We start from the raw sequence: 115,343 nt of genomic DNA on the forward strand, positions 1-115,343 counted from the left end.
CGACTCATAAAACACCAGAGGTAAAAGCCTGGCTGGAGAAACATCCCCGGTTCAAGCTTCACTTCACACCAACCAGCGCCTCCTGGCTGAATGCCGTGGAGGGCTGGTTTGGTCAACTGGAACGCCGTGCTTTGTACCGTGGCATTTTTACCAGTGTCGGCGAACTGAAGAAGGCGATTCGTCGCTTTATCCAAACTCATAATGAGAAGCTGGCAAAGCCCTTCCGCTGGCACAAAAGCGCAGAATCGATTATGACTTCAGTGGCGCGAGCAAAGTTGAGTGTCATTAATGATAAATAAACGAATTACCCAGACGGGACACTAGGTACGCTTTAAGATGAGCTTTACCTTTAAAGAGATGCCCAATTACAGGGGCAATGCCGAGCGGGTTGTTTTTGATAAAGGAAAATCCAGTTTCCACCAACATGTCTGAATCGAGCAATGTGCCATCAAGGTCAACGCACAACGGCTTCGACTTTTCTTTCATAAATGGATCCACAAGAATATTAGACTGGGCGTTTAGGGCGCGTACCGTCTAAAATAAATAATCGGTAGTGCCTGCTAACGTAGTCTCTCGAGCACGTAATTCGTTACGCCTTCAAAGACACTGCCTTGTTCAAGAAACTGCGAATACAGCTCTGAAGTTTGTTTAACCTTTGCCAAACCGTTAACTCCGGCGCGAACATCGTCAGCCAATCGCTCCAGTTCACAGGCAATAGACTCCGGATCGATCGAGTGCACTGTGCGAATGTTGGGGAATACGGCCTCCAAGTCCTTGTTGTTATATGAGTTTGTAATAACGCGCACACCAAAAGCGCTCATCTCCAACGGTGGGTAGCTTGGATGTGGAGAAATCATTAACGACAGGCCAATGGATGTTTCGGAAAGCTCCTCAGCGTAATCAGAAAGGCTGAGCTTACCGTGAGAGACAAGTCTCTTACCCTTACCCAACTCGATGGATTCGTGATACTCGCCAGCTGAGAAAAATTCCCACTCGTCGGCATTCCCGGTTTCCACCCATTGTCTCAGCGCCATCACAATGATTGGAAAAGCATTTCTTTCAACACTCGGCCGACCGTAAACCAGCACTTTCTTTTTCCTGCTTGTATTTTCTGCCCGTAGTTTTGGCATTAAAGACGCATTAAGCCTTGGCTCAAAACTCACTGCATCCTCAAATTGATAACCCTGCTCGTCAAAAAACTCCTTCAGAATCGAAGTATTGATAACGCCAATGAACTTATCTGGGCAACGATAAGTAGAGTCGGCAAGCCCATACCGTGCAGACCAAGGATAAAAGCCAGGTTCAAAATCCTGAATCAAATAGACGTATTTTTTTGGGGGACAGGAAAATATTCTCGACTGTTCAACCTGCAACGCAGATGCAATCCTTGCAGTCCACCAAGCGGTAGCGACAAAACGATCTCCGGAACATATTGGTAAGGTTTTGTTGTAACGTGACCCAGCCGGGACAACCGACAAACCAGGTTGATCGTCTGACTCCAGCGAGAGTATTTTCCATGACGCATACCCGAGGTTGCGTTCCGGTGTGAACGTTGGCTCTTCCGTCAAAATGATTCTGGCATTCGGATATTCCCTTTTCAGGTTCTCAAAAAAATCCAAAGCTGTTGCAATGCCACCAAAAACATGTTCAAGAGATAGCGCGGGAACCAGAAGGTTTATCCGCTCCATTTCAAGGTTCGATGCTCTTGCCTTTAAGGGGCTTATTTCAGGTATATCAATGTTCAGTCCGGCCGAGGTGCTCGGCTGGTTTAATTCTGACCTTACTGAATAGTAGATTTTCCGCGCGAAATCATTGATTAAAGGTTGCCTAAGCAATCTGAGTAATATTTTTTTAAACATAATTAGCCTTTATTCACTTCAGGTTTCGTGCGGTCAAGCCTCAGGTTCCCGTTGTAAAACGGATCCACAATTTCTTTTCTGTAAGGCTTGTATTTAAGGTCGGACTGCACAAAGTCATTGTCCGGAACATGAGGAGAGCGTGTTTTGGACTCATAGTGATACAAACGAACATCAGCGCATAGAACATTGAAATATCCTTGCTTGTGAGACCGAATACCAAGCTCTACATCACTCCCGCAGATCCGAAAGGCTTCATCAAAACCACCCATCTCCTCAAACTTTTGCGCACCAATAACCATGCAGGCTCCAGTTACTGCGAGCACATTTCTGGTGATGACGGGAGAAATAAATGGAAGACCCATAAAATGACTGGGCGGACAGGTACGGTATACATGGTCTGCCCATCCTCCCATGCCAACGACGACGCCCGAATGCTGAATAGTTCCGTCCTCAAACAACAACAGAGCACCAACAAGACCCACATCAGGTAGTGAAGCGTATCCTACTAGTGAGTCAATCCAGTCGGGCTGAGTAACATCCGTATCATTATTCAAAAATATGAAGTACTCGCCATTAGCTTTTTGCGCCCCTATATTATTCAGGCGGGACCAATTGAATTCGATGTCTTCTCTGAAAACAGATACTCTGGCGTCCATCTGAATAAGTTCGAAATAACTAAAGGTCTCTGGTTTTATGGATCCATTATCCAGAATAATTATTTCAAGGTTCTTCCAGTTTGTTCGCTTCAGAATTCCATCGACGCATACTTTAAGCAGTTCCACTCCATCCCGCGTTGGGATGATAATAGAAACTTTGGGCTCGGATTCAAATTGGAACTTCATTTTGTAGGTAAAAGGAAACTCGCCTTTTACTACCGAAGCATTCACGTCAGGATATTTTTCTTCAAAGTACGATTGAACAGCCCTCTGCCCCGCATCCCAGGCATAAGGTTTGCTGCTGCTTTCCCTAGCAGTCGATTTCTCATGTTGCCGCCAGTGGTAAAGGATTTTCTGAATATGGACTATCTGTTCACGCTCAGATTTCGCAGATATTCGAAGCCAAAGATCATGGTCTTGTGAACCGTCCAGGCCCGACCTAAAACCGCCAATCTCTTTGATCAGAGCGCTCCTGACGACGCAAAGATGCCCGATATAAGCCTGTGACAAGGCCAAGTGAGGTGACCAGTCAGGTTTAAACAGGGGCGAGGTTCTCTTTCCCACTTCGTCAACATTGTCCTCATCACTATAAATCAGGTTAGCATTGGGATTTCTGCTTATCGCTTTAACCATTTCGTAAAGGGCGTCTTCGGTGAGGAGATCGTCTTGATCCATCAACGCGACCCACTCACCTGATGCTAAGGCCAACGCACTGTTTGTCGCTACGGATATATGACCATTTTCTTCCCGTATGACCACCTTAATACGAGGGTTTTTTTCCCGCATTTCATGAAGGAACTCGACAACTCCCGCCTCAGTTGAATGGTCGTCCGCGATACAGAGCTCCCAATTCCCATAAAGCTGTGCCGAAACTGAGTCGATGGCCTCCGCTAACCATTTCAGATTAGGGTTAAAGGTAGGCATAACAATGGAGATGAGAGGTCTAGAGCTCAGCCGCTCTAGGTCTTTCTCTACTTTTTTCTTCGCCAAAGTGTCAAAGCTTTCTTGAGCCTGCATCCAAGATGCATAGTCAACCGCTTCTTCAATTGGCTGTTCTGACAGGGGATTTGCCCCTTCGGACTGATGTTGCCCGCCAGTCAGGAGAGTTTCACTCGGAACTCCATGATAGCTCCGATACCGAGTCAGGATACCATGCCGGCCCTCGCTGGACAGGATGTTGCCTACTTTCTTTATGGCAGGAAAGACTCCGCCGCTCAGCTTTATCAACCTTATAAAGGCAGTAGCGATCCGCTTTCCTTTCATCTTCACCCGGCCAACGAACCGTACTGGTCTTGAATACCTCCAACTGGTTGATTGGTAGATCTCTTCAATACCAGCCTGAAGTTCAGACACTTGCCCCTGAAGCGCTTGACGCTGGCCAATCAACTCCAACGTTCGCGCTTCCAACGCTCTAGACTCGCTCTCTAGCTTCCGTGAACGCTCATAGAGAACTCCGTAGTCAGTCTTAAGCGCGCTCACCTGCGCCTCAAGATCACGTATGCGGTAATGAGGATGGACCGACCTTTCATCCCCTTTTTGCCACTCTACCTCTGGCTGCATCCCTCGGTAGCCGTCTCCCAGATCAACTACCTCGGCTAATTCACCCGAAACGTTACGTGAGCCAAGGCTATTTCGCTCCGCTTCAAATTTCCTTATGACGCACAATGAGTTAATGAATTCGATGGAATGGATTTCATTCAGGGTTTCTGAGCTCAGAGAAAATCCATAGGTCTCTTTAAACAGTTCTAAAACATCATCGACATTCTTATCTAAACCCCAATGTTCGTAGTTAATCACATCGACAAGTTGCTTAAAAAAGCTGATCGAGGAGGAAAGCTCATGCAACCCACCTCCAAAGCTTCCCCAATAGCTACAATGCAGATCTTCTGCTATGTAAATTCCGCCGTTTTTCAAATGAGGAAAATATCTAGAAAATGACTGGACAATATCTTTTGATGTGTGAGAGCCATCATCGATGATGATATCGTATTGTTCTGATATCATGCTAATTTGATGCTCAGCATGATCTGTATTTGCGTCGGCTACTACAAGCGATATTTTTTCAGACTGATAAGTCAGTTTTTCACAGTCAGTATTAATATCGCTACCAACAAGCGCTACCGCATTCGGAAAATATTTCTCCCATATCTCCAGAGAACCTCCGTTTTGGACACCAATTTCAAGGAGCGAAATGTTTTTTGACCGAAAAGGCTCAAAAATTCGATTATATTCTTCAAGATAAATATTCCATTTATCTGAAACTTTCCCTTTATGCTCAAGATAAAAATCTTTTAAAGTTTTCATGGCAATATATTGAGTGAGACCTTGTCAAAATTAATCCCAACCAGACCCCAGCGGACCTTACTGGAAGAAATATGCAAAATTATTGCGTCATGGAGCCAATGGTGCTGAACATTATTATGGAGATCACCATCGGCAAACGACGCCATGATCGCGTACTGCCCATTCGGAAGCATGGGTAGGGTAAAAACAAACTCTCCCTCAAGAATCTGCCCCATTTTCAATTTAAGCGGATTAAACGCAGAAAACGGCAAGGTGTTCTCTCCAAATAAGTCCTGCCCAAGCCGATCTTTAACGAGAAATCCGAGTATAGGCTGGCTGAAGTTATCATAAGCTTCCGTGCGTATTCTCAAACGAACGGTTTCTCCCCCCGCGAATACACCGGGATTAGAGCCACCAGCATCCAGCAGTTCAACAGCGGTGATCTTTGCTTTACCAGTTGTCCAGCCATTTGCCTCACTAAGGTTGTTCTCCACATGGTATTCACTGGAATATACCTGCTGTGAATGCTCAATATCATGACTTTCAATTGTGTCGTCATGGTTACCTAACGAGGCTTCATCAAAGCTGGCAAGTTTTGCCTCCTCGCCATAAATCTGTTGGAGGCTGTACTGTAAGTAGGCTTCTGAAACCTCTTTGGCTGCGCCCGTCCTACGTACTTCACCATGATTTAGCCAAACAGCGCTCTCACAAAGACTCTGTACGGCTGAGGTATCATGACTAACAAACAGAAGGGTTCCATTCTCCTGAAATTTCCGAATGAATCTCATGCACTTTTGCGTGAATACAGCGTCACCAACAGATAGAGCTTCATCCACCACCAGTATGTCGGCATCCACATGGGCGATTACTGCGAATGCCAAACGAACCATCATCCCACTGGAGTATGTTTTTACAGGTTGATCGATGAAATCGCCGATATCTGCAAACTGCTCTATTTGCTTGAAACGTTGGGCGGTCTGCTCACGAGTTAAACCATAAAGCGAAGCATTCAGGTAAACGTTCTCACGACCCGTAAACTCAGGGTTGAAGCCGGAGCCGAGCTCGAGTAAAGCGGCAATACGGCCAGTAGTCTCCACAGTGCCATGGGTGGGCGTAAGAGTACCGCATATCATTTGTAACAATGTCGATTTACCGCTGCCATTACGACCAATGATACCGACCGTTTCGCCTCTCCTTACCTCGAAAGAGACATCCCTCACTGCCCAAAACTCTTGGAAGTACTGAACCTGGCGCAGTCCAACCCCCCGTTGAAGCCAGGGCAGAATCATTTGCTTCAGTCGATCGCGGGGCTGCTGGAAAATTTCAAACCTTTTGCTTAGCTGTGAGACTTTGATGGCCATTTCAGAGGACATCTGCAAACCCCTTTCTGGTTTTTTGAAACCAGGCAAACCCTGCGAAAAGCACTACCAGAGCGGATACCAAATAAATGGAAAGACCGACGAAGTCAGGGTGTTGGCCCCAGATCATTACATCTCGAGCCTGCTCGATAATAAAGGTAAGAGGGTTTAACAAGAACAAAGGTTGATACTCTTCAGGCAGACGTTCCACAGGAAAGAAAATTGGCGAGAGAAATAGCAAAACTGTAGCTAGAATGCCCATGGTTTGCTCAATATCTCTGAGAAAGACTCCCAGGGAGGCGAGAAAATAACTTACACCTAACGCAAGGACGAGCAAAGGTAAAAATACCAGCGGCAGATAAACGATCTGCCATTCAGGTATACCAATGAGCGCAATGTGCGCCAGCAGCCACACAAATATACTTATAGCCGCATGAAATAGGGCGCTCAGCACTGCAGAAACCGGAAGGATTTCGAGCGGGAAAATCACTTTCTTTACATAATTGACATTACCTGTTATCAATCCAGGGGAACGGGTAAGCACTTCTGAAAATAAACCATGCACGATCAGCCCGATAAACAGAACAACGGCGAACACTCCTTTACTTTCATTTTGTCCCGCCATTTCAACGCCCCACTTCGCCTGGAAGACCACTGAAAATACGAAAGTAAAAACCGCCAGCATAAGTAAAGGGTTTAAAAACGACCAGCCAATCCCCATCACTGAACCACGGTACCTCCCAACTACTTCTCTCCGAGTGAGCTGCTTGATGAGTGATCCATTAACTGCACAAGTATTCAGTAATGCGCCAGGGGACACTCGCCGGGATGCATGGGGGTTCATTCAAAAACCTCAGCATTCCTGAATGCCGGGGCGATACCATCCTTACCGGATAACTGGGGCTCCAGACCACTGGGCCAATGAATTCCAAGATCCTGGTCGTTCCAGATGATCGCGCGCTCACTCTCCGGTGCGTAAAAGTTGGTAGTCTTATAAAGAAATTCAGCCGTGTCGGACAGGGTAATGAAACCGTGGGCAAAGCCCTCCGGAACCCAGAGCTGACGCTTGTTTTCGGCGGATAGGGTGGCCCCCACCCATTGCCCGAAGGTGGGAGAGCTGCGGCGGATATCCACAGCCACGTCAAAGACCTCGCCCTGAACTACCCTCACCAATTTGCCCTGGGCATTCGGCGAAAGCTGGTAATGCAGGCCCCGTAGCACGCCCTTGCCCGACTTTGAGTGGTTATCCTGCACAAAGGTGACTTCCCGCCCCACGGCCTCATCGAACTGGCGCTGATTGAAGCTCTCAAAGAAGAAACCCCGATCATCTCCGAATACTCGGGGTTCAAACAGAATAACATCCGGGATTTCAAGAGGTGTTGCGTTCATCAAAATACCTTGTCGTGAAGTGTGCGCAGCAGGTACTGGCCATAGCCGTTTTTCTTGAGGGGCTGGGCCAGTTCTTCCAGTTGGCTGGCGATGATCCAGCCCTGACGGTAGGCGATCTCTTCCGGACAGGCTACTTTCAGGCCCTGGCGATGCTCAAGGGTAGCGATGAACTGGCTGGCATCCAGCAGTGAATCGTGGGTGCCCGTATCCAGCCAGGCATAGCCACGACTCATGATTTCCACGTTCAGCTGCTCTTGCTGCAGATAAAGTCTGTTCAGATCGGTGATTTCAAGCTCCCCTCGTGGGGAGGGCTTCAGGCTTTTCGCCATGTTCACGACCTGATTATCGTAAAAATAAAGCCCCGTTACTGCGTAGTTGGACTTGGGCTTTTCTGGCTTTTCTTCCAGGCTGAGTACTTTGTTATTTTCATCAAATTCCGCCACACCATAACGTTCCGGATCGTGCACATGATAGGCAAATACGGTTGCCCCCTGATCACGAATCATGGCGTTGTCCAGCAAAGTGTGGAAGTGGTGGCCGTAGAAGATGTTGTCTCCCAGCACCAGGGCGCAGGGATCGTTGCCAATAAAGTCTTCGCCGATCACGAACGCCTGGGCCAGGCCATCCGGTGAGGGCTGCACGGCGTAGGACAGGTTCAACCCCCACTGGCCACCGTCGCCCAACAGTTGCTCAAACCGGGGAGTGTCCTGGGGGGTGGAAATAATCAAAATGTCACGGATACCCGCCAACATCAGGGTGCTGAGGGGGTAATAAATCATCGGCTTGTCGTACACAGGCAACAATTGCTTGCTGATGGCCAGCGTGGCCGGGTGCAGTCGCGTACCGGAACCACCGGCGAGGATTATACCTTTACGGGTCATGGGTTACCTTTATTTTCTCTCGTTCATCAAAAGCTGTTCAACAGCGCGCCGTGCATGCAGGCGCCAATCCGGCATGTGGATGCCAAGGGCTGCTTCGAGGGAGGCATTGCTCAGGCGGGAGTTGGCAGGCCGGCTGGCAGGCGTCGGGAACTCAGAGGTAGGAATAGCTTCGATTTTGTCTGGCGCTACCGTCAGTTGCAGCCCGCATTCCCGGGCAACCTCAAAAACATAGGTGGCAAGACCATGCCAGGAGGTCTCTCCACCCGCGGTCAGGTGGTAAACGCCGTGGTTAATCCGTCCTTGTGTAGCGGCGTTAATGGCCAGGGCCGTGACGTCGGCGATTAGTTCCGCAGAGGTGGGAGCACCCACCTGGTCTGCCACCACCCGCAGCTGATCTTTTTCCTGCCCCAGCCGGAGCATGGTTTTCACGAAGTTGTGGCCGTGACTGGCGTAAACCCAGCTGGTCCGGAAGATCAGGTGGTCGCAGCCGCTGGCAGCAATCGCCATCTCGCCTTCCAGCTTGGTTTTACCGTAAACACCTTTAGGCCCGGTTGGGTCGTCGGTCTGGTAAGGTTGGCTGCCCCCACCGGCGAAGACGTAATCAGTCGAGTAATGCACCAGCAGTGCTCCACTCACGCTAGCCGCTTCCGCCATGGCCGCGACGGCATCTCTATTGATGCTGGAAGCAAGCTCCGGCTCAGACTCGGCCCTGTCTACTGCGGTATAGGCGGCCGCATTCACGATGACTTTCGGTTTTGCGGAAGCTATAGCAGCTTTAACGGCGTTTGCGTCAGAAAGGTCTGCTTCCATCCGCGTCAGTGCCGTCAAATCGCCGTGAGGCAAAAGGGTCCGTCTCAGCTCGGTGCCTACCTGGCCGTTCGCGCCAAATAACAGGATGCTCATTGGTACTGTGCCTCCACCCAGTCTCGGTACTGGCCGCTGGTCACGTTGTTCACCCAGTCCTGGTTAGCCAGGTACCAGGCTACGGTCTTGCGGATACCGGTTTCGAAGGTTTCGGCAGGCTTCCAGCCCAGCTCTCGTTCAAGCTTGCGGGCATCGATGGCGTAACGACGGTCATGCCCCGGACGATCTTTTACGAAGGTAATCTGCTCGCGGTAGGAGGCGCCATCTTCCCGAGGCTGTAGCTCATCGAGCATGTCACAGAGGGTGCGCACGACCTCAATATTAGGCTTTTCGTTCCAGCCGCCAACGTTGTAGGTTTCACCCAAGCTGCCGGCCTCCAGTACCCGGCGGATAGCCGAACAGTGATCAGTTACATACAGCCAGTCCCGAACTTGCTGGCCATCCCCATAGATAGGCAGCGCCTTGCCTGCCAAGGCGTTGTGAATAACCAACGGGATCAATTTCTCCGGGAAGTGGTACGGTCCATAGTTATTGGAACAATTGGTGGTTACAACCGGCAAACCATAGGTGTGGAAGTAAGAGCGTACCAGGTGGTCGCTGGCTGCCTTGCTGGCTGAGTATGGGCTATTGGGCTGATAGGGATGGTTTTCTGTGAAGGCGGGTTCGTCAACCTCCAGTGTTCCATATACTTCATCCGTTGACACATGCAGGAACCGAAAATTCTTCCTCTCATCCCTTTCCAGCTTGCCCCACCAGGCCCTGGCAGATTCCAGCAGGCGGAAAGCTCCAAGGATATTGGTCTGAATAAACTCTTCCGGCCCCAGGATGGAGCGATCCACGTGGCTTTCAGCCGCGAAGTTTATAATGGCACGCGGCCGATGCTCCTCCAACAGGCGACTGACGAGGTCTGTGTCACCAATATCGCCTTTGACGAACACGTGACGAGCGTCGCCTTCCAGGTCAGACAGGTTCTGCAAGTTGCCAGCATAGGTCAGCAGGTCGAGGTTAATAACGGTCTCATCCGACTGGGCAAGCCAGTCCAGTACAAAATTGCTGCCGATAAAACCGGCGCCTCCGGTAACGAGGATGCTCATAGTTCAGATTTTTCCAGTAACAGTTGCTATAAAAAGTCCCAGGTTGCCTATGACGGTCTGGCGATAGGCCCCTGATTTTCGTAAGTGGTATAAACGACTGAAGATGTTGCCTGACCGCGCTTTCACGAAATGCTGAAAGCGCTTGCGGTTGTCGGGCGTAAGCAGATGTTGGGCTGACTCCAGTGCCCGCACATTGACATCATTCCAGGTACGAAAGCGGTTGTGGAACAGCATTTTGATTCGAAAGAGGTTGGCAGCCAGAGAGGTATTAGCGCCCACAAGATTGGAGCCGTGTTGCCGATAGCGAATGGTTGGGACGGGGTCAAACAACACCACGCCCCCAGCGCCACTCACTAACAGATAAACCCACCAGTCGTGACTGACTATCGGCGGTGTTCCGGCTCGCCTCACCAGGTCCCGGCCAGCTTGGTTGATAACCATGGTGTTACCACCAGCCAGACTCTGCACCAGTGCGTTAGCGAAATCAGGCTTCCTCTTCCGGCCAGCAGAATAACCGGTTTCTGCCCCACTTTCATCCGTTAGCAGCGTACGACCGCAATAAACAGCGGGCGTGTCCGGCTGAACTTCCTTCAGTGTGCGCACTGCCACTTCCAGCTTGTTTTGCTCCCAGACATCGTCCTGATCACAGAATGCAAAATAGTCAGCGGATATATCTTCACAGCACAGTAATGTAAGGAAGTTCGCCGCAAACCCGTCTTTTGGTCCCTCAATAAGGTTGAACTCAAAACCTTCCGAACCTGACTGATAAGCATCAAGTGCCTTGCGCGCTGAATCATCCGGGCTGTCGTCAGAGACCCAAAGACGGAAGTTCCGGTGGCTTTGGGCGAGCAGTGATTCGAGCTGATCGGCAAAATAATCGCTCGGACAGTAGGTGCACATAAGCACGGCCACGTGCTCGCCCCGGCCCGTCGCCCTTTCCAGGCGGCTCGCCTCACTGCTTGCCACAAGGCCTGAGGAAAGAGGCGATCGACCGCCTGTACCGAAACTCCGCTTCACAACATGTCTCTTGAATCAAACACGCTACCGCCCCACTTACCCGTAACAAGTGTTTTATGGCTTGGACTCCCCCACGACCGAATCCGCCAAAAATCCACTACGACACAATAAATCGCCGCTAAGTGGTGACCGACTCGAAAAACAAGAGGGGGTGGGGCCCCGAAAAATGTGATGCAATTCTACGTCATCAAACGTTCACGGCAAGGGCACTTTAATGCAAAGGCGGACTTTCTGTGTGTCTTTTGGTTAACCGTTGTTAAAGGTTAGGAGGTGCATTTGTTTTTAGTGGCTTTGTGCGTACCCTCTGCGCCTTCCCGAGGGCCCGGTGATTCACGGGGTGCCCTTCTCTGGCTATGCTGACGTTAAACGCGCAAGGAACGTTCCCATGCCCTGGTACGCCATCCAACACAAACCTGCCCAGGGGGACCGGGCGCTGGAGAACCTGCAGAACCAGGACGCCCGGTGTTTTTACCCCAAGGTGACGATGGAGCGTATACGTGCCGGCAAGCGCACTACCCGGCTGGAGCCGCTGTTTCCCGGTTACCTGTTTATCAATATAGATCCTTCGGACCCGCTATGGGGCAAGCTGCGTTCTACCCGTGGGGTGCTGCGGGTGGTGGGCTTTGGTGGTAAGCCGGTGCCGGTGCCGGATGAGGTGATTGAGTACATCTACGATGGCCTGACGGCGGTTGAGCAACAGGGTGGCATGAAGAAAGGCGAGAAGATAGAAATTCAGGAAGGTCCGTTCCGGGGCGTGGAGGGGATTTTCCAGGCCTACGACGGCGAAGAACGGGCCATTGTACTGATTTCGTTTATGCAAAAGCAGCAGGTGGTCAAGGTTCGGTTGGGGGATTTGTGAGGTTGCAGCCTAGCTCTCCCAATCCTCTCTGCTGTGCCTGATACGAATGATCAACACCCGGCCACACTCGGGCTCCAGTCTGTAAATGATAAGATGAACGCCCATCGATTGGACTCGAACAGCCGGGGTCAATTCCCTCCGCTCCGGCGCTGCCAGGGGATTGTCTGCCAGGAAATCGAAACTCTCTTGCAGCTTACGGTGATACCGGTCCGCTTGAGCAACGCCAAAATCCTCAATTCCCTGCAGGAAAATATTTACAACATCCTCCTCAGCCTTACGGCTAAGTACATAATCCATTGTATTAACTATCCTTTGGCCATCCTTATGGCGTCTTCTCGCAGTTGGTCCATCGTTCTGGAAGCCTCACCACTGTCGAGGCCTTCGTTGACCAGCTGCTGCATTCGCGCGACCTTTTCAGCCCGATCCTGGTCTTTTCTGATCAGATCCCTCACATAATCACTGGCGTTGGCATACCGGCCTGTCCTGGACTGGGCCTCAACCCAGTCTTTCATTGGCTCTGGCAGCGATACGTTCATTGTGGCCATGAGCACCTCACATTGCGTTATCCGGTTGCCAATTATTGCCAATTTTTGCCAACACTGAAAGTCTGGTGTTGCAGGATTCGGGCGCGAGCTAACAGGCTCTGTGCTTTCGCATAGTTCTGACCTGTTGCTCCACATTAAGCTCCCGATGATCGGCCCACATCCCGAAGCCAGGGTTTCTGCCCTTGGCCCGCTCCTCTTCAATCGGTACCAGACGTGCGGGGCGCTGGTGGCCGCATTGATTGAGCGCGAGATTCGACACACCTATGGGGACAGCGCTCCCGAACAGGAGACTGTCGGCCTGTACACTATTCACACAGTTTGCGCCAACTACGCCTGTCTCGCCTACGTCATCAAACAGGGCTTTGATGACCATATCCTTATGGTGCACGGGCTGGGCGATACCAGGGAAGACTTCACATCGTTGATCAATGGAGGATTAAATGCTGACCGTGAATGAAAAAGATTATCTACTTGACATGGTCTTTGCAGTTATCGGCGAAGACCAAGCTGTTCGAAACTACAAAAGCGGCTTTAACGAAGAGGCCATTGCCGTAGTCGAACAGATGATCGAAGCGAATACTTCATGCAATGAGAACATGCGAAAACTGGCAAAGGATCTACTTGGGGGCAGCGGAACATTGGCGAGGGGTTGGCTCGAGAAGGTGCTCAAATCGGCTAAAAGGAAGGTATCTGCGAGCTGGCCAGTAGAATGGTTGACCAATAGTAAACAAGCAAAGTAAACTTGATCCATGTACCAGCTGGCCTACAAGAAAGCGGCCCTGAAAGCGCTCCGAAAAATGCCCAAGGCACAAGCTGAGAGACTCCAGCAGCAACTGGAAGCGATAGCCAGTGCGCCCTATGCCTATCAGGGCGACTGGAAACCGATGCGGGGCGAGCCATACTGGCGATTAAGGCAAGGTAGTTTCCGGGCAATTTGCAGCATTAATGATGGTGAGTTGTTGGTTCTTGTAGTCAAGGTCGGCTCAAGGGGAGATGTTTACAAATGACCGCACAACTTATTGAACGTGAAGGCAAACCGGAGTACGCCGTTCTACCCTACGATGAATACCTGCAACTACTGGAGTTGGCCGAAGACGCCCAAGACCTGGCAGACGCCCGGGAGGCAGAGCGCGAACTGGCCAGCGGTGAGGATGAGGCTATCCCCGCAGAAATTGCCCGGCGCCTGATTGCCGGGGAAGAACACCCACTGAAGGTCTGGCGGGAGTATCGCGGCCTCACGCAGGAAGCGCTGGGCAGTTACGCGGGCGTGGGTAAATCCTACATCAGCCAGATTGAAGCCGGCAGCAAGAGCGGCTCGGTCAGGGTTTTGAGTTCACTGGCGAGAGCCCTTGCAGTCGACCTGGACGATCTGCTGGTTGAGTGAACCCGAAACTGGGAGTTGGCCCCAACCAGGCCCTGTTTTTACTCCTGCTTAACGCCCTACCGTGTAATCGTCTTGCTGGCCACCTCTGACCAGGCGCTTTCGAGGCCATTCTGGTCCACGGTACGCATGGCGAAGTACCAGGTACCCTCTGCCAGGCCAGTGACTTCAGTTTCCATTGCCTGTCCGTCCTCGACGATGACCTCGCTGGTCATGGCTTCCACATCCGGCTGGGTGCCGTAGCGGACAATGTACTGGCCGATCTCACCCATGGCCAAACCCGTTCCGTCTGCCCGGGTCTGCGGGGCCTGCCAGGTTAACGTGGCCGCCATGGCGGTTTCCGTGGCCTCCTGCTCAGGCGCCGGCTCTGCATTTTCTTCGGGCTGCGGTGCCGGTGTGGGGGTTTGCACTACGTCTTGATCCGTTGATGGCACCCGCTCGGAACCGTCATTGGCTGCAACGTCATCGGTGCCAGTAGTGGGGCTGTCCTCCGGCTGGCTGCCACTGTCGTCGGCAATATGCACGCCACTGAGCAGCCGATCACCAGCTGACGCCAGGACCGCTGTGGCGGACGATGTTTCGTCCTGTGCGAGCGCGTAGGCATGGACGGCAGCGTATTCCTGGATGCGGTCACTCCCCGGTTGCCCTTCGGCCCCATCATCACTGATAACCCCGGTTGTCAGGAGCTGGCTCCGGAAAGCATCGATAACCCCCTGCACACCCTCCACCGGAAATTCCGCGGCCAGGCCCAGAAACGCTGAGTTCACCAAAGCCGCTTCCAGCTCTGCCTGTTCAATATCCGCCGGCAGGGTGCTGGTGATATCTACCGGGGTCAGTCCAACCGAACCCTGCTGCAGGCCGAACCAGCCCTCTACCTTGCTCTGGGCCTGCAGGAAGCCCTGCCAGCCGGTATTTGCGCCGGTTGATTCAAACAGGCTGGTGCTCAGGGTGGTGAGCGGGGTCAGGTGCCCCCCGGGCTGCTCCTGGTCCACACCAACGGACACCATGGTTTCCAGTTGCAGGTTGGGACCTGGCCAGAAGTCTTCCCCGAATGCGGCAGTGGCTGAGCCGCCATAGCCCTGACAACCGTCCACGGCATCGCAGCGCATGCGGGTGTTGCCGTCACTGCTGAGTTCCAGCTTGATGAGATCGGCGCTGGTGGAAAGATCCAGGTCATAGAAACCAGTCCTGCCGGTACGAACCGACTCACCCAGGCGGACCAGGGATCCGTCATCTTCGACGCCCCAGGCGGTAATGATGCCGTTTGAAATAACACCCTTTACGGCGTACCCGGAGATATTCACGGCCCGCTCGTCACTGGCGGTTTCTGCAGTATTGGCTGAGCCGGACGGTGAGGCGGCCGTGTCACTACCGCCACCCCCTCCACCACCACAGGCAGAGAGCAGCACCGATAAGCTGGCAGCGAGCAACAGTCTGGGGAAACAGGCGACAACCATGAAGCACCTCCGGAGGGAAATTCAGGGTTCCATCCTAGAGGGCCAGCGTCAGCAAAACTGTTAGCCGGTTGTTGTTTGTGGCGGGCGTTTCTGACGGTTTTTTGGCAACGTAACAGACTGTAAATAACTGAAAAATAAAGCAACTGAACGTAACGCTTGCACTCACCTTTATATGTCGCTTTACTAGTCGGACTATTAATGGCGAGACCTGCCCGATAATTCCAAACTCAAAAGGACTTGTCCGCTTATGCCCAAGCAGTGGGCACCCTCCCGAATCCTTTCTGCGGGTCTGATTGCCGGACTCGGTTTGCTGTTAATGGCGATTTACCTTGCCAGCAGCCTGCCGTATCTGGGCATTCGCACCGCGCCCGGCCAGGACGGGGTCCTCGTTACCTCGGTCAGTAATAGCTCTCCGCTGGCTGACATTGTCGCAGCGGGCGATGAGATCCTGGCCGTCGGCAACAGGCATGGCGAGTTCCGCCTGGAACCACCGGATGGCATGAGGGAACCCGATGACAACAGCCATTTCGATGCCTACAACCGTTTTTTCGAGCGGCAGGCCCGGATCTGGCCGTTGCTCGAGACCGAAAGGCTCTCTCTCCGGGTACAGAGAGGCGGAAGCCCGGCTCTGCTGGAATACGAGCCCGAGTGGGTAACCATCGCCGTTGCACCAGCCACCCACCCCTCAGAGCTTCCAGCCAGCTTCTGGTACCAGGTGATCTGTGGCCTGCTGATTTTCTGGATGGGTATTGCGGCCTGGGCGTTCGCCCAGAACGAGCGTGGTCCCTTTTTCTATGCCCTGGCGGGCTTTGCGATGGCGATTGCCATCACCACCAGCGCCGTGTATACCACCCGTGCACTGGCTTTGCCGGCCGACCTGTTTCTCGGCCTCTCCCGCGTTAATCAGCTTGGCGCCATGTTGTTTGCCGGGGCGGGGACCACCCTGTTGTGGTATTACCCGACACGCATCAGTCCTTTTCGTTTCGAATGGTTGATGGTTCTGCTGGTCGGCCTGATCCTGACGGCCAATTGGGGGCAATGGGTGTCCAGCCTGGACTTCATTGCCCGGGTAACGCTGCTTGGCTGGGCCACGGCGGATATTGTACTCGCCGTAGTTCAGTGGCGGCGTACCCGGCGTGAGCCAGTGGCGCGGGCCCGGCTTAAATGGTTCGTCTACGCCTGGTTCAGCGGCGTGATTGCCTATATGTCACTGGTGGTTGCCCCACAGCTGATCGGGCTGCCCTCGGTGCTTCACCAGCAGTATGCCTGGGGTTTCTTCGTTTTGACCTACCTCGGCATTGCGCTGGGTATTGTCCGTTATCGCCTGTTTGACCTGGACCGATGGATTCTGATGGCCTGGTTCTGGTTTGCCTGCGGCATCCTGATCCTGCTGTTTGATGGCATCTTCCTGGTCTGGCTCAACCTTCAGCAGGATCTGAGCCTGGTTATGAGCCTGATTGTCGTAGGCTGGATTTACTTTCCGTTACGCCAGTTGTTGCTGTCAAAGCTGCAGCCCTCGTCGCGCCGCAAGGACCTGTGGAACCAGCTTTCGTCGATGATCAGCCATGCCTTTGACGCCCACCATAATCCCGATCAGCAATGGCAGGAGGCGCTGCAAACCTCCTTCGCACCCCTGAAGCTCAGCAAGAGCCGGACGCCGGCGAGCCAGGCGGAGATCGTGAACGATGGCCTGCGCCTTCGTGTACCCATGCTTGACCAACAATCCAGCCTGGTGCTGAGTTACGCCAACCAGGGGCACCGCCTGTTTGACCGGGAAGACCTTCAGTTTACTACCCAGGCCCTGGACCTTTTCCGCTATGCCCAACATTACCGGGACTCGTTCCGCCAAGGTGTCCAGACTGAGAGGAAACGTGTGGCGCGGGACCTCCACGATGATGTGGGCGCACGTCTGCTTTCCATCGTCTACCGCACGCAGGACTCAGAACTTCGTAACCTGGCCCGGGAAGCCCTGCATGAACTGAGGGATGTGATTCAGGGCCTGCAGAAGCAGACAGTCCACCTGGATGTAAGCTTCGAGCGGTGGCGAAACGAAGCCCGGACACGGTGCGAGCTGTTCGGTATCGATCTGAACATGACCCTGTCCCCCGAAGCCGCCACCATGGATTTCACCAGCCGCGCAGACCGAAACCTCACCAGCATTATCCGGGAAATTATCAGCAATTCCCTGCGGCACGCACAGGCGTCACACATTGAGCTCACACTTTACCGTGAAGGGGGCCAACTGGTTCTTGAGGCCCGGGATGACGGCATCGGCTGGCCACACGATATGACAGAGAGCCATATGGGCATAGGTATCCACAGTATCAGCGAGCGGTGTACCGAACTGCATGGAAGCATGGCGCTTTTCTGCCCGATCCAGGGTGGTGCCGGCATCTGTTGCCTGATACCAGAAAGTGCAGAGGAGGCAAAATGAGGAAGATTCTGGTCGTGGAGGACCTGAGGGATGCTCAAAAGTGGTTACAGGAAGCCGCACTGCAGGCCTTTCCTTCAGCACAGGTCTCTTGCTGCACGACACTCAAGAGGGCCCTGCTCTGGATCCGGGAGGAAACGCCGGATATCTGCCTTGTCGACCTCAAACTGCCGGATGGCACCGGGGTGGACTTTATTGAAGCTTGTCGCACCCGTCACCCGGGATGCCATCAGGTGGTCACCACCATTTACGACGACGATATTCACCTGATGCCGGCATTACAGGCAGGTGCGAGTGGTTACCTGCTGAAGGATGAACCCCAGACGGCCATCGCCGGCGCGCTCCGCTCCGTGGTAACGGATGGATCACCACCTCTGTCGCCATTGATTGCTCGCCGGATGCTGGAGCATTACCGCCAACGCCCGCTACCCGGCGAACCGGTTAACGACCTGGAAGCAGAGGGGCAGGAATCCCTCAGTCCCAGGGAACAGCAAACCCTGGCCCTGATTGCTGAAGGCCACACCATTGCCAGGGCAGCGGACCTGATGGGCGTCAGCTATCACACGGCGGCCCGCCATGTGAAAAACGTCTACGGCAAGCTGGGCATCAACAGCCGTGCCGAGGCGGTACGTGAGGCAATTCGCATCGGGTTGTACTCTCCCTGAAGCCCCCCTGCCCTTTCACAACTGACAACACCGAACACACCCATTACAGGCAAAGAGACTGCGGCCGTTCTGGCAGGCGGCAGCCTGGCTCAGCTTTCCCTCACCCGCGCGCCCAGGCTGCGTAGCTTGGCCGCAAAGTCTACGTAACCCCTTGAGATCTGCCAGGCATCGGTGATGGTGGTCTCGCTATCTGCCGTCAATCCGCACAGCGCCAGTGCTGCCCCTGCCCGCAAGTCCAGGGCTTTGACGGTGGCACCGTAGAGGCCGCCGCCGTTACCGTGGATGCGCAGCATGTCGCCAGTAACTTCGTAGTGCAGCCCCATTTTGGCCATTTCTTCGGCGTAACCGTAGCGGCCCGGGAAGCGCAGATCGACGATGCGGGATTCCCCCCTGGCCTTCGCACCCCAGGCGGCGAGGATGGGCTGCACGTCGGAGTTGATGCCCGGATGGGGGCCGGTACTGATTTCGATGGGGTAGCAGCAGCCTCCCCGCACGATCAGTGAGTTGTCACCCTGATACAGTTTGGCGCCGGCGGCCCGAAGGTGGGCAAGCACCACTTCCAGGTCGCCGTAGGGGAAGTCTTTGATTTCGATGTCGCCTTCCGTGATCACCGCGGCGGCCAGCCAGGTGACGGCTTCCATGTTGTCGGGGATAACCCGATGCTCAGTACCGTTGAGGCCTTCCACGCCGGTGACTTCGATATGCTCCTGGCCGAATACACGGATTTGCGCGCCCATACCCCTCAGCAGGGCAATCAGGTCGAGGATTTCCGGGCGGATGTGGGGATTCCAGATGCGGGTGACGCCCCGTGCCAGGGTGCCGGCGATCACGGCGTTCTCGGTGGCGCCGGTTGAGCGCAGGGGCAGATGGATATCTGTGCCTTTCAGACCATCCGGGGCGCTGGCACAGAGGTAGTCGCCGTCTTCCCAGACCTTTGCGCCTAGCCTTTCCAGCAGCATAACGTGCAGGTCGTACTTGCGCTCTCCAAGCTTGCAGCCACCGGGTAAGGGTACGGCCGCCTCGCCGGTGCGGGCTGTCAGCGCCCCGAGAATCAGCAGGGTATTGCGGATGGAGCGACCATCCCATTCCAGACGCTGGCTGAGGGGGTCATTCTCGGCGATGGTGATGGTGTCATCACCAGCCTGTACGGTTGTTTTGCCCAGCGCTTCCAGCATTTCCACGTGGATGCGGGCATCCAGCAGGCCAGCCGGGTAGTTGGTCAGGGTAACGTTGCCATCCGTCAGCAGGCTGGCCGCCAGCAGGCGCAACGCGGAGTTCTTGGCGCCGCTGACCTTGACCAGCCCTTCTAGATGCCCACGGGAAATACTGAGGGTGTTGAATGCTTCCACGGTTACCTTCCTGGTTTGAGTCATGGGGTGTGGCCCCATGCTTGGCTTCATGCCCCAACTACCTGGCTGGGGTGTTAACTTTTCAGGCGTTGTACCAGGCGCCCGATGCCACAAAATACGGATTCAGCACATCTTCCTTTCCGTACGCCAACGGCGTGCCATCGAGCTGGGTGACCTTGCCACCAGCAGCGACCAACACGGCGTGGGCCGCGCCGGTGTCCCATTCGCAGGTGGGGCCCAGGCGTGGGTAGATATCGGCCTGGCCTTCCGCAATGCGGCAGAACTTGAGGCTGCTGCCGGCCTGGACCAGCTCGTGGTCACCCAGCTGCTCGATAAAGGTGCGGGTCTCTTCGTTCATGTGATTCTTGCTGGCCACGGCGCGAACCGCTTTGGGCGGGTTGACCACTTCCAGCTTGCGGGTACTGCCGTCCGCTTCACGCTTCCAGGCGCCTTGCCCCTTGATGCCCCAGTAGGCTTCTTCGAGGGCCGGGGCGGTGACCACACCCATCACGGGCTCACCGTTTTCAATCAGGGCGATATTGACGGTGAATTCACCAGTGCGGTTGGTGAAATCCTTGGTACCATCAATGGGGTCCACCAGCCAGAAGCGGGCCCAGCCTTTGCGCTCGTCCCAGGGGGCATTGGCGGATTCTTCGGACAGGATGGGAATGTCCGGCGTCAGCGCCTTGAGCCCGTCCACGATCACGTGGTGGCTGGCGATATCAGCGGCGGTAATCGGGCTATTGTCGTCCTTGGTCTGCACCTCGAAATCGGTCTGGTAGATTTCCATGACCTTGCGGCTTGCGGCGTCGGCGATTTCGAGAACTTTGTCCAGCAGGGATTGGTGGTTCATTGAGATTCCTGATTCGTTGAAGCGTTCATCGGCAAAGCAATTAGTGTATCAGCCCCCAGTAAGCGACTCACATCTTTGCACCAGATCAATGCTCGCTGATAAGCTATGCTCCATAGTGAAAGCACAACTCTCCAGAAGGATACCCGGATGAAATTACAGTTCCTTGGCGGCACAGGCACGGTTACCGGCTCACGCTATCTGCTCAGCGATGACAAGCATCGTATGCTGGTGGATTGTGGCATGTATCAGGGCGTAAAGACGTTACGACGTCGTAACTGGGCACCCTTCCCCGTGGAGCCACATACCATCGATGCGGTGGTGCTGACCCATGCCCACATCGACCACACCGGCTACCTGCCGGCGCTGGTGAAGAATGGCTTCAAGGGCAAGATCTACTGCACCAAGGCTACCCATGAGTTGTGCAAGGTGCTGCTGCCGGATGCCGGCTACCTGCAGGAAGAAGATGCCAAGTACGCCTTCCGCAAGAAGTTCTCGAAGCACGAGCATCCCGAGCCCCTGTTCACCGAGAAAGATGCCTACGAGGCCCTGAAGCACTTCGAATCGCTGCACTACCACGAGGAATTCGAACCGGTGAAGGGCTTCCATGTGACCTTTACGCCAGCCGGGCATATTCTGGGCTCGTCCTGCGTGCATGTCCGTCACGCTGGCCACGACCGCACAGTGGTATTCAGCGGCGACGTGGGCCGGCAGAACGATGTCATTATGCGGCCGCCGGAGCCGATCCAGAAAGCGGATGTACTGGTGTGTGAGTCCACCTACGGCGACCGCCTGCACGGGGAAACCGACCCGGAGCAAGAACTGACCGACATTATCAGCACCACAGCGGCCCGGGGTGGCGTGGTGCTCATGCCGGCGTTTGCCGTGGGACGGGCGCAAATGCTGCTGTACCTGGTACACAAGCTGATGGCTCAGGGCAAGATTCCCAAACTGCCGGTGTACCTGAACAGCCCCATGGCGATCCGCGCCACGGAGATCTTTTGCCGGCACCACAAGGAACACCGGCTGAACCAGGCCCAGTGCGAACTGATCGATGACAACACCCACTTTGTGCGTTCGGTGGAGGAGTCCATCGAACTGACCACGAAGAAGTTCCCCGCGATCATCATTTCCGCCAGCGGCATGGCCAGCGGTGGCCGGGTGCTGCACCACCTGAAAATGCTACTGCCCAACCCCCGCAACAGCATTGTCTTCGCCGGCTTCCAGGCCCCCGGTACCCGGGGCGATGCCATGGTGAATGGCGTGGAGTCGGTCAAGATTCACGGTGAGTACTGGCCGGTGAAGGCGGAGATTCACAACCTGGATTCGCTTTCGGCCCATGGCGACTATGCCGAGATCCTCGAGTGGCTGGGTCAGGGCCAGCTGAAGCCCGAGAAAGTCTACATCACCCACGGCGAAATGTTGGCTGCGGACGTTATGCGCAAGCGAGTGCGCGAGCGGTTCGGCTGGGACTGTGAGGTACCGGAGTTGTTTCAGGAGGTGGAGATCTGAAGGCGTGTACCGGTCAGGTCCCTATCGTCACTGGCTCATGGAGAGCACGATGCATAAGGGGGCTATTATTGATAGCTATCAAATTAACACCATGTTGACCTGCAATCGCCCGCGCCATGGCCCACACTGTCAGCGATACATACCGACGAGAGGGAACTGACCGTGAAGCTCTTACCTATCACCCTGATTGCCATAGGTGCCGCCGCCCTGCCCGGCTGGGCCTTTGCCGCCACTGACGGCGACCCCCAGAAGGGCAAGGAAGCTGCTGTGGTATGCGTTGCCTGCCACCAGGCTGATGGCACCGGCAAGAACAACCCCAATGGCGAATCCTGGCCGCAACTGGCCGGGCTGGACGCTGCCTACCTCGCCAAGCAGTTGAGCGACTACAAGTCCGGGCAACGTGAAAACGCCACCATGAAGCCCTTTGCCAACATGCTGTCGGAGCAACAGGTTGCCGATGTGGCCGCCTACTACAGCCAGCTGACGCCCAGCCAGGGCCAGGGTGGCGAGAATGCGGACGAAGCCACGCTGGCTCGTGGCGAAATGCTCGCACAACGTGGCGACTGGGCGGACTACATTGTCTCCTGCAAGAGCTGCCACGGACCGGGCAACCAGGGTGCTGGCGAGGCTTTCCCGGGCATTGCCGGCCAGCATGCCGGTTACATCGAGGCCCAGCTCAAAGCCTGGCAGGCAGGCACCCGCAAGAACGACCCGCAGGACCTGATGGGCACCATTGCGCGGCGCATGAGTGATGAGGACATCCGTGCGGTCGCCGCCTGGCTGTCCACCCAGCCCCCGCAGTCCAACTGAAAGGAGACGAAGCCATGAAACCGACGTTCGCCATCACAGCACTGGCCGGCTCTCTCCTGCTTGCCGGGGGAGTAGCGGCCAACGAGCGCACTGAAGACTACCTGAACACGCTGACCGAACTGGGCTATCCGGCGCCCAAAGAGAACCAGCTGGTGCATATTCCACCCACCATGCAGGACCTGGAAGCGTCCGACATGCACCCGGAGCTGAAACGGGTTATCCGTCGTGGCTATGACCTGTTTACCGATACCCAGCAACTTCGCGGCGAGAACGTGTTCAACAACATGAACTGCTCCAGCTGCCACCTGGGCGAAGGCCGCATGCCGTTCAGTGCTCCGGTGTGGCCCGCTGCGGTCACCCTGCCCAACTTCCGGGGCAAGAACGGCCACGTCAACAACCTGGAAGAGCGCATCGCCGGCTGTTTCACCTATTCCATGAACGGCAAGCCACCGGAGTATGGCAGTGACAACATGCTGGCCCTGGCCGCCTATCACCAGTGGCTGGCCAAGGGTGTCGAGATGTATCCGGAGAAGCCCATTTACGGCCGTGGCTTCCCGGCCCCGGAACGTCCGGAAGAGCTGAGCTACGCCAATGGTGAAAAGCTTTACCAGGAGCAATGCGCCGTCTGTCACAGTGAAAACGGTGAAGGCTTGCAGGTGGATGGCAAGACGGTCTTCCCCGCACCCTGGGGAGACGGCTCCAATAACTGGGGCGCTGGCATTGTGCGGGTGTTTACGGCAGCCGGCTTTATCAAGAACAACATGCCGCTGGGTCAGCCCCTGTCACTGAGTGACCAGGAAGCCTGGGACATTGCCTATTACATCAGCAACCAGGAACGACCCCAGGACCCCCGTTACACCGGTGATGTAAAGGAAACCCTGGAAAAATATGGCCCCACCTTCCACAAGCACTCGCTTTACGGACAGGCCAGTGAGGCCACCGGCGAGACCCTTGGGGATCACGACAACACGGGTGAGAAAGACTTCCTGAAGCCGGATACCGTGCGGCCCAGGACGTTCGAGTAACAGGGCCGGATGGTTAAAGGCCTCCATAACGGAGGCCTTTAACTGCTACCAAAACCCGCACCAGCGCAACAGTCAGAGCCTGGCAAACTCCAGGTACTTGCTGGCTGCCTGTTTCTTTTCATCCTGGCTATTCAGTAGTTCAAGGCGCAGCCTGTCGATAATACGGAAATAGTCTTTCAGGGGAGAGTCTTTCTCCCCCTCGTCCTTTGCCCGCTCTATAAAGGCCTGCTGTTTCTCGCGAATCTCATTCAGCTTTACCAGTGCCTTCTGGATGGCCTCAACCCTTGCGTCAGCTCGCCCGTCCCCGGCTTGCTGCCCATCCGCTCCAGTAACACCCAGCGACGTCGACACTGGCGGGGCCTGCTCGGTATTCTGCTCGGCCAGGTCCAACTCTTCCAGCGTACGAACCTCTCCGCCTGTCGTGAGATAGATGCCCGACGCCTTGATCTGCCCAAGCGGCACACCCTGCGGATTGGTCAGGGTGAAGCGGTCTTCCACGCTATCCACATACAGCGCCTGCACACCGACCTCCGCCAGGGATCTCAGTTGCTGGTCGCCCTCCGCTGTTTGCACCCAGACGGAAAGGGACTGGAAGACGTCGTCATTGGCATCAATCCAGCGGTTACCATCATCATCGTAGCTGGCCAGTTCACTGAAACCGGAGCCAGACCGTGGCCCGAACAACTCGGAGCCGTTATCAACCTTGCCATTACCGTTACGGTCAAACACCAGGTAACCACTGCCGCTTCCCAGCGAGGCGTACTCACCGGTTTCACCGTTTCCGGTCAGGTCGAACTCGAACAGGGTGTCGTTCAGACGGGCCGTGGAAGCGCCGAAGTTGATCACCAACGGGTCAGTCAGCGGACGCTCCTGAATCTGTACCAACTCCGAGTATTCATAGGTACGGGATTGCGACTGCCGCAGTGACAAGGTGAAGTCGATGGTTTCGCCATTATCCAGGGTGATACTGCCGGTGGAGGCAAAGCTGCGACTCTCGCTCTCTGAATAGAACAGGTATTGGCCTGCCGTCACCGTTAACTCGCCCTTCGCCTCGGCTCCAGCGCCCTCGCCAAAGGCCGCCCGGCTGACGTTAAGTGCCTGCTGACCCAAGAGGAACAGCTCCGAGGATTTTTCCACCAGTTCCGCGCTATTGAACGATGCCTTTTGACCATTACCGCTGACCTGGGCAGCGCTGCTGAACGCCAGCTGTTCCTGGCTGCTGTACCGATAGGCCGCCTGGCGGAACAGGGACAACTCCGTGCCACTGGCCTGCTGCCCACTTTGCAAGGGGCCCGGGAGGCGCTGACTGATTCGTAGCTGGCTGGTGTCCAGCACCGAAACCTGGCGGGTACTGTTTGATGTGAGAGAAATCTGGCTGGATGAAATCACGGTGAGCTGGCCTCTTATAACCTGTATTGGTTATCGGCAGTACCGGTGATTTCTTGAGCAATTTATGTGTCAGCCGGGGGTGCTTTAAAGCCGCCAACCCGGCGAGCGTTCGGCCTGATCAAGCCAGGAGCCTGCCAGTATCCCGTCTGGCAGACTCCCGGACCTTAACACTGACCTACAGCAACCAAGCGCTTATTCAAACACCGGCTCTTCCCACCAGGGGAAGAATTCCGGCATGTCAGTGGAAACCTTATTGGGGAATTCTGCCGGGCGTTTTTCCAGGAAGGAAGTGACGCCTTCGTGGGCATCGGCAGACTCGCCACGGGCCTGGATGGAGCGACTGTCGATACGATGAGCGTACATGGGGTGCGGTGCAGCAGACATGCGCCACATCATCTGCCGTGCCAGGGCCACGGAGACAGGCGCTGTGTTGTCTGCGATTTCCCGGGCCAGTTCGTAGGCTGCCGGCAGTAGTTCGTCTGGCTCGTGCACGGACCTGACCAGGCCATGTTTGAGAGCTTCATCCGCGCCGAAGATGCGGCCCGTCATGGTCCACTCCACAGCAGTCTGCATACCGACCAGGCGGGGCAGGAACCAGGATGACGCAGCCTCTGGCGTAATACCCCTGCGCACAAACACAAAGCCAAAACGGGCCGTCGTGGAAGCCATACGGAAATCCATGGGCAGCTGCATGGTCGCGCCGATACCCACTGCCGGCCCGTTGATGGCGCCAATAACCGGTTTCAGGCTCTGGTAGATACGCAGGGTGTTGGTGCCACCGCCATCGCGATACACATCCCCTACCCGCAGGGACTCCCGGGACAAGTTGCCAGACTGTGCCTTGCGGTCAAAGGTGCCACCGCCCGACGACAAATCCGCCCCGGCACAGAAGGCACGGCCAGCACCCGTGATTACCACGACCCGGACATTATCATCGGCGTCCGTTTCATCGAACAACGCCAGCAGTTCCTCACGCATCTTGGCGTTGTAGGCGTTTAGCTTTTCCGGACGGTTCAGGGTGATGGTGGCGATGCCGTCCTTTACTTCATATTGGGTTGTTTCGAGTTCTGGTAGGGCCATGGTTCCTCCGGGCTGTTTTAAGTTTCATGCAGGTTATGCATACCATGCACCGGATACAAATTCGTATTACTTATTCGATAGAATTCACGGGGAGAATAATATGGTCTCGTCGTTATCAACTATTATTGCCGGCTGAACGGATAGTCCCGGGACACAGAAAGGCTGTCTGTTGTGAATACCATGATCCGACCGGACGTTACAGCCGGCATCCCGGCGGAAGGTAGCTATCTTGCCACCCCGACAGGTTGGCCGAGTTGTCGATCACACACTCCCAGCTTCCCGCTGTGCTTCGCTGAAACGTGATCAATACCCCTGACACTCTGGGGTGAGCATTGCCCCCCAGCGTCACTTGTAGCTGCCCTGATCCGTCAGCATTCAAGGTGGCGATATCAGTTGCACTAGTGCCGGTGGTGATGCTGGAAGGTATGTAGCCGATCGCTGTGTTGGTGACGGGCTTGCTTCCACCAACCGCATCCTCGATGGCTGTACGATACTGGCCTAGTTCGCCCACGGCCCGGGAAACATGGGTCTTGGCGACGTAGCCCTGATAGAGAGGAATTGAAATCGTGGCAAGGATACCGAGTATCGCCACCACAATCATGAGTTCAATAAGGGTAAAACCTTTATTGGTCTGAACCATGTGGTACTGCCTTGTGAGCTGTTTAAGAACCGGGATGGTTCAGGGGTAGCAAACGGCAGGCCACTGGTCTTCTTGGCCGGGTTGAACTGAGAACTTGGCCGAATTAATGCCCACTCGGCACGGTACCGGCCCCGAGGGGTGAGTCCGTAATTAACGCCCGTAATGACTCGCCAACACACCTCTCAGGTAATCGTAGAAATCCTGATCCGCGTCGCTACCCGGGCGAGGGCCGCCGGCGCCGAGCCAAACCAGAACCCCGCCTTCCGGGTCCACTACGATGGCTGACGGGTTGCCCGGAAGTTTGCCACTATGGATAAAAAGGGGCATTTCCTCCTTGTTTGGCTGATAGCGATAAACACCATAGCCATAACAGGCCTGATTCTCTTTCGGGTCACAGCCGCTTTCCATATCACCATCCAGAACTGTCAGAGGCTCCGCGTCCAGTGAACTGCTGACAAATACTGCCAAGTCCCTCGCACTTCCGGATAGTCCGGCAGCGGAGGACAAAGCTGGAAAGTCGAACTTGTCGTAATAGTTATCGGTGTAGAAGTTCTCAAAGCGGAAATCATACTCAACTTCATCCGCTCGGAAGGGTCCGTCGATGAACTCAAGCGTGGATTCGCCGAAATCGTAATGGGAGGCCATGAATTCTCTATAGGACTGGCCCGAAACCTTCTCGATCGCCAGACCAAGCAAACAATACCCAAGATTCGAGTAATGCTCCGCCTCACCGGGATCATACATCAGGCTCGAGTCCAGCAATTTCTGAGGATAATCCGGGCACCATGGCTTACGGTTGATCAGAAACATTACATCCTGTGTGCGTTCCCGGTCCCAGCCACCCCGGTGAGACAGGAGGTGTTCGATAGTAATATCGGCTATACGGGGGTCACTCAGCTCTCCCTCCAACTCGAGCACGTCAATAATGGCGTCACCCAGAGCCAACTTACCCTGGTTGATTAAATCGATAACCGCTGCCGCAGTAACGGTCTTTGTGGTACTGGCATAGCGAAAGCGAGTATCCGCTGTCAGCGGTTTGTCACCGAAAATTCCATCCTTCCATCCTGTTTCACAATGATGCAGCTCGCCCTCCGGCGACACATAAGCCAACTGACTAGCCGGAGCCGCCATATTCCTAGTCGCGTAACGCTGGATTTGGGCCATCCATTCCGGGGCGCCAGCTGTACAGCGAGTATTCCATTGAATAATTGGTGCCTGCACATAATAAAGCAGCCGAGAAGGTCCCAGTGGGTTGGTAACAACAAAGTGCGCGATGCCTGCAACCAAAGCCACCATAAAGATGACCAGCATCAGGTCTTTTAAACGAGATTTTTTCAGCATGGACACTACCGCTGATTTCCTACATGTATCGGTTTAGATTGCGGGGCATTTTATAAGTGGCAGCAACAGGGGGAGACCAACAGTTGCAATAATATGACCCGCAGCAAAGTTTTCCTGAGATAAGTGCGATCTGATCCATCATAACCGGTAACATCCGGAAACAGGCTAAACAATAAATCATCGCTCACAATAGTAAGTGACCCGCTTCACCACGCTCGAAAGAGGCCTAAAAATATCCCTTGAGAAAAGCGGCATCCACTCAGGCCATCGAAGCTACTTAATTTTAGCGCAAGGAGCGAATTCCAGCACCGGATAATGCTCAGCGTCCGGGTTACCAAAATTAGTGGATGCGTCATGCCTGAAACACAATGAAAAAAGGCCCGGGAACGAAACCACCGGGCCTTTTCATTTCAAGGTCAGGCTAACGCCCGCCCCTAGTTAACAACCTACCTATAATGTTTTAGGTAGCAGGAGTTTCCTCTTCTGCAGCCTCTTCGATGGTGCCATCACAGCCAGAAGGTTTATACTTATCCTTGTCGGTTCCAAAATCAGTACCACAAGACCAAGCGCCATTAGCATTACGAACCCAAGCTAGCTGATGTGTAGCAATCGCAGCAGAAGCATTGTTTCCGAAAGTCGCCAGCAAAGTTGCCTCAGTACCAACAAACTCCAAAGTCAAACCACCGTCAACACCATCAACGGTATTGACCTCTGTTGCACCGAGCAGGTCACTGTTAGACCAACCCAGATCAGCGGCACAGTCTGCTTCAGATTTGCTTTCCATCATGCACATCTCAACAGCAGTCCTCAGCGAGCCAACTTCACCCATAACACGACTGACCTGAGATTTAGCCACGTAATCCTGATACTGCGGAATAGCGATAGCAGCCAAAATACCAATGATCGCCACAACGATCATCAGTTCGATCAGGGTAAAACCCTTCTGACCATGATTCATCTGAATGTTTTTCATAAAAATGCCTCTGTGTTTTACGTTTTTCCCGTATGGCTCCGGGGCCGGCGGAGCTTTGCCCCCGAACCGGTATGAGCCTGCGAGGAATACAGCACCTGCCGTGCCAGTTTTTGACAGAGGACAATTATCCGCGTGTTTTCATGACCTTATGAGTGCATAGCTATTGCCTGAAGGACGGTTTTGAGGAACCCTTCACATGCCCTATCCGGTCGCTCACTGACACAAAACGTCACACTGCGAAGCTACTCACATGCCTGAGTGACACAAATGGTCAACCACCGGTCTTTCCAATCATACTTGGGGCATCTAAACTCACTGTCACCCGATCACCGCAGGCCATTCACCCGCCTGTCAGCGTGTTACCGACAAAAGTTCGAACTTTATGGCAACCGATAAAAGCAATGTAACGCTCACGGGCCTGGCCCGGCGATTTGTAGAGGACGGCCTGTTAGAGGAGGCTGTCGCCAAGGATGCCTACCTGCAGGCAGCCAATAATCGCATTCCCCTTATCACCTACCTGGTCCAGAACGACCTGGCGGACAGCCAGAAGCTGGCGTTTGCAGCGGCCATGGAGTTCGGTGTCAGTGTACTGGACCTGAACAGCTTTCTGCCGGAGATGCTGCCGGAAAAGCTGGTGGACGAGAAGCTGGTTCGCAAACACAACGCCCTGCCCCTGTATAAACGAGGCAATCGCCTGTTTATTGCCGTATCTGACCCCACCAATATCCAGGCCCTGGATGAGATCAAGTTCAACACTGGCCTGAGTACCGACGCGATCCTGGTGGATGATGCGGCGCTGCGGATCGCCATCGACAAGTATCTGGAATCTGCTGAAGACGCCATGGGCGATCTTGACGATGCGGATCTGGAGGGCGTGGAAACAGAGGGTGGTGAGCAGGACGACGATGACGCTGTCGTTGCAACCACGGATGTGGACGACGCTCCCATCGTAAAGTACGTCAACAAGATACTGCTGGATGCGATTCGGGGCGGAGCTTCGGATATCCACTTTGAGCCCTATGAAAAGGTGTACCGGGTGCGCTACCGCACCGACGGCATGCTGAAGGAAATTTCCCGCCCCTCCATCAAACTGGCCCCCAAGATCTCCGCCCGGGTAAAGATCATGGCCCAGCTGGATATTTCCGAGCGCCGGGTGCCCCAGGACGGCCGCATCAAGATGAAGCTGTCCAAGACCAAGGCCATCGACTTCCGGGTCAACACCTTGCCTACCCTGTGGGGTGAAAAGATCGTGTTGCGGATCCTGGATCCTAGCCAGGCCAAGATGGGCATTGATGCGCTGGGTTATGAGGAAGACCAGAAAGAACTCTACATGAATGCCCTCAAGCAGCCTCAGGGCATGATCCTGGTGACCGGTCCTACCGGCTCTGGTAAGACGGTATCCCTCTACACCGGCCTGAATATTCTCAACCAGCCCGAGATCAACATCTCGACGGCGGAAGACCCGGCGGAAATCAACCTGGAGGGCATCAACCAGGTCAATGTGAACAACAAGGTGGGCCTGGGCTTTGCCGAAGCCCTGCGGGCGTTCCTGCGGCAGGATCCGGACGTAATCATGGTGGGTGAGATCCGCGACCTCGAAACCGCCAATATCGCCATCAAGGCCGCCCAGACGGGCCACCTGGTGCTTTCCACCCTGCACACAAACAGCGCGGCAGAGACGCTGACCCGGATGATGAACATGGGTGTACCGTCGTTCAACATCGCCACATCGGTCAGCCTGATCATTGCCCAGCGCCTGGGCCGGCGCCTGTGTAACAGCTGCAAACAGCCGCTGGATGTGCCGAAAGAAACGCTTTTAAAGGAAGGGTTCACAGAAGAACAAATTGAAACTGGCTTTACGTTGTACACACCCAAGGGCTGTGATAAATGCAATGGAGGCTATAAGGGCCGCGTGGGTATCTACGAGGTGGTGAAAGTTACCGAGTCACTGGCGAACATGATTATGGAAGAAGCCAGCTCCATCCAGATAGCCCGCCAGGCCCAGCAAGAGGGTTTCCGTACGCTGCGTCAGTCCGCCCTTCGCAAGGTCATTGAAGGGGTGACCAGCCTTGAGGAAGCCAACCGCGTAACGAAGGATTAAGCATGGCACAGGCACAGAAGGTAGAAAAACTTCAGGCGTATGTCTGGGAAGGTAAGGATCGTAAGGGCAACAAGGCCAAGGGGGAGATATCCGGCACCAACCTGGCACTGGTGAAGGCCCAATTGCGCAAGCAGGGCGTGATGCCCAGCAAGGTCAAGCGCAAGCCCAAGCCGCTATTTGGTGGCAGCAAGAAGGTCACGCCGTTTGATATCGCCATGTTCACCCGCCAACTGGCCACCATGATGAAGGCCGGTGTTCCACTGGTGCAGAGCTTCGACATTGTGGCTGACGGCCTGGACAACAAAGGTCTGCAAGAGCTCATCGTTGCCATTCGTAATGACGTTGCTTCCGGTACCAGCTTTGCGGGCGCCTTACGCCGTCACCCCAAGCACTTCAATGATCTGTACTGCAACCTGGTGGATTCCGGTGAGAAGGCCGGTGCGCTGGAACAAATGCTTGACCGGATTGCGAACTACCTTGAGAAAACCGAGATTCTCAAGAAAAAGGTCAAGAAGGCCATGACCTATCCGATTGCGGTTATCGTGGTGGCAATCATCGTAACGGCGATACTGCTGGTCAAGGTTGTGCCCCAGTTTGAGAGCCTGTTCCAGGGCTTTGGTGCCGACCTTCCTGTGTTTACCCAGATGGTCATCAACCTGTCGGAATGGATGCAGAAATGGTGGTTTGTTGTTCTGCTGGGCATTGTGGCGTTTATCTTTGCCTTCGGCCAGGCAAAAAGGCGATCACAGAAGTTCTCCGACCTTGTCGACAAATACGTTCTTAAACTGCCCATCGTTGGTGAAATTATCGATAAATCCGCTGTTGCAAAGTTCGGCCGGGTGCTTTCGACCACGTTCGCTTCTGGTGTGCCGCTGGTGGACGCACTGGACTCAGTTGCTGGGGCAACGGGTAACGCTGTGTACCGTGATGCAATCTTCAAAATCAAGGACGAAGTGTCCTCAGGTGTCCAGTTGCAAGCTGCCATGCGGCAGACCGACGTTTTCCCGGTAATGGCCGTGCAACTCACCGCCATTGGCGAAGAGTCCGGTAACCTGGATGAAATGCTTGCCAAGGTGGCAGAGCACTATGAATCGGTGGTGGACGACATGGTGGACAACCTGACGGCACTGATGGAGCCGATGATTATGTCGGTGCTGGGTGTGCTGGTAGGTGGCTTGATCGTAGCCATGTACCTGCCAATCTTCCAGATGGGTCAGGTTGTTGGCTAAGTAGACTCTTGTGATTTCGCAGAGTGAGAGCCAAAGCTCTGGCTCTCACTCTGTGGCTCTCCCCCTCTCCCCGGCCCTCTCCCTCGAGGGGAGAGGGAGTGTAAGACGGTAACTCAGCTAAATTCTTCATCGCCGTAAATAACGATCCCAATCCAGAAGGTATCGAATGCCCACCCTTGACGTTTTCCTTTCAACTCCATGGCTGCTCTACATTTCAGTGCTTTTTGTTTCCCTGTGTATTGGCAGCTTCCTGAACGTCGTCATCTTGCGCCTGCCCAAAATGATGCACCAGGACTGGCGTTGTCAGTGCGAGGAATTCCTGGCGGTTCCGGAGAAGGAGCGCAGTAGCCAGGAACGCATCACCCTGTCCCGGCCAGCCTCCACCTGCCCCTCCTGCGGTCACAAGATCCGGCCGTGGGAGAATATTCCGGTAGTCAGTTATCTGTTCCTTCGGGGCAAGTGCAGCAGCTGCAGTACCCGGATTTCGGTGCGCTATCCGCTGATAGAGGCGATTACCGCGCTGTTTTCAGTGTTGACCGTATGGCTGCTCGGGCCTTCTGTTGGCACCTTATGGGCACTGGTGCTGGTATGGGCGCTTGTTGCGCTGACCATGATCGATTTCGACACCCAGCTGCTGCCGGATAACATCACCCTGCCTCTGATGTGGCTGGGACTGCTGCTGAACTACTTCGGTTATCTGACGGACTTTCAAAGTGCGTTCTGGGGCGCCGTGGCTGGCTACCTTTCCCTGTGGTCCGTTTACTGGCTGTTCAAGCTGGTCACCGGCAAGGAAGGCATGGGACACGGTGACTTCAAGCTGCTGGCCGCCATCGGCGCCTGGCTGGGCTGGCAGCTGCTGCCGGCCGTGATCTTGCTGTCTTCCCTGGTGGGCGCGGTTGTGGGGATCAGCCTGATGGTGTTCCACCGCCATGGGCGGGATGTGCCGATTCCGTTCGGACCTTACCTGGCGGCAGCGGGGTTGCTGGCGTTGTGGTTCGGGGATGAGATTCTGGCCGGGTGGTATGCGTGGTTGGGGGTTGGTTGAGTAACGTAAACCAACCCACCCCACTCACCTTGTCAGCTACCGGCGTAGCCCAGTTTCTTGTCTACGTGATTGAACAACTCTCCGCCCTTGTGCCAACGGTCGAAGTTCTCCAGGAACTGGTCCGTCAGGGCCCTGCGCCAGCCGATGAAGTCGCCGGACATGTGGGGCGTCAGGATGACGTTGCCCATTTCCCATAGCGGATGGTCTTCCGGCAGGGGCTCTTCTTCGAACACGTCCAACGCGGCACCGGCAATCTCGCCCTTGTTCAGCGCATCAATCAGGTCCCTGGTATTCACGATCGGGCCACGGCCGATGTTGATCAGGCGGGCCTCTTTTTTCATGGCGGCGAAGGCCTTCTGGTCAAACAGCCCTTCTGTCTGAGGGGTCAGGGGCGCCGCAATGACCACGAAATCCGCCACCGCCAACTGATCAAAGAGTTGCTCATTGGCGTGAACGGCCACGAAATCGTCGTCACCGCTTCTGGCGCGACGAGCCACGCCATGGGGATTCATGCCAACCGCCCTGGCCAGACGGGCAATCTGACGACCAATGGAGCCCGCCCCCACGATCAGCACTTCACGTCCCTCAGCCCGCTCCGTGTCACGGTGTTTCCACTTGTGTCCGGCCTGCAGGCGCATGGAGCGGGGGAAGTCCTTGGCAAACATCAGCATGGTGCACAGCACATACTCCGCAATGCTCCGGTCAAAAATCCCCCGGGCGTTGGTCACCGTCACATCACTGTCGATCAGCGCCGGGAACATCAGCGCATCCACCCCGGCACTGGTAGCATGGATCCACTCCAGCTTGTCCGCCATTGGCCAGGCCGCTTCCAGCGCCTCAGTACGAAAATCCGTCACCATCATCACCCGGCTGTCGGGCAGGGCCTCCCGCAGGGTTTCCTCATCCCAGGCCAGCCGGACCTCACCCCTGGCTCGAACCGCGTCGATACCCGGCGGCTCCGGCTCACCCGGGGCAGTCAGTACGGTGATTACGGGTTTCTGGTCGTGGCTCATGGGTGGTGAATCCTCCGGTTTGTCTCTTTAGCTTTCCCTGAGTTTGGCTGGTGGAGTTAAGCGGGTCAAACGGGGTATGGGCAATACTTTAGAAGTAAACCACCGGGTTGCCCTTGTATGTGCTGTGACTCGTGGACTACTCTGCGAGAGAGGGCCTGAACGCCCCACCAGACTTCCATTCATGGCCGTGAGAGGTGCTTATGGCAGAGGCTGCAAAAGATACCGGGCAAACCCAGCCGCGCAAGGTCAAATACCGCAAGGCCAAGGCCTCCTGGAACCCTGCGATGCAGGCGATTCCCGTGCCGGGTATCCGACGTATGGTGAATATGGCGTCCACCATGAAGGACGTGATTCACCTGTCCATCGGTCAGCCTGACCTGCCCACGCCCAAGCACATCATTGATGCCTACGTGGACGCCCTCAACGCCGGCCAGACCGGCTACACCATGGATGCGGGCCTGCCGGAGCTGCTGGTAGCCCTGCGGGACTACTATGGCAAGCGCTATAACCGCAAGCTGACCCGGGATAACATCCTGATCACCAGCGGCGCCACCGAGGCCATGTACCTGGCGATTACCTCAACCGCCCAACCCGGCCGGCAATTCATCATTACCGACCCCACCTTCCTGCTGTATGCGCCCCTGATCCGCATGAACGGCGGCGAGGTGAAGTACATTCCCACCCGGCCCGAGAACGACCACCAGCTTGACCCGGACGAAGTCATCCGGGCCATGGGCTCGCGCACCTATGCGATCATCCTCAACTCCCCCAACAACCCCACCGGGGCGGTGTACCCCCGCTCCACCGTGGAAACCATTGTGGAGGAGTGTGCCTACCGGGGCATACAGATCTACGCGGATGAGGTCTACGACCACCTGATTTTCGATGATGATGACTACGCCAGCGTGCTCAAGTGCTCGGTGGACCTGGACAACATCATGTGCATCAGCAGCTTCTCCAAGACCTTCAGCATGGCAGGTCTGCGGGTAGGCTGGGTGATTTCCAGCCAGGCCACCATCAAGAGTTTGCGCCGGTACCATATGTTCACTACGTCGGTTGCCAACACACCGTCCCAGTTTGCCGGGGTGGCAGCACTGACCGGCGACCAGCAGTGTGTCAGGGACATGGTGGATATCTACCGGGAGCGCCGGGACAAGATTGTCGAACTGATCGACCAGACGCCCCATCTGACCGGTTACAAGCCTGGCGGCGCCTTCTTCGCCTTTCCTACCCTGCCACCTCACGTGGATGGTTCGGACGTGGCCCTGCGCATGCTGAAAGAAACCGGGGTGTGCACCGTACCCGGGGACGCCTTTGGGGAGCACACGCAGAACGCCTTGCGGCTGAGCTTTTCGACAACCTGCGAGAAGTTGGAGGAGGCCTTCGACCGGATTATTCCGTGGATGGCCAAGCAACAGTTCTGACGAACCTTCCACTGTTCCGGCCCGCTACGCCAGCGACCGCGTAGCGGGCTGACGGCTTGCGAAAACCAACCATGCTGGAACCTGCCACCCTGCAATGCCCCTACTGCTGGGAACTACTGGAAGTCTTCGTGGACCCGTCGGTTCGTGACCAGGAATACGTGGAGGACTGCCAGGTTTGCTGCCAGCCCATCCTCATCCATGCCGTGTTTGACGAGGCCGGTGAGCTTCACCTGACCGCCACGCCGGAGAACGAATAGCGACCCACCCGGCAGGCCATGACACCATGCCCAAGGCCCGCAGTAAGGGTAATAACTGCCACCCAGGCCCTTGCCTGACACAGGCCACTGATTCACTCTATAGCCAATCTTCACCAGCATGACCGAAGGAATCCCTATGACCCTGCGCCCCCTGCTTGCCCTGTTACTTGCCGTCACCCTGCTTTCAGGCTGTGCCGGTTTCTCGCCGCTCACCATCAGTGAGGCCACACTGGAGCGCCATCTGCAGGATGCGGTCAGTAATTACGACCGCCAGCAGCTGCAGGCCGGCTCGCCGCTGAGCCTGTCCCTGGACAACGCTGACATCACCCTTGGTCCGGATGGGCGGGATGTGGCGGTGATAGACCTGTCCGGCCAGGTTGCCCTGAACGCCCTGATGGCGAAGATCCCGGCTGACATAAGGCTGAAGGTGGAAGGGGCGCCTGTGTATGACAGCCAGGAACAGGCAATCTATATCCGCCGGCTGAAGTTGCTGGAAAGCAGCGTGGACACGCCTTATTTCAGCAGCGGTGAGCTGAAGCCGGTAACGGACAATATCATGCGGGTGGTGGCGCAGATGCTGGAAACCATTCCGGTTTATCGATTGGATAACACCAGTCTGGGTGCCCGGTTGATGGGCATGGCGGACATGGATGTGCGGGTGGCACCTGGCAGGCTGGAGTTTGTCAAGCGATGACCTGTTGGCTCACCCTGGCAGATGCTTCGGGCGCTTTGCGCCTCCCCCTCTCCCCAGCCCTATCCCGCAAGGGGAGAGGGAGTAGCGTTTTGCTCAGCTTGATATTTGGGAAGTGGCTAGCCCATCTTCCGCAAGAGAAAAAGGAGAAGGATGGCTGCTTGGCCTGATATCTGGGAGGGAGCAAGCCCCTCTCCCGCAAGAGAAAAAGGAGAAGGATGGCTGCCCGGCCTGATATCTGGGAGGGAGCAAGTCCCTCTCCCGCAAGAGAAAAGGGAGGAGGGTGGCTGCCCGGCCTGATATCTGGGAGGGAGCAAGTCCCTCTCCTGCAAGAGAAAAGGGAGGAGGATGGCTGCCCGGCCTGATAGTCTGCAGGTAACTAGCCCCTCTCCCTTGACGGGAGAGGGGTTGGGGTGAGGGTGGAGACTTTGCCTCGAAGGTCTCAAACCAAGGAAGATCCAGAAAATGAAGCAAAGGGAATTCGCAAAAGCATTACGTAAAAACATGACCGATGCAGAACATCGCCTTTGGCGTTATCTGCGAGGGAAAAGGCTTGGAGCTGCAAAGTTTCGCCGGCAACATCCCTTGGGCCCCTACGTCGTCGATTTTGTCGAACTGAAACACAAGATAGTCGTTGAAGCTGACGGTGGTCAGCACAACGAGTGTCATAAAGATGCCGAGCGGGATGCCTGGTTGGCTCAGCAAGGCTTCCGGGTTTTAAGGTTCTGGAATGACGATATTTTGCTTCGGACAGATTTGATTTTAGATGAGATTTATCGGGCGCTTTGCGCCTCCCCCTCTCCCCAACCCTCTCCTACAAGGGGAGAGGGGGCTTTCGGCAAATATTTGGGATAAGCCGTCGTCATTCCGTCCGCTTGAGCGGCGAAGGTATCAAAGGCCACAAAGATGCAACCCTGGAAAAAGCTTAGTCAGAAACAATCCTAGCTACCGGACAGCGAAGTATCCGACGGGTCCAGCTCCATTTGCTGGATCGCGATCACCGCCTGGGTGCGGTTGCGCACGCCGAGTTTGCGGAAGACCGCGGTGATGTGGGCCTTGATGGTGGCTTCGGAGACGTCCAGATCGTAGGCGATCTGTTTGTTGAGCATGCCTTCCGCCAGCATACCCAGTACCCGGAACTGTTGCGGGGTCAGGGAGGCGAGTTTCTCGGAGAAGTCAGTGTTTTCCGCCTGCGTCTGCTCGAGCTTTTCAGCGACGCCTTCCGGCAACCACATGTCCCCTTCCAGCACCGCCTGGATGGCGTCGGTGATTTCCGGTAGAGGGGCGGACTTGGGGATGAAACCGGAGGCGCCGTAGTCGATGGAGCGGCGCATGACCTGCAGGTCTTCAGAACCGGAGACGACCACAACCGGCAGCCCGGGATACTGACCGCGCATGAACACCAGGCCGGAAAAACCATGGGCGCCGGGCATGTTCAGGTCCAGCAATACCAGGTCGGCGTCCGGCTTCTTTTCCACCGCGGCCTGCAAGGCCTTGATGCTCTCAACCTCGGCCACCTCCGCGTCAGGTACTGCCTGGCTTACTGCCTGGCGCAATGCCGCACGGAACAGCGGGTGGTCATCAGCGATGATTATGTGTTGAGTCATCCACGGGCATCCTCTTGTTATTCCGGCTTGGTACCCGGCGTCAGGGCTGAGCCGGCTCTGTACAAGCCGGATTGTCGAGCCACCCACCGGGGCTGCCGTCTATTCTACCCCAAATACAACGATGCCCGCAGGGGTTGTACCCTGCGGGCATCGGCAGTATCCGGCCTGGTCAGCACTTTGACCAGACCGGGTACCGGTACCGTGATCAATCAAGGTTACTTGAAAGCGCGCTCGCTGATCAGTTCGTCCACTACACCCGGATCGGCCAGGGTGGAGGTATCACCCAACTGATCGTGCTCGTTGGCGGCGATCTTGCGCAGTATGCGGCGCATGATCTTGCCGGAGCGGGTCTTGGGCAGGCCTGGCGCCCACTGGATGACGTCCGGAGAGGCAATGGGGCCAATTTCCTTACGCACCCACTGCACCAGCTCCTTGCGCAGCTCCTCGGTGGCTTCCACACCCTGCACCAGGGTGACATAGACGTAGATACCCTGACCCTTGATGTCATGGGGGAAGCCTACCACGGCGGCTTCCGCTACCTTTTCGTGGGCGACCAGCGCACTTTCCACTTCGGCCGTGCCCAGGCGGTGGCCTGATACGTTCAGCACGTCATCTACACGGCCCGTAATCCAGTAGTAGCCGTCTTCGTCACGACGGGCACCGTCACCGGTGAAGTACATGCCGGGGTAGGCGCTGAAGTAGGTCTGCTTGAAGCGATCGTGGTCACCATAGATGGTCCGCATCTGGCCGGGCCAGCTGTCCAGGATGACCAGGTTGCCTTCGGCAGCGCCTTCCAGGACATTGCCGTTGCTGTCCACCAGCGCCGGCTGTACACCGAAGAACGGCACCGTGGCGGATCCAGGCTTGAGGTCCACGGCACCGGGCAGCGGGGAAATCAGGATGCCGCCGGTTTCGGTCTGCCACCAGGTGTCCACAATCGGGCACTTGCCGTTGCCGATGACCCGGTGATACCACTCCCAGGCCTCGGGGTTGATAGGCTCGCCCACCGAGCCCAGCAGGCGCAGGCTCTCGCGGCTGGTGCCGTTCATGCAGCCTTCGCCTTCGGCCATCAGGGCGCGAATCGCGGTGGGGGCGGTGTACAGCACGTTGACCTTGTGCTTGTCCACTACCTGACCCATGCGGGAACTGTCCGGGTAGTTGGGCACGCCCTCGAACAGCACGGTGATGGCGCCATTGGCCAGCGGTCCGTAAAGAATGTAGCTGTGACCGGTAACCCAGCCGAAGTCCGCAGTACACCAGTAAACATCGCCGTCGTGGTAGTCAAAGACATACTCATGGGTCATGGATGCATACGTCAGGTAGCCACCGGTGGTGTGCAACACGCCCTTGGGCGCACCGGTGGAGCCGGAGGTATACAGCATGAACAGCGGATCTTCCGCGCCCATGGGCTCCGGCGGGCACTCAGCGGAGGCGTCTTTCATCAGGTCTTCGTAGCGAACGTCACGGCTGGCGTCCCAGGGCACGTCGCCACCGGTGCGACTAACCACGACGACCTTTTCCACGTTCGGAACAGAGTCGCCTTCAAGGGCCGCGTCCACGTTTTTCTTGAGGGGAATCTTGCGGCCGCCGCGAAGGCCTTCGTCCGCCGTCACAATGAAGCGGGACTTGCCGTTTTCCACACGGGCGCCCAGCGCCTCGGGCGAGAAGCCGCCGAACACCACCGAGTGAATGGCGCCAATACGGGCGCACGCCAGCATGGCCACGGCGGTTTCCACGATCATGGGCATGTAGATGGTGACCACGTCGCCTTTCTTGACGCCCAGGGTTTTCAGGACGTTGGCGAACTTGGCGGTTTCCGCATGGAGTTCACGGTAGGTCACATTGCGGGATTCCGCAGGGTCGTCGCCTTCAAAGATGATCGCGGTCTGGTCGCCACGCTTCTCCAGGTGCCGGTCCAGGCAGTTGGCGGAGGCGTTCAGCACGCCATCCTCAAACCACTTGATGGACAGGTTGTTGTAATCGTAGGTGGTGTTCTTCACCTTGCTGTAAGGCTTGATCCAGTCCAGTCGCTTACCATGTTCGCCCCAGAAGGTATCCGGGTCGTCGATGGACTGCTTGTACATCTGTTCGTACTGTTCGCGGCTGAGCAGCGCCCGCTTCGCGAAATGGTCGGGTACCGGATATAGCTTCTTGTCGGTCATTGTTTCCCCCTTGCGTTACAGAGTCTGTTACTGAGTTGTCGGAATTGTTGGAACAGAACTTGTCATCGGCACACCGTGTCTTACGGCGACCGGCAGGTGCTACGAGCCTGAAACCTGTCAAATACAGTGCAGAGGCAGTTCGCAGGAACCGCCATCTGCAATAAGTGAATTGCCCTATCTGACCATTTAAGGGCCACCCATTGAATTAGACCAACGTACTACCGGGAAGCGTTGAATGGTCCGGAAATGCCTTGCGGCGCTGATAGTGCGCCCGCTCTGCATACTTGAAAGGATAGTTCGCCCCGGGCCTTGTGAAAAGTACCGGGGCGGATGGTGGGCAGGCCTGTCAGGCGGCTGCGGCCGCCCGGCGCTGGCGACGGGTTCGCAGGCTGTAAACCCGCCGGTCGCCCAGGGCATAGCGGTTAAGCCCGCCCAGGTGGGTCTTGCGGAGGTAGGTTTCCCAGCCGATCCGACGGGGGTCGACGGAAAACAGCTCGCGGTCGGCGTCGCCCATGCGCTCTGACAGGTCCATCAGTTTGTCGTTATGGAACACATAGTCCGGCGCTGTATAGAAGCCAAAAATGGTGGCCAGGGCCCGGGTGGTATCCAGGTTGCGGAGCAGCTTCAACTCCCGACTGTGGCCTGCCATCCTCATGGCCTTGCTGGCCAGCGACAGGGGTACGCGTATACCGGTCACCGCTGTATCGAACAGGGTCCGGTTAACGGCCATGAAGGGCTTACTGGGTTGCCGGCTGAACAGCTTGTCGTAGGCGGCATAGTTTTCCTTTGCCTCTGCCATCAGGTGGTCGATAAATTCGCCCAGCGAGATGGGATTCATGGACCCGCTGCAACTCTGGTAGATACGACGCGCCGGCTCCCGCACCAGGGCCTCGGCGCCCGCCAGCAGGATGCTGTTGGCGACCAGGTCCACCGGGATCACGTCGATCACACTTTCACGGTTGCCCGGAAATAACGTGACCTTCTCCCTGGCATAGGCCAGGATAATGGCGTCCGCCACCTTGACCCCTTCGATCCAGCCAGGCATGGGTTCTTTCAGGGCGCTCTCGATAATGGACGGGCGCACAATGGTCAGGGACTGGTCCGACAACGCCTCCATCAGGCGCTGCTCACCCAGCCACTTGGTGAAGGTGTAGGTGTCGCTCCAGCCATAGTGATTGGCCTCGCGAATGCCCAACTCCACCAGCTTTTTTTCCAGCTGTTTGCCGGCGTAGCGGGAGCGGACATCGGTGACCTTGTCGTGGAGCAGGCGCACCAGCGCGTCGGTATGGTAGTAGCCATGCTCGCTGCGGGGGATCGCTGCACCAGCAGGCTTGATAATGTCCTCGCCGATGTCGCCACTGTTCATGCCATTCACGTAGCAGGTGGACACCTGCACCACCGGCGTGCCACCACCAGCCCTGGCAAGTGCCGCCACATTATCCAGGCAGAGCGTGTTAATGTTCAGGGCCTTCTCCAGCTCTTCGCGGAAGTTGACACTGGCAGCAGAGTTGATCACCAGGTCCACCCGGCTGGCGAGGCGCCCGTGCTCGGCTTCGGTCAAACCAAACCGCGGCCGGGTAAGTTCACCCTGGACACAATGGACCTTCTCTTCCAGGAAGGCCTCGAAACCCTCGTTATCCTGGTTACGAAGTCGCTCGAACACGCTGGCGCTGGCAATCTCACTGTAGAAACGCTCTCGGGCATCAGGATGGCGGGCATTGCCTCTAACCAGCACATGTATACCCCCGACCTCCGGCACCGCACGGATCAGTTTTTCCAGTACAGCCTTGCCCAGGAACCCGGTGGTACCGGTAATCAGGATATGCTTTCCTTTAAGGGCACGGCGGACCGAGGATTCGGCATCGTCAGATTCAGGAAACAGGTGGGTCATCTCGGTTGAACTCCTTCTCGTCTGCTGTCCAGAAGATTTGCATAATGCGGGCCAGGTCAGAAACGCCGTCATTACGTGTGGCTGCAGGTGTGAGTCTGCCATGGGCACCATGACAGTATGGAGTCAGGCAGCGGGATTTAAACTGTCGATTTACTGCTCACAAGCACTGGAAAACCCTGCCAGAAAGCCCTCCACCCGAACCGAGTCCGGCTCCGACCGCAAACGCTCGAGCAAGGCCCTTTGTGAGCCAAAATCGGCCGCGCTGTAGCCTGGCACCGGCTTCTCATCGACCTCATTAGAGCCAGCGGCAATGCGCAACAGCAGTGCAGAGGTACACTTCAATGCCTCCTGCTGGAGCAGTCGGTCGTCGGAGTGGTCCTCAAGCAACGCCTCCAACTGGCGGAACAGATCCTGACACTGCCTGGGAGCCGGACTGCCAGGCCCTGGCGCAGGCATTGCAGGTTCCTCCGGCGCGGGAGCCGCAACCTGGGGCGAGGCCACAGGTGGCGCAGGAGCTGCCTCTGACGAGGCCCCCTCACCTGGCATACTGGCCAGTCGGCTACGATGCTGCCAGTACGCCGCTATCCCTGCCTTGCTGGATGGCCGGTGCATCAGGTGACGGTTAACCTGGTCGGCCAGGGTTATAAACTGCTTGAAGGAAGGGTCCGTCTCCGACAGCGTGGCCACTGGTCTTTGCAGTTCCACGGACTGACGAATCGACTCATCCCGCCAGACTGCGCCAATGTAGTCAACGTCCATGGAGAGGTGCTTGCGAACCGCGCCCGCAAAACGGTGATAGACCGATTGAGCCTGTGATGGCCCCGATGCCATGTTGACAATAACACCCGGCACTCGTCGATAACCGCGACGCTGCAACACTCGCAGCAGGGAAAAGGCATCGGTCAGTGAAGCGGGGTCCGGGGTGATCACCACACAGGCCATTGCCGCCAGGGCAATCATGTGCAGGCCCGCCGGACGCAGGCCGGACGCGGTATCAATCAGGATAATGTCGTAATTACGCTCCAGCGAGGCCAACTGCTGGAGGATCAGCCCGGCGTCTTCAACATCCGCATCCATACAGCGCTGAACACCCGAGGCACCCGCAATAACATGCAGGCCGTAGGGCCCCTCCATGATGACGTCGTTCAACGGGCAATGACCGGTAATGGCATGTTCCAGGGTACGCTGTGGATACTGCCCCAGCAGGATACTCACGTTGGCCAGGTCGGTATCCCCGTCCAGCAACAGCACCCGCCGGCCCTGGCGGGCCATGGTAAGCGCCAGGTTCACGGCCACCGAGGTCTTGCCCACGCCCCCCTTGCCACCGGTAAGGGCGACAACATCAGGCACCCTGCCCTTGCCCCCCGGGCCGGCAGGACCACGATCCTCTGACTTCTGACTAAACGATTTGCTGACAGCCATCCCGGACCAATATCCCCTTCCCCAAGCGCCGGAAGACAGACGCCTACAACTAGGTCATTATCATACCTGTCCTGTCGACTCCCGGGAACGTGCGAGTAAAGTGTTTATTTTATCGACAGAAATTACTTGATATGTCACTTTTATTAGCTATGCTAAGCCACTGACCTGTAACATTTGTTTACGCAACTTAACAAAATGCCATGACACAGACGTCGGTTACCGAACCACTGCCCACGCTACCGGAGGTCCATCTCAGGGCCCTGGAAGCCTGCCGTGAGCACGACAGCTACCGCAGAATATCCGACATTATCCACCAGGACCCGGCACTTACCGCAAGGGTTCTCACCCTGGCAAACGGCGCTGCGGCGCACCTACCCCAACCGGTAACCACTCTCGAGCAAGCCCTGCTCCGGCTGGGTACAGACCGGCTGAGCAACCTGGTGCTAACGGCCGCCTTGCAGCAATTGCTCTTCGAAATGGCAGAGGGACACTGGCAGGCCCTGCACGGTTTCTGGCACGACGCCCTGGCCGTGGCACTTACGTCACGTGCGCTGGCAAGGCTGACTCGCTACCCTGAACCTGACACCGCCTTCCTCACCGGCATGCTCCACAATGCAGGTAAGCTGCTCCTGCTACGACAGGAAATTGCCGAGCCTGACAGGCCGCGCGAAACGTCCTATCCTGAGCTTAGCGCCCGCCTCGCGGAGCACTGGCAACTGGACGTGGACATTCAGCAGGCCCTGAACCGCCAACTGGAAGATGCAACCGGGTTGCTGGGCGCAGGGCACCTTGGCCGAATGACCGCGGTGGCCGTGCAACTCGTAACACGGGAGGGGCATGGCCTGGTCATGGCAAGGACACTGTTCGGACTCGAAGAGGAGCTCAGTGCAGAGATACTCCGGCGTATTCGACTGGAGACCCTGGACCTGGCCCACGATATGGGCATCCCAGGTAAAGCCAGCTATGACGGAGCGGCGGCGACCCGGCGCCTGACGGTTGCGGCAGTTCGCGACCTGCTGGCCGGCGACCTGATCGCCAGTGCCGGGACATCAGTAACAACCATCTCGCCCGAGCAGGTTCGACGTCAGGTACACGAAATCAACAATCCATTGACCGTCGTGCGACAATACCTTGCTCGCCTGCGCTCTCACCTGTCGGACCCCGGCGGTGAGCGGGATATCGACATTATTGAAGAGGAGCTTGCCAGGGCCAGCGACCTCCTGGCAGAACTAACCAGTCAGGGCACCAGCGATGACTTCCTGTTACAGGCCGATCATGGCGTGGCGGAGATCAATCAGGAAGTGCTGGCCCTGACGGACCTGTTGACTGAGGGCCTGTTTCAGGAGTTGCAGACCCACTGCAGCGTTGAACTCTGTGACGACAGTACAGCGGTGGACGTGCCTGCTCCCCAGGTCCGCCAGGTGCTGCTGAACCTCCTCCGCAATGCTGCGGAAAGTCGACCGGGGGGTGGCGTCCAGGTATTGGTCCGAACGGCCGCACCGATGTGGCAACAGAACCGGCAGTGGGTGGAGCTTATCATCGAGGATAACGGCCCCGGGCTACCGGATGCAGTCAAACGTCAGTTGTTCGAGCCGGTAACCTCCGCCAAGGGCGGGGCCCATAGCGGCCTGGGCCTGAGTATCGTCAAGCAGTTAATGGATGACATGGATGCTATCATCAGTTGCCAGAGCAGCCATTCGGGGACCTTGTTCCGTCTGCTGTTTCCGGCGTGGACACCAACAGAAGACCGGTAACGGCCCAGGGTAGCCACCGCGACCAGGGCGCCACGACAACCCTCGATAGGCGGGGGTAAAACCGGCCAGGGTGAATGAGCGACGTGCGATGATCCAGACAAGCGATTCTGAGTCCGACCGGCTCCGGGCCCGGCAACAGGTCCTGGTGGCCGATGACAATCCGCGCCTGCTGGCCAGCCTTGCTAGCCTGCTCAGTGATCACGGGTTTCGACCGGTTACTGCCAGCAACGGCAGCGAGGCCTGTCGATTGTTACAGGAACACCGCTTCACCATGGCATTGCTGGACCTGAACATGCCGGGCAGGGATGGGTTCCAGGTGATGGAGGAGGCCTCTCGCCTGCAACCGGACTGCGCCCTGGTAGTGGTCAGCGGCGAGACCTCATTCCGCGCTGTCAGCCGGGCCCTGAGACGGGGTGCCAGCGACTATATCCGTAAACCGTTCGATCCGGACGAAGTGCTGGCCACGCTCGAGAATGTTTTGGGCAAGCAGTCCCTGATGCAGGCCCATGAAGATGTCCAGCAAAGGCTTGAGAAGTCTGAATCCCTGCACCGGTACATCGTCAACAACTCGCCAGATATTGTCTTCATGCTGGATGGGCAGGGCCGCTTCTGCTTCCTGAACCGCAAGGTCGTCAACCTGCTCGGCTACCAGCCGGCAGACCTGCTGGGAAAGCACTTTCGCTTGTTGCTGGACGATGAGGAAGCATCCAGGAGCAAGCTGGCACTCAAGAATCCCGGTATCAGCGCAGATCACCCGGTTTCCTTTGAGGTCTGCCTGCGGGCCAGCGGCTCAGACCGGGCGACACGACACTTCGAAATTACCGCTTTCCCAATCAGTGATGACAGCTGGCGCACCCTGGGCGACAGGGAGTACAGCGACCTGAGCCTCCATGCCCGCTATTACGGCATCGCCCGCGACGTCACTGAGCGCAAGGAAGCCGAGGCCTTTATCAGCTTCCAGGCCTACCACGACCTGCTTACCCGCTTGCCCAACCGGGCCCTGTTCAGGGATCGGCTCAACATGGCGCTCAACCACGCCAGCCGACATCATCAGCAGCTGGCCGTCATGTTCCTGGACCTGGACCGGTTCAAGATCATCAATGACACCCTTGGCCACACCGTAGGTGACCGCCTGCTCCAGGCCGTTACCCAACGCCTTGAGAGATGCCTCCGCAAGGGAGATACGCTCTCCCGCTTCGGTGGTGATGAGTTCACCCTGCTATTGCCTGCCGTGCCGGACCGGGAACACGCCGCCGTCATCGCCAACAAGCTGATCGATACACTGCGTGAGCCCTTTGTGCTGGACAACCAGGATATCTATATTGGCGTCAGTATCGGCATCGCCATGTTTCCCGAAGCCGGGGACACGATTGAACATCTGATCCGCAATGCGGACCTGGCCATGTACCAGGTCAAGTCCCGCGGCAAGGACGGCTATTGCTTCTTCGATAGCAGCATGACCGTGGACTCCAGTGAGCGACTGACCCTGGAGCGGGACCTTCGCAGAGCCATCAGCGAGGGTGAACTCAGAGTGCATTACCAGCCCCAGGTGTGCCTGCGCACTCGCCGTATAACCGGACTTGAAGCCCTTGTACGCTGGCAGCACCCGGAACGGGGCCTGCTGTTGCCTGCGGATTTCCTGCCACTGGCCTCGGAGACCAACCTGATCTCTGAAATCAGCCACCAGGTTCTGAAGAATGCCTGTGAAGAAGTGGGCCAGTGGATAGCCGCGGGGCACCAGGACCTCCGGCTGGCGGTTAACCTGTCCCCCGTCCAGGTAGAGCACCCGCTGTTCACTGAACGGCTGATGTCACAACTGCGACAGATCGGTTTTCCGCCGGCCAACCTTGAGATCGAAATCACCGAAAACGTCATCATGAACGACCTGGAGCAGGTCAGCCACACCCTCCGGGAACTCGCCGGACACGGCGTTCGCATTGCAATCGACGACTTCGGTACCGGCTATTCCTCTCTGAACTACCTTCACCACCTGCCCATTCATACCCTCAAGATAGACCGGTCATTCGTACACGGTATTCGGTCAGGGAACGACGGCGCCTGCATTGTGAACGCCATCATTGCCATGGCCCAGGGCCTGAAGCTGGAAATCGTAGCGGAAGGTGTGGAAACACAGGATCAGCTGGACTATCTGTCCACCAGCGATTGCGACCTGGTACAGGGCTTCCTGTTTGGCCGAGCGCAACCGGGATACCGGGTTGCTGAACTGCTGGGCCACCAGGCCTTGCCGATCGCCAGTAGCGCCTGACACCTGGCAGTCAATGATGCCCCGGCCTGGCCACGCGTGCCATCAAAACCGGCAGAACCCAACGGCATCCAGGAAACGGTCGATGTCATCCATCACCGGTCCGGAAAACAGGCAGCGGTGCCCTGAAGACTGAAAGCGTTGCAGGGCATCTCTGTCAAACCCGGCCTGTTCCAGCAGGTACAGGGTGCGCCGGGCAATCGCCTCTCCGGAATCCACCCAGAAGCGGACCTCCGGCAGCAGTTTCTGCAAGGTTTCTGTGATCAGGGGGTAATGGGTGCAACCCAGCACCAGGGTATCCACCCCTGCCTCCCGAAACGGCTGCAGGGCGACCGACAAGGCAGGTTCCGGCATCGGGCGCCCCCTGGCCCAGTCTTCAATCCAGGTAACAAGCTCGGGGTGCCCTACCCGCTCGACAAGGCAGTCTGCTGCAAACTCGTCGATCAGGTCTTCCAGGTACGGCCGGCGCACGGTAGCCGGGGTGGCCAGCAGGCCGATACGGCGATTCTCCGACACGGCGGAAGCCGGCTTGATGGCAGGCACCACGCCCACCACCGGGATATCGGTAGCGGCCCTCAGGGCTGGCAAGGCCACCGTGCTCGCGGTATTACAGGCGACCACAATGACATCGAACGGCCGCTCCCGCAGCTGCTCCATCACCAGGGTCACGGTGCGCCCGGTTACCGTTCCCTCGGGCTGGTTACCGTAAGGAAAACCGGCGTTATCGGCCACATGGGTGAGCCTTGCCGCCGGCACCTGCCGGTGCAGGCAACGGGCAATGCTCAGGCCACCAATGCCCGAATCAAACACCAGTATTTCGGGCACCCGGCCCGGAGCTGCCGACTTCAAGCTCCGTGTTCCCCCAGCATTTCTTCTTTCAACCGGAGTATCAGCCGCCCGGCGATGGTGGTTTCCGGTGGTATGGGGGGATGCTCGTCTGGCGTGAACCAGTCCGCTTCGGCGATTTCATCTTCCTGGAGGACCAGGTCCCCGGATTCATAATCCGCAAAGAAGCCCAGCATCAGCTGATGGGGGAAGGGCCAGGGCTGGGAGGTCCAGTACCGGACATTGGTCACGGTCAGGCCGGTTTCCTCGAGGGTCTCACGGGCGACCGCCTCTTCCGCACTCTCACCCGGCTCCACGAATCCGGCAATCAGGCTGAAGAAGTAACTCTTTGCCCTGGTGGAGCGGGCCAGCAGGAAGCGATCACCCCGGCGAATCACAACGATTACACAGGGGGCCAGCCGCGGATAGAAAGGCATGCCACAGGGCTCGCACCAACGGGCCCGCTCATTGGGATGGAAACCGGTTTCGGTTCCACAGCGGCCACAGTACCGATGGTCCCGGAACCACTGCTGGACCTGGGCCGCGGTGCCCAGCACTTCCGCCGGGGCGTCCGGCATGGTCAGCAGGGCTTCCCGGAGATGGACCGGTCGGGTCAGATACAGAAGCATACCGGGGTCAACGCTGGCCACATACACGTTACGACCATCCAGCTCGCCCACATAGACCGGCTCGGTACCGTCGTCCAGGGCGCCATCAACACTGCCCCAGCGGTGGTACCAGTCGTCCTCGGGGCACCATATCTCAGGACCGTTCATGGCGATGACCAGGTCATCTGCCTCCGGGGCCTTGCGGGACCAGCCCGCGTTCCAGTTTGCCATCGGGTACTCCACGGTAATCTCAAAAGGAGCAATGTACCATATTCTCGCCTTTGTCCCGCGCCCCCGACCAAGTAAACTTGTGGCCCTGTTTCGCCCTGTCCGGAGTCTGACTGAATGCGATTGTTCCCGGCTGTTTCCGGTGCCATCACGACACTGCTGCGCAAGGTCCTGTTCCTGTGGGTCCGTACCGATGTACTGGGGGCCGGCAAGGACGAGCTGAAGCTGGATCCGGAGCGGCCTGTCTGCTACGTCATGCAGTACAGCTCCCTCTCCAGCAGGCTGGTACTTGAACAGGAAGTGGCTCGTGCCGGGCTGCCTTCAGCCAGTGCACCCATGGCCGTGCATGGCGGTCTGAACCATTCCTTCTGCTTTCTGTACCGCCGGGCCCGCAGCAGCTTCAGCCCACGCCTGACACCGGTAATGACACCACAGATGGAACAGCTGGTGAACCTGTCCGTCGAGGACCCCACCCTGGACATCCAGCTGGTGCCGGTATCGCTGTTCTGGGGGCGGTCGCCGGACAAGGAAAAATCGGTGCTCAAACTGCTGCTGTCCGATACCTGGTCCGTGGCGGGGCGCTTCCAGAAATTCCTCATCATCCTGCTGCATGGCCGCAACACCCTGGTACGCTTCGGTGAGCCCATGTCACTGGCTGATATTGTGCGGGAACACCACCGCAGCAAGGCCAGGGCCAACCGCAAGACCGCCCGGTTGCTGCGCACCCATTTCCGCCGGGTGCGCCAGGCGGTGCTGGGGCCGGACCTGTCGCACCGTCGCACCCTGGTGGCGGACCTGATCCGCACCCCTGCGGTGCGTGAAGCCATTCGCGAGACAGCCCGCCGGGAAGACGAACACCCGGACAAGGTCCGGGCAAGGGCCTACGAGTATGCCAATGAGATTGCCTCCAGCATGTCTATCGCCACCATCCGCATCCTGGAGGTATTGCTGAGCTGGCTGTGGAACCGCATCTACAACGGCATCCGTATCAACAATATCCGGGAAGTCCAGGAAGTCGCCGAAGAGAATGCCGTGGTCTACGTGCCCTGCCACCGCTCACATATTGACTACCTGCTGCTCTCCTACGTGCTCTACCGCAACGGCCTGATGCCGCCCCATATCGCGGCGGGCATCAACCTGAACATGCCGGTGGTTGGGCCGATCCTGCGGCGTGGCGGGGCGTTTTTCATGCGCCGCAGTTTCCGGGACAACCCGCTTTACTCCGCCGTGTTCAACGAGTACATGCATGTGATGTTTACCCGGGGCTATTCGGTGGAATATTTCGTGGAGGGCGGGCGCAGCCGCACCGGTCGCACCCTGCAGCCCCGACCTGGCATGCTGTCGATGACCGTTCGCAGTTTCCTTCGTGACCACAAAAAACCCATTGTGCTGGTGCCGGTGTATATCGGCTATGAAAAGGTTATGGAAGGCCGCTCCTACCTGGGCGAGCTGCGTGGCAAGAAAAAGAAGCAGGAGAGTGTTGTAGGCCTGGCCAAGACGGCGCGCAAACTGCGCAGCTCCTTCGGCAAGGTATCGGTGAATTTCGGCGAGGCAATCTTCCTGGACGAAGCCCTGGAGCAGGCCCGGCCCGGCTGGAAGCATGAGGCCGTGGGCGCCGAGGCCCGGCCGGCCTGGTTACCGGATGCGGTGGACCACCTCGCCCGCCACGTAACCACCGGTATCAATTCCGCCGCCGCAGTAAACCCGGTTAACCTGGTAGCAACCCTGCTGCTGGCCACCGAGCGCCTTGCCATGGATGAGCGGCAACTGGCAGCCATGATGGACCACTACCTCAGCTTGCTTAAGACGCACACCTACGCTGAAACGGTGACTTTTCCCGAAGGCGACGGCATGGAATGGATCCGCTACTGCGAAACCATGGGACTGGTGGGGCGTTACCCCCAGAAGCTGGGCGACATCATCGGGCTGGATGGTACCAATGCCACGCTAATGACCTATTATCGTAACAATATCCAGCACCTGTTCGCCCTGCCCGCGCTGATTGCCTGCCTGTTCGAAAACTGCACGTCTATGGCCCGTGACAAGGTCATTTTCCTGGCCAGTGCGATCTACCCGTACCTGCACTCAGAGCTGTTTCTGCGGTATGACCCGGAAACCGTGGGTGTAGAGGTGGACCGCTGGATCGGCACCCTGTCAGATCACGGCATTCTGCGCGCGGATGGCGACCGTGTGATGGGGCCGGAGGAAGGTACCGACGCACGGCTTCAGCTGCACACGTTATCGCGATTCATCATCCAGACCCTGGAGCGCTATTACATTGTGATTGCAACCCTGCGCAAGCATGGGCCAGGGGTTCTGACGGCGGAGGAGCTCGAGGAAGAGAGTGCGCTGATGGCAGAGCGCATGTCGCTGCTGTTCGGTCTGAATGCGCCCGAGTTCTTTGACAAGACGCTGTTCCGAAACTTTATCGGGGAGCTCGCAGGCAATGGCGTGATTGTTGCCGGCGAGGATGACCGGCTGAGTTATACCCGGGAGCTGGAAGAGGTGTCGGAGGATGCGCGGCTGGTGCTGAGCGTGGAGAAGCGGCAGGCGATTGCGCAGGTGACCCAGTTGAATCGGCCTGAGTGAGTCAGTCGGCTGGCAACGCCTGCAACGGGTAAACGTCGTATCGACTGCTTTTCCCTTCAAGCTTCAGGGCCGGGGCCGGGCCAGGGATAGCCGGGGCCCTTCGCGAGCGTTTTACCACGACCCGGTAGCGGGCGCAGGCCAGCGCTGCCGTGAGAAGGGCGGCGGCATCCGGGTCGTCGCCGACGACCGGGCGGAAGAGTTGCATTTCTTTTTTCACCGCAGCGGACTTGTCACGGTGGGGGAACATGGGGTCAAGGTGGATGACATCAGCAACGGGTTCCTGCCCTGCCCTGTCCTGTAACCACTGGATGCTGTCGGCCAGGATCAGTGTCATTCGGGCGATTACCGGGGCGGTGGTTTCGTCGGCTGCGGCACGGGCCAGGCCGTCTTCGAGCAAAGCATGGATAACCGGGGAACGTTCCAGCAGGGTAACCCTGTGGCCCAGGCCGGCGAGGACGAAGGCGTCCTGGCCCAGGCCGGCGGTGGCGTCCAGGATATGCAGGGTCTGATGGGTGCGTTTGAGGCCCACAGCACGTGCGATCAGCTGGCCGGTGCCGCCGCCGTGGGCCAGCCGGTAGCCGGCCTTGCCGGCGACGAATTCAGCCCTCACCGGGCCTGGAGCTTTGCGACCTGTGGCCTGGAGGCTGAGACCATGGTCATCCAGGAAGAGTATTCTGGGGTGATCATCAATGTGCCTTGGCGATACCACACCCAGCCAGGGGACGCCAAGGCGGGTTGCCAGCGCTGCTGCCCGCCCTGAAAGTTCATCGCTGGCACACCCCACCGGAGGCAGGTGCCCTGCGTCACTGGAGTCCTGTTCAATAGGCTGGTTCATTGGCAAGGGGTCTGCTCAGGCGGATGCGGCAATGGTTGGGGCTGCTCAAGGAAAACGGTATCAGACGCGAATATCGATACCTGCCAGCTCAGCGTCATAACCATCCATCCCTTCGCGCTGGCTGGCCACAGCCGCAAAGGCCTGTAACGCTCGAAGGTTCGCCATGGGGATATCATCGGAGCGGAAAGGCTCGAGGCGCGTGTCTTCCGCGGCAGCCCGGGCCTGGACCCGGCGCAGGTAGCCTTCGGTGTCTTCCGTCGGAGAAGCGCCTGCGTTGTCGGTGGTACCGTTGCCAGCCGGAACAACACGGGCCTGCTGCCGATCATCGGCCAGGACCTCTGGGCGGGCCGCCGGCGCACGGGCACCATCGTTGCGTTCGCGGGCAACGTTGGTACCGATATACGGATTGTTGGGGTTGAGTCCACCAATCATGGCAGGTTTCCGGACCGTGTCTGGTTAACGCCCTGGAAGCTTCTTCCAGGTCACTTCGTCCCGCAGGTAAACGGGCTGGGCCTCAGCCGCCGGTACCGCGACACCTTTTTCCCAGGCATCGGCAGCCAGACGGACAACAAAGCGGGCGTCGGGAACCATTCCCGTTTCCGGAGATGCTACCCGGCTCACCACATTGTCAGGCATGCGCTCAGCATAGCGCCATCCACTGCCGCCCGCCAGCCATCGTAAAGGCCCTTCAGGCAAACTGACCTGTTCAGGGGGGCAGACCCGCTCCGGTGCCAGTGGCTCAGGAAGCCCGGCGGTCAGACGATAGCACCCCCAGTAAACCTCGTCCATCCTTGCATCAAAGGCCACGGCGATGCCGTCGCCTTCCTGGGCGTCCTGCTCTTCGGCTACAGCGAGGGCCACTGCCTGCAGGGAGGAAACCGGCACCACGGGGATATCCAGCCCCCAGGCCAGCCCCTGGATCACTCCGGTGGCGATGCGCAACCCGGTGAAAGATCCAGGGCCCGCTGCGAAGGCCAGTGCGTCGAGATCCCCCATGGCGACACCCTGCTCCTGGAGCAGCTGCCTGACCATTGGCATGATCAGGCGGGTGTGCCCCCGGGGCTCAACACGGAGATGCCCGCTCAGGTCGCTGCCATCAAGCAGCGCCACGGAGCAGGCATCAGCGGAGGTATCAATTGCCAGTAACTTCAAGTGTCTGTTATCCCGTCTGGTAAAGTGTTGGTTAAGCCCCTCAAGGCCTTGTCCGTAGCCAGACGGGACCTTTTATTATCCGAGTTTGGAAAGAATCTGCTCGCGGATATCGTCCAGCGAACCGACGCCGTCAACGCGAACGTATTTGGGCGCCTGTTGCGGCTCTTCCTTCGCCCAGTCCTGATAGTACCCTACCAGAGGCTCGGTCTGCTCATGGTACACCGCAAGGCGGTGGCGAATGGTTTCTTCCTTGTCGTCTTCGCGCTGAACCAGCGGCTCGCCGGTTTCGTCGTCCTTGCCATCTTCTTTGGGCGGGTCGTACTTGACGTGGTAGATACGACCGCTGGCCGGGTGAACACGGCGACCGGCCAGGCGCTGTACGATTTCCTCGTCGTCTACCGCGATCTCGACCACGTAATCGATGCTGATGCCCTGGTCCTTCAGTGCTTCAGCCTGGGGAATGGTGCGGGGGAAACCATCCAGCAGGAATCCGTTACGACAGTCTTCCTGCTGCACCCGCTCCTCGATCAGGGCAATAATGATTTCATCGGACACCAGTGAACCGGAATCCATCACGGCCTTGACCTTGTTGCCAAGCTCGGAGCCAGACTTCACGGCCGCACGGAGCATGTCACCGGTAGAAATCTGGGGGATGTCGAAGCGCTCAGTGATGAACTGGGCCTGGGTCCCCTTGCCGGCGCCCGGCGCCCCCAACATGATAATACGCATAGGTTGTGCTCCCATTTCCTGGATAATTATGTCATTGAATTGAAAAGCGGTTGCCAAACCCTGAACGGGTTACTGCAAGGCTTGGCAACAGCCTCTCTCACCCCTGGCAGGTTCACGGAGAGCCGGCATTATACGAAGTCGGGCCCGTCAGAGAAAGTCGACGTCAGTCGCAGTCAATACGTTCTGACCGTGATCCAGGCGAGCCGGTCAGGATGACAGAGAGCGGGCAAGGCTGTCCAGATCGTCAGACACCTGATCCACATCGTCCCGAAGAAGGTCCAGCTGGGTCGCCGGCAGGTCCAGCTTCGCGGCCAGCGCCTCGATGTCGTCGGGGTTGAACTCATCCCCCACGCCCTTCTCCTTGAGCAGGCCATTGGCAAGCTGGACCATGATGACGTAGGCCTTTTGCTCCCCCTCGTAGCGGGGCTGCTGATGGACGCCGGCGGATTTGACCACCGCATCCGGCAGCTGCCAAAGCTTGTGCAGGATTCCGCCGATCACACCGTGACCCACCGTGAGCATTTCCTGGTCTCCTGAGGCGCCGAACACCTGCTGCTCAAGGGCCCTCATGCTGACCTCGGGGTTGGCGGCGCGCAGCCGGTTAAGCTCCTCGAACTCGGCAGGGAACAGGTGGCCCACCAGCAGCAGGCCAAAGTTGTGCAACAACCCACAGAGGTAGGCCAGGGAGGGGTCTGCGCCACACTGGGGAGCCAGTCGCTGGCAGACAAAGGCACAATAGAGGGAGTGTCGCCAGAACTGGTCCATACCCAATGGGCCCTGGCGGGGAATGTCAAAAGCCCGCACCGAGGCGATGCCCAGGGCAATATGTGCCACCCGTTCGAATCCGAGTACCCGGGTGACAGCCTCCTGCACCGATTCGATCTGTCCCGGGTAGTTGAACAGTGCCGATCGGGCGTAACGGATGATCTGGGCCGTCAGGCTGGGGTCATACTCAATCAGCTCTGCCAGCTCCCGGGCTGAGGCTTCCGGGTCGCTGGTCAGGCGCAGGATTTTCAGTGCCAGGGCCGGCATCGGGGGCAGGCGGTAAAGCTTCTGCAGCTTGTCGGCTACTTCTTCGAGGGTGATGGTACTGGCGGACTGACCGCTAAGCCGTATGGTGACGTGCCCCTTGTCCGCTCCCGCCATGGCCAGGCGGAAGTCCCTTGCTGCCATTACCAGCAGCCTGGATGAGGAACCACAGGCCATGACCAGCCGCTCAGCCTGGTACAGGGATTCCTCCACCAGTACCGGCACGCCATAGGCTGAACCGAATGGCGGCACGAATCCCGGGGCGCAATCGCTGAAGACCTTGCCGGCCTGGTTAGCGGTCAGTGGCTGCATGCGGCGGCCGGTACGAGCTTCAATAGCGTCCAGGTCCGGCGAGCTGTCGAACGGGTGGACCACCAGCACGACGCCTTTCACATCAATGAGCGCGGTGCTGCGGATCACCTGGCGACGCTCCACGTCCGCCCCGAGAACGGCTGCGTCCAGGCCGCCACGGGGGTCTGCGGTAATTGGAATCAGGTCATGGGCGATGCCCTTGCGATTGAGATACTGCTCGACTCTGGCGGCCGCTGCCACGGGGGTCTCCTTACTGACTCTGACGCTATGCGAGCCCGGCCGCCATGCAGCAAGGCCCTGACGCACTACCGGGGTGCGGGAAGATTACCATATCCCCACCGCCCCGTCCGGCTCAGCGGCAAGTTCGCTGTCACCCACACGGCAAACCTGTCCATCCTGTGAATAGGCTCACAAGGCAGCCAGGCAAACGGCCCGTATCAACCGGTGTTACGCATGCCTGCTGCGATCCCCGCCATGGTGACCTTGAGTGCCTGCTCAACCAGCTCCGGCATGGGCACCACTTCAGCATCGGATCCCTCCGCGGCCACGTTCTGCTCAGCTTCCCGGTTACGGCGCAGCAACTCGGCCTGCAGGTAATGCAGCGGATCCGTATACGGGTTACGCACCTTCATGGATTGAGCGAATACCGGTTCGTGCTCCAGTAACGTCTGCTGCTCCTTCAGTGCCAGCACCTGCTCGATGCAGCCGGCGAGGCGCTCCCTCAACTGCTCACCCAGTGGGCGCAACTGCGGCTCTACCAGGATCTGGTCGTAGTAACTGGCAATACGCAGGTCCGCCTTGGCCAGCACCATCTCCAGCATATCGATGTAGGTGCGGAAGAAGGGCCAGTCCTGGCGCATGGCCTGTAGCAGCGGCATCTTGCCAGCCTTCTCCGCCTCGGACAGGGCCTCATCACTGCCCAGCCAGCTGGGGAGCATCAGTCGCATCTGGGTCCAGGCGAAGATCCATGGAATTGCCCGCAGGCTTTCCACGCCGCCACTGGGCTTGCGTTTTGCAGGGCGGCTGCCCAGGGCCAGCTTGCCCAGTGCCTGCTCCGGCGTCGCCTGGCGGAAATAGGGCACGAACTCCGGATTCTCCCGAACCACATCCCGATAGGCTTCAAGGGAGCGCTCGGTAAGCCAGTCCATCGCCTCCCGCCATTCCGGCTCGGGCGCCCGGGGTGGCGCCAGGGTAGCCTCCACCACGGCGGTGGTGTACAAGGTGAGGCTTTGCTCCGCCAGCCGTGGCAGGCCAAACTTGAAGCGGATCATCTCTCCCTGTTCCGTAATCCTGAAGCTGCCGTTTACCGACCCCGGCGGCTGAGACAGTATTGCCCGGTTGGCCGGGCCGCCGCCACGGCCGACGGTACCGCCCCGGCCATGGAACAGGGTCAGGTGCATATCGAAGCGATTGGCCACCTCGGTGAGCTTCTCCTGGGCCTGGTACTGGGCCCAGGCCGCCATCATCTGGCCGGCGTCCTTGGAGGAATCGGAGTAGCCAATCATGACTTCCTGCTGGCCGTTGCAATACTCCCGGTACCAGTCCACGGAGTACAGGGCTTCCATAGCGGCGGGCGCACCCCGCAAATCATCCAGGGTTTCAAACAGGGGCACGATACGCATCGGGAACTTCATACCGGCTTCCCGCAGCAGCAAGATCACACTGAGCACATCCGATGGCGTACTGGCCATGGAGATCACATAGGAACCCAGGGCCTCCGGGGTCTGGCCAGCCACCACCTCGCAGGTGGCAAGCACCTCCCGTACCGGCCCCGTAGGTTCCCAGTTGCGGGGCACCAGGGGACGACGGCCGCGTAGCTCTTTCACCAGGAACGCCTGGCGCTGTTCCTCACTCCACTCCAGGTAGTTGCCGAGGCCCAGGTAGTCCACCATCTCCGCCACCGCCTCCGCATGGCGGGTGGCTTCCTGGCGGATATCCAGCCGAATCAGCGGCAGGCCAAAGGTGTGGGCACGGCGCAGGGTATCCAGTAACGGGCCATTGGCGATGGTTTCAAGGCCGCAGTCGATGAGGGAGCGATAACACAGCTCCAGCGGGCCGGTAAGGTCTTCGTTCTCGAACAGGATATCGGTCTCATCCGCCGGCTCACCGTTGACCCGGGCTTCCGCCCAGTCCCGGGTACGAATCAGCCGCTCCCGCAGACGTCCGAGAATGACCCGGTAAGGTTCACGACTCTCACCAGCCTGTTCCCTGAGCTCATCACTGGCCTGCCACATGGACAGCTCCGCCCGCAGGGACTGGATATCACGCAGGTAGAGGTCCGCCGCCATCCAGCGCCCCAGCAAGAACACCGTACGGGTCACATCATGGGTCACATTGGGGTTGCCGTCCCTGTCGCCCCCCATCCAGGAGGCGATCCGAATGGGCGTTGCGTCCAATGGCAGGCCGTTGCCAGTGGCACCGTCCAGCGCCTGGTCCAGGCTGCGCAGGAATCGGGGGACTGCCTCCCAGAGGCTGTTCTCGATGACCGCGAAGCCCCACTTGGCCTCATCCACGGCGGTCGGTCGCTCGTGGCGGATTTCGTCCGTGTGCCAGGCTTCCGCTACCAGCAGCCGCAGGCGATCCAGGGCCTCGTCCCGCTCAGCCGGCAACAGGTCATCATGGTCCAGGGCCGCCAGGCAGGCCGACATCTCATCGTACTTCATGATCAGGGTACGGCGGGCCACCTCGGTGGGATGGGCTGTGAGCACGAACTCCAGCCGCAGCTGCGAGACCTTGCGGTGCAGCTCTTCGGCATCCACGCCGCCGCTTTGCAGCCGCTGGAATACCTCCCCAAGGGACTCCACCATCAGATCAGACTGGTGTCCCCGCTTGCGGCGTACGCCATGATACTGTTCAGCCAGGTTGGCCAGGTTAAGGAACTGGTTGAAAGCGCGGGTAACAGGCAGCAACTGATCGTCACGCAGACTGCTCAGCAGGCGCACCAGGCGTTGCCCGGAGCCACTTTCCTGCCGCCGGTCTGCCTTGGCTGCGGCGCGGATTTCCTCGATCAGCTGATAGATCTCCTCGCCGGGATAGTTGCGGATATTGTCACCCAGCAACTCCCCAAGCAGGCGGACGTTCTCTCGCAATTCGGGATGCAATTCGGCCACGGGCATTTCCTTGGTTAATAATGGGATCTCGATTGACGGACCTTAAACCGTACAATGATACTTACTGATACTAATAACGACGTCGCCGCCCAATCGCAAGGGTGATCAACAGGAGATACCATGAAAGTTACCGACTTACCCCAACACTGGCAGGAAGACAAGAAGCCCGCCGAGCGGACCCATGACTACAACCTGCGCCTGCCGCTGGAGGATGCCGCCAGGGTTGCAGCGCTGGCGGAGATGTATCCGGGGCGCAGTGAGACGGATATTCTGAACGATATGATTGCGGCGGCGCTGGATGATCTTGCGGAGAGTACGCCGTTGAAGGATAAGCTGAAGAAAGGCTAACCAAGGCTTTGAAGCCCCTCTCCCCTTGTGGGAGAGGGGTTGGGAAGGGGCTGGGGTGAGGGGCAGTCAACTCGAGGCGCTTCGCGCTACCCCTCTCCCCGGCCCTCTCCCCCAAGGGGAGAGGGGGTCCAATTCTCCCCGGCCCTCTCCCACGAGGGGAGAGGGAGTAAAATGTGCTACGACCGAAACTGTGGAAAAATCCGCCGTCAGGCCACAGACACCAGCTGACGACTCTTCAGCTCTTCCATATGTTTCTGGCTCAGAGCCACGAAGCGCGGTGTCAGACCCACGTCTTCGTAAATCTCGTAGCCTTCCTCATCGTAGGCCACTACCTTGTCACCCTGCTCATAGGGGAACGACGTCTCAAGCTCATCAAGGGCAGCTGAAAGCAGGTCCCGCATCAGGTCCTGGGGGGATTTCATGGGGTACAGGGCTGCCAGGCGCGACAGCTCCTCATGGTGAGCATCTGCCAGTTTGACGAAATAAGGGTCACGGGTCAGACGCCCCTTGGCGTGCTTGTCCCAATGTGCGACCAGATCACGGATCTTCATAACGACTCCTGCCTTCGACTACTACCCGATTGTTTTGGATTCTGGGGGCTATTGCCGGAAAAGTACAAACGTACATCGTCCCTCAACCCGCAGTGTAGTTGAATCGTGCAGAATGCAAGCGGGGAAATCGGTAACGATTTGTACTTATTTGTTGTTTTTGCTGGCGAGGTGCTCACTTGCCCGGTGAACGCTCCACACCTTTGACGCTGTTCCAGATGGCATCCAGGACCTCCAGTGATTCATCTTCCATGACCCTGCCCTCCTCTTCCAGCACCTGTTCGATGGCCCGGAAACGGGCTTCGAATTTGCGATTGGTGCGACGGAGGGCCTGGTCCGGGTTCACCTTCATGAAGCGTGCGAGGTTCACGCAGACAAACATCAGGTCTCCCAGCTCATCTTCCACCTCATCCCGAGCGGCCGGATCTTGCTGGGCATTGGCCCAGGCTTCCCGTAACTCCCCGATTTCCTCCTCCAGCTTGTCGAACACCGGGCCGATATCCGGCCAGTCGAAGCCATACCGGGCCGCGCGCCGCTGTAACTTGTCAGCCCGGGTGAGGGCCGGAAGCGATGCAGGGATATCCGCCAGACGGCTGGCCGGCTCCTGATCCGTGGTTTCTCCTTTTCCCGCTCGCTCCTCAGCCTTGATGCGCTCCCAGCTGGCAGCGATCCACTCGTCTGTGGGCCGGTTATCCGGATCAACCCGACTTTCCAGGGTACCCTCGGGAAACACATGGGGATGCCGCCGCAGCAGCTTGCGTACCAGGGTATCCACGATGTCATCGAAGCCGAAAAGCTCCTGTTCCTGACCCATCTGCGCGTAGAAAATGACCTGGAAGAGCAGGTCTCCCAGCTCTTCTTTAAGGTGGCCGTAGTCCTCCCGCTCGATGGTGTCGGCTACCTCGTGGGCTTCCTCAAGGGTATGGGGCACGATGGTACGGAAGGTCTGCTTCGTATCCCACGGACAACCCGTCTGCGGGTCACGCAGCCGGGCCATCAGGGTTTTCAGGTCGTCGATGGTATAGCTCATGAACGCTTGCGCCTTACCTCGATGATATTGGGCAGGTTACGGATCTGGGCCAGCAGCCGGGCCAGTTGTTCCAGGCTGCGGATTTCCACCGTAACCAACATGGTGGCGGTGTTCTCATCGATATTGGACAGGGTATTCAGGGACAACACATTGCTGCGTGAAGCCGTCAGCACCTGGGTGATGTCCCGCAGCAAGCCGTAGCGATCGTAGGCCTCGATCTCGATATCCACCGGGTAGGTCGCTTCCGGCCGGCCGCCCCAGCTCACTTCGATAATCCGGTTGGGCTCGAATTCCTTGTGGTGCAGGAACGTCAGGCAATCCTGGCGGTGCACCGTCACCCCACGACCCACGGTGATGTAACCGCCAATAGCATCCCCGGGCAGTGGCTTGCAGCACTTGGCCGCCTGGGTTTTGAGTTTGCCCACACCACGAATCTGGATGTCCGAATCGGTTTCATACTGCCCCTTGCGGTTGCCCAGCAGTTTCAGATCCAGCTGCTTGTCCCGGGGTTCCAGCATTTCCTGGGCCACATGGGCCACGTGGGTCGGCCGCAAGTCGCCGGCACCAATGGCGGCAAACATATCATCGGCGGCCGGGTAGTTGACCTTGCGGGCCAGCTCATCCAGGTCCACCTCGTACAGGGACAGGCGCTTGAATTCGTCCTCCAGGATGGCCCGCCCATCGGCAATGTTCTGGTCCCGGTGTTGCTGTTTGAACCAGTGGGTAACCTTGGCCCGGGCGCGGGGGGTCTGGATGTAGCCCAGGCTGGGGTTAAGCCAGTCCCGGCTCGGCGCCTGGTTGTTGGAGGTGAGGATATACACCTGGTCACCGGTTTTCAGGGGGTAGGTCAACGGCACGATCCGGCCGTTAACACGGGCACCCCGGCAGGCATGGCCCACTTCGGTGTGTACGCGATAGGCAAAGTCCACCGGCGTGGCGCCCTGGGGCAGGTCCACCACGTGGCCCTCGGGGGTAAAGACATAGACACGGTCGGAGGCGATATCGCCAGTGAGGTGGTCCGCCAGTCCGGACAGGTCCCCCAGCTCCTCCTGCCACTCCAGTACCTGGCGCAGCCAGTTGATCTTGGCTTCGTAACCGGTGGAGCGATTGCCGGTATCCGTACCCTTGTACAGCCAGTGGGCGCACACCCCCAGCTCCGCTTCCTCATGCATCTTGTGGGTGCGGATCTGCACTTCCATCACCTTGCCTTCCGGCCCTATGACGGCAGTGTGCAGGGACTGGTACCCGTTCTCCTTGGGGTTGGCGATATAGTCGTCAAATTCGTTGGGAATGTGGCGCCACAGACTATGGACGATACCCAGCGCGGCATAGCAGTCCCGCACTTCCGGCACCAGCAGGCGCACGGCACGGACATCGTAGACCTGGGAAAAGTCGATGCCCTTGCGGCGCATTTTCCGCCAGATGCTGTAGATATGCTTGGCCCGCCCTGCCAGCTCAGCCTGTATTCCGGAGCGGCGAAGCTCGTCCCCGAGGTCCTTCAGTACCTTCTGGATATAGCCTTCCCGGTCCAGGCGTTTTTCGTCCAGCTGGCGGGCAATTTTCTTGTAGGCGGTTTCGTGCAGGTAACGGAACGACAGGTCTTCCAGCTCCCACTTGATGTGCCCGATACCCAGGCGGTGGGCCAGCGGGGCATAGATATCGAAGACTTCCCGGGCCACTCGCATGCGCTTTTCGTAGGCGGCATTCTTCACCGCCCGCAAGGCGCAGGTTCGCTCCGCCAGCTTGATGAGGGCTACCCGCACGTCGTCGATCATGGTGACCAGCATCTTGCGCACGTTGTCCAGCTGGCCTTCTGTCTGGCCCAGCACATTGCCCTTGAGGGGATGATGGATGGCCGAAATCGCCGCCATCTGGACCACGCCCCGAATCAGGCCAGCAACCTCATCACCGAACTCCCGCTGGATTTCCTCCAGCTCGATGCGGCCTTCACGGACGGCACGGTAGAGTATGGCCGCCACCAGGCTGGCCTGGTCCAGGTGCAGTTCCACCAGCACCTGGGCCATTTCGATACCGGTGAGGAAACTGCTGGCCCCTGGCGCCCACAGCCGGTCCTCCTCGACAGCCCGGCGGTCAATCTCCGCACTGAGTTCACAGGCCCGGCGAAACTGATCCGGATTTTCAAGGCGGGTCTGAGCCTCGATCTGCCGTACCCAGCCTTCAATATCCACCTGTCCGTCTGCGGTAACCGCGTAGTCTTCCCGTACTTTTACCATGCCGTTGCTGCCGTCTCTGTCGGTAACCGGGCCCCGCCCGTTCGGGTCAATCCTTCTCGAACAGGGCGATGGACTCTACATGGGTAGTGTGGGGGAACATGTCCATCACACCCGCCTGCTTCAGGCGATAACCCTTGCTGACAATCACACCCGCATCCCGCGCCAGCGTGGCCGGATTGCAGGACACATACACAATGCGCTTTGCGCCAAACGCTGTGAGGTGCTCACAGATTTCCTGCGCGCCGGACCGTGGCGGGTCGATCAGAATCCGGTCAAACCCTTCCGAGGCCCAGCTTTCCCTGGTGAAATCACCATGCAGATTGGCGCCGTGGAAAGTGACATTGGAAAGGCCGTTAAGTTCGGCATTTTCACGCCCACGCACAACCATGGTGTCGTCACCCTCTACGCCAACCACCTGGCCTGCCTTGCGGGCCAGGGGGAGGGTGAAATTGCCAAGACCGCAGAAGAGGTCAAGCACCCGGTCACCGGACTGCACATCCAACCAGTCGATGGCCCTGTGTACCATGCGCTGGTTGATGTCAGCGTTAACCTGGGTAAAGTCCATGGGATGGAACTTCATGGTCAGGTCAAATTCCGGCAACCGATAGCTGAGCCGCTCTTCGCCGTTCTCCGGCCATATGCGATGTACCGTATCCGGCCCCGTGGGCTGCAGGTAGATATGCAAGTCGTGGGCCTGGCCAAAGGCGACCAGCGCCGCGCGATCCCCCTCACTGAGGGGAATCATGTTGCGGAAGATCATGGCGGCCACGTCATCACCGCAGGCCACTTCCACCTGGGCAATGTGCTGAAAAGCCTCCAGCTGATAGATCAGCTTTCTGAGATCGTCGATGCGCTCGCCAATACGAGGGTCCAGCACCACGCAGCGATCAATATCCGCCAGGAAGCTGTTGCGCTTTTCCCGGAAACCCACCAGCACCGAGTCACGCTTGTTGACGAAGCGAACACCAAGGCGGGCCTTGCGACGATAACCCAGGGGCGGTGACCGCATGGGCTCTACCCATTGCTCCGGCTCGATGCCCCCGAAATGGGCAAAGTGCTCGCGCAGGGTGTTCTCCTTGAACCGGATCTGGGCATCGGGCGCCATGTGCTGGAGGCTGCAGCCACCGCACAGGTCGGCGTATTCACAGGGGGGCGTGGCGCGCTCCGGGGACGCCTCCAGTACCTCTTCAGTGCGCAGTTCGTCGAACTTGCTACGGGTGGAGATCATTTTTGCCATTACCCGCTCACCGGGCAACGCGCCGTCCACGAAACGGGTCTTGCCCTCTTCCCGCGCAATGCCCCTGCCATCATGGCTCAGGGTTTCAATGATGCACGGCAACGGCTCTTTGGGCAGGGGTTTCCTGCGTCTGCGACTCATAGAAAGCTCTCTGGAAATCGGTATATATCAGGCGCCGGGAAATACGCCGGTGGACAGGTAACGGTCACCGCGGTCACAGATAATGGCCACGATCACGGCGTTTTCAACCTGCTCGGAAAGTTTGAGGGCCGCAGCGATCGATCCACCGGAGGATACGCCACAGAAGATGCCTTCTTCCCGGGCCAGCGCCCGCATGGTGTTCTCGGCTTCGTCCTGGCCCACGTCAAGCACCTGGTCCACGCGGCTGGCATCGTAGATTTTGGGCAGGTACTCCTCGGGCCAGCGGCGGATGCCCGGAATGGAGGAGCCCTCCTTCGGTTGCAGGCCGATGATCTGCACATCCGGGTTACGCTCCTTCAGGTAGCGGGACACCCCCATGATGGTGCCGGTGGTACCCATGGAGCTGACAAAGTGGGTCACACGGCCCTTGGTCTGCTCCCAGATTTCCGGGCCCGTGGTGCGATAGTGGGCCAGGGGATTATCCGGGTTGGCGAACTGATCCAGCACCGTACCCTTGCCCTCTTCCTGCATACGGGTGGCCAGGTCGCGGGCGCCTTCCATACCCTCTTCCTTGCTGACGGTGATGATCTCGGCGCCATAGGCACGCATGGACGCGCGACGCTCCTCGCTCATGTTCGCGGGCATGATCAGCTTCATGCGATAACCCTTGATGGCCGCGGCCATGGCCAGGGCAATACCGGTATTGCCACTGGTGGCTTCGATAAGGGTATCGCCTGGGCGGATTTCGCCTCGCTTTTCCGCCTCCTGGATCATGCTGATGGCAGGTCGATCCTTAACCGATCCGGCAGGGTTGTTACCCTCCAGCTTGGCCAGAACAACGTTGCTGGTCTCACCGGGCATACGCTGCAGGCGGACCAGTGGGGTATGACCGACATAATCCTCAATCGTGGGGAAATGCATGGCGTTCGCGCTCCTCGTCGGGATGGGCTGGCTTTAACAGCTTTTCAGTCCGCCTATGTTACACTGATGGCGCTTCTGAAGCAGGCTCCGGAAGGCCTTCTCGCGGTGGGCATCATACCCGCATCCGGGCAACCCGCCCAATAGGCGATACCGCTATGGCCATGACTACCGGCTATAAGGCCCGCCTTGAATGCCTTCTGCAGGCACCGGACTACACCATGGAAGCCGACGAGGGATCGGAAAAGAGGTAGAAGAACCGTATGCGTCGTTGGGGTATTCGAAAAAAGGTCCTGCTGGTCACCCTGGTTCCCACGCTGATTACAACGGTGCTACTGGGGCTTTTCTTTACCTGGAGCTGGGTCCAGAACATCAACCAGTTGCTGGAAGACCGTGGTGACTCACTGTCACGGCAGCTCGCGGCCGCCGCCGAATACGGGATGTTTACAGCCAACCGCAGCCTGCTGAGCAGTCTTTCCAATGCCCTGCTCGAAGAGCGGGACGTCCGCTCCATTACTTTCTACGACGCCCGCCAGGAACGCCTGCTCCATACCGGGCCGGCAAGTACCTTTGACAAATCCGAAGATTTCCCCCGGAGTGCCGTTACCCACTGGCCCTCGGCCGGCAATACGGTATTCATTTCCCCGGTGTACCTGCAGGACCTGATGCTGGAGAACCTGCTGGACCTTGAGTCCCGTGACTCGCCACCGAGCACCATGGAGCCCATCGGCTGGGCTGCCGTCGAGATGTCCCATGTCCGCACCGAAAAGGAAACCTGGAAGGCGCTGTTTATTTCCCTGCTGGTGATCGTCGCCGGGGTACTGCTGAGCCTTGCCATCGCCCTTCGCCTGAGCCGTTCATTCACCGATCCGGTATTCGAACTCAACCGCGCCGTTGCGCGCCTCAAGGAAGGCCACCTGGACACCCGGGTCCACACCGGGGCCGGCCCCGAGTTCGAACAGCTGGAATCCGGCCTCAACGCCATGGCCGAGGAGCTCAGCAAGGCCCAGGCGGAAATGCAGCAGAACATCGACCAGGCCACCGAGGACCTGCGGGAAACCCTGGAAACCATCGAGATCCAGAACATCGAGCTGGACTTTGCCCGCAAGGACGCCCTGGAAGCCAGCCGCATCAAATCGGAATTCCTGGCCAACATGTCCCATGAGATCCGGACTCCGCTGAACGGCATCATCGGCTTCACCGAACTGTTGCTGAAAAGTCCGATGCAGAAGCAGCAGGCGGAGCACCTGAGCACCATCCGAAAGTCCTCGGAAATCCTGCTCACCATCATCAACGACATCCTGGATTTCTCGAAGATCGAGGCCGGCAAACTGATCCTCGACCGGGTGCCCTTCCACCTGCGGGAGATTGTCGAGGAGGTCATGGTGATGCTGGCGCCCGCCGCCCACAGCAAGAACCTGGACCTGGTGCACCTGGTCTATGCCGACGTGCCGGACAACATCATGGGTGACCCGTTGCGGGTTAAACAGGTGATCACCAACCTGGTGAACAACGCCATCAAGTTCACCCAGACCGGCGAAGTGGTCCTTCGCGCCAGCCTGGAGGCAGAAGACCCGGAAACCAACCAGGTCACCCTTCGCATCAGCATTACCGACTCCGGCGTGGGCCTGTCCCGGGCCCAGCAGCAGTCATTGTTCAATGCCTTCAGCCAGGCAGATGCCTCTACCGCCCGCCAGTACGGTGGCACCGGCCTGGGGCTGGTAATCTCCAAGCGCCTTGTGGAAGAGATGGGCGGCACCATCAGCCTGGAAAGCGAGCTGGGCAAGGGTTCCACCTTCTGGTTCACCCTCACCACCGAGCTATCCACACGCACCGATGCACCACTGCCCCACGATGCCCTGCGGGGCGAACGGGTGGTGTACCTGGAACAACAGAAAACCACTGGCCTTGCAGTAGAACATATCCTGCGGGACTGGGGCATGCAGGTGGTGCGGGCACAGTCACCAGCCGACCTGCTGGAACGGGTGGAAGAGGCCCAGCAGAAGCAATCCGGCTTTGCCCTGGCGATCATCGGTATCACTCGTCACCTGCTCAACTCCAGCCAGTACCGGGAACTGATCCGCACGCTGGAAGTCGACCGGGACTGCCGTACCCTGCTACTGACACCCACCCTGGAAACCCACGACACCGCCCTTTCGGGTCTGACCAGCGGACACCTTACCAAGCCTGTGTGCAGGGAACCGCTGTATGACGAACTGCTGATGCTGGTGCATGGCATTGATACCGGCCAGCGCCAGCTGGAGCAAGCCGCAGCCCGCAGTGTCTATCCAGCGCCTGACAGCCCGTCGAGTCTGCCAAGAATCATGGCGGTGGATGACAACGAAGCCAACCTGAAACTGGTGCTTACCCTGCTGAAGGATTGCGGCATTCCGGCCGACGGTGCCACCAGCGGTTTCGAGGCCCTGAGCAAGGCCCGAAACCAGAGCTTTGACCTGATTTTCATGGACCTGCAGATGCCGGGCATGGACGGCATCGAGACCACCGCCCGCCTGCGGGGGCTGGATGACTCCCACCACCGCACAGCCATTATTGCGCTGACTGCCCACGCCCTGGCAGACGAGCAGGAACGGCTTATGCAGCAGGGGTTCGATGGTTACCTGGCCAAGCCGGTGAACAGCCAGCAACTGATGGACACCCTGGTGGACTTCACCGGCTACCAGCCCACTGACACTCAACGCAGCCAGGGCAACATAGCCGAGTTCCGGGACACCCGCCGCCCCTTGCGGCCGTCTACAAGGCGGCGGCAGAAGCCGGTGGTGGATGTGGCCGAGAGCATTCGCCTGGCCGCCGGCAAGGTGGACCTGGCGGAGGAGTTGTTCAGTATGCTGCTCGAACAACTGCGCCCGGACCAGGAAACCATTCGCCAACGCTGGTCCGCCGATGACTACGAAGCGGTACTGGAATGCGTGCACAAACTGCACGGTGCTACCCGGTACTGCGGCGTTCCGGAACTGCGGGACGCCTCGGAACAGTTCGAAACCGCCCTGAAGCGGCGTAGTGACGATATGAATTCGCTACGGGAGAACCTTCTGGCCGCCATGGAGCGACTGGATATCTGGGGAGATCAGACGGACTGGCAGGCCTTGTTTCGGCGTAGCGATGAGGTAAACCCTGTTTAGCCCAAAAAGCCCTAACTACGAGCCTGGTCCAGAATCGCCCGCATATCCCGGACCGCCTCTTTCAGGCCGGTAAACACCGCCCGGGCAATAATGGCGTGGCCGATATTCAGCTCATTGATGCCAGGAATGGCCGCCACCGCCAGCGTATTGTGGTAGTTGAGCCCGTGACCAGCGTTGACCACCAGCCCCTTGCGCCGGGCGTACTCTACTGCCTGCTTGAGGTTCGCAAGGGTATGCGCCTGTTCCGCCGGCGTATCCGCCTCGGCGTATTCACCGGTATGAAGTTCGATCACCGGTGCCCCACAACGCACCGCAGCGTCGATCTGAACCGGGTCGGGGTCGATGAACAGGGACACCTCGGCTCCGATGCGAGCCAGCCGGTCACAGGCCCGTGCCACCCGCTCCTCGTTGCCGTCGACATCAAGGCCGCCTTCAGTGGTCAGTTCCTCCCGTTTTTCCGGAACCAGGCACACACATTCCGGCCGCACGTTCTCGGCAAAGCTGAGCATGGCGTCTGTCACGGCCATCTCCAGGTTCATACGGGTATTCAGGGTCTGCCGCATCAACAGCACGTCCCGGTCCTGGATGTGGCGACGGTCTTCCCGGGGGTGGATAGTGATGCCGTCGGCACCAGCTTCCTCTGCCACCATGGCCGCCTGGACCGGGTCCGGGAAACGGGTGCCCCGGGCCTGCCTGAGGGTGGCCACATGGTCGACGTTGACTCCGAGCAATACACGATCTTTCATGGCTGCCGTCCTGTGTTGTTGGATACGGGGATGGATGATTCGGAATCAGGTTGAGCCTGAACGCCCACCAAAAAGCGCACGACTGTTCAAAGGCTTGCCCTGTAACAAAAAGTCGGTCAGCGACCTCATGACCTGTTTCGCGACCCGGCGGGCTTCGGGAGAATGAAGGTCTCCGGAGGCCAGTGCCAGCAGTGCCTCGCCAGGCAGTCCGCGCACGCGGGTGTGTTCCGCCGGGGTAGCCAGTATGCCCTGCTGGGGATCGTAACAGTAGCGTTGCCCGGCCTGAACCGCCTGCCCCAGATCCGTCGCTTCATCCCAGGCGAAACCGTATCCAAGATTCTCGGCAAGGGCCATTTCGAAGCGGCGCAGCACCGGTTCCACATCCCCGTCGGCGGAGGCAAGCTGGTCGAGGGCCTCGATGTAGGCCGCAAACAGCTCCTGGACCGGGTCGAAGGGGGACAGCAATTTCTGCAACACTTCGTTGAGATAGAATCCACTGTACAACGCCGTGCCGTGGCCGAGTTGAACGCCGGGACGGGTGTCGGTATGGGTCAGGGTCTTCAGGTCGGCACGGCCAGTCCAGTCCACCAGCAGCGGCTGGAAAGGTTGCAACTGGGCCTTGAGAGCACTGCGGGTACTGTTGGCGCCCCGGGCCACGACCCCCACCTTGCCATGGTTGAGGGTCAGCAGGTCTACCAGCAGACTGGTTTCCCGGAAGGGACGCCGGTGCAGCACATAGGCGGGTTCCTGTTGTACCTGCCCTGCCATCGCGGCCTCAGCTGTCGTGCATGCCCAGGCTCTTGAGGGCCCGGTCGCTGTCGGCCCAGCCGCGCTTCACCTTGACCCACAGCCGCAGCATGACCTTGCCGTCAAACATGCGCTCCATGTCGGCCCGTGCCTCCTGGCCGATACGGCGCAGGCGCTCCCCCTTGTCACCGATGACGATCTTCTTCTGTCCTTCCCGCTCCACCAGGATCAGTGCCGAGATGTGCAGGGTCTTGCCATCATGGCGGAATTCCTCGATCTCCACTGCCACTGAATAAGGCAATTCGGCACCCAGCTGACGGGTGATCTTCTCCCGCACAATTTCGGCAGCCACAAACCGTTCACTGCGGTCGGTGATCTGATCGTCCGGGTAAAAGTGAACGCTCTCCGGCAGAAAGCGGGAGACCGCCTCCTCCAGGGGTTCAATGTTCTGGTCTTTCAGGGCCGACATGGGAATGATCTCGGCAAAGTCCCGCTTGGCGGCAAGTTCCTCAAGCACCGGCAGCAGGGTTTCCCGCTTTTCCAGCTTGTCCACCTTGTTCACCGCCAGGATTACCGGGCAGGTCAGGTGGGTAAGCTTGTTCAGCACCATCTCGTCTGCCGGCGTCCAGTGATGACGGTCCACTACGAACACCACCACGTCCACATGCTTGAGGGCGGCGGAAGCGGCCCGGTTCATGTAGCGATTAAGGGCTCGCGGCTCCTCTTCGTGCATGCCCGGGGTATCCACGTAGATGGCCTGTACCGGCCCTTCGGTCTTGATGCCCAGGATCTGGTGACGGGTAGTCTGGGGCTTGCGGGAGGTAATACTGAGCTTCTGCCCCAGGATATGGTTCAGTAGCGTGGACTTGCCTACATTCGGGCGGCCCACGATGGCCACGAAACCGCAGCGGCTGTCGGTATTTTCAGGCCGGGTAATGTCATTCATCAACTGTTCTCCACGCCCAGCTGCTTGAGGGCAGCACGGGCTGCCTGCTGCTCGGCGATGCGGCGGCTGCTGCCGACGCCGGTGGTCTTGCGGTCCAGCGAAGGCATGGCGCAGGACACGTGGAAGGTCTGGGCATGGGCCTCGCCGTCCACCGAGATCACCTCATACCGGGGCAGCGGAAATTGCCGTGACTGCAGGTATTCCTGCAGGCGGGTCTTGGGATCTTTCTGGGTGTCCTGGATATCGAGGCGCTCCAGGCGCTTGTCGAACCAGCTCAGCACCTGCTCCCGGCAGGTGTCGAAAGTGCTGTCCAGGTAGATGGCGCCAATGATCGATTCCACGGCATCCGCCAGGATCGAGTCCCGGCGAAAGCCGCCACTTTTCATTTCCCCCGACCCGAGACGAAGGTACTGGCCCAGCTCGAACTCTCGCCCGATTTCCGCCAGGGTCACCCCTTTGACCATCCGCGCCCGCAAGCGGCTGAGCTGGCCTTCCCGGGCCCGCTCGAAGTTATGATACAGATGCTCGGCAATGATCATGTTCACCAGCGAGTCACCAAGGAACTCCAGCCGCTCATTGTTCTGGTTGCCGAAGCTGCGGTGGGTCACCGCCAGCAACAGCAATTCAGGATCATTGAACTGGTAGCCGATGCGGCGCTGCAATCTGTCCAGGTCGGGTTGGTTCGTCACTGTCCTGTCAGCTCGTAGAAATGACTGAAACTGATTACCGCATCCACGTTGTACACCACGTGGGTACGAACTTCGTAATCCAGGCTGATGACCACGATGTCACCATCCTTTTCGATCTGGATATCCTTGGCATTGAAGCCATCCACGTTGTTCACGCTCAGGCGCTTGGTCACCAGACGACGCACATCCGCCGGGGTCATCTGTGACAATCCTTCTTCGCCATCAAGGCCTTCCAGGGCTCCCTGAACAGTGTAGTCATCAAGGTAGGCCGGGCCCAGCTTGATCACCAGTGTCAGCAGGCTGGCAAAGAACAGTACCGCAATCAGGATACCCAGGGTGGAAGCACCACGCTGCTGGAAGTATTGGTTCATACGCACGTACCTCATACTAGCGGCATTACGCCGACAAACGTTCGTAAAATCAGTCGATGGAGCCTACCCGGTCGAACGAGGGCAGGCTGGTGATGGAGGGCCACTGCATCCAGATCAGGAATGCCTTGCCAACCACCATATCATCCGGAACCATACCCCAGAAGCGGCTGTCATTACTGTTATCCCGGTTGTCTCCCATCATGAAGTAGTGCCCATCCGGAACAATCCATTCCCCTTCACCCACGCCAGTGCGAGCGCCGAGGTCGCGGTAAATCAGGTGTTCCACATCGCCCAGTTGCTCTTCCAGCATTTCATAGGGGGGCAGGTTCGCCACGAACCGGGTCGACACACGCTCACCGTTGATGAACAGCTCCTTGTTACGATAGCCAATCCGGTCACCCGGCAGGCCCACCACCCGCTTGATGTAATTGGTGGTGCCGTCCTGCGGGTAACGGAAGACCATAATATCGCCACGCTCCGGGTCACCGATGTCCACTACCTTGGTACCAGCCACCGGCAGGCGCAGGCCGTAGGCGTACTTGTTCACCAGGATGAAATCCCCCACTTCGAGGGTTGGCAACATGGAGCCGGAGGGAATCTGGAAGGGTTCGATCAGGAACGACCGCAGAACCAGCACAATGGCCAGCACCGGAAAGAACGACCGGCTCAGGTCCACCAGGTAGGGTTCTGGCGGACCGGCCTGCTCGTCGCTGGCGCCTGCTGAACCGCCGCTGGCAACCGCAGCGCCGCCTGAAGCCTCCCATGCGGCTTCCCGTTTCGGTCGGAGGAACAGCCGGTCACCCAGCCAGATAATGCCCGTGGCGAAGGTCAGCACGACCAGGATCAGCGGAAAATTGATATCCATTCAGTAAAGCCCTAGTTATCCACTTTCAGCACCGCCAGGAACGCTTCCTGGGGTACCTCGACGTTACCCACCTGCTTCATCCGCTTCTTGCCTTCCTTTTGCTTCTGCAGCAGCTTCTTCTTGCGACTGACGTCACCGCCGTAGCACTTGGCCGTGACGTTCTTGCGCAGGGCCTTGACGGTAACCCGCGCAACCACCTGGTTGCCGATGGCCGCCTGGATGGCGATATCGAACATCTGCCGGGGTATCAGCTCCTTCATCTTCTCGATCAGCGCACGGCCCCGGTGATGGGCCTGGTCCCGGTGAACAATCAGCGCCAGGGCATCAACCCGGTCGCCGTTGATCATCACATCCAGCCGCACCAGGTTGGCGGCCTGGAAGCGAACGAAGTGATAATCCAGCGAGGCAAAGCCCCGGCTGGCAGACTTGATGCGGTCAAAGAAGTCCAGCACCACTTCGGCCATCGGCAGTTCGTAGGACAGCTGCACCTGGTTGGCCAGGAACAGCATATTCTTCTGCACGCCCCGCTTTTCCTCACACAGCGCTATGACGTTGCCCAGATGCTCCTGGGGCACCAGGATACTGGCCTCCACAATGGGCTCGCGCATTTCCTCGATGGAGCCGATATCCGGCAAGCGGGAAGGGTTGTCCACAGCCTTCACCTCGCCGCTGCGGGTCACCACCTCGTAGATTACCGTGGGCGCGGTGGTAATCAGGTCAATGTCGTATTCCCGTTCCAGCCGCTCCTGGATAATTTCCATGTGCAGCATGCCGAGGAAGCCGCATCGGAAACCAAAGCCCAGGGCATCGGAGTTCTCTGGCTCATAGAACAGTGAGGCATCGTTAAGGGTGAGCTTCTCAAGGGCATCCCGGAAGTCTTCGTAATCGTCCGCACTGACCGGGAACAGGCCGGCATAGACCTGGGGTTTGACCTTCTGGAAGCCGGGAACCATCGGGGTTTCATCGGCGTACTTCTGGTGCACGATCGTATCACCCACCGGCGCCCCGTGGATGTCCTTGATGCCAGCGACCACAAAGCCCACATCGCCGGTGCTGAGTTCGCCGGTATCCTTCAGCTTCGGCGTAAAAATACCCACCCGGTCAGCCGTCCAGGCCTTGCCGGTGGACTTGATCTGGATCTTGTCCCCCTTGCTCATCACGCCCTGTCGGATACGCACCAGTGAAACCACGCCAAGGTAGTTATCGAACCAGGAATCGATGATCAGCGCCTGCAAAGGGGCTTTTTCGTCCCCTACGGGAGGCGGAATGCGCTTGATCAGGTCTTCCAGCACATCTTCAACGCCCATGCCGCTCTTCGCACTGCAGCGCACCGCGTCCTGGGCCTCAATACCGATGATGTCCTCGATCTCCTGGGCGACCCGCTCGGGCTCAGCCTGGGGCAGGTCCATCTTGTTCAGGACAGGCACCACCTCGAGCCCCTGCTCAATGGCCGTGTAGCAGTTGGCCACAGACTGGGCCTCTACGCCCTGGCCCGCGTCGACCACCAGCAGCGCACCCTCACAGGCATACAGGGAGCGGGACACCTCGTAGGAGAAATCCACGTGGCCCGGCGTATCAATGAAATTGAGCTTGTACTCGATGCCGTCGCGGGCCTTGTAGTTGAGGGTGACGCTCTGGGCCTTGATGGTGATACCCCGTTCCCGCTCCAGATCCATGGAATCCAGCACCTGCTCCGCCATTTCGCGGTCGGTCAGCCCCCCGCAGACCTGGATAAACCGGTCCGCCAGTGTGGACTTGCCATGGTCAATGTGGGCGATGATCGAGAAGTTACGAATGCGGCTCAGTTCAGTCACAGACAAATGGTTACCCGTAGCAGACGTGTTCACCGGACAGCGGGCGCCCGCGGGCACCTGGAAGGCGCTGCCCTCACGGTGGAGAATTTCAGGGCCGGCCGAATGAAAAAATGCCAGGCGCCTGCAAAGGCGGGATTTTACCGGTTGTCTGGCCTCATTACCATCGACCAGCAACCCCGGAGGTTCCGCAATTATGCGCACAGATCACGGAATCAGCGCCCGCTCGTACTGGTTGACCAGGTAACTGATCAGCGAGTCTTCATCCAGTGGATGGCTGAACAGGTTGCCCTGACACTGGGCGCAGCCGGCATCCTGCAGGAATTGCAGCTGATGGGGGGTCTCCACACCTTCGGCTACCACCGTCAGGCGCAGCTTGCGGGCCAGGGCGATGACGGCCGAGGCCACGTCGGTGGCATTGGAGTTGTAGGGGATATCACGGATAAAACGGTCATCGATTTTCACCGCATCCAGGGGCAGCTGTTGCAGGGCAGCCAGCGAACAGGCGCCGCTACCGAAGTCGTCAAGCACCAGGTGGGCGCCAGTTTCGTGGAGGCCATTGAGCAATGCTCGCAAGGTACGCGGGTCCTCATTCAACAGTGCCGCTGGCAGCTCCAGCTCCAGTCGCTCCGGCATCACGCCGGTTTCCGTGATAATTCGGCGGAACAGATCAAGGAAGCCCTGGTCCGTAGCCTGGCGAACGGACAGGTTCACCGCCACCCGCAGACGTTCGAACCCGGCGCGCTCCAGCGCCTGGATCTGGATACAGGCCTGCCGCAATGCCATTTCGCCGAGACGGATGATCAACCCTGACTCCTCGGCCAGGTTGATAAACTGCTGTGCCGAGATCATCCCCCGCTCCGGGTGCTGCCAGCGCAGGAAGGCTTCAACGCCGACGACCTGCTGGGCGTGGAGGTCCACCTTTGGCTGGTAATGCAGTACGAACCTGTCTTCATCCAGGGCGTTTGCCAGCTCTTCCTGCTGCAGCAGGCGGCGGGCGGCCTGCAGGTTCATAGCCGGGGTAAAGAACTGGTAGTTATTACGCCCCCGCTCCTTGGCCCGGTACATGGCAAGGTCCGCGTACTTCATCAACACGCCCGGGTCTTCGCTGTCATGGGGGATCATGGTTACACCAATACTGACGGTGATGCCCACCTCATGTTCATTCAGGCGCACCCGCTGACACAGACGGCGCAGGATGGTTTCGGCCACCTTGGCGGCGGCCTCGGGCCCGCTGATACGGGACAGCAACACCACGAACTCATCGCCGCCCAGTCGGGCCACCGAGTCTTCCTCGCGCACGCAGCCGGTGAGCCACCGGGCCACATGCTCCAGCAACTGGTCGCCGGCGTCGTGACCCAGGGTGTCGTTGATACGTTTGAAGCCGTCCAGGTCCAGGAACATCAGGGCCGCCGGCTCCTGGCTGCGGCGACTGCGGCGAACCACATGGGCCAGCCGGTCCCGGAACAGCTGGCGGTTGGCCAGTCCGGTGAGCGGGTCATAGAAGGCGAGCCTGTGCAGTTCCGACTGGGCCGCCCGCAGCTGGGTCAGGTCCCGCAGGCTGAGCACGACGCCCTCAACCCCCGGGACATCCAACATGGCGATAAACGAGCCTTCCATTTCCCGCCACTCGCCGGAGGCATCCCGTATCCGCGCACGTACCACCGGCATCTGTTCGCCGGGCTTGCGAAGGGCCTCACGGAAGCCGTCCTGCAGGCGGGGCCAGTCATCACTGTGCACCCGTGTCTGGGAGGGCACGTCACGGGCATCGTCCGGGTCGTATCCGAGAATGGTATTACTGGACGGGCTGACATAGGTGGCCCGTCCCTGACGGTTCAGCACCACGGTGATATTGCTTGCGCCTTCCGTAATGGCCCGGTAACGACCGGCGCTTATCTGGGCCAGAACCCTCGAACGGATCAACGCCAGAGCAAAGGCAAACAGCAGCAGGCTTACCAGTATGCCCGAGCCAAGCACAATTGCCGGGCGCGGATCGGACGCCAGGAAATCGAAGGCCGGCGTGGAGCGGGTCTGGATCACCCAGGTACGACCGCCGTACTCGATCTGCTGGGTCTTTTCGAAACTGAAGTCCTCATCCAGCGAACCGAGGTTGGAACCGTACATCAGGGTTTCCCGCCCCAGGCTGCTGCCGTCATAGATACGCACGTCGAGGAAGGGTGAAATCAGCCCGACAATACCGTCCAGCAGGTTATTGGTCCGGAAGGCACTGAACACGAAGCCCTTGAGCAACATACGGCGCTCTCCAAGGGACTGGGGTACAACGCCGCCGTGATAGACCGGGTAGTACATCAGGAAGCCTGCCTGGTCCTCGGCCACCTCCTCCTGCACCAGCACGACCTTGCCGGTCACCACCGGGCCGGCGGTATCGCGGGCCCTTTCGATGGCCTTCCGGTGAATGGGATCCTGGTAGGCATCGTAGCCAAAGGCCCGCCGGTTGCGCTCCGTGGCGGGCTCCAGGTAAACGATGGGGTGGAATTCCGGCCGCAGCCCCCGGGGTCGGACCACATACCCCTCCAGGCCCTCTGCTTCCAGTTCCTGCAGGTGCCCATGAAGCTCATTGATCATGATACGCCGGGTGTAGCCAATCCCCTGGATGCCGGGGTAGTAACGGTCAATATTGACCTTGTCGATATAGGTACGCCACTCCTCCCGGGAGACCTCACCGGCCACCGAGAACAGACCGGCGCTGCCGGCAAGCACCTGTTCATAGTTGAGCAGTCGTTCCTCGATAGCGGTCTTGAGTTGAAGGGACTGTGTATTGAAACGGCTTTCAGTGCGGTCTTCGACAAGGCGGAGAGAGAGAACCCAAAGGGCAGCGGTAACACACAGGGCAATGGCCAGGACCAACCACGCCATGCGTGCGTGGCGGGGACGAAGCAGTTCCCTGAGGGAGATATCCTTCTTGTTGATCATTTCCGAGTCCGTTCCCTGGATATTCAATGCCTGCCCCGCCTGAGCAAACAGGGGCGCGCCACTGGATCAATAGTGTGGCCAAAAGATGACCGGAATGCCAGAAACCACAAGTGGCGGGACCCCGCCCATCATCGAGTGTCGCATTCATTAACAGGTAAAAGTAACAGAAAGCCGTCCGCCAGAACAGCAGACGCCAACCCACCTGGCTGCCAACTCCGTCACAGTTGACAGTCAGGTGGTGATAAGGGGGTCACATCAGGGCTTCATCACCAGGTAGGTGGCACGACCTTCCCGGATAATACGCACCGAGACTGCGCGGTCCGAGGGCAAATTGCTGACCGCCGCCCGGAAATCCTCAATGCCGCTGATGGCCTGGCGATTGAGTTCGGTGATCACGTCATTGCGACGAATACCCGCCTGGAAGGCCGGCCCCTGCCCCACTTCGGTGACCAGCACCCCGCCAGCAATATCCAGCCGGCTGGCCAACTGGTCCGGCAACGGCTCCACCTGCATGCCCAGCGGGCCACCAGCAGAACCGGAGGGGGCGCCCGGGGTTGTGCCTGCACCCTCCTCCTCGGGCAGGCGGCCGATTTCCACCTCGATGGTGCGCTCCTTGCCCTGCCGCAATACGGTCAGGTCTACTTGATCGCCCACGGGGGTGCGGCCAACTTTAGGCGGCAGGTCAGCCGAACGCTCAATCGCTTCGCCCTCGTAGGCCAGCACGATGTCACCCGCCTGCAGACCTGCCTGCGCTGCCGGAGAATCCGGCATCACCTCTGCAACCAGCGCTCCACGGGGCCGACTCAGGCCGAAAGATTCCGCCAGGTCACGGTTGACCTCCTGGATCAGCACACCCAGCCAGCCCCGGGCCACGGAACCCCCGTCGCGAAGCTGCCGGAACACATTCATGGCGTCATCGATGGGAATAGCAAAAGACACACCCATAAAACCACCGGAACGGGTGTAGATCTGTGAGTTGATACCGACCACTTCGCCATCCATGTTGAACAGCGGGCCGCCTGAGTTACCGGGGTTGATGGCCACATCGGTCTGAATGAAAGGGACATAGTTCTCGGTGGGCAGGGAGCGTCCGGTTGCGCTCACAATGCCGGAAGTGACGGTGTAGTCGAAGCCGAATGGCGAACCGATGGCAAAGACCCACTGACCCGGTTTCAGCTCTGACGACTGGCCGATACGAACCACCGGCAATGGCTCGTCGTCCTCTATCTTGAGCACGGCCATGTCAGATCGGGGGTCTGTACCCACCACCGTGGCCGGCAGTTCGCGGCGATCATTAAGGCGCACCATGACTTCGTCCGCCCCCTCGATCACATGGTTATTGGTGAGTACATAACCGTCTTCGGAAACAATGAAGCCAGAACCCATCGAACGCCTGGGCTGGGCTGAGCCACCTCCGAAGGGTGACTGGGGCCCCCCAAAGAAATGACGAAAGAAATCCGGCATCTGCTCCAGCTCCCGCTCGCTGAACGGTGTTTGCTGTGTACGGGGATCCGGTTCTGAAACCGTGCTTATATTGACCACCGCTGCGGAATTCTCCTCCACCAGGCCGGTGAAATCCGGCAACGACTGGGCGCTTGCCGACTGGATGAGCAGTAATGGAAGGATAGAGGCAACCAGCAACGCAAACCAGGATGGCAGGCGCACTTGCCGGACAGATGATGCAGGCTGGAACAGTCTTGTCATGTAATCGCTCCCTATGACGTGCCGTTTTATGTAAACCCTTTTCGTTATCCGGGTGCCCTGCCCTCTGGACGGGCACTGTGAGATCATTTCCAATCTGGTGACCATGTCGGGGATTTTCAACGCCTTACTGGCACTGTAATGCCTTGCTCAGAGCTCCCGGACCCGGGGCACCAGCCGCCCCATCACCGGCTGCCAGCGCGCCGCGCCGACCCGGGACTGACGCCCCGCCCACCAAAGCCCGGTGGCAAGCCCTGCGCCGGCACAGAGCATCGCTGCAAGGTCATTACCCGGCAATAGCATACCGGCCAGGGCCGTTGCTGCCACCATCAACAATAATGGCACTGCATACACCAACAGGGACGCTTTCAGCAGGGCAGTCTCTTCGATGGCAACGGTAACCTGGTCCCCCGGCTTCGCCTGCAGGGTATTGGCAACACGGATCTGCCGTGACTGGCCTGAAGTCAGGCCGGCCAGGGCTTTCTGACCACAGCCATGGCGTGCCTTGCAGGACTGGCAGGCACTCTCCCTGATGGTTTGTACCCAGGCATCCCCACCCTGCACGGAAATGACGGTACCGGTCTCGTGGATCATGTAAGGTCCTGTCGTCAGTCAGCCAACGCCCGCGCAAGGGCGTTGCGATCGTCAACCGTCACGGACTGGGCCACCTGCATGGCAGTATGTGGGGGAATTTCCCCGACCACCGTGACCAGGAAGCGCTCCCGGTCTGCTTCCCCGGCCTCGGTGTAATGCATGTAAAGGGTGGTAGCCCCGATTCGTGATGCGCCCTGGGGCATCTCCGGGGTCCCGGCGGGCTCCACGAAAACCGAGAAGGTGGCCAGGCCGTCGGAGAACGACACCGCCTGGCCGCGACCGCCTCGCGGGGTGGCCGCCGGCATGAAGCCATCCGGGCGCCATCCCAGGTCCCAGCCATCCATCCCACCATGCTCCCCCGACAGGTTCAGCACCGGCGTAATATCCTTCACTTCAGCCCCGACATTAACTTCGAACTCGGAGTCAGGAAGGTAATCGGTGATCTCGAGCGTAGTGAACTGGAAACGTTCCAGCACTTCATCCTGTTGACGCACATGGCTCTTGAGCAACAGTCCGGTGTCCTTTTCCATCCACAGTCGGTAGCCGTAGCGGTGGTCATCCCGGGGTTGCAATGCAATCACTACGGCGGGATACCCGGCTATCCGGTCCTCACCCAGCAACTCTGGCTGATACCAGGCGCCCACGGGCACTTGCTGACTGGCAAAGGCTTCCGCGAAGGGACCGGACGGGATCACCTGGTCCAGGTGGATACGGCCATGCTCTGGCAAGACACACACCACCCGGCTGCCCCGCCGGATGATTTCGCCGTTGGCACCGTCCTGGACCACCAGGCGTTCATCCACCTGCCCGTCCCGATACCGGTGGGCAATCATCATGGAGCTCACCTGGTCACCCCGGGAATATACAAAGACCCCCCGGTAGGTTGTCATATTCAGGGCGGGGCCAAGCTTCAGCAACCAGGACTCGGCAGTTTCCCGGGCGGCAGCCTGGGCAGGCACCATGGCCAGGACCATGAGCGCAAGCAGGCAGGCTACTGTCCAGCCCCGCGCGCCTGGGCACCATTGTGCCGCAGACCTGGCCGAACCTGTGGGAACCCCTTTCAATCGGATCAAACAAACACCCTCAACCCGTCAGTAAACCGTAACCGGTCAGTCGCCACCGGCAACGCCCAATCTTGCGACAACCCTGTTAGTAACCCTGACCGGATACACTGGTCACACGTGCGTAACCCAACGCCCCGTGGCCGGCTCCGATGCTATTGTACTGGGCGTGCTCAAGGAGGTAGCGACTGATCTGTTCACGCTGCCGCTCGTTCAGACCCTGAATGGCCACCTCAGGCACCGTTCCGCTGGCGGCAGCCGGCGCCTGTGCCTGAACCGGCACCAGGTGGTCAGGACTACCTTCTGACATCACTTCCCAGCCGCTGCCGGCACCAAAGCCAACAGCAACACCCAGTGCGATCATCGCCACCGCGGACCAACGCCAGGGCGCATGGCGCCGGCGAATGGTCCGTCGCTGGGCCACTTCGGCATCGGCTGCCCGGTCCAGGCTGTCACGAACCGCCGCCCGCACATCAAAACCGGCATCACCATGGGGCGCCTCGTGAATCACATCCCGGATGCGTTGCCAGCGCTGCCACTGTTCCCGAACGGCCTGTTGGTCAGGATGGGACAGGACCCGGCGCACAGCCAGCTCGTCAGCCTGGTCATCCATCATGGCCGACAAGGTTTCTCTGAGCCGATCATCCATTGCCTGTACCTCTTTGATAATCAGTCGTCATGAGTTATCCAGCATCGGTCCGAGCTGGCGGTCAATGGCATCCCTGGCCCTGAATATCCTCGAACGGACGGTGCCAATGGGGCATTCCAGGATCCGTGCGATGTCCTCATAGGAGAGCCCTTCATATTCCCGCAACAGGAAGGCTGATCGCAGCTCTTCCGGCAGGGCTCCGATGGCTTTTTCCAAAGCCTCCCGCAGCTGGTCCCGCTGCAGGAACCCCTCCGGTGACGCCACTTCCCGAAGGCGCCCACCGTCTTCATAGCTTTCAGCGTCTGCCACGTCAGCCACGCCCTGAGGGCGGCGGCCGCGGGCTTCAAGGAAATTCTTGGCGGTATTCACCGCGATCCGGTATAGCCAGGTGTAGAAGGCACTGTCACCCCGGAACCGTTCAATGGCCCGGTAGGCCTTGACGAAGGTTTCCTGGGTCAGGTCCATCACTTCCTGGCTGTCGTAGATATACCGGCTGATAATGGAGGCCACCCTGGACTGGTACTTGAGCACCAACAGGTCAAAGGCTGACCGGTCACCCTGACGAGCCTTGCGAACCAGCTGCAGGTCCGTCTGGCCGTCCGGGGCGTTGGGCCGGGTCTGTTCTGCATCCGGTTTCATGATGGGGCCGGCGGGTGCCTCCTTTAGCTGGACCGCTGGACCTGACTGCCGTCTTTCGCTCATGATCATAGGCGCTGGTTCCACATATTGGCGACGGAAATCCCGGGCGTCCGATACGCCGGGTAACCTGTCCGTTCCTTTGTGGGCAAATAGACAGCAGGCAGAAAGTTTAGTTCAATACCCGGCACATTATGGCCCGCGATAACGATCACATGCCACAGTCTCACGAATACGACGTTCTCATTATCGGCAGCGGCGCTGCCGGGCTCACTGTCGCCCTGAACCTGCCTCCCCATTTGCGGGTCGCTGTGATCAGCAAGGCCGATATTACCAGTGGGGCCACGCTATGGGCCCAGGGCGGCATCGCTGCTGTGCTCGACAGCGACGACTCCATCGAGGCGCACATCAACGATACCCTCAGTGCCGGCGGAGGCCTTTGCCATGAAGATGCCGTCCGTTACACCGTGGAGAATGCGGCCGAGAGCATCCGCTGGCTGATCGACAACGGTGTGCAGTTCACCCGCGACGAAAATGAAAAGCTGCACCTGACCCGGGAAGGTGGCCACAGTCACCGGCGCATTATCCATGCGGCGGATGCCACGGGTAATGCCGTCTCCACCACCCTGAGCCAGCAAGCCGCCAGTCGGGCGAACATTGACCTGCTGTCCAACCGGGTAGCGGTCGACCTGATTACCAACCGCAAGCTGGCACTGCCCGGCAACCGCTGTGTGGGTGCCTACATCCTGAACCTGGAAACCAGCCACGTGGAGTTGTTCAGGGCCAGGTTCACGGTAATTGCAACCGGTGGCGCCAGCAAGGCCTACCGTTATACCACCAACCCGGACGGTGCTTCCGGCGATGGTATTGCCATGGCCTGGCGGGCCGGTTGCCGGGTATCGAACATGGAATTCAACCAGTTCCACCCCACCTGTCTTTACCACCCCCATGCCAAGTCGTTCCTGATCAGCGAAGCGGTGCGGGGCGAAGGCGGGGTGCTGAAACTGCCCGACGGGAGTCGCTTCATGGATCGCTTTGACAGCAGGGGCGAATTGGCACCCCGGGACATCGTCGCCCGGGCTATTGACCATGAAATGAAACGGCTGGGGGCGGACCATCTTTACCTGGATATCAGCCACAAGCCGGCGGACTTTATCCGCGAGCACTTCCCCACCATCTATGAGAAGTGCCTTGGCTTCGGCATTGATATCACCCGCGAACCGATCCCGGTGGTGCCGGCGGCCCACTATACCTGTGGCGGTATCATCACTGACGAGCGCGCCCGCACCGATATCAACCAGCTCTATGCGGTGGGCGAGGCGGCCTTTACCGGCCTGCATGGCGCCAACCGGATGGCCAGCAACTCGTTACTGGAGTGCCTGGTGTATGGTCGGGCTGCCGCAGCGGATATCGCCCGGCGGGAGGACGACATCCCCGCACCGCCGAGAGCACCCGACTGGGACGAGTCCCAGGTTCGCGACTCTGACGAGGATGTGGTGATCTCCCACAACTGGGATGAACTCCGCCACTTCATGTGGGACTATGTGGGCATTGTGCGCACCACCAAGCGGCTACAGCGCGCCAAGCACCGGGTCGACCTGCTGGCCCGGGAGATCAGCGAGTTCTACAGCAACTACCGGGTCACCAACGATCTGCTGGAGCTTCGCAACCTGGTCACCGTGTCGGACCTGATTATCTGCTCGGCCCTGCAACGCAAGGAAAGCCGGGGGCTGCACTTCACCCTGGACTACCCGGGCTTGCAGAATGACCCGGAAGATACCGTACTGGTGCCGACCACATACCGTATTGCATCACCCTGAGTGCCGGCCATTAACCGGCACCACACTCTCAAGCGAGCCCTGAATCGATGTCCGAAAAATCCCAAGCCGAGTTCAATCGCCTCTGGTGGCACAGCCGTCGTGGCATGCTGGAACTGGACGTGCTGCTGATTCCCTTCCTGGAGGAAGCCTATCCGTCGCTGCCGGAAGAAGACCGGCAACGCTACCACAAGCTGATCCAGTGCGAGGATGCAGACATGTTTGAATGGTTCATGCAGCGCAGCGAGCCGGATGACCCCGACCTGCGCCGCATCGTCCGGCTGATCCTGGACCGTGTACAACCGGATTGAACTACCCCTTGCGCCCTCCACGGTAATCGGGCTGCTTGCCGCTGCGCCTTGGATACTGCTGGTGCTCGTCGGGCTGGGCATGGCCATCAGGGGAGCCTGGCTACTGGTGCCGGTTGTCGCCTTGCTGGCCCTTCAGGGCATGCGCCGCTGGCGCCAGGCTGGAACACTTACCGAACCGGACGCCGTCAGGCAACTGACTGCCCGCGGCCCACGCCTCTTCACAACCCTGGCGAATGGCGATGAGGAAGAGGTCAAGGTATCCGGCGACAGCCGGGTTTCTGGGCGCTACCTGGTCCTTGGCCTGTTGGGGCACAGCAGTGGTCGCCGCTACCCGGTTATCCTGTTGCCCAGGCCGCTGGGCAATGTGCCGGCTGAATCCCTGCGGCGAATGCGGGTGTGGCTGAGGTTGATGCCGGAGCACCCCGCCCCCATTGATGAGACCCCGTGGTACAAGAATTTCACGCAACGTATCTGGCCCGGAGGCAAGACCCATGACCACTGATGCCAATAATGTCGCCCGTCGTCACCCGGAACTTCCCGCCGCCGCGCGGCTGGACAACCAGATGCTGTTCCGGGTCAGCGGGCCTGGTACCAATGACTTCCTGCAGGGCCAGTTGAGCCAGAACCTCACCAATGTGGTGGCGGGACACTCCCCCCGGGCCGCCGCCAGCACGCCCAAGGGCCGCGCCTACCTGCTGACCCGGCTGGTCCGCGATGGCGAAGACGTGTTGCTGACCATGCCCGCCAGCCTGGCGGATGACGTGGCGGCCCACCTGAACAAGTATCTGATGCTTTTCCGGGGCACGTCCATGGAACGACTCGATAGTGGCCAGGTTTTCGGCCTTATCGGCGAAGCCGCCGCCGGGACAGTCGCGGGTGATGCCTCACCCGTGCCAGAGGCAATCAACAGCTCACTGGCACTGGGCAGTGGGTACCTCGTACGCACCAACGCCACCGCCGAGGGCACTCCCCGTTTTGAGCTCTGGCTACCGCAAGGGGTGGATGGCACCCTTCAGGACATCCTTGGCCGGCTTCACCAGGTCTCTTTGGCGGAATGGAACGCCAGTGAGATTGCCGCCGGAGTCCCCGAACTGACCCCTGAAACAAAGGAAGCCTGGGTTCCCCAGATGCTGAACCTTCAGCACCTGGAGGGCATTCACTTCAAAAAGGGTTGTTATACCGGGCAGGAAGTCATTGCCCGCATGCACTTCCTGGGACAATTGAAGAAGAGCCTGTATCGCCTTGGCGTTGAGTCGGGAGAGCAACCAGCGCCGGGATCGCCCGTCATGGCAGGCGAAAAATCAGTCGGCGAGGTAGTCCGCGCAGTGACATTTGACAATGGTTCGGTTCAGTTCCTGGCAGTACTGCGCCACGCTGATGCCGGTAAGGACCTGTTCCTTCCCGGGTCGGAACGACCGCTACAAGTATTGCCCCTGCCCTACGCGGTCCCGGAACGTGAGGCAGAGTCGTCAGATACATAAGGTGACAGGAAAACGCGTCCGGATCTGCTATAACGGGACCATCTGCGACGTTAACTGAATGATCAGGGACCTGAACGCACTATGTCCAACATTGTTGACACCATTCGCGACGATATCCTGTCGGCTATCGAAAGCGACAAACTGATCCTGCCCACCCTGCCGGAGGTTGCCCTCCAGGTACGTGACATTGCCGAGTCCGAAGACTCGTCCATCATGGATCTGGTGAGGGTCATCAGCAACGATACTGCACTGTCCGCGCGGCTCATCCGGGTTTGCAACAGCCCGCTGTTCCGGGGCAGTCGCGCCATCGAGAACCTGAACATGGCGGTCAGCCGTCTGGGCATGGCCTATACCAGCAACCTGGCCATGGGCCTGGCAATGGAGCAGATGTTCCAGGCCACCTCCGACATGGTCGACAAGCGCCTGCGGGCGAACTGGCAGACCAGCACCGAGGTGGCGGGCATCTGCCACGTACTTGCCCAGCAATACACCCGCCTGAAACCGGACCAGGCCACGCTGGCCGGGCTGGTTCACATGATCGGCGTGCTGCCTATCCTGCGTTATGTGGAAGACCAGGACGTACAGATCAGCAGCATCATGCTGGACAATGTGATCGACGAGCTGCACCCGCGCATTGGCACGAGCATTCTCAAGCGCTGGGACTTCCCGGAAGACCTGCAGATGGTCCCGCTGGAATATCAGAACTACCAGCGCCAGGTAGCATCCGCCGATTACGCTGACCTGGTGATGGTTGCCAATCTCCAGCTGCTTGCTGGCACAGATCACCCGGTCAACGAGATGGACTGGAGCACGATCAGTGCTTTTGACCGGCTGGGGCTGGACCCCAATGCCAACCTGAATGATGAGGAAGACCTTAACGCTCAGATGGAAGCGGCTATGGCGTTACTGAAGTAGTTAGTTCAGCTTCCGTTGCCTGGGCGCGGCGGCAGGGATATTTTTCTTTCGGGAAAAGAACTCGCTTCGCTCAGACACCTTTTCCCTGCAGAAAAACATCCCCACCCCCACGCCCGCCTGGCCAGGGTGGGAGCTTTATCCCGCTGATCTCTTTGCGTACCTTTCAAGTAGTTCTTGCATGCTGGGTAATGACCAGTCGATGGGTTCCTGCCCATGCTGCTCCAGCCACTGGTTGGCTTTCGAAAAGTGCTTGCAGCCGAAAAAGCCGCGGTAGGCGCTCAGGGGTGACGGGTGCGGGCCTTCCAGCACCAGGTGGCGGCTGCGGTCGATGATGCGGCCTTTCTTACGGGCATAGCTGCCCCAGAGCAGGAACACCACGCCTTGCCGGTGCTCATTGATGGTTTCGATAACCTTGTCGGTAAAGTGCTCCCAGCCCTTGCCCTGATGGGCGCCGGCATTGCCCTGCTGAACGGTGAGCACCGCATTGATCAACAGGACCCCCTGCTCCGCCCAGGGCTGCAGGCAGCCATGGTCCGGGGGTTCGATACCCAGGTCGTCGCGGATTTCCTTGAAGATATTGACCAGTGATGGCGGCACGGCGACACCGGCGCCCACCGAGAAGCAGAGGCCGTGGGCCTGGCCCGGGCCGTGGTACGGGTCCTGGCCGATGATGACGACCTTGACCCGGTCCAGTGGGGTACTGTTCAGGGCGTTGAAACAATGGCGACGCTCCGGGAACAGCACCTTGCCGGCGGCTTCCTCCGCCGCCAGGAATTCCGCCAGTTGCTGCATGTAAGGCTGGCGGAACTCGTCGGCCAGCCACTGGTCCCAGCCGCGCCCGGGTTTGAGTTCCCGGGCCAGGATCTCGGCGGGATGCATGGCGTTACTCGGCCTCGTCGTGCTTGTGCTCATGCCGGTGCTCCGGGCGCATGGCCGGGAACAGGATAACGTCACGGATGGACGGGGAATCTGTCAGCAACATGGCCAGCCGGTCGATACCGATGCCCTCACCGGCCGTGGGCGGCAGGCCGTATTCCAGCGCCATCACGTAGTCTTCGTCGTAGAACATGGCCTCGTCGTCACCGGCGTCTTTCTCGGCGACCTGGGCGTGGAAGCGCTCGGCCTGGTCTTCCGCATCGTTGAGCTCGGAGAAGCCGTTGGCAATCTCGCGGCCGCCAACGAAGAACTCGAACCGCTCGGTGACAAACGGGTCACTGTCCTTGCAACGAGCCAGGGGTGACACTTCCTTCGGGTACTCGGTGATGAACGTCGGCTGCATCAGCCGGTGCTCGGCGGTGGCCTCGAATATCTCGATCTGCACCTTGCCCAGCCCCCAGCCAGCCTTGACCTGGATACCCAGGTCCTGGGCAACCTGGCGAGCCTGCATGTTGTCAGCCAGTTGCTCCCGGGTAATATCCGGGTTGTGGCGCAGGATCGCATCAACCACGGTCAGGCGCTCGAAGGTCTTGCCAAAGTCGTATTCAATGGTCTCTTCGGTACCGTCACCCAGGGTGCGGGTATGGGTGACCGTCGTGGTTCCCAGTACTTTCTGCGCAATGGTGCGCAGCATATCCTCGGTAAGATCCATCAGGTCGTTGTAGTCGGCGTAGGCCTGGTAGAACTCCACCATGGTGAACTCGGGGTTATGCCGGGTGGAGAGACCCTCGTTACGGAAGTTACGGTTAATCTCGAAGACCCGCTCAAAACCACCCACCACCAGGCGCTTGAGGAACAGCTCCGGCGCAATCCGCAGGTACATGTCGATACCCAGGGCGTTGTGGTGGGTGACAAAGGGCTTGGCAGTCGCACCACCGGGAATCACCTGCAACATGGGGGTTTCCACTTCCATGAAATCCCGCTCAGCGAAGTACTGGCGCATGACGTTGATGATCTGCGAGCGGGCGTGGAACACCCGGCGGCTTTCCTCGTTCATCATGAGGTCCACGTACCGGTGACGGTAGCGGGCCTCGGTGTCGGTCAGGCCCTTGTGCTTCTCCGGCAGCGGGCGCAGGGACTTGGTGAGCAGCACATACTCATCCATGGTGACGTAAAGGTCGCCCTTACCAGACTTGGACAGGGTACCTCGCACGCCAATAATATCGCCCAGGTCCCAGTGCTTTGTATCTTTCTGCACGTCCTTGGACGCATAGACCTGAATTCGGCCGGTCATGTCCTGGACCACCTTGAACGCCTTGCGATCGAGCATCATGCGGCCAGCAATGGCCACCTTGATGCCCATGGACTCCAGCTCTTCCTTGGATTTGTCGCCGTATTTCTCCTGCAGCTCGGCAGCCGTGGCGTCGCGGCGAAAATCGTTGGGGAAGGGATTGCCCTGTTCGCGCAGCTCGGCCAGCTTGGCACGGCGCTCGGCAATCAGCTTGTTGTCCTCGGTGTGTGTGGCGTTCGGGTTGTGGTCAGTCATCTTGGCTCACAGAATAGGTCGGAGTTTCCGGGTTAGAGCGATGGCAGAAGGCGCTGTTTACAGCGCCATCTTTAGACTGGCTTCGATGAACTTGTCGATGTCACCGTCCAGTACGTTCTGGGTGTTGCTGGTTTCAACCTTGGTACGCAGGTCCTTGATGCGGCTGTCGTCCAGCACGTAGGAGCGGATCTGGCTGCCCCAGCCGATGTCCGACTTGGCATCTTCCTGCTTCTGTTTTTCGGCGTTACGCAACTGCATTTCCCGCTCGAACAACTTGGCCTTGAGCTGCTTCATGGCCTGGTCCTTGTTCTGGTGCTGGCTGCGACCAGCCTGGCAGGCCACGACAATGCCGGTGGGGTTGTGGGTCAGTCGCACCGCGGATTCGGTCCGGTTAACGTGCTGACCGCCGGCGCCGGAGGCGCGGTACACGTCCACACGCAGGTCGGCGGGATTGATTTCAATGACAAAGCTGTCGTCCACTTCCGGTGACACGAACACCGACGAGAAAGAGGTGTGGCGACGGTTGCCGGAATCAAACGGGGATTTGCGCACCAGGCGGTGTACGCCGGTTTCGGTACGTAGCCAGCCGTAGGCATAGTCGCCCTGGATGTGGATGGTGGCACTCTTGATGCCGGCCACTTCCCCTTCCTGGAGTTCGACGATCTCGGCCTTGAAGCCACGGCGCTCGGCCCAGCGCAGGTACATGCGCAGGAGCATGTTGGCCCAGTCCTGGGCTTCGGTGCCGCCGGAGCCGGCCTGGATGTCCAGGTAGGCGTTATTGGCGTCCATTTCACCGGAGAACATGCGGCGGAATTCGAGTTTTTCGAGTTCCTTGTCGAGGCTGTCGAGGTCGCTTTCGATGTCTGCGACGGTACCTTCGTCCTCTTCCTCAGCGGCCATTTCCAGCAGGCTGTCGGCGTCGTCGAGGCCGCTGGTGAGGTTGTCGATGGTGCGCACGATCAGTTCGAGGTCGGCGCGTTCCTTGCCGAGGGCCTGGGCCCGGTCGGGGTCGTCCCAGACGGTGGGTTGTTCGAGTTCGCGTTCGACTTCGGTCAGGCGCTCACTGCGCTGATCATAGTCAAAGATACCCCCTGAGCGCTTCAGTGCGCTCACGAAGTTCCTTGATCTTCGTAACAATGGGATTGATTTCCATGGGACCCTTTTGCTCGTGTTGGTCGATGGCTGAAAACAGAGGCGGAATTCTACCGGAATTCCTTGTTCAGTTCAGCCGCCGGGAAAGCCCTATTTTTCCAAACGGAAAAATGTCTCCCGGTAGTGCTGCAATTCCGCGATGGAATCCCGGATGTCGTCCAGGGCCAGGTGAGAGCCTTTCTTGCGGACGCCGCCCAATACATCCGGGCGCCAGCGGCGGGCCAGCTCCTTGACAGTGCTGACGTCGAGGTTGCGGTAGTGGAAGAAGGCTTCCAGCCGGGGCATGTATTTGACCAGGAAGCGGCGGTCCTGGCCGATGCTGTTGCCGCACAACGGCGAGGTGCCTGGCTCCAGGTGCTGGGCAAGGAAGTTCAGGGTTTGTTCCTCGGCGGCGGATTCGGTGATGGGGCTTTCCTTTACCCGCTGGGTCAGTCCACTGTTACCGTGGGTGCGGGTGCACCATTCGTCCATGGCGTCGAGTACTTCATCGCTCTGATGGACGGCCAGTACCGGGCCTTCGGCGATGACCTTCAGGTTGGAGTCCGTGACGATGGTGGCGATTTCGATGATCCGTTCCCTTTCCGGATCCAGGCCGGTCATTTCCAGGTCTATCCAGACCAGGCGGTCGTTGTTTTCTTCGGCCATGGCGGCGTATCTCCACTGTTTGGAAGGTGTGCTGGGCAAGGTCTGATATGATGAAGCATCCCAACTTCCAGAACAATCAGGATTCCCATGGCGAAACGCCGCCTCAGCAAGCAGCAGCAACACCGTATCCAGAAGATCCAGGCAGAACGCACCCGCCGTGCCGGCAAGCGGGAGCAGGCCATTGCGGCCCAGCGGGAGTCCGGTGAGCTGGGGTCGGAACAATCGGGGCTGGTCATTGCCCATTACGGCCAGCAGCTGGATGTCGAGGCGCTGGAGGGGCAGCATCAGGGCAAGCTGTTCCGTTGCTTTGTGCGGGCCAATATCGACAGCCTGGTGACCGGCGACCGGGTCACCTGGTGCGAGGGGGCGGACAATACCGGGGTGATCGTGGCCCGGCAGGAGCGCCATTCCCTGCTGCAGCGGCCTGACAACTTTGGTCAGCTGAAGCCTGTGGCGGCGAACATTGACCATATTGTGCTGGTGATTGCGCCGGAGCCGGAACCCCATGACAACCTGATTGACCGGTACCTGGTTGCGGCCGAGAACACCGGAATTCCCGCGGTTCTTTTACTGAACAAGGCCGATCTGCTCACCGACCGGAACCGGGACCACATCGATGCCTTGCTCGACCGGTACCGTCACCTTGGCTATGAGGTACTTGAAGCCTCTGCTCATCACCCGGATGCCCATGGCGGCGTGATAACCGGCCTGGTGAAGGACCGAACCAGTGTGTTCGTAGGGCAGTCCGGCGTTGGCAAGTCGTCGATTATCCAGACGCTGGTGCCGGACCGGGAGTTGAAGGTGGGCGCCCTGTCAGAAAGTACCGGCAAGGGCACCCACACCACGACAACGGCAAGGCTGTTCCACCTGGATTGCGGGGGTGACCTGATCGACTCACCGGGCATTCGTGAATTCGGCCTGTGGCACATGACGCCGGCGGAAATCGAGTTCGGTTTCCGTGAGATCCGCGAGGTCATCGGCCATTGCCGTTTCCGGGACTGTCGCCACCAGGGAGAGCCGGGGTGCGCCCTGGATGAAGCGGTGGCAGAGGGCCGGATTACGCCAGAACGCCTGCACAGCTTCCGGCGAATCCTGCAGGCCATGGAGGAGCAGCAGGCAAGGGGCCTGAAGCTGAGCTGAGACAATTAACCGGGGCGATTCCGCCCTTACCAGTTCAGCTCATTGGGGCGCACTGGCTCTTCTTCCTGAGCCCATTCTCCGCTCTCCAGCCGTTGCCGGGCAGCCTCCTCCTCAGCCTCGGAAGGCTTGGTGAGATCAATAAGTGGCTCACCGGTACGCCCCGCCCGGCCTTCAATTTCACCGACGGCCTTCTTGTTAAGCACGATAATCGAGATGCGACGGTTAACCGGCGCGGTAGGATCTTCCTTGTCGAACAACACCGAATCGCTGAGCCCCACGACACGGCTAATCTGCTCGGGCCGGACTCCGCCAGTCACCAGCGCCCTGCGGGCAGCGTTGGCCCGGTCGGCAGACAGCTCCCAGTTCGTGTAACCCGGCCGGCCGCTGAAAGGCGTGGCATCCGTATGCCCGGTAATGGATAGCTTGTTACGCACGGAACCGAGGGGCTTTGCCAGTTCAAAGAGAATATCCTGGGAATAGGGCTTGAGCTGGGCACTGCCGCTGTCAAACATGGGGCGCTGGGAGCGGTCGACAATCTGGATGCGCAGGCCCTCGTCGGTGATGTCAATCAGCAGCTGGTCCCTGAACTCGCTCAAGGTTTCACTACTCTCGATCTGCTCCCTCAGGTCCTGGAACAGCTCTTCCATCTGGCGCTGCTCCAGCTGTTCCGAAAGGCTTTCGATACTCTGATCATCTACCGAGATGGTGCTGCCAACCTGGTCCTCGCCACTGGCCTCCAACACCGCGGCACTGCCGCCAAGGTCGACCGGGTTCTGGCTACCGCCCTCTGTGTATCCCACCGGATCCTTGAAATACCCCTCCACCGCCAGCTTCTGCTCCGGTGTTGCGTTGGTGGTGAGCCACAGCACCAGGAAGAACGCCATCATGGCGGTAGCGAAGTCGGCAAACGCGACTTTCCAGGAGCCGCCGTGGTGGGCGGCAGCCCTTTTCTTGACGCGTTTTACAATAATCGGTTCGTCAGCCACTACAACACCTGCGCAAGGCCGGCTTTCTGCCGGACATTACTTGGAACGGACATGGTCATTGAGTTCCTGGAAGCTGGGCCGCTTGTCGCTGGGCAAGGCCTTGCGGCCGAACTCGATGGCCATCTGCGGCGCCTGGCCGGAAACTGTCGCAATAATCGATGCCTTGGCGCACTCGTAGGCACGCAGTTCGTACTTGGCGTGGTGTTCCAGGGCGATGGAGGTCGGCCCCACAAAGCCATAGCCCATCCAGATACCGAGGAAGGTGCCCACCAGGGCGGCGGCCACACTCAGGCCGATTTTTTCAGGGCCTTCACTCATGAAATTCATGGTAATAACGATACCCAGCACCGCTGCCACGATCCCCAGGCCCGGCAGGGCGTCGGCGATCTTGTTGACGGCATGGGCCGGCTCTTCCAGTTCGTGCTGCCGGGTATCCAGCTCCTGGTCCATCAGGCCCTCGAGCTCATGGGGCGCCATGTTGCCGGAGCTGATGATGCGCAGATAGTCGGTCACAAAGGCGGTCAGGTGCTTTGACTTCATCACTGCCGGGTAGCGGCTGAAGATCTGGCTCTGTTCCGGGTTATCAATGTCTTCCTCGATCGCCATGACGCCCTGCTTGCGGGACTTGTCGAAGATGTCGTACAACAGGCTCAGCAGGTCCATGTAGAAGGCCTTGTTGTAGGGGGAGCCGGTAATCAGCCGCATGACCCCGGCAAAGACCTCCTTGATGGTATGGAACGGGTTGGCAATGATGAAGGAACCGATGGCCGCACCGCCAATGATCAGCACCTCTGTTGGTTGCCACAACACCATCAGGTTGCCGCCGTGAAGCACGTAGCCTGCCAGCACACAGACCAGAACTATGACACTACCGATTATTAGACCCATGGGTTCCTGACCATCTGCCTGTTATTTGTGAACTGTTCAACGCTGCCGGGGAGCAGACTGGCAGGTTATTCGTTAGCCAGCCATGATAGCAATGACATTTTGTAAACGGAAAACCAATAAATGATTTCTACCAATAAGCCGGATTTTGGTAAACTCACGCCTCGTTTGTTCGAAGGCCCCTGACCTATGCTTGACCGGCTTTTTGTCCTGGCACAATACGTTCTGCCGCAAATCCTGATTTCCCGCCTTGCCGGAAAACTGGCCGACAGCCGGCCACCGGCGCCCGTGTTGACAGCCGTTATACGCTGGTTTATCGGCCGCTATGGCGTAAACATGAACGAAGCCGCTGATGAAAACCCGGCCAGCTATGGCACCTTCAACGCATTTTTTACCCGGGAGCTCAAGCCCGGCCTGCGCCCGCTTGCCGGGGGCAGTGAGACCTTGGTCAGCCCCGTGGATGGCACCATCAGCCAGCTCGGCCAGGTCAGTGATGACCGCGTGTTCCAGGCCAAGGGTCAGTCGTTCAGCCTCACCGAATTACTCGGCGGCGATGCAGAAAGGGCAAAGCCATTTGAAGGCGGCGAGTTTGCCACCATCTACCTCGCCCCCCACGACTATCACCGCATTCATATGCCCCTGGCAGGAAAACTGCAGGAGATGGCCTATGTGCCGGGCCGGCTGTTCTCGGTCAATCCGGTCACCGCCGAAGCTGTGCCGCGGCTGTTTGCCCGCAACGAGCGAGTAGTCGCCATCTTCGACACTGACGCAGGCCCCATGGCCATGGTACTGGTCGGTGCGATGATCGTCGGCAGCGTGGAAACCCGCTGGGGCGGTGTCGTGGCACCAACCGACGGCAAACGTGAAGTAACCACGTCCGATTACCGCCATCAGTCGCCGGGTGTCCGATACGAACGGGGCGAGGAAATGGGCCGCTTCCGCCTGGGCTCTACCGTCATCCTGGTGTTCCCGAAAGGAGCCACCCGGTGGCAGGAAAACCTGCAATCCCGTGATCAGGTGCGTCTGGGCCAGTCGTTCGGCAAGGTCATGAACGCTCAGCAGGAAACGCCAGCACCTCGCTGATATCGTCCACACCGCACTTGAGCATCAGCAGGCGATCAAGCCCCAGGGCGACACCGGCACATTCCGGCAGCCCCGCCTCCAGTGCCGCCAGTAACCGTTCGTCCACCGGCATCTCCGGTTTGCCCAGTTCACGGCGGCGGGCGTTGTCAGCCTCGAACCGCTGCCGCTGCTCGTCAGCATCCGTCAACTCCCAGTAGCCATTGCACAGTTCTATGCCCTGTACATAGAGCTCAAAACGGTGGGCCACCGGGCAGCCATCTTCTTCGCTGATGCGGGCCAGCGCCGCCTGGCTGGCGGGATAGCGGGTGACGAAGACCGGACGGTCAAAGCCAAGGGCCGGTTCAACCCGAAAGCTCATGACCAGGTCCAGGCAGCTGTCCCGATCCAGCTGATCCACCAATGCTGCGTCGCCGGTCAGGGAATAACAGGCATTGCGCAGTTCAGGCAGGTCCGCTGTCATCGGATCCAGGCCCGCATGCGCCCTCATCAGCTGGCGATAGGACATCCGCTCAGGCTCAGGCGCTCCCAGCCAGCCACATACCAGGGCCGCTACCTCGTCCATCAACTGCTCGTCATTCCAGCCAGGGCGATACCATTCCAGCAGGGAAAATTCGGGATTATGGCGGCGCCCCCGCTCGCCGTTACGGAATACATGGCTGACCTGGTAAATACTGCCACTGCCTGCCGCCAGCAGGCGCTTCATGTGGTATTCCGGAGAGGTCTGCAGCCAGCCGGTGGAATGGGTCCAGCCCGCTACCGGTTGTGGCGCGGCGGCAATGCAATCGATATTCACATCGGTGATACCACACTGCCCCAGCACCGGGGTTTCCACCTCCAGCACCCCCCGCTGCGCAAAAAAGCCGCGCACCCAGTCCAGCTGGCGTGCACGGCCTTCAAGAACCTGCCGGGTGGCAGTGGGCTGCCAGGACGGCGCTGCTCCCGGCAGCGACTGACCCCTGCCCATGACTACCCCCTGATCAGCTTTTGACCCGGTTAACGTACTCGCCGGTACGGGTGTCAACCTTCAGTACCTCACCGATGGAGATGAACAGGGGCACCTGGACCACCGCGCCGGTGGTGAGTGTCGCTGGCTTGGAGCCACCCTGGGCGGTGTCGCCCTTCATGCCCGGGTCGGTTTCCACCACTTCCAGCTCGACGAAGTTCGGCGGCGTGACGGACAGCGGGGCGCCGTTATACAGGGTGACCGTGTAGACATCCTGCTCCTTGAGCCATTTCACGGTATCGCCTACGGCCTTGGCATCGGCCGGATACTGCTCAAAGGAGCCGTCGGTTTTCATGAAGTGCCAGAACTCACCGTCTGTGTACAGGTACTCCATGTCCTGGTCCATTACATCAGCGGCCTCCAGGCTCTCGCCGGACTTGAAGGTACGCTCCCAGACCCGGTTGGTCATCAGGTTGCGAAGCTTGACGCGGTTGAACGCCTGGCCTTTGCCGGGCTTGACGAACTCGTTCTCGAGAATGACGCAGGGATCGCCATCCAGCAAAACCTTAAGACCGCCGCGGAATTCGTTGGTAGAATAAGAAGCCATGAAACACTCACCTGAAATGACGCTGTTGGAATGTGAAAGTCCGCTATGATACAGCGAACCGTCGCCCGTATAGAAGCCCAAGACCCGGATAACCCCATGCCTACGTGGCAGAGCCTGCTGGCCCGCTCCGTGACCAGCCCGGGTGTTCTTTTGCGCCGCCTGGGCCTGGATTCCGCGCAACGCGAACACGACGCCCGGGTTGGCCATGACGCATTTGAAGTACGGGTACCGGAACCCTGGCTGGCCCGCATCCGACCGGGAGACCCGGATGACCCGCTACTGCGCCAGGTGCTGCCCCTCGCGGAGGAGGGTAAGGACTACCCCGGCTTTGTGCGGGACCCACTGCAGGAAACCGACTCCACGCCCACCCCCGGGTTGATCCGCAAGTACCGAAGTCGGGCCTTGCTGATGGTGACCGGGCAGTGTGCCATCAACTGCCGCTACTGTTTCCGCCGCCACTTCCCCTACCCGGACCACAGGTTGTCGCCACAGCAGCGGGAGCAGGTGATCACCACGCTCACCGAAAGTCCCGAAATCAATGAGGTCATTCTCAGCGGCGGAGACCCGCTTGCCGTAAACGACCGCCTGCTGTCTGCCTGGGCCCGGGCGCTTGCGACAGTTCCGTCCCTGACCCGGTTACGCATCCACAGCCGGCTGCCCATTGTCATCCCCCAACGGGTGGACGATTCCCTGCTGGCCTGGATCAGGGAGTCTCCCCTGCAGGTCGTTATGGTGGTACATGTTAACCATCCCCGCGAGATCGATAACGACGTCCGAAAGGCCATGAAAGCACTGCGGGACGCCGGGGTAACGCTGCTCAACCAGAGCGTGGTGTTAAAGGGGGTCAATGATGACCCGGACACCCTGGCGGATCTCAGCGAACAACTGTTTTCGTCCGGTGTATTGCCCTATTACCTCCATGCCTTTGACCCGGTTGCCGGCGCCCACCACTTTGATGTCAGTGATCAGCGCGCCAGGCAACTGGTTCGCGCGCTGCAGGCCAGACTGCCCGGCTACCTGGTGCCACGACTGGTACGGGAAATACCCGACCGTCCCGGCAAGACGCTGCTGGATATTGGTATGGAACAGTAATGCCGGCGGAACATTGCAACTGTCAAAGATTGTCATGTTACAGTTATCTGGCTTTCCCTCGGGTTTTTGCTACTTTATGGTTAGCCCGGTTAGCGATAACAATCTGTAATTCTGGAAATTTTTTCAGGGTGTCAGCGTATGGAACCCTCCTTTGGCGTAAACGGTAATCGCGGCATGAATGACAGGTCCAACTGGTAACACGATGCAGAAACCCGAACTGACAGTACCCGAGCCAAGGATCGCACACCTGTCGTTTTGCGAAGCGACCCCGAAGGCCTTCCGGTACTGGGTGGACCACCTGCCCATGGCCAATCTGGGCGAGCTCTCCCGCCAGCTTTACCATGCCATTATCGAGGTCAACCAGCTGTTCTGCCCGCCATCCCAACGGCTGCAGCTCCTTGAGTTGATCCGACCGCGCATCCGCTTCGTCTGCACAGAGTTGTCACGCCACTACCTTGGCATGGCGATCGCCCTGCCCGAAAAGCAACGCAAGATCGCCAACCTGTCCCAGGCCCTGCAACTGCACCTGGCTTCAGGCTACAAACTGGTTATCACCGAGCTGCTCGATGCGGGCACGATCGACCGACAACGAAAGCCCCTTGCCCAGGCTTGTCACCGCGCACTCACAGAGCTGGGCGCCACAATCCTCAGGGCCCAGCAACTGTACACTGCGAGCCCCTCCGGGAGCTGGCACGAGAGCCATCAGCTGTTCCGTTTCGCGCGCCAGAACAACCTGCACACGCTTGCCGTACAGGACGACCAACGGCCTCACCGAAGCGAAAGCACTGTCGCCGATGCCTATTGTCAGACCCTGCTGCTCGGCTGTGCCCGGGCGAACCAGCTTCGCCAGAATGAACTGGAGCAGGCCAGCGAATTATTCGAACTCTGGTCACCCAGGGTCCAGTGCGCGCCCGAGCTGGCTGCAAAGGCCGTTTTCCTGGTGGACATGAACAGCGACAAGCCTCCCTGCTATCGGTCACTCGCGCCTGATGCTGAGGGCGGTCACTGGTGGGGTTTCGATACCGGGTCCCTGGCCGAGCAGATCAGCAACCACCTCCGTGATACGTCCGGGACGGTTAACACCAAGGCCCAGGCCGGCAAGCCAAACTCCAACACCAGCGACTTGCCCCTCCTTCCACGGAGCAGTGACACGTTGCTGACGCACCTTGGACAGGCCCTCGCCCTGCTCACTCAGCGTAACTTCAACCGACTGGAGACGGATGGCCAGCTGGAAGTCTGTGCCGGGCTGACTGCCGTGCATTACTTCGTGGCCGGCGAGAAGCCTTTTGCGGAATTCGTGGTGAGCAGTGCGAGCACAGAAGTAACGGAACCCGACAATCGCTTCATGAAGCCGACCCGCCGGGATGCCTGGTCCGATGCCTTCGACGCCGGTATTTCCGAAGAGCGAGTCCGCCCACTGGCCGATGCGCCCATCAACTACCAGAAGCCCGGCGCAGGGAGTGACACTTCCCAGACACGGCATCAGCCGCGGTCCTACCTGACCCGGGTGGTCAATACCAGCCCCGGCGGTTACTGCGTCGTCTGGAGCGCTAACATTCCTCCGACCCTTCAGGCGGGGGAGATTCTGGGGGTGCGGGAACACCGTAATCATCCCTGGAGTATCGCGCTGGTCCGCTGGCTTCGGCAGCACCGGGGAGAAGGAACCCGGATCGGCATAGAGGTCATAGCGCCGGGGGCGGCTCCCTGTGGCGTACAACTTATCCAGAAAACCGGCAACAGCAGCGAATTCCTCCGGGGCCTGCTGCTGCCAGAGATACCCGACGCCCACCTGCCGGAAAGCCTTATCACCCCGAAGCTGCCATTCCAGTCCGGAAGCCGGATAACCCTGCTGAGACAAGGCGTGCAGGACCAGGGCCTGCTGGGCCGGAAGATCGCCGTCACCGGCAGCATCAGTCAGTTCGAACTGCGGCTTTACAAGCGCCCCGACGAACCGGACTCCGGACCGCAATCAAGGAAAAACCCCTTCGGCACCAGTGACAGTGAGTTCGACTCCCTCTGGCCGGACCTCTGATCCCGTCACGACAAAACTGCGCGCCAGCTCCCGCTGTGACCAGCTGAGGCTTGTTATTGACGCCTATCCCCTGCATCATTCGGGGTTATTATTGCCCGGCCCCCGCCCTGCGGGGCCTGCCAACAGGGATCAGAGCACTGGCACGGACGGCCCTTCGAAGCATCAGGTGCCCGGATTTCAGGGCAGCAGACAGACAGCGAGACCGCCAGCGAATGCAGAAGCAAAAGACCACCGTCCACCTGCTGATCATGGACCCCTCCCAGAACGATGCGGAATCACTGGTCAGCCTGTTGCGGAATTCAGGCCGCGCCACCCGGGCACACCGGGTTACGTCTGAGGAAGACCTGGATGAAGCGATCCGCACTGGCCAGTGGGACCTGTTCCTGGCGCGGGATAACCAGTCAGACTTTATTCCTGACGATGCCCTGGCCATCATCCGTCGGCTGGACAAGGATATTCCCTTCGTCCTGCTTACCGAATCCGAAGACCTGGAGCGCTCCCTCGCTATCATGAAAGCCGGTGCCCAGGACGTCTGCCCGGCGGGTGAAACCGAGCGACTGATGCTGGTGATCCGGCGCGAGCTCGCCAACCTTGAAGAACGCCGCCGGCGCCGGGTGCTGGAGTCCCACCTGCGGGAAGCCGAGCAGCGTTGCCAGCTGCTGCTGGAAAGCTCAAAGGATGCCATTGCCTACGTCAACGATGGCATGCACGTCTATGCCAACCATGCCTACATGGACTTCCTGGGGTACGACGATCTCGATGAACTGATGTGCATTCCATTGCTGGACACCCTGGCCCCCGGGAGCCAGGATGACCTGCGCAAGTTTATGAAGTCCTTTGCTGAAACGAGGGAAGACGGCATGAACCTTAATGCCGTAGCCCGTCGCAGTGATGACCAGGACATCAATATCACCATGACCGTATCGGCTGCGACCTATGATGGTGAAGCCTGCATCCAGGTGGTCATCCAGCCTGAACATAACGACGCAGAACTGCAGGAAAAGATCCGCGAGATCAGTAACCAGGACTTGCTGACGGGCCTGTACAATCGCCAGTACCTGATGGAGCAGCTGAACCGTGCGGTGGCGACCGCCGGCGAGAAGAACCAGACCGGTGCCCTTGCCTACATCGGTATCGACCGGTTTGTCAGCTTCAAGAATGACCTCGGCATTGCCGGCACGGACCTGCTACTGCGAGACTTCGCAGCCTTGCTGGAAAAGCACGCCGGTGACGACATGGTACTGGCGAGGATCAGTGATGACGCGTTCTGCCTGTTGTGCCAGCCCTGTGAGGAACAGTTCATGGCCGAGCGCTGCGAAGCCATTCGCAAGGCCGTCGATGACCACCTGTTCGATATCCAGGGCCGCTCTGCCCAGGTGACGGTTTCCATCGGTGTGGCAGCCATCACCGAGAATGCTCCCAAGGCCGCCGACCTTCTGGGCCGGGCCCATATCGCCCATGGTGCAGTACGGAAGGAACCGGGCCATGAGAACGGCAACGGCGTAGTGGTGTACAACCCGGCCAACTACGAAACACTCGATGACTCCAACTCCCTTGACGCCATCACCAAGGCACTGGAAGAGAACCGTTTCCGCCTGCTGTTCCAGCCCATCATCAATCTGCGGGGTGAAGGCGAAGAGCACTACGAGGCGTTGGTGCGGATGCTGGACAAGGACGATAAGGAGGTCTCCCCCTATGACTTCCTACCACCAGCCGGACCGTCTGACATGGCCACCCGGATTGACCGCTGGGTCGTGCTGCAAACCATCAAACAATTGTCACAGCATCGCAGCCACGGCCATGATACCCGGCTGTTCCTGAATGTGACCGCAGAAACCCTGCAGGACCAGACCTTCAGCCAGTGGCTGAGCGTAGCCCTGAAAGCCGCGCGACTGCCCGGAGACTCACTGATCTTCCAGCTGCGAGAGGGGGACGCTACCAGTCACCTCAAACAGGCCCGCGACTTCAGCAAGTCCCTGCGGGAACTCCACTGCAAGGTCGCCCTGTCCCAGTTTGGCTGCGCCCTGAACCCTTTCAATACCCTCAAGCACGTGGATGTGGACTACGTGAAAATCGACGGTTCCTTCACCGAGGAAATCCAGAAGAGCGACGAGGCCCGGGACAAGGTGAAAGAGATGATCCAGTCGCTGCAGAGCAGCGGCAAACTCACGATCATTCCGCTGGTGGAAAGTGCCTCTGTGCTGGCAACGCTCTGGCAGGCAGGGGTGAACTACATCCAGGGTTACTACCTGCAGGCGCCGGTGCCGGAGATGAACTACGACTTTGGTGACCAGTAACCGTCAGCCAGCCAGCTGAGCCGGCGGTTACTGGTTAACGCCTCCCTGCGCTCAGCGGGGTGATGCCAGCCGGGTCTCGGATTCGCGGTAACCCAGCAGGTACAGGATGGCATCCAGACCCAGTGTGGAAATGGCGTGGCGGGCAGACTCCTTCACCACCGGCTTGGCACGGAAGGCCACACCCAGTCCCGCCTGGCTCAGCATGGGCAGGTCGTTGGCCCCGTCGCCGACAGCGATCACCTGCTCCCGGGAAATCTTCTCGCGCTCGGCAATCTCCAGCAGCAACTGTGCCTTGCGGGCACCATCCACGATGGGGCCGGCCACCCGACCGGTGACCTTGCCATCGACAATTTCCAGCTCATTGGCGTAGACATAGTCGATACCCAGGCGCGCCTGGAGGTGGCGGGCAAAGTAGTTGAACCCGCCGGACAGTATGGCCGTGCGATACCCCAGTGAACGCAGGGTACGGATCAGGTATTCAGCGCCCTCGGTCATGGTCAGACGGGCAGCGATACGCTCCAGCACCGCTTCGTCCAGACCCTTGAGCAGGGCCAGGCGCTCGGCGAAGCTTTCGCTGAAGTCCAGCTCGCCACGCATGGCACGCTCGGTGATTTCAGAGACCTGCTCGCCCACGCCGGCTTCCAGCGCCAGTTCGTCGATGACCTCCGCCTCGATCAGGGTGGAGTCCATATCAAACACCACCAGACGACGGTTGCGACGGAAAATGGAATCTTCCTGGAAGGCAATATCCACGTTCATGTCGCCGGCAATCTTCAGGAAATCCGAACGCAGCGCCTCCAGGTCCTCCGGAGTGCCCCGCACGGAAAACTCCACGCAGGCGATCCGGTTATCACCAGGCGCCAGCGATGGCCTCGCCGACAGACGGGTAATGTTGTCGATATTGAGGCCGTGGCGGGCGGTAATCTCGGACACCCGGGCGATCTGCTCCGCCTTGATATCACGGGACAGCAGGGTGACCATGTAGCAGGCCCGGTTGCGACCTTCTGCCCACTGCTGATACTCCGCCTCGGTAATCGGCGCAAAACGTACCTGCAGGTCCAGTGCGTGGAGCCGGAACAGCAGTTCCCGGATCACCGGCGATGCCTGGCTCTCATCGGGAATTTCCGCCAGGATGCCCCAGGTCAGGTAGTCATGGATCACTGCCTGGCCAATATCCAGGATGCGCACGTCGTACCGGCCCATAATGCCGGTAATTTCAGAGGTCAGGCCTGGCTTGTCGCGGCCGGACACATTGATCAGGACCAGTTCACTCACTGTCTTCTTCTCCGGTAGCCGCCTCGTCGGTGCCTGCCGCTGCAATCACATCGATGCCATCGACTCGCTGCAACCCCCTGGGGAGTTTGTGGCCACGACGACCCCGCTCACCCAGGTAGTGCTCCAGGTCGGAGAAACGCAGGCCGAGTTTGCGCTTGCCGGCCCGGATCTCCAACTGGTCAGCCTCGCCAAACACGGTCAGGGCCACCACGAACTCTTCCCGGTTCTGGACCCGGGCCGAGGGAATGCTGATGATCTTGTTGCCCTTGCCCCGGGCCAGTTCAGGCAGCTGTTCCAGCGGGAACACCAGCATTCGGCCCTCGTTGGAAATGGCCGCCAGGTAACGGGGCTGTTCCCGACGCGGAACCGGGACCGGTTCCAGCAGCTTCGCACCCTTCGGGATCGACACCACCGACTTGCCATTGCGGTTCTTGCTGATCAGGTCGGCGGCGCTGGCCACGAACCCGTAACCCGCATCGGTCGCCAACAGGAATTTTTCATCGGGATTAGCCACCAGAAGGCCCGCAAAGGTCGCCCCGGAGGGCGGGTTGATGCGGCCAGTGAGCGGCTCACCCTGTCCCCGGGCTGAAGGCAGGCTGTGGGCCATCAGGGAATAGGCGCGGCCGGTGGAGTCCAGGAACACAGCGTTCTGGTTGTTCCGGCCCTTCGCGGCCAGGGCGAACTTGTCACCGGATTTGTAGCTAAGGCCTGCGGGATCAATGTCATGCCCCTTGGCAGCGCGCACCCAGCCTTTCTCTGACAACACAACCGTTACCGGGTCATTGGAGACCAGGTCAGCTTCGGAGAAGGCCCGGGCCTCTTCCCGCTCGACAATGGGAGATCTGCGGTCGTCTCCGTAGGTTTCTGCGTCCGCCAGCAACTCTTCCTTGATCAGCTCACGCATGCGGTCTTCGGAACCAAGGATCGACTGGAGCTCGTCCCGTTCAGCGGCAAGCTCATCCTGCTCCCCGCGGATCTTCATCTCCTCCAGCTTGGCCAGGTGGCGCAGTTTCAGCTCAAGGATGGCTTCGGCCTGGTCGGCAGACAATCCGAAGCGCTTGATCAGTTCCGCCTTGGGTTCGTCCTCGTAGCGGATGATGTTGATGACCTCATCAATGTTCAGGTAGGCGATCAGCAAGCCTTCGAGGATGTGCAGCCGGGCCAGGACCTTGTCCAGGCGATACTGCAAACGGCGGGTCACCGTGGTCTTGCGGTAGGCCAGCCACTCGGTGAGCATGGTGTGCAGGTTCTTCACCGCCGGTCGGCCGTCGTTGCCGATAACATTCAGGTTGACCCGGTAGGTCTTCTCCAGGTCCGTACTGGCAAACAGGTGGGCCATCAGGCCTTCCACGTCGACCCGGGACGAGCGTGGCACGATCACCAGGCGAGTGGGGTTCTCATGGTCGGATTCATCCCGGAGATCCGCCACCATGGGCAGCTTGCGGGTCTGCATCTGGTGGGCAATCTGCTCCAGCACCCGGTTGCCGGAAACCTGGTGCGGCAGGTCGGTGATCACCACCTCGCCGTTCTCGCGGACCCAGCGGGCCCGCATCCGCAGGCTACCCCGACCGGTGTGGTACATCTGGCGGAGGTCCTTGCGGGGGGTGATGATCTCGGCGCCCGTGGGGAAGTCCGGCCCCTTGATATGCTCACACAGCTCGTCCACATCCGAATCCGGACTGTCCAGCAGGCGGACACAGGCTGCCGTCACTTCCCGCACGTTGTGCGGCGGGATATCGGTGGCCATGCCTACCGCAATGCCGGTGGTGCCGTTCAGCAACACATGGGGCAGCCGGGCTGGCAATGTAGAGGGTTCGTCCATGGTGCCGTCAAAGTTGGGCACCCAGTCCACCGTGCCCTGCCCCAGTTCGCTGAGCAGCACTTCTGAAAACTTCGACAGGCGGGACTCGGTATACCGCATGGCGGCAAAGGACTTGGGGTCATCGGGTGAACCCCAGTTGCCCTGACCGTCCACCAACGGGTAGCGGTAGGAAAATGGCTGCGCCATCAGCACCATGGCCTCGTAGCAGGCGCTGTCGCCATGGGGGTGGAATTTACCCAGTACGTCACCAACCGTACGGGCAGACTTCTTGTACTTGCTGGTGGACTTGAGTCCCAGTTCCGACATGGCGTAGATAATGCGCCGCTGCACGGGTTTGAGTCCGTCTCCCACATTGGGCAGGGCCCTGTCGAGGATGACGTACATGGAATAGTCCAGGTAGGCCTTTTCCGTATAGTCCCGTAACGAAACCCGCTCAAAACCTTCGTCGGTGGTCTGAAACTCTGGCATGAATGCCCCTTGCTCCGGAAATGGGTTCTCGTGCAACCCGCCTGCGCAACGTGCCACACCGGGGGCTGGAAAATCACGCTGACAGGTCACAATACTGCTTGTTACACAGCGGTGTGCCGTATAGCGAGGCTCATTATATGGAGGCGAGGCGCAATAGACCAATTCTGGAAGACGAATCCCCGGCGGTTTTTTCCAATAGCGGAATTCCCGCATGTTTCCGGCCAGCGGGTCACCGTATTCTCGTCGAGGATTGTGGATTAAGGATTCGACATCTGAACACCGGAACAGCTGCCTGCTCCGGCCCATTACTCAGAGCGAACACTATGAAACTGACTCTCAAGGCATGCCGTCAGGCGGTTCTGACCGCCATGATCAACGGCGCACTTGCCCTGGCATTGATGCTCCTGGTGGAGTTCTCGCTCAGTGGCAGCCTGGCATTGACAAGACCGTTCCTGATTGCCGGCATCCTGGTTGCCCTGGTGATCTTCGTCGCCCAGTTCTTCCGGCAGCTCAGACTCTGCCGCTGCGACCAGAACCAAAACGGGGCCCCTACCAAGTAAGGGCCCCGTCCTTCTTCATGCCGGTGTTATACCCGACTGGAATCACCAATACTTACTGGCGGATACCCTCAACCGAGATTTCCAGCTTGACGGTTTCCGAGGCGGGTCCCAGGTCCATGGGAATACCGAAATCCTTCAGCCGGATTTCCGTCTCTGCATCAAAGCCCATGCGATAGCCGCCCCAGGGATCTTCACCATGGCCCTGAAGCTCGACTTCCAGGGTAACTTCCCGGGTGACGCCACGCAGGGTCAGCTCGCCAGTAACATCCGCTTCCTCACCGTCGTCATCCACTTCAACGCGGGTGCTGCGGAAAGTCGCCTCCGGATATTCGTCAACGAACAGGAAATCCTCACTGCGAAGGTGCTTGTCCCGCTCGGCGTGGTTGGAATCCACACTGGAGGTATCGATGGTTACGTTGACCTTGCTGTTTTCCGGGTTCTCCGCATCAAACACAATCTCGCCGTCAAAGTCGTTAAAGCGACCATAAAGTGTGCTGAAGCCCAGGTGTGAAACCTCGAACGTAATGAACTGGTGCGCGCCCTCTGTATCGAAGGCATAGGTGCCACTGTGTTCGCTGGCGATGGCAGGACCGGCCAGGGCCAGGGTCATTGCCGATGCAAGAAGGGTCTTTTTCATAGCGTGTTCTCCTTTGATGTTCTCTGATGAAGTCCGTTGGATCCCGAAACCGATCAGCCCCTGCCCTTCAGGGCGACAGGCAACATACGCCTGAGGGTGTCGTCCCGGTCGACGAAGTGATGCTTGATGGCCGCCAGGCCATGGAGTGAGGCGAGCACGACCAGCCCCCAGGTGGCCCAGTAGTGGACATCACCGGCGATATCTTCCATACCTTTAATCCGCCCGGTCACGGACGGCACCTCAAACCAGTTGAATACCCGGATGGCCGAGCCATCGGCCGTAGAAATCAGGTAGCCGCTGAACATGGCGGTGAACAGCAGCAGGTAGAGCACCCCGTGCACCACACGTGCCGACAGGATCTCTGCCGGTGAGTGGCTGCCCAGCGCCGAAGGCCTGGTGTCTGCCAGACGCCAAACGAGTCGCAGAAGAACCGTGATCAGCAGCAGTATGCCCACGCTCCGGTGGATATGGGGCGCCAAGCGGTACAACTCATCGTAATAGCCCAGGTCCACCATGTAATAACCCAGACCAAACAGCCCAAATACCGCCAGCGCTACCAGCCAGTGCAGCGTTGCATGGACAGCACCAAAGCGCCTGGGGGAATTTCGTAACTGCATGACACGGATCCTTCCTTAACGTTGGCCAGGGCAGTCCGAGCTGGACGGCACAGGGTTTTACGGCGTGCATCGGAATACCCAGAAGCATAGGAAGCTGGGCCTCCGAAGCCAACCGCAACATTCTGCTCAGCCTGTTCAGTTTTTCTGAAAGAGCCGCCTGGTGCGGGGCTTACCCCCTTGGTCGTATGTGGCTTTTACGGATTCAGTCCTGCTATGGAATCCATATAATTGAATTATCACTTTTACAGGGCGAAACGCCCAAAGCCACAGGAGAGCACCATGGAACTCGAATTTGACGAATCCGTAGTCGTACCGAGCAACAACTAACAGTATTGAAGGGCAGGTTAACCTGCCCTTTTCTTTGGTGGTCGCATTCCATGGAATTCGACCAGCGTTGCCAGGCCCAGCACGTATACCCAACCCGCCAGCCCACCTTGGACCAAGTGGCCGATTACGTGGTCCAGGTCACTGAATGACAATGTTTAACACCGCCTACTGGCGCCCCCCGGGAAGTTCTGGCATGCTCCGGAACAGATTTCCTTATTCCGGCAGGATTACCACGGCCCCTCCAGCCGTCTCCCGGGGTTATAACAGTCGCCAGAATTGTGGACCATGAATTATCTGTCACCACAGCTGTCAGGTGCCGACCTGGAACTCCTTGACCCTCTGTTGAGCCAGCAGGATAACCGCTGGACCGGACGCTTTCATGGCCTCATACTGAAGACGGCCCTGCAGCCTATTTTCAGCATATCCCACAAGCGGATTATCGGCTATGAAGCCCTGATCAGGGCGTTTGATCCGGACAACGCCAGCGTCCCGCCCTTTCAACTCTTTGGCCTGCCGGACAGCGACCAGGAAAACGTGCTGCTGGACCGGCTCTGCCGGCTACTTCACATTCGCAACTACGCAGCCTTCCAGGACGATGTGAACTGGCTGTTTCTTAATGTCTCCCCACGAGTGGTGGCTTCCGGCTACCGTTACGATTCCTTTTTCGGGGAGTTACTGCGCCGTTCCGGCCTGCCTCCCCATCGCATTGTCGTCGAGATCGTCGAACAGCCCACGGATGACTCGGAGCGCCTTCGGGAAACCGTGGACTACTACAAACAGCTGGGCTGCCTGACCGCTATCGACGATTTCGGCGCGGGTCACTCCAACTTCGAACGGATCTGGAACCTGTCGCCGGACATCGTGAAGCTGGACCGCAGCCTGGCCTTACGGGCCAGTAACGACCCCAAGGCGCGCCAGATCCTCAATGGTATTGTGGGGCTGCTTCACCAGTCCGGTTGCCTGGTATTGCTGGAAGGTGTGGAAACCCACGACCAGGCCATGATTGCAATCGATGCCGGGGTGGATTTCGTACAGGGGTTCTATTTCTGCTATCCGAGGCTGGAATTGGAAGGGATCAATGGCGAAGTGACAGACTTCGAGCGCCTGCTGGGGGATTACAAGAACCGCCACCGCATTCGCCTCGACCCGACCCAGCAACTGGCGGAGTTTTTCACCAGCCCCTTCCTCAAAGCCATAGACAGAATGCGCAATGGCGAGTCTCTGAGAGACGCATGTGCCGACATACTGGCCCATCATACCGTGTCCCGCTGCTATCTGATCGACGACCGTGGTGTACAGATTGACGACACCGCATCGGGACAAGGAGCGTGCGGCGAACTTGACCCCAAATACCGCCCGCTGGAAAACACCAGCAGCGCCGACTGGTATCGCCAGCACTACCTGAAGCAGGCCCTGGCCCAGCCCAACCGGATGCAGGTGACCAGCCCATACTTGTCCATCACCGGGGTCTATATGTGCGTCACCCTGTCTCTGGGGTACCGATTCAAGGGACACTTGCGGGTACTCTGCTGCGATATCCTTGCAGACCAGGGCCCGCTGGCCAGCACCTGAAGCCGACGTCAGACTGCAACGTCGGCCATGTTGCCATAGGCCTCAAGCCAGGTGCGGCGATCCCCGGCCCGCTTCTTGCCGAGCAGCATATCCATTCGCTCTATCGTGTCGTCCCCTTCTTCCAGGGTCAGCATCACCAGGCGACGGGTGTCTGGTGCCATGGTGGTTTCCCTCAACTGCAAGGGATTCATCTCGCCGAGGCCCTTGAAACGGGTGACCTGGACCTTGCCCTTGCGTTTCTCCGCCGCCAGCCGGTCGATAATGCCCTGTTTTTCGTGCTCATCCAGTGCATAGAAGGTTTCCTTGCCCAGATCCACCCGGTACAGGGGCGGCATGGCCACAAACACATGGCCGGCGTCCACCACCGGGCGGAAATGGCGAACAAAGAGTGCGCACAGCAAGGTGGCAATATGGAGGCCGTCAGAGTCGGCATCCGCCAGGATGCAGACCTTGTTGTAACGCAGCCCGGACAGTTCGTTGGACCCCGGGTCAACCCCGATCGCCACCGCAATATCGTGAACCTCCTGGGATGCCAGGATCTCGGACGAGTCCACCTCCCAGGTGTTCAGGATCTTGCCCCGCAGGGGCATCACCGCCTGGAACTCCCGGTCACGGGCCTGCTTGGCTGAGCCACCGGCGGAGTCCCCTTCCACCAGGAACAACTCTGAACGGCTCGCATCCGCCCCGGAACAATCCGCCAGCTTACCCGGCAGCGCCGGCCCGGACGTCACCTTTTTACGAGCCACCTTGCGGCTGGCCCGCAGGCGCCGCTGGGCATTACTGATAAACAGCTCCGCCAGGGCCTCGGCCACGTCAGTGTGCTGGTTCAGCCAGAGGCTGAAGGCGTCCTTGACCACACCGGAAATAAACGCCGCCGCTTCCCGGGAAGAGAGCCGCTCCTTGGTCTGGCCGGAGAATTGCGGATCCTGCATCTTGAATGACAGCACGTAGGCGCAGCGCTCCCAGATATCCTCCGGGGTCAGCTTGACGCCCCGGGGCAGCAGGTTACGGAACTCGCAGAATTCCCGCATGGCCTCCAGCAGACCGGTGCGGAAACCATTGACATGGGTACCACCCTGCACCGTGGGGATCAGGTTGACGTAGCTCTCGGTGACGGACTCCCCCCCTTCCGGCAGCCACTGTACGGCCCAGTCCACTTCTTCGCTGTTACCGGCGAAACGCCCCGTAAAGGGCTCCAGCGGTACCGCTTCCACCTGGGCCAGCTCGCTGCGCAGGTAGTCCCGCAAGCCATCCTCGTAGTACCACTCGTCTTTCTCGCCGGTCTGCTCCTGGGTAAAGGTAACCGTCAGGCCGGGACACAGCACCGCCTTGGCGCGGAGGTTGTGGCGCAGGCGGGTAACCGAGAACTTCGGAGAGTCAAAGTATTTCGGATCCGGCATGAAGTGCAGGCGGGTACCGGTGTTGCGTTTGCCAACAGTGTCTACCACCTGCAGTTCCGAGGCCTTCTCGCCATCGGCAAAGGTCATTCGGTAGAGGTTGCCGTCCCGTTTGATGGCCACTTCCAGGTGCGTGGAGAGCGCATTGACCACGGAGACGCCCACCCCATGGAGACCACCGGAAAAGTTGTAGTTACCCTGGGAGAACTTGCCCCCGGCATGAAGCCGGCTGAGAATCAGTTCCACCCCCGGCAGCCCCTCTTCCTTGTGGATGTCCACCGGCATACCCCGGCCGTCATCCTCTACAGACAGGGAGCCGTCAGCGTACAGCACCACATCCATTCGCCGGGCGTGGCCGGCGAGGGCCTCGTCCACACTGTTGTCAATCACTTCCTGGGCCAGGTGGTTGGGCCGGCTGGTGTCGGTGTACATCCCCGGGCGCTTGCGCACCGGGTCCAGGCCGCTGAGGACTTCAATGGAGTCGGCGTTATAGGTTTTCTGGCTCATAGGAAGGGTACAGCTCCGGATGTGCTGGGACGTGTGAGCCCATAGCTTAGGGAATCTGAGGCAAAGATCAACGTCGCCGTTTGCCGGTTTGCGGTGTGGCTCACCGTCTGATCGATGCAATCACTGACGAGTTGCCACCCTGCTCATCGCTCCAGGGAAAGATCCGGCAGGCCCGGACCGGTCACATGGACCGTTTCCCAACCCTCCGCAACGACCGCCACTACCGCACAGGGACTGGTGAGCGCCTGGGTAACCATCTGGTCCGGGGAGGGAGTGCGCAGCGTCATGGTCAGCTTCAGGACACCACCCTCCAGCCGACTGCTATCAAGCGCTACGCCATAGCCGCCTGTGGGCTTGCGCCCGGCAGCCACCAGCAGTAAGTGCTCATTTCTGAAATCATGATCCTCCATTGCTGTGAGGTTCACGCCCCGTGCACCGGTCACTTCCTCCAGCCGCTGGCGGGAATCCATATAGAGCAGGCCCGGTTCTGTGAACCCGCACTGGCTGGCGGCAGTGACCTGGCGTGCTGTGGGGCCATCGGCTGCACCCTGGTCCCGACTTCCGGCGCAGGCCGTCAGGGTGGTGGCAATCACCAGTATTGATGCTGTCAGGCCTTTCACTCGTAACCAGTGAATCATGCCGTCATCTCCCCGTTTCGTCAGTTACTCACCCAGCGACCGGTCTGGCCGCGTCCCGGCCTGGTGACCGGGAACCGGATAGCCCCGGAAGCCGTATCGCGGCAGTCCCATCTCGGCGATGGTTGGCCGCTGGAAACTGGTCGTCATATCCAGTTGCAGGTCCTGGTCACCAATGGAAATTACCTGCCGGCTACCTGTCTCGGGATACTCCGCACAGGCCTCACCGTTCTCACAGATGATTCCGTTGTTGTCCAGGTCCGTTCCCGCCACCAGTATATAGTCGCCGGGCACCATATCGTCGATAGCGTAGCTATACCGGCCATCGTTGTAGCTGGCCAGTACCTGGCGGGAACGACTCGAGCCAAAATCGTTGGCATCCAGCAACAGGACATAGTGACGGCCGGCATCGCGATCTCCGGAGGTATCGGCCGCCTGTACATACGCCGGGATCCTGAGATCGAAGCTGTCCGTACCATTGCTGTAGGGGATGAGTATTTCCTCCACCAGGGGTCGGTCATCGGGCACCGCACTCGAGTCCACACTGATGCGCACCGCCTCGGGTATCTCGTCATTGACGTTTATCGGGTTGCCATCGTCATCGGTCAGCGTAAATGCACCGGGTATATCGGGCGAGCCGCTCACGAGGGGATCAGCCGCAGAAGATTGCTTCAGCACCTCCATCAGAACCCTGCGCTCAGTACCGGACGGACTGAGTTCCACTACCCGGGGCCAGGCCGAGACCACGGTCGGGAATGCCGTGACATTGGTCACCGCCTCTCTCGCATCCAGCAGCCCCGCCCCGTAAAGCGTATAGTCGCTCAATTCCGAATCATTTGTAAGAAGCCCGGCAATCAGCTGGGCGCGGAACTGTGACGCGGTCAGTGAGTCCGACACTCCCTTCATCAACGCATAGACACCGGCAACGTGGGGTGCCGCCATGGATGACCCGGCAAGGTAGGCGTAGCTATCGGACAGCGAACCCGTGGCGGAGACTTGGCCATAGGCATTAACGATACCATCGTTCAGTGCGCCACCAGGTGCGAGCAGGTCGACTGACTGGCCATAGTTGGAGTAACTGGCCAGTTCACCACCCCGGGTGGTGGCCCCCACGCCTACCACCCGACGGTTTGCCGCCGGGTAGACCGCAGAGGCATCGCCGCTGTTACCGCCAGCGGCCACCACCAGGATACCATTACTGTTGGCCCGGTCAGTGGCCACCTGCAGATCAACGACTGGCGGCAGACCACCTAGACTCAGATTGATCACATCAACATCATTACGATCATCAACAATGCTGTTGATTGCAGCAATCAGGTCGTCAACCGCCCCGGTACCGTCCTCGCCACCCAAGGGCCCCACCCCGAGAACCCGGTAGGGAAGAATGGTCGCCTGGTGGGCAATGCCTACGGTGCCGACGGAGTTATCCTCTGCCGCAATGATGCCGGCCACATGGGTACCATGGAAGCTGGTAGCTTCAGGGTTGTCGGGGGTCACCGGTGTTCCCGGAACCCCGTCAGGCCCTTCCTGGCCATCCACGTCATAGTCGGGTTTGACGAAATCCAGGATACCCCCCTCATTCACCACGTTATTGACCAGGTCCTCGTGCCAGTTGCTGTAACTGTCCGGCGTGGTGGTGAACATGCCTGTGTCCATGACTGCGACGCCGACGCCCTGGCCCCAGCTACCACCACTGAGCCCCCATGCCTCAACAATATTTATTTGATCGAGATTCCAAAAATCCGGATCACGAAAGTAATCATTAGTTTCTGGGCTGACCGAAGCCAAAGTGAAACGATAATTCGGCTCAGCCTTCAGGCCAAATTCCTCCCGCATTTCCCGGATCCATTCAATGGTCTCGGCCCGTGCATCTTTGCCCCCATCGGATACACTCGACAGCGCACTAACACCGGGTTTACGCCGCACTTGCCAGGTATCCGGCCCGATGGCGCGCTCCAGTTCCATGACGGAACTGGCCCGCAAACCGGAGGAAGACAGAGTATTGGCCACAGCTGCAGAGCCGCTGACGATAGCTTGATCCACCTGCAGCGGCGGCTCTGGCCAGCTCACATCCAGCGCGGACAGAGAGGTTTTCGGCGCGATAGATAACACATACCGGAAGGGGCCGCCATCATTGGCGGAAATCGTGAAGGTAGCACTGCCGGAAGCATTCACCGAAGCGCCCCCGCCGCAGGCATCTTCGATCTCGATACGATTTCCATCCAGGTTCAGTACCAGAGATGCCTTCAGGGTGTCGGCATCGGCTCCGGTGGCGGAAAAACACTGAAGGAAGTAGCGATCCCCCTCCACCAGGGAAACCGCATAGCTGTCTTCCTGGTCCAGGGGGTACCCAAGCCCATTCGCGTAGGTATCGCTACGGTCGCTGAG

General features: G+C 59.0%; 100 protein-coding genes (1 of these 100 running past the window's edge). 35 read left to right on the plus strand and 65 right to left on the minus strand.

Annotation, left to right across the window (positions count from 1 at the left end):
- Window positions 1-299 (plus strand): transposase (locus BM036_RS11760; protein ID WP_177186051.1); only part of this gene is annotated, 299 nt, incomplete at its 5' end.
- 261 nt (window positions 300-560) lie between these two features.
- Here BM036_RS11760 and BM036_RS11765 read toward each other — a convergent pair.
- The 9 genes from BM036_RS11765 to BM036_RS11805 are packed head-to-tail and all read right to left on the minus strand — an operon-like array spanning window position 561 to window position 11,296.
- Window positions 561-1,859, minus strand: a complete 1,299-nt coding sequence (locus tag BM036_RS11765) for a rhamnosyltransferase WsaF family glycosyltransferase (RefSeq protein WP_091852231.1) — start codon at window positions 1,857-1,859, stop codon at window positions 561-563.
- Window positions 1,860-1,861: 2 nt separating this feature from the next.
- Window positions 1,862-4,819 carry a glycosyltransferase gene (locus tag BM036_RS11770; RefSeq protein WP_091852233.1) on the minus strand — a complete coding sequence of 986 codons (2,958 nt, stop codon included), beginning with the start codon at window positions 4,817-4,819 and terminating at the stop codon, window positions 1,862-1,864.
- Window positions 4,816-6,171: an ABC transporter ATP-binding protein gene (locus BM036_RS11775; protein WP_091852236.1), complete on the minus strand. Its 1,356-nt coding sequence runs from the start codon at window positions 6,169-6,171 to the stop codon at window positions 4,816-4,818. The genes BM036_RS11770 and BM036_RS11775 overlap by 4 nt, the downstream gene beginning before the upstream one ends.
- Window positions 6,161-7,000: an ABC transporter permease gene (locus tag BM036_RS11780; protein ID WP_091852239.1), complete on the minus strand. Its 840-nt coding sequence runs from the start codon at window positions 6,998-7,000 to the stop codon at window positions 6,161-6,163. The genes BM036_RS11775 and BM036_RS11780 overlap by 11 nt, the downstream gene beginning before the upstream one ends.
- The gene (rfbC, locus tag BM036_RS11785) at window positions 6,997-7,545 is read right to left on the minus strand and encodes a dTDP-4-dehydrorhamnose 3,5-epimerase (RefSeq protein WP_091852242.1); all 549 of its coding nucleotides are present in this window, start codon (window positions 7,543-7,545) and stop codon (window positions 6,997-6,999) included. The genes BM036_RS11780 and rfbC overlap by 4 nt, the downstream gene beginning before the upstream one ends.
- A complete protein-coding gene (gene rfbA, locus BM036_RS11790) occupies window positions 7,545-8,426 on the minus strand; it encodes a glucose-1-phosphate thymidylyltransferase RfbA (RefSeq protein WP_091852245.1) in 882 nt (293 codons plus the stop codon). Before rfbA ends, rfbC begins: the two co-directional genes overlap by 1 nt.
- 9 nt (window positions 8,427-8,435) lie before the next feature.
- Complete coding sequence (gene rfbD / locus BM036_RS11795) at window positions 8,436-9,329, minus strand: dTDP-4-dehydrorhamnose reductase (RefSeq protein WP_091852248.1); 894 nt, start codon at window positions 9,327-9,329, stop codon at window positions 8,436-8,438.
- The gene (gene rfbB, locus BM036_RS11800) at window positions 9,326-10,384 is read right to left on the minus strand and encodes a dTDP-glucose 4,6-dehydratase (RefSeq protein ID WP_091852252.1); all 1,059 of its coding nucleotides are present in this window, start codon (window positions 10,382-10,384) and stop codon (window positions 9,326-9,328) included. The genes rfbD and rfbB overlap by 4 nt, the downstream gene beginning before the upstream one ends.
- Window positions 10,385-10,387: 3 nt before the next feature.
- Window positions 10,388-11,296 (minus strand): glycosyltransferase family 2 protein, encoded by a 909-nt coding sequence (locus BM036_RS11805; RefSeq protein WP_218144809.1) that lies wholly within the window; start codon window positions 11,294-11,296, stop codon window positions 10,388-10,390.
- A gap of 490 nt (window positions 11,297-11,786) precedes the next feature.
- Here BM036_RS11805 and rfaH point away from each other — a divergent pair, with 490 nt between their 5' ends.
- Complete coding sequence (gene rfaH, locus BM036_RS11810; protein WP_091852255.1) at window positions 11,787-12,260, plus strand: transcription/translation regulatory transformer protein RfaH; 474 nt, start codon at window positions 11,787-11,789, stop codon at window positions 12,258-12,260.
- A gap of 9 nt (window positions 12,261-12,269) precedes the next feature.
- Here rfaH and BM036_RS11815 read toward each other — a convergent pair whose 3' ends face one another.
- Together BM036_RS11815 and BM036_RS11820 are read right to left on the minus strand one after the other, a co-directional pair.
- Window positions 12,270-12,557, minus strand: coding sequence for a type II toxin-antitoxin system RelE/ParE family toxin (locus BM036_RS11815; protein WP_091852258.1), 288 nt, complete (start codon window positions 12,555-12,557; stop codon window positions 12,270-12,272).
- An 8-nt stretch (window positions 12,558-12,565) separates the two neighbouring features.
- The gene (locus BM036_RS11820; protein ID WP_091852261.1) at window positions 12,566-12,805 is read right to left on the minus strand and encodes a type II toxin-antitoxin system ParD family antitoxin; all 240 of its coding nucleotides are present in this window, start codon (window positions 12,803-12,805) and stop codon (window positions 12,566-12,568) included.
- 226 nt (window positions 12,806-13,031) lie between these two features.
- Between BM036_RS11820 and BM036_RS19905 the strand changes: the two genes are divergently transcribed.
- From BM036_RS19905 to BM036_RS11840, 4 genes are read left to right on the plus strand one after another with little or no spacing between them, the layout of a single operon-like run.
- Window positions 13,032-13,262, plus strand: a complete 231-nt coding sequence (locus BM036_RS19905; protein WP_143066602.1) for a hypothetical protein — start codon at window positions 13,032-13,034, stop codon at window positions 13,260-13,262.
- The gene (locus BM036_RS11830; RefSeq protein WP_091852267.1) at window positions 13,246-13,545 is read left to right on the plus strand and encodes a hypothetical protein; all 300 of its coding nucleotides are present in this window, start codon (window positions 13,246-13,248) and stop codon (window positions 13,543-13,545) included. Before BM036_RS19905 ends, BM036_RS11830 begins: the two co-directional genes overlap by 17 nt.
- A gap of 9 nt (window positions 13,546-13,554) precedes the next feature.
- The gene (locus tag BM036_RS11835; RefSeq protein WP_091852270.1) at window positions 13,555-13,812 is read left to right on the plus strand and encodes a type II toxin-antitoxin system RelE family toxin; all 258 of its coding nucleotides are present in this window, start codon (window positions 13,555-13,557) and stop codon (window positions 13,810-13,812) included.
- Window positions 13,809-14,189 carry a helix-turn-helix domain-containing protein gene (locus tag BM036_RS11840; protein ID WP_091852273.1) on the plus strand — a complete coding sequence of 127 codons (381 nt, stop codon included), beginning with the start codon at window positions 13,809-13,811 and terminating at the stop codon, window positions 14,187-14,189. Before BM036_RS11835 ends, BM036_RS11840 begins: the two co-directional genes overlap by 4 nt.
- A gap of 56 nt (window positions 14,190-14,245) precedes the next feature.
- Here the strand turns inward: BM036_RS11840 and BM036_RS11845 are convergent, their stop codons facing one another.
- A complete protein-coding gene (locus tag BM036_RS11845) occupies window positions 14,246-15,643 on the minus strand; it encodes a hypothetical protein (protein WP_091852276.1) in 1,398 nt (465 codons plus the stop codon).
- Window positions 15,644-15,890: 247 nt separating this feature from the next.
- Here BM036_RS11845 and BM036_RS11850 point away from each other — a divergent pair, with 247 nt between their 5' ends.
- The gene (locus BM036_RS11850; RefSeq protein ID WP_091852279.1) at window positions 15,891-18,077 is read left to right on the plus strand and encodes an ATP-binding protein; all 2,187 of its coding nucleotides are present in this window, start codon (window positions 15,891-15,893) and stop codon (window positions 18,075-18,077) included.
- Window positions 18,074-18,739, plus strand: a complete 666-nt coding sequence (locus tag BM036_RS11855; RefSeq protein WP_091852282.1) for a response regulator transcription factor — start codon at window positions 18,074-18,076, stop codon at window positions 18,737-18,739. Before BM036_RS11850 ends, BM036_RS11855 begins: the two co-directional genes overlap by 4 nt.
- Window positions 18,740-18,828: 89 nt before the next feature.
- Here the strand turns inward: BM036_RS11855 and BM036_RS11860 are convergent, their stop codons facing one another.
- Window positions 18,829-20,088 carry a UDP-N-acetylglucosamine 1-carboxyvinyltransferase gene (locus BM036_RS11860; protein ID WP_245742596.1) on the minus strand — a complete coding sequence of 420 codons (1,260 nt, stop codon included), beginning with the start codon at window positions 20,086-20,088 and terminating at the stop codon, window positions 18,829-18,831.
- An 82-nt stretch (window positions 20,089-20,170) separates the two neighbouring features.
- Window positions 20,171-20,941, minus strand: a complete 771-nt coding sequence (gene cysQ, locus BM036_RS11865; protein WP_091852286.1) for a 3'(2'),5'-bisphosphate nucleotidase CysQ — start codon at window positions 20,939-20,941, stop codon at window positions 20,171-20,173.
- Between the two features lie 147 nt (window positions 20,942-21,088).
- Between cysQ and BM036_RS11870 the strand changes: the two genes are divergently transcribed.
- The 3 genes from BM036_RS11870 (at window position 21,089) to BM036_RS11880 (ending at window position 24,285) form a co-directional block, all read left to right on the plus strand.
- Complete coding sequence (locus BM036_RS11870) at window positions 21,089-22,450, plus strand: MBL fold metallo-hydrolase RNA specificity domain-containing protein (RefSeq protein WP_091852289.1); 1,362 nt, start codon at window positions 21,089-21,091, stop codon at window positions 22,448-22,450.
- 162 nt (window positions 22,451-22,612) lie between these two features.
- Complete coding sequence (locus BM036_RS11875) at window positions 22,613-23,260, plus strand: c-type cytochrome (protein ID WP_091852292.1); 648 nt, start codon at window positions 22,613-22,615, stop codon at window positions 23,258-23,260.
- 14 nt (window positions 23,261-23,274) lie between these two features.
- Complete coding sequence (locus BM036_RS11880; protein WP_091852295.1) at window positions 23,275-24,285, plus strand: c-type cytochrome; 1,011 nt, start codon at window positions 23,275-23,277, stop codon at window positions 24,283-24,285.
- Window positions 24,286-24,357: 72 nt separating this feature from the next.
- Here BM036_RS11880 and BM036_RS11885 read toward each other — a convergent pair whose 3' ends face one another.
- The 5 genes from BM036_RS11885 to BM036_RS11905 form a co-directional block, all read right to left on the minus strand.
- A complete protein-coding gene (locus BM036_RS11885) occupies window positions 24,358-25,674 on the minus strand; it encodes a hypothetical protein (RefSeq protein WP_091852297.1) in 1,317 nt (438 codons plus the stop codon).
- Window positions 25,675-25,866: 192 nt separating this feature from the next.
- The gene (locus tag BM036_RS11890; protein WP_091852300.1) at window positions 25,867-26,754 is read right to left on the minus strand and encodes a crotonase/enoyl-CoA hydratase family protein; all 888 of its coding nucleotides are present in this window, start codon (window positions 26,752-26,754) and stop codon (window positions 25,867-25,869) included.
- 196 nt (window positions 26,755-26,950) lie between these two features.
- Window positions 26,951-27,394, minus strand: coding sequence for a pilin (locus tag BM036_RS11895; protein WP_091852303.1), 444 nt, complete (start codon window positions 27,392-27,394; stop codon window positions 26,951-26,953).
- Between the two features lie 150 nt (window positions 27,395-27,544).
- Window positions 27,545-28,735, minus strand: coding sequence for a serine hydrolase domain-containing protein (locus tag BM036_RS11900; protein ID WP_091852305.1), 1,191 nt, complete (start codon window positions 28,733-28,735; stop codon window positions 27,545-27,547).
- 460 nt (window positions 28,736-29,195) lie between these two features.
- On the minus strand, window positions 29,196-29,708 hold the full coding sequence (locus BM036_RS11905) for a pilin (protein WP_342714467.1): 513 nt from the start codon (window positions 29,706-29,708) through the stop codon (window positions 29,196-29,198).
- A 382-nt stretch (window positions 29,709-30,090) separates the two neighbouring features.
- Here BM036_RS11905 and pilB point away from each other — a divergent pair, with 382 nt between their 5' ends.
- The 3 genes from pilB to BM036_RS11920 all read left to right on the plus strand — a co-directional run bounded on the left by pilB (window position 30,091) and on the right by BM036_RS11920 (window position 34,083).
- A complete protein-coding gene (gene pilB / locus BM036_RS11910) occupies window positions 30,091-31,809 on the plus strand; it encodes a type IV-A pilus assembly ATPase PilB (RefSeq protein ID WP_091852308.1) in 1,719 nt (572 codons plus the stop codon).
- 2 nt (window positions 31,810-31,811) lie between these two features.
- Entirely contained in the window at window positions 31,812-33,038 is a 1,227-nt protein-coding gene (locus BM036_RS11915; protein WP_091852311.1) for a type II secretion system F family protein, read from the plus strand.
- Between the two features lie 166 nt (window positions 33,039-33,204).
- Complete coding sequence (locus BM036_RS11920; RefSeq protein WP_091852314.1) at window positions 33,205-34,083, plus strand: prepilin peptidase; 879 nt, start codon at window positions 33,205-33,207, stop codon at window positions 34,081-34,083.
- 32 nt (window positions 34,084-34,115) lie between these two features.
- Here the strand turns inward: BM036_RS11920 and BM036_RS11925 are convergent, their stop codons facing one another.
- Window positions 34,116-35,096, minus strand: coding sequence for a D-2-hydroxyacid dehydrogenase (locus BM036_RS11925; protein ID WP_091852317.1), 981 nt, complete (start codon window positions 35,094-35,096; stop codon window positions 34,116-34,118).
- 200 nt (window positions 35,097-35,296) lie between these two features.
- Here BM036_RS11925 and BM036_RS11930 point away from each other — a divergent pair, with 200 nt between their 5' ends.
- From BM036_RS11930 to BM036_RS11945, 4 genes are all read left to right on the plus strand, one after another.
- A complete protein-coding gene (locus BM036_RS11930; protein WP_091852320.1) occupies window positions 35,297-36,520 on the plus strand; it encodes a pyridoxal phosphate-dependent aminotransferase in 1,224 nt (407 codons plus the stop codon).
- A 71-nt stretch (window positions 36,521-36,591) separates the two neighbouring features.
- Window positions 36,592-36,777: a CPXCG motif-containing cysteine-rich protein gene (locus tag BM036_RS11935; protein ID WP_091852323.1), complete on the plus strand. Its 186-nt coding sequence runs from the start codon at window positions 36,592-36,594 to the stop codon at window positions 36,775-36,777.
- A gap of 136 nt (window positions 36,778-36,913) precedes the next feature.
- Window positions 36,914-37,471 carry a YceB family lipoprotein gene (locus tag BM036_RS11940; RefSeq protein ID WP_091852325.1) on the plus strand — a complete coding sequence of 186 codons (558 nt, stop codon included), beginning with the start codon at window positions 36,914-36,916 and terminating at the stop codon, window positions 37,469-37,471.
- Between the two features lie 462 nt (window positions 37,472-37,933).
- A complete protein-coding gene (locus BM036_RS11945) occupies window positions 37,934-38,323 on the plus strand; it encodes an endonuclease domain-containing protein (protein ID WP_091852328.1) in 390 nt (129 codons plus the stop codon).
- Window positions 38,324-38,409: 86 nt separating this feature from the next.
- Here the strand turns inward: BM036_RS11945 and BM036_RS11950 are convergent, their stop codons facing one another.
- From BM036_RS11950 to BM036_RS11965, 4 genes are all read right to left on the minus strand, one after another.
- Window positions 38,410-39,075, minus strand: coding sequence for a response regulator transcription factor (locus BM036_RS11950; RefSeq protein WP_091852331.1), 666 nt, complete (start codon window positions 39,073-39,075; stop codon window positions 38,410-38,412).
- A 215-nt stretch (window positions 39,076-39,290) separates the two neighbouring features.
- On the minus strand, window positions 39,291-41,237 hold the full coding sequence (acs, locus tag BM036_RS11955; protein WP_091852334.1) for an acetate--CoA ligase: 1,947 nt from the start codon (window positions 41,235-41,237) through the stop codon (window positions 39,291-39,293).
- Between the two features lie 346 nt (window positions 41,238-41,583).
- Entirely contained in the window at window positions 41,584-43,128 is a 1,545-nt protein-coding gene (locus BM036_RS11960; protein WP_091852337.1) for a fatty acyl-CoA reductase, read from the minus strand.
- A gap of 150 nt (window positions 43,129-43,278) precedes the next feature.
- Window positions 43,279-44,550 (minus strand): MinD/ParA family ATP-binding protein, encoded by a 1,272-nt coding sequence (locus BM036_RS11965; protein WP_091852340.1) that lies wholly within the window; start codon window positions 44,548-44,550, stop codon window positions 43,279-43,281.
- A gap of 200 nt (window positions 44,551-44,750) precedes the next feature.
- Between BM036_RS11965 and BM036_RS11970 the strand changes: the two genes are divergently transcribed.
- Together BM036_RS11970 and BM036_RS11975 are read left to right on the plus strand one after the other, a co-directional pair.
- Window positions 44,751-46,304: an HDOD domain-containing protein gene (locus BM036_RS11970; protein WP_091852343.1), complete on the plus strand. Its 1,554-nt coding sequence runs from the start codon at window positions 44,751-44,753 to the stop codon at window positions 46,302-46,304.
- 88 nt (window positions 46,305-46,392) lie between these two features.
- Window positions 46,393-48,570 (plus strand): EAL domain-containing response regulator, encoded by a 2,178-nt coding sequence (locus tag BM036_RS11975; RefSeq protein WP_091852347.1) that lies wholly within the window; start codon window positions 46,393-46,395, stop codon window positions 48,568-48,570.
- Window positions 48,571-48,612: 42 nt separating this feature from the next.
- Here BM036_RS11975 and murI read toward each other — a convergent pair whose 3' ends face one another.
- Entirely contained in the window at window positions 48,613-49,416 is an 804-nt protein-coding gene (gene murI / locus BM036_RS11980) for a glutamate racemase (protein ID WP_245742598.1), read from the minus strand.
- Window positions 49,413-50,231, minus strand: coding sequence for an NAD(+) diphosphatase (gene nudC, locus BM036_RS11985; protein ID WP_091852350.1), 819 nt, complete (start codon window positions 50,229-50,231; stop codon window positions 49,413-49,415). Before nudC ends, murI begins: the two co-directional genes overlap by 4 nt.
- A gap of 114 nt (window positions 50,232-50,345) precedes the next feature.
- Between nudC and plsB the strand changes: the two genes are divergently transcribed.
- A complete protein-coding gene (gene plsB, locus BM036_RS11990) occupies window positions 50,346-52,817 on the plus strand; it encodes a glycerol-3-phosphate 1-O-acyltransferase PlsB (protein WP_091852353.1) in 2,472 nt (823 codons plus the stop codon).
- A 1-nt stretch (window position 52,818) separates the two neighbouring features.
- On the opposite strand, the gene BM036_RS11995 is transcribed toward plsB, so the two are convergent.
- From BM036_RS11995 to ppc, 6 genes are all read right to left on the minus strand, one after another.
- On the minus strand, window positions 52,819-53,652 hold the full coding sequence (locus BM036_RS11995; RefSeq protein WP_091852356.1) for a class I SAM-dependent methyltransferase: 834 nt from the start codon (window positions 53,650-53,652) through the stop codon (window positions 52,819-52,821).
- A gap of 60 nt (window positions 53,653-53,712) precedes the next feature.
- Complete coding sequence (locus BM036_RS12000) at window positions 53,713-54,084, minus strand: hypothetical protein (protein ID WP_091852359.1); 372 nt, start codon at window positions 54,082-54,084, stop codon at window positions 53,713-53,715.
- Window positions 54,085-54,108: 24 nt separating this feature from the next.
- On the minus strand, window positions 54,109-54,804 hold the full coding sequence (tsaB, locus tag BM036_RS12005) for a tRNA (adenosine(37)-N6)-threonylcarbamoyltransferase complex dimerization subunit type 1 TsaB (RefSeq protein WP_091852362.1): 696 nt from the start codon (window positions 54,802-54,804) through the stop codon (window positions 54,109-54,111).
- A gap of 75 nt (window positions 54,805-54,879) precedes the next feature.
- On the minus strand, window positions 54,880-55,533 hold the full coding sequence (adk, locus tag BM036_RS12010; RefSeq protein WP_091852365.1) for an adenylate kinase: 654 nt from the start codon (window positions 55,531-55,533) through the stop codon (window positions 54,880-54,882).
- Between the two features lie 207 nt (window positions 55,534-55,740).
- Window positions 55,741-57,114, minus strand: coding sequence for an HDOD domain-containing protein (locus BM036_RS12015; protein WP_091852368.1), 1,374 nt, complete (start codon window positions 57,112-57,114; stop codon window positions 55,741-55,743).
- A 197-nt stretch (window positions 57,115-57,311) separates the two neighbouring features.
- Window positions 57,312-59,984 carry a phosphoenolpyruvate carboxylase gene (gene ppc, locus BM036_RS12020; protein WP_177186053.1) on the minus strand — a complete coding sequence of 891 codons (2,673 nt, stop codon included), beginning with the start codon at window positions 59,982-59,984 and terminating at the stop codon, window positions 57,312-57,314.
- Between the two features lie 120 nt (window positions 59,985-60,104).
- Between ppc and BM036_RS12025 the strand changes: the two genes are divergently transcribed.
- Window positions 60,105-60,332 (plus strand): hypothetical protein, encoded by a 228-nt coding sequence (locus tag BM036_RS12025; protein ID WP_091852374.1) that lies wholly within the window; start codon window positions 60,105-60,107, stop codon window positions 60,330-60,332.
- Between the two features lie 206 nt (window positions 60,333-60,538).
- On the opposite strand, the gene BM036_RS12030 is transcribed toward BM036_RS12025, so the two are convergent.
- The 5 genes from BM036_RS12030 to cysM form a co-directional block, all read right to left on the minus strand.
- Window positions 60,539-60,883 (minus strand): pilin assembly protein, encoded by a 345-nt coding sequence (locus BM036_RS12030; protein ID WP_091852377.1) that lies wholly within the window; start codon window positions 60,881-60,883, stop codon window positions 60,539-60,541.
- 172 nt (window positions 60,884-61,055) lie between these two features.
- A complete protein-coding gene (gene mazG / locus BM036_RS12035) occupies window positions 61,056-61,910 on the minus strand; it encodes a nucleoside triphosphate pyrophosphohydrolase (protein WP_091852380.1) in 855 nt (284 codons plus the stop codon).
- Window positions 61,907-64,144 carry a GTP diphosphokinase gene (gene relA, locus BM036_RS12040; RefSeq protein WP_091852383.1) on the minus strand — a complete coding sequence of 746 codons (2,238 nt, stop codon included), beginning with the start codon at window positions 64,142-64,144 and terminating at the stop codon, window positions 61,907-61,909. The genes mazG and relA overlap by 4 nt, the downstream gene beginning before the upstream one ends.
- Before the next feature lie 46 nt (window positions 64,145-64,190).
- Window positions 64,191-65,522, minus strand: a complete 1,332-nt coding sequence (gene rlmD, locus BM036_RS12045) for a 23S rRNA (uracil(1939)-C(5))-methyltransferase RlmD (RefSeq protein ID WP_091852386.1) — start codon at window positions 65,520-65,522, stop codon at window positions 64,191-64,193.
- 27 nt (window positions 65,523-65,549) lie between these two features.
- On the minus strand, window positions 65,550-66,443 hold the full coding sequence (cysM, locus tag BM036_RS12050; protein WP_091852389.1) for a cysteine synthase CysM: 894 nt from the start codon (window positions 66,441-66,443) through the stop codon (window positions 65,550-65,552).
- A 260-nt stretch (window positions 66,444-66,703) separates the two neighbouring features.
- Here cysM and BM036_RS12055 point away from each other — a divergent pair, with 260 nt between their 5' ends.
- Window positions 66,704-69,580, plus strand: a complete 2,877-nt coding sequence (locus tag BM036_RS12055) for an ATP-binding protein (RefSeq protein ID WP_091852392.1) — start codon at window positions 66,704-66,706, stop codon at window positions 69,578-69,580.
- Between the two features lie 11 nt (window positions 69,581-69,591).
- Here the strand turns inward: BM036_RS12055 and pdxJ are convergent, their stop codons facing one another.
- From pdxJ to rpoE, 13 genes are all read right to left on the minus strand, one after another.
- On the minus strand, window positions 69,592-70,326 hold the full coding sequence (gene pdxJ, locus BM036_RS12060) for a pyridoxine 5'-phosphate synthase (RefSeq protein ID WP_091852396.1): 735 nt from the start codon (window positions 70,324-70,326) through the stop codon (window positions 69,592-69,594).
- 45 nt (window positions 70,327-70,371) lie between these two features.
- Window positions 70,372-71,094 (minus strand): DNA repair protein RecO, encoded by a 723-nt coding sequence (recO, locus tag BM036_RS12065; RefSeq protein ID WP_091852399.1) that lies wholly within the window; start codon window positions 71,092-71,094, stop codon window positions 70,372-70,374.
- A 7-nt stretch (window positions 71,095-71,101) separates the two neighbouring features.
- The gene (gene era, locus BM036_RS12070) at window positions 71,102-72,019 is read right to left on the minus strand and encodes a GTPase Era (protein WP_091852402.1); all 918 of its coding nucleotides are present in this window, start codon (window positions 72,017-72,019) and stop codon (window positions 71,102-71,104) included.
- Window positions 72,019-72,708: a ribonuclease III gene (gene rnc, locus BM036_RS12075; protein WP_091852405.1), complete on the minus strand. Its 690-nt coding sequence runs from the start codon at window positions 72,706-72,708 to the stop codon at window positions 72,019-72,021. Before rnc ends, era begins: the two co-directional genes overlap by 1 nt.
- Window positions 72,705-73,079: a DUF4845 domain-containing protein gene (locus BM036_RS12080; protein WP_245742600.1), complete on the minus strand. Its 375-nt coding sequence runs from the start codon at window positions 73,077-73,079 to the stop codon at window positions 72,705-72,707. The genes rnc and BM036_RS12080 overlap by 4 nt, the downstream gene beginning before the upstream one ends.
- 49 nt (window positions 73,080-73,128) lie before the next feature.
- Window positions 73,129-73,944, minus strand: a complete 816-nt coding sequence (gene lepB / locus BM036_RS12085) for a signal peptidase I (RefSeq protein ID WP_091852412.1) — start codon at window positions 73,942-73,944, stop codon at window positions 73,129-73,131.
- 11 nt (window positions 73,945-73,955) lie between these two features.
- The gene (gene lepA, locus BM036_RS12090; protein ID WP_091852555.1) at window positions 73,956-75,758 is read right to left on the minus strand and encodes a translation elongation factor 4; all 1,803 of its coding nucleotides are present in this window, start codon (window positions 75,756-75,758) and stop codon (window positions 73,956-73,958) included.
- 204 nt (window positions 75,759-75,962) lie between these two features.
- Entirely contained in the window at window positions 75,963-78,689 is a 2,727-nt protein-coding gene (locus tag BM036_RS12095) for a bifunctional diguanylate cyclase/phosphodiesterase (protein ID WP_091852415.1), read from the minus strand.
- 255 nt (window positions 78,690-78,944) lie between these two features.
- Window positions 78,945-80,393: a DegQ family serine endoprotease gene (locus BM036_RS12100; RefSeq protein ID WP_091852418.1), complete on the minus strand. Its 1,449-nt coding sequence runs from the start codon at window positions 80,391-80,393 to the stop codon at window positions 78,945-78,947.
- 147 nt (window positions 80,394-80,540) lie between these two features.
- Entirely contained in the window at window positions 80,541-80,984 is a 444-nt protein-coding gene (locus BM036_RS12105; protein WP_091852421.1) for a SoxR reducing system RseC family protein, read from the minus strand.
- A gap of 14 nt (window positions 80,985-80,998) precedes the next feature.
- Window positions 80,999-81,946 (minus strand): MucB/RseB C-terminal domain-containing protein, encoded by a 948-nt coding sequence (locus BM036_RS12110; RefSeq protein WP_245742601.1) that lies wholly within the window; start codon window positions 81,944-81,946, stop codon window positions 80,999-81,001.
- Between the two features lie 187 nt (window positions 81,947-82,133).
- On the minus strand, window positions 82,134-82,694 hold the full coding sequence (locus BM036_RS12115; protein ID WP_091852427.1) for a sigma-E factor negative regulatory protein: 561 nt from the start codon (window positions 82,692-82,694) through the stop codon (window positions 82,134-82,136).
- Between the two features lie 27 nt (window positions 82,695-82,721).
- Window positions 82,722-83,333 carry an RNA polymerase sigma factor RpoE gene (gene rpoE, locus BM036_RS12120; protein ID WP_177186056.1) on the minus strand — a complete coding sequence of 204 codons (612 nt, stop codon included), beginning with the start codon at window positions 83,331-83,333 and terminating at the stop codon, window positions 82,722-82,724.
- Window positions 83,334-83,545: 212 nt separating this feature from the next.
- Here rpoE and nadB point away from each other — a divergent pair, with 212 nt between their 5' ends.
- The 5 genes from nadB (at window position 83,546) to BM036_RS12145 (ending at window position 87,854) form a co-directional block, all read left to right on the plus strand.
- Window positions 83,546-85,150, plus strand: a complete 1,605-nt coding sequence (gene nadB / locus BM036_RS12125) for an L-aspartate oxidase (protein WP_177186054.1) — start codon at window positions 83,546-83,548, stop codon at window positions 85,148-85,150.
- A 47-nt stretch (window positions 85,151-85,197) separates the two neighbouring features.
- A complete protein-coding gene (locus BM036_RS12130) occupies window positions 85,198-85,458 on the plus strand; it encodes an FAD assembly factor SdhE (RefSeq protein WP_091852433.1) in 261 nt (86 codons plus the stop codon).
- Window positions 85,442-85,960 (plus strand): hypothetical protein, encoded by a 519-nt coding sequence (locus BM036_RS12135; RefSeq protein WP_091852436.1) that lies wholly within the window; start codon window positions 85,442-85,444, stop codon window positions 85,958-85,960. The genes BM036_RS12130 and BM036_RS12135 overlap by 17 nt, the downstream gene beginning before the upstream one ends.
- On the plus strand, window positions 85,950-86,939 hold the full coding sequence (gene ygfZ / locus BM036_RS12140) for a CAF17-like 4Fe-4S cluster assembly/insertion protein YgfZ (protein WP_091852439.1): 990 nt from the start codon (window positions 85,950-85,952) through the stop codon (window positions 86,937-86,939). Before BM036_RS12135 ends, ygfZ begins: the two co-directional genes overlap by 11 nt.
- Before the next feature lie 81 nt (window positions 86,940-87,020).
- On the plus strand, window positions 87,021-87,854 hold the full coding sequence (locus BM036_RS12145) for an HDOD domain-containing protein (RefSeq protein ID WP_091852442.1): 834 nt from the start codon (window positions 87,021-87,023) through the stop codon (window positions 87,852-87,854).
- 135 nt (window positions 87,855-87,989) lie between these two features.
- Here the strand turns inward: BM036_RS12145 and ung are convergent, their stop codons facing one another.
- The 4 genes from ung to orn all read right to left on the minus strand — a co-directional run bounded on the left by ung (window position 87,990) and on the right by orn (window position 92,073).
- The gene (ung, locus tag BM036_RS12150) at window positions 87,990-88,733 is read right to left on the minus strand and encodes a uracil-DNA glycosylase (protein ID WP_091852445.1); all 744 of its coding nucleotides are present in this window, start codon (window positions 88,731-88,733) and stop codon (window positions 87,990-87,992) included.
- Between the two features lie 4 nt (window positions 88,734-88,737).
- Window positions 88,738-90,276 (minus strand): lysine--tRNA ligase, encoded by a 1,539-nt coding sequence (lysS, locus tag BM036_RS12155; protein WP_091852448.1) that lies wholly within the window; start codon window positions 90,274-90,276, stop codon window positions 88,738-88,740.
- A gap of 57 nt (window positions 90,277-90,333) precedes the next feature.
- Window positions 90,334-91,429 (minus strand): peptide chain release factor 2 gene (prfB, locus tag BM036_RS12160; protein ID WP_143066604.1). Its coding sequence is split into 2 segments (ribosomal slippage): window positions 90,334-91,356 and window positions 91,358-91,429, totalling 1,095 coding nucleotides; the frame shifts between segments, so codons are not numbered across the junction.
- An 89-nt stretch (window positions 91,430-91,518) separates the two neighbouring features.
- Window positions 91,519-92,073 (minus strand): oligoribonuclease, encoded by a 555-nt coding sequence (gene orn / locus BM036_RS12165; RefSeq protein WP_091852454.1) that lies wholly within the window; start codon window positions 92,071-92,073, stop codon window positions 91,519-91,521.
- Window positions 92,074-92,160: 87 nt separating this feature from the next.
- On the opposite strand from orn, the gene rsgA reads away from it, so the two are divergent.
- Window positions 92,161-93,213 carry a small ribosomal subunit biogenesis GTPase RsgA gene (gene rsgA / locus BM036_RS12170; protein ID WP_091852457.1) on the plus strand — a complete coding sequence of 351 codons (1,053 nt, stop codon included), beginning with the start codon at window positions 92,161-92,163 and terminating at the stop codon, window positions 93,211-93,213.
- Window positions 93,214-93,239: 26 nt separating this feature from the next.
- On the opposite strand, the gene motB is transcribed toward rsgA, so the two are convergent.
- Window positions 93,240-94,199: a flagellar motor protein MotB gene (gene motB / locus BM036_RS12175; RefSeq protein WP_091852460.1), complete on the minus strand. Its 960-nt coding sequence runs from the start codon at window positions 94,197-94,199 to the stop codon at window positions 93,240-93,242.
- Between the two features lie 36 nt (window positions 94,200-94,235).
- Window positions 94,236-95,087, minus strand: coding sequence for a flagellar motor stator protein MotA (gene motA / locus BM036_RS12180; protein WP_091852463.1), 852 nt, complete (start codon window positions 95,085-95,087; stop codon window positions 94,236-94,238).
- A 186-nt stretch (window positions 95,088-95,273) separates the two neighbouring features.
- On the opposite strand from motA, the gene asd reads away from it, so the two are divergent.
- Window positions 95,274-96,167: an archaetidylserine decarboxylase gene (gene asd, locus BM036_RS12185; protein WP_091852467.1), complete on the plus strand. Its 894-nt coding sequence runs from the start codon at window positions 95,274-95,276 to the stop codon at window positions 96,165-96,167.
- Here the strand turns inward: asd and epmA are convergent.
- Both epmA and efp read right to left on the minus strand, forming a co-directional pair.
- Window positions 96,130-97,131: an EF-P lysine aminoacylase EpmA gene (gene epmA, locus BM036_RS12190; protein ID WP_091852470.1), complete on the minus strand. Its 1,002-nt coding sequence runs from the start codon at window positions 97,129-97,131 to the stop codon at window positions 96,130-96,132. The two genes, asd and epmA, sit on opposite strands and share 38 nt — an antisense overlap.
- A 13-nt stretch (window positions 97,132-97,144) precedes the next feature.
- A complete protein-coding gene (efp, locus tag BM036_RS12195) occupies window positions 97,145-97,717 on the minus strand; it encodes an elongation factor P (protein WP_091852473.1) in 573 nt (190 codons plus the stop codon).
- Between the two features lie 45 nt (window positions 97,718-97,762).
- Between efp and epmB the strand changes: the two genes are divergently transcribed.
- From epmB to BM036_RS12210, 3 genes are all read left to right on the plus strand, one after another.
- Entirely contained in the window at window positions 97,763-98,809 is a 1,047-nt protein-coding gene (gene epmB / locus BM036_RS12200) for an EF-P beta-lysylation protein EpmB (RefSeq protein ID WP_091852475.1), read from the plus strand.
- Window positions 98,810-99,011: 202 nt separating this feature from the next.
- Window positions 99,012-100,841 carry a GTPase gene (locus BM036_RS12205; protein WP_245742603.1) on the plus strand — a complete coding sequence of 610 codons (1,830 nt, stop codon included), beginning with the start codon at window positions 99,012-99,014 and terminating at the stop codon, window positions 100,839-100,841.
- A gap of 212 nt (window positions 100,842-101,053) precedes the next feature.
- Window positions 101,054-103,138, plus strand: a complete 2,085-nt coding sequence (locus tag BM036_RS12210) for an EAL domain-containing response regulator (RefSeq protein ID WP_091852480.1) — start codon at window positions 101,054-101,056, stop codon at window positions 103,136-103,138.
- Between the two features lie 51 nt (window positions 103,139-103,189).
- Here BM036_RS12210 and serB read toward each other — a convergent pair whose 3' ends face one another.
- Complete coding sequence (serB, locus tag BM036_RS12215) at window positions 103,190-104,413, minus strand: phosphoserine phosphatase SerB (RefSeq protein ID WP_091852483.1); 1,224 nt, start codon at window positions 104,411-104,413, stop codon at window positions 103,190-103,192.
- Window positions 104,406-106,703: a DNA topoisomerase IV subunit A gene (parC, locus tag BM036_RS12220; RefSeq protein WP_091852486.1), complete on the minus strand. Its 2,298-nt coding sequence runs from the start codon at window positions 106,701-106,703 to the stop codon at window positions 104,406-104,408. The genes serB and parC overlap by 8 nt, the downstream gene beginning before the upstream one ends.
- A gap of 323 nt (window positions 106,704-107,026) precedes the next feature.
- Between parC and BM036_RS12225 the strand changes: the two genes are divergently transcribed.
- On the plus strand, window positions 107,027-107,263 hold the full coding sequence (locus tag BM036_RS12225; protein WP_091852489.1) for a hypothetical protein: 237 nt from the start codon (window positions 107,027-107,029) through the stop codon (window positions 107,261-107,263).
- Between the two features lie 52 nt (window positions 107,264-107,315).
- On the opposite strand, the gene BM036_RS12230 is transcribed toward BM036_RS12225, so the two are convergent.
- Both BM036_RS12230 and BM036_RS12235 read right to left on the minus strand, forming a co-directional pair.
- A complete protein-coding gene (locus tag BM036_RS12230; RefSeq protein WP_091852492.1) occupies window positions 107,316-107,900 on the minus strand; it encodes a YceI family protein in 585 nt (194 codons plus the stop codon).
- A 53-nt stretch (window positions 107,901-107,953) separates the two neighbouring features.
- On the minus strand, window positions 107,954-108,517 hold the full coding sequence (locus BM036_RS12235; protein ID WP_091852495.1) for a cytochrome b: 564 nt from the start codon (window positions 108,515-108,517) through the stop codon (window positions 107,954-107,956).
- 612 nt (window positions 108,518-109,129) lie between these two features.
- Between BM036_RS12235 and BM036_RS12240 the strand changes: the two genes are divergently transcribed.
- Window positions 109,130-110,416, plus strand: a complete 1,287-nt coding sequence (locus BM036_RS12240; RefSeq protein WP_091852498.1) for an EAL domain-containing protein — start codon at window positions 109,130-109,132, stop codon at window positions 110,414-110,416.
- A gap of 8 nt (window positions 110,417-110,424) precedes the next feature.
- On the opposite strand, the gene parE is transcribed toward BM036_RS12240, so the two are convergent.
- From parE to BM036_RS12255, 3 genes are all read right to left on the minus strand, one after another.
- Entirely contained in the window at window positions 110,425-112,320 is a 1,896-nt protein-coding gene (gene parE / locus BM036_RS12245) for a DNA topoisomerase IV subunit B (RefSeq protein WP_091852501.1), read from the minus strand.
- Window positions 112,321-112,463: 143 nt separating this feature from the next.
- The gene (locus BM036_RS12250) at window positions 112,464-112,958 is read right to left on the minus strand and encodes a protease complex subunit PrcB family protein (protein ID WP_091852504.1); all 495 of its coding nucleotides are present in this window, start codon (window positions 112,956-112,958) and stop codon (window positions 112,464-112,466) included.
- Between the two features lie 24 nt (window positions 112,959-112,982).
- Window positions 112,983-115,343, minus strand: partial view of a S8 family serine peptidase gene (locus tag BM036_RS12255; RefSeq protein WP_177186055.1) — the 3' portion only. It continues 234 nt past the right edge of the window; the window shows 2,361 of its 2,595 coding nt (coding positions 235-2,595); its start codon lies off the right edge, out of view — the gene reads right to left on this strand; its stop codon occupies window positions 112,983-112,985.

The organism is Marinobacter segnicrescens, assembly GCF_900111555.1.
Lineage (GTDB): Bacteria > Pseudomonadota > Gammaproteobacteria > Pseudomonadales > Oleiphilaceae > Marinobacter > Marinobacter segnicrescens.

Bases quoted from the DNA above. Each gene is read 5' to 3' on its own strand.
- BM036_RS11765 (WP_091852231.1), bottom strand. From the start codon at position 1,859: ATGTTTAAAAAAATATTACTCAGATTGCTTAGGCAACCTTTAATCAAT.
- BM036_RS11770 (WP_091852233.1), bottom strand. From the start codon at position 4,819: ATGAAAACTTTAAAAGATTTTTATCTTGAGCATAAAGGGAAAGTTTCA.
- BM036_RS11775 (WP_091852236.1), bottom strand. From the start codon at position 6,171: ATGTCCTCTGAAATGGCCATCAAAGTCTCACAGCTAAGCAAAAGGTTT.
- BM036_RS11780 (WP_091852239.1), bottom strand. From the start codon at position 7,000: ATGAACCCCCATGCATCCCGGCGAGTGTCCCCTGGCGCATTACTGAAT.
- rfbC (WP_091852242.1), bottom strand. From the start codon at position 7,545: ATGAACGCAACACCTCTTGAAATCCCGGATGTTATTCTGTTTGAACCC.
- rfbA (WP_091852245.1), bottom strand. From the start codon at position 8,426: ATGACCCGTAAAGGTATAATCCTCGCCGGTGGTTCCGGTACGCGACTG.
- rfbD (WP_091852248.1), bottom strand. From the start codon at position 9,329: ATGAGCATCCTGTTATTTGGCGCGAACGGCCAGGTAGGCACCGAGCTG.
- rfbB (WP_091852252.1), bottom strand. From the start codon at position 10,384: ATGAGCATCCTCGTTACCGGAGGCGCCGGTTTTATCGGCAGCAATTTT.
- rfaH (WP_091852255.1), top strand. From the start codon at position 11,787: ATGCCCTGGTACGCCATCCAACACAAACCTGCCCAGGGGGACCGGGCG.
- BM036_RS11815 (WP_091852258.1), bottom strand. From the start codon at position 12,557: ATGGATTATGTACTTAGCCGTAAGGCTGAGGAGGATGTTGTAAATATT.
- BM036_RS11820 (WP_091852261.1), bottom strand. From the start codon at position 12,805: ATGGCCACAATGAACGTATCGCTGCCAGAGCCAATGAAAGACTGGGTT.
- BM036_RS11830 (WP_091852267.1), top strand. From the start codon at position 13,246: ATGCTGACCGTGAATGAAAAAGATTATCTACTTGACATGGTCTTTGCA.
- BM036_RS11835 (WP_091852270.1), top strand. From the start codon at position 13,555: ATGTACCAGCTGGCCTACAAGAAAGCGGCCCTGAAAGCGCTCCGAAAA.
- BM036_RS11840 (WP_091852273.1), top strand. From the start codon at position 13,809: ATGACCGCACAACTTATTGAACGTGAAGGCAAACCGGAGTACGCCGTT.
- BM036_RS11845 (WP_091852276.1), bottom strand. From the start codon at position 15,643: ATGGTTGTCGCCTGTTTCCCCAGACTGTTGCTCGCTGCCAGCTTATCG.
- BM036_RS11850 (WP_091852279.1), top strand. From the start codon at position 15,891: ATGCCCAAGCAGTGGGCACCCTCCCGAATCCTTTCTGCGGGTCTGATT.
- BM036_RS11855 (WP_091852282.1), top strand. From the start codon at position 18,074: ATGAGGAAGATTCTGGTCGTGGAGGACCTGAGGGATGCTCAAAAGTGG.
- cysQ (WP_091852286.1), bottom strand. From the start codon at position 20,941: ATGAACCACCAATCCCTGCTGGACAAAGTTCTCGAAATCGCCGACGCC.
- BM036_RS11870 (WP_091852289.1), top strand. From the start codon at position 21,089: ATGAAATTACAGTTCCTTGGCGGCACAGGCACGGTTACCGGCTCACGC.
- BM036_RS11880 (WP_091852295.1), top strand. From the start codon at position 23,275: ATGAAACCGACGTTCGCCATCACAGCACTGGCCGGCTCTCTCCTGCTT.
- BM036_RS11890 (WP_091852300.1), bottom strand. From the start codon at position 26,754: ATGGCCCTACCAGAACTCGAAACAACCCAATATGAAGTAAAGGACGGC.
- BM036_RS11895 (WP_091852303.1), bottom strand. From the start codon at position 27,394: ATGGTTCAGACCAATAAAGGTTTTACCCTTATTGAACTCATGATTGTG.
- BM036_RS11900 (WP_091852305.1), bottom strand. From the start codon at position 28,735: ATGCTGAAAAAATCTCGTTTAAAAGACCTGATGCTGGTCATCTTTATG.
- BM036_RS11905 (WP_342714467.1), bottom strand. From the start codon at position 29,708: ATGAAAAACATTCAGATGAATCATGGTCAGAAGGGTTTTACCCTGATC.
- pilB (WP_091852308.1), top strand. From the start codon at position 30,091: ATGGCAACCGATAAAAGCAATGTAACGCTCACGGGCCTGGCCCGGCGA.
- BM036_RS11915 (WP_091852311.1), top strand. From the start codon at position 31,812: ATGGCACAGGCACAGAAGGTAGAAAAACTTCAGGCGTATGTCTGGGAA.
- BM036_RS11920 (WP_091852314.1), top strand. From the start codon at position 33,205: ATGCCCACCCTTGACGTTTTCCTTTCAACTCCATGGCTGCTCTACATT.
- BM036_RS11925 (WP_091852317.1), bottom strand. From the start codon at position 35,096: ATGAGCCACGACCAGAAACCCGTAATCACCGTACTGACTGCCCCGGGT.
- BM036_RS11930 (WP_091852320.1), top strand. From the start codon at position 35,297: ATGGCAGAGGCTGCAAAAGATACCGGGCAAACCCAGCCGCGCAAGGTC.
- BM036_RS11935 (WP_091852323.1), top strand. From the start codon at position 36,592: ATGCTGGAACCTGCCACCCTGCAATGCCCCTACTGCTGGGAACTACTG.
- BM036_RS11940 (WP_091852325.1), top strand. From the start codon at position 36,914: ATGACCCTGCGCCCCCTGCTTGCCCTGTTACTTGCCGTCACCCTGCTT.
- BM036_RS11945 (WP_091852328.1), top strand. From the start codon at position 37,934: ATGAAGCAAAGGGAATTCGCAAAAGCATTACGTAAAAACATGACCGAT.
- BM036_RS11950 (WP_091852331.1), bottom strand. From the start codon at position 39,075: ATGACTCAACACATAATCATCGCTGATGACCACCCGCTGTTCCGTGCG.
- acs (WP_091852334.1), bottom strand. From the start codon at position 41,237: ATGACCGACAAGAAGCTATATCCGGTACCCGACCATTTCGCGAAGCGG.
- BM036_RS11960 (WP_091852337.1), bottom strand. From the start codon at position 43,128: ATGACCCACCTGTTTCCTGAATCTGACGATGCCGAATCCTCGGTCCGC.
- BM036_RS11965 (WP_091852340.1), bottom strand. From the start codon at position 44,550: ATGGCTGTCAGCAAATCGTTTAGTCAGAAGTCAGAGGATCGTGGTCCT.
- BM036_RS11970 (WP_091852343.1), top strand. From the start codon at position 44,751: ATGACACAGACGTCGGTTACCGAACCACTGCCCACGCTACCGGAGGTC.
- BM036_RS11975 (WP_091852347.1), top strand. From the start codon at position 46,393: ATGATCCAGACAAGCGATTCTGAGTCCGACCGGCTCCGGGCCCGGCAA.
- nudC (WP_091852350.1), bottom strand. From the start codon at position 50,231: ATGGCAAACTGGAACGCGGGCTGGTCCCGCAAGGCCCCGGAGGCAGAT.
- plsB (WP_091852353.1), top strand. From the start codon at position 50,346: ATGCGATTGTTCCCGGCTGTTTCCGGTGCCATCACGACACTGCTGCGC.
- BM036_RS11995 (WP_091852356.1), bottom strand. From the start codon at position 53,652: ATGAACCAGCCTATTGAACAGGACTCCAGTGACGCAGGGCACCTGCCT.
- BM036_RS12000 (WP_091852359.1), bottom strand. From the start codon at position 54,084: ATGATTGGTGGACTCAACCCCAACAATCCGTATATCGGTACCAACGTT.
- adk (WP_091852365.1), bottom strand. From the start codon at position 55,533: ATGCGTATTATCATGTTGGGGGCGCCGGGCGCCGGCAAGGGGACCCAG.
- BM036_RS12025 (WP_091852374.1), top strand. From the start codon at position 60,105: ATGAAAGTTACCGACTTACCCCAACACTGGCAGGAAGACAAGAAGCCC.
- BM036_RS12030 (WP_091852377.1), bottom strand. From the start codon at position 60,883: ATGAAGATCCGTGATCTGGTCGCACATTGGGACAAGCACGCCAAGGGG.
- mazG (WP_091852380.1), bottom strand. From the start codon at position 61,910: ATGAGCTATACCATCGACGACCTGAAAACCCTGATGGCCCGGCTGCGT.
- relA (WP_091852383.1), bottom strand. From the start codon at position 64,144: ATGGTAAAAGTACGGGAAGACTACGCGGTTACCGCAGACGGACAGGTG.
- rlmD (WP_091852386.1), bottom strand. From the start codon at position 65,522: ATGAGTCGCAGACGCAGGAAACCCCTGCCCAAAGAGCCGTTGCCGTGC.
- cysM (WP_091852389.1), bottom strand. From the start codon at position 66,443: ATGCATTTCCCCACGATTGAGGATTATGTCGGTCATACCCCACTGGTC.
- BM036_RS12055 (WP_091852392.1), top strand. From the start codon at position 66,704: ATGCGTCGTTGGGGTATTCGAAAAAAGGTCCTGCTGGTCACCCTGGTT.
- pdxJ (WP_091852396.1), bottom strand. From the start codon at position 70,326: ATGAAAGATCGTGTATTGCTCGGAGTCAACGTCGACCATGTGGCCACC.
- recO (WP_091852399.1), bottom strand. From the start codon at position 71,094: ATGGCAGGGCAGGTACAACAGGAACCCGCCTATGTGCTGCACCGGCGT.
- era (WP_091852402.1), bottom strand. From the start codon at position 72,019: ATGAATGACATTACCCGGCCTGAAAATACCGACAGCCGCTGCGGTTTC.
- BM036_RS12080 (WP_245742600.1), bottom strand. From the start codon at position 73,079: ATGAACCAATACTTCCAGCAGCGTGGTGCTTCCACCCTGGGTATCCTG.
- lepB (WP_091852412.1), bottom strand. From the start codon at position 73,944: ATGGATATCAATTTTCCGCTGATCCTGGTCGTGCTGACCTTCGCCACG.
- BM036_RS12095 (WP_091852415.1), bottom strand. From the start codon at position 78,689: ATGATCAACAAGAAGGATATCTCCCTCAGGGAACTGCTTCGTCCCCGC.
- BM036_RS12100 (WP_091852418.1), bottom strand. From the start codon at position 80,393: ATGACAAGACTGTTCCAGCCTGCATCATCTGTCCGGCAAGTGCGCCTG.
- BM036_RS12105 (WP_091852421.1), bottom strand. From the start codon at position 80,984: ATGATCCACGAGACCGGTACCGTCATTTCCGTGCAGGGTGGGGATGCC.
- BM036_RS12110 (WP_245742601.1), bottom strand. From the start codon at position 81,946: ATGGTGCCTGCCCAGGCTGCCGCCCGGGAAACTGCCGAGTCCTGGTTG.
- BM036_RS12115 (WP_091852427.1), bottom strand. From the start codon at position 82,694: ATGGATGATCGGCTCAGAGAAACCTTGTCGGCCATGATGGATGACCAG.
- rpoE (WP_177186056.1), bottom strand. From the start codon at position 83,333: ATGAAACCGGATGCAGAACAGACCCGGCCCAACGCCCCGGACGGCCAG.
- nadB (WP_177186054.1), top strand. From the start codon at position 83,546: ATGCCACAGTCTCACGAATACGACGTTCTCATTATCGGCAGCGGCGCT.
- BM036_RS12130 (WP_091852433.1), top strand. From the start codon at position 85,198: ATGTCCGAAAAATCCCAAGCCGAGTTCAATCGCCTCTGGTGGCACAGC.
- ygfZ (WP_091852439.1), top strand. From the start codon at position 85,950: ATGACCACTGATGCCAATAATGTCGCCCGTCGTCACCCGGAACTTCCC.
- BM036_RS12145 (WP_091852442.1), top strand. From the start codon at position 87,021: ATGTCCAACATTGTTGACACCATTCGCGACGATATCCTGTCGGCTATC.
- ung (WP_091852445.1), bottom strand. From the start codon at position 88,733: ATGCATCCCGCCGAGATCCTGGCCCGGGAACTCAAACCCGGGCGCGGC.
- lysS (WP_091852448.1), bottom strand. From the start codon at position 90,276: ATGACTGACCACAACCCGAACGCCACACACACCGAGGACAACAAGCTG.
- orn (WP_091852454.1), bottom strand. From the start codon at position 92,073: ATGGCCGAAGAAAACAACGACCGCCTGGTCTGGATAGACCTGGAAATG.
- rsgA (WP_091852457.1), top strand. From the start codon at position 92,161: ATGGCGAAACGCCGCCTCAGCAAGCAGCAGCAACACCGTATCCAGAAG.
- motA (WP_091852463.1), bottom strand. From the start codon at position 95,087: ATGGGTCTAATAATCGGTAGTGTCATAGTTCTGGTCTGTGTGCTGGCA.
- asd (WP_091852467.1), top strand. From the start codon at position 95,274: ATGCTTGACCGGCTTTTTGTCCTGGCACAATACGTTCTGCCGCAAATC.
- epmA (WP_091852470.1), bottom strand. From the start codon at position 97,131: ATGGGCAGGGGTCAGTCGCTGCCGGGAGCAGCGCCGTCCTGGCAGCCC.
- efp (WP_091852473.1), bottom strand. From the start codon at position 97,717: ATGGCTTCTTATTCTACCAACGAATTCCGCGGCGGTCTTAAGGTTTTG.
- epmB (WP_091852475.1), top strand. From the start codon at position 97,763: ATGATACAGCGAACCGTCGCCCGTATAGAAGCCCAAGACCCGGATAAC.
- BM036_RS12205 (WP_245742603.1), top strand. From the start codon at position 99,012: ATGCAGAAACCCGAACTGACAGTACCCGAGCCAAGGATCGCACACCTG.
- BM036_RS12210 (WP_091852480.1), top strand. From the start codon at position 101,054: ATGCAGAAGCAAAAGACCACCGTCCACCTGCTGATCATGGACCCCTCC.
- parC (WP_091852486.1), bottom strand. From the start codon at position 106,703: ATGCCAGAGTTTCAGACCACCGACGAAGGTTTTGAGCGGGTTTCGTTA.
- BM036_RS12225 (WP_091852489.1), top strand. From the start codon at position 107,027: ATGAAACTGACTCTCAAGGCATGCCGTCAGGCGGTTCTGACCGCCATG.
- BM036_RS12230 (WP_091852492.1), bottom strand. From the start codon at position 107,900: ATGAAAAAGACCCTTCTTGCATCGGCAATGACCCTGGCCCTGGCCGGT.
- BM036_RS12235 (WP_091852495.1), bottom strand. From the start codon at position 108,517: ATGCAGTTACGAAATTCCCCCAGGCGCTTTGGTGCTGTCCATGCAACG.
- BM036_RS12240 (WP_091852498.1), top strand. From the start codon at position 109,130: ATGAATTATCTGTCACCACAGCTGTCAGGTGCCGACCTGGAACTCCTT.
- parE (WP_091852501.1), bottom strand. From the start codon at position 112,320: ATGAGCCAGAAAACCTATAACGCCGACTCCATTGAAGTCCTCAGCGGC.
- BM036_RS12250 (WP_091852504.1), bottom strand. From the start codon at position 112,958: ATGATTCACTGGTTACGAGTGAAAGGCCTGACAGCATCAATACTGGTG.